Annotated in this window: 104 protein-coding genes, 1 tRNA gene, 1 other RNA gene and 1 pseudogene (1 of these 107 cut by a window edge); 97 read left to right on the top strand and 10 right to left on the bottom strand. The window is 56.5% G+C overall.

Features of this window, described 5'->3' with window-relative positions:
• The 11 genes from HMPREF1986_RS01580 to HMPREF1986_RS01530 all read left to right on the top strand — a co-directional run.
• Window positions 1-31: the end of a PTS beta-glucoside transporter subunit IIBCA gene (locus HMPREF1986_RS01580; protein ID WP_021772968.1), read on the top strand. Its footprint begins 1853 nt before the window's first position; the window shows 31 of its 1884 coding nt (coding positions 1854-1884); the start codon falls outside the window, past its left edge; it ends in the stop codon at window positions 29-31.
• A 37-nt stretch (window positions 32-68) separates the two neighbouring features.
• Window positions 69-326, top strand: coding sequence for an HPr family phosphocarrier protein (locus HMPREF1986_RS01575; RefSeq protein ID WP_021772967.1), 258 nt, complete (start codon window positions 69-71; stop codon window positions 324-326).
• A gap of 187 nt (window positions 327-513) precedes the next feature.
• On the top strand, window positions 514-2160 hold the full coding sequence (gene ptsP / locus HMPREF1986_RS01570; RefSeq protein ID WP_036598805.1) for a phosphoenolpyruvate--protein phosphotransferase: 1647 nt from the start codon (window positions 514-516) through the stop codon (window positions 2158-2160).
• Between the two features lie 799 nt (window positions 2161-2959).
• On the top strand, window positions 2960-4300 hold the full coding sequence (locus HMPREF1986_RS01565) for an ABC transporter substrate-binding protein (protein WP_036598803.1): 1341 nt from the start codon (window positions 2960-2962) through the stop codon (window positions 4298-4300).
• A gap of 84 nt (window positions 4301-4384) precedes the next feature.
• Window positions 4385-5281, top strand: coding sequence for a carbohydrate ABC transporter permease (locus tag HMPREF1986_RS01560; protein ID WP_021772962.1), 897 nt, complete (start codon window positions 4385-4387; stop codon window positions 5279-5281).
• Window positions 5282-5290: 9 nt separating this feature from the next.
• Complete coding sequence (locus HMPREF1986_RS01555) at window positions 5291-6130, top strand: carbohydrate ABC transporter permease (protein WP_036598743.1); 840 nt, start codon at window positions 5291-5293, stop codon at window positions 6128-6130.
• A 56-nt stretch (window positions 6131-6186) separates the two neighbouring features.
• Window positions 6187-8475 carry an alpha-galactosidase gene (locus HMPREF1986_RS01550; protein WP_021772960.1) on the top strand — a complete coding sequence of 763 codons (2289 nt, stop codon included), beginning with the start codon at window positions 6187-6189 and terminating at the stop codon, window positions 8473-8475.
• Between the two features lie 23 nt (window positions 8476-8498).
• Entirely contained in the window at window positions 8499-9374 is an 876-nt protein-coding gene (locus HMPREF1986_RS01545) for an AraC family transcriptional regulator (RefSeq protein ID WP_021772959.1), read from the top strand.
• Window positions 9375-9477: 103 nt separating this feature from the next.
• On the top strand, window positions 9478-9819 hold the full coding sequence (locus HMPREF1986_RS01540) for a PadR family transcriptional regulator (protein WP_009215167.1): 342 nt from the start codon (window positions 9478-9480) through the stop codon (window positions 9817-9819).
• A 225-nt stretch (window positions 9820-10044) separates the two neighbouring features.
• A complete protein-coding gene (locus tag HMPREF1986_RS01535) occupies window positions 10045-11097 on the top strand; it encodes a permease prefix domain 1-containing protein (protein WP_021772957.1) in 1053 nt (350 codons plus the stop codon).
• Window positions 11098-11135: 38 nt separating this feature from the next.
• Window positions 11136-11912 (top strand): DUF4097 family beta strand repeat-containing protein, encoded by a 777-nt coding sequence (locus HMPREF1986_RS01530; RefSeq protein ID WP_036598740.1) that lies wholly within the window; start codon window positions 11136-11138, stop codon window positions 11910-11912.
• A 152-nt stretch (window positions 11913-12064) separates the two neighbouring features.
• Here HMPREF1986_RS01530 and HMPREF1986_RS01525 read toward each other — a convergent pair whose 3' ends face one another.
• Entirely contained in the window at window positions 12065-12562 is a 498-nt protein-coding gene (locus HMPREF1986_RS01525) for a peptidylprolyl isomerase (RefSeq protein WP_021772955.1), read from the bottom strand.
• Window positions 12563-13025: 463 nt separating this feature from the next.
• On the opposite strand from HMPREF1986_RS01525, the gene sufC reads away from it, so the two are divergent.
• The 21 genes from sufC to HMPREF1986_RS01420 all read left to right on the top strand — a co-directional run bounded on the left by sufC (window position 13026) and on the right by HMPREF1986_RS01420 (window position 35876).
• Window positions 13026-13781 (top strand): Fe-S cluster assembly ATPase SufC, encoded by a 756-nt coding sequence (gene sufC / locus HMPREF1986_RS01520; protein ID WP_021772954.1) that lies wholly within the window; start codon window positions 13026-13028, stop codon window positions 13779-13781.
• 462 nt (window positions 13782-14243) lie between these two features.
• The gene (gene sufB / locus HMPREF1986_RS01515) at window positions 14244-15659 is read left to right on the top strand and encodes a Fe-S cluster assembly protein SufB (protein ID WP_021772952.1); all 1416 of its coding nucleotides are present in this window, start codon (window positions 14244-14246) and stop codon (window positions 15657-15659) included.
• 15 nt (window positions 15660-15674) lie between these two features.
• On the top strand, window positions 15675-16745 hold the full coding sequence (locus tag HMPREF1986_RS01510; protein WP_036598737.1) for a SufB/SufD family protein: 1071 nt from the start codon (window positions 15675-15677) through the stop codon (window positions 16743-16745).
• Window positions 16742-17989 carry an aminotransferase class V-fold PLP-dependent enzyme gene (locus HMPREF1986_RS01505; protein WP_021772950.1) on the top strand — a complete coding sequence of 416 codons (1248 nt, stop codon included), beginning with the start codon at window positions 16742-16744 and terminating at the stop codon, window positions 17987-17989. The genes HMPREF1986_RS01510 and HMPREF1986_RS01505 overlap by 4 nt, the downstream gene beginning before the upstream one ends.
• Window positions 17979-18440, top strand: coding sequence for a Fe-S cluster assembly sulfur transfer protein SufU (gene sufU, locus HMPREF1986_RS01500; RefSeq protein ID WP_021772949.1), 462 nt, complete (start codon window positions 17979-17981; stop codon window positions 18438-18440). Before HMPREF1986_RS01505 ends, sufU begins: the two co-directional genes overlap by 11 nt.
• Before the next feature lie 146 nt (window positions 18441-18586).
• Window positions 18587-19426, top strand: coding sequence for a peptidoglycan editing factor PgeF (gene pgeF / locus HMPREF1986_RS01495; RefSeq protein WP_021772948.1), 840 nt, complete (start codon window positions 18587-18589; stop codon window positions 19424-19426).
• A gap of 11 nt (window positions 19427-19437) precedes the next feature.
• Window positions 19438-19770 (top strand): hypothetical protein, encoded by a 333-nt coding sequence (locus HMPREF1986_RS01490; RefSeq protein WP_021772947.1) that lies wholly within the window; start codon window positions 19438-19440, stop codon window positions 19768-19770.
• A gap of 85 nt (window positions 19771-19855) precedes the next feature.
• A complete protein-coding gene (gene asnA / locus HMPREF1986_RS01485; RefSeq protein WP_021772946.1) occupies window positions 19856-20863 on the top strand; it encodes an aspartate--ammonia ligase in 1008 nt (335 codons plus the stop codon).
• 171 nt (window positions 20864-21034) lie between these two features.
• A complete protein-coding gene (locus HMPREF1986_RS01480) occupies window positions 21035-23857 on the top strand; it encodes a transglycosylase domain-containing protein (RefSeq protein WP_021772944.1) in 2823 nt (940 codons plus the stop codon).
• A gap of 3 nt (window positions 23858-23860) precedes the next feature.
• A complete protein-coding gene (locus HMPREF1986_RS01475; protein ID WP_021772943.1) occupies window positions 23861-24475 on the top strand; it encodes an IMPACT family protein in 615 nt (204 codons plus the stop codon).
• Window positions 24476-24550: 75 nt separating this feature from the next.
• Window positions 24551-26389, top strand: a complete 1839-nt coding sequence (typA, locus tag HMPREF1986_RS01470; RefSeq protein ID WP_021772942.1) for a translational GTPase TypA — start codon at window positions 24551-24553, stop codon at window positions 26387-26389.
• Window positions 26390-26470: 81 nt separating this feature from the next.
• Entirely contained in the window at window positions 26471-27376 is a 906-nt protein-coding gene (gene dapA, locus HMPREF1986_RS01465; RefSeq protein ID WP_036598797.1) for a 4-hydroxy-tetrahydrodipicolinate synthase, read from the top strand.
• A gap of 8 nt (window positions 27377-27384) precedes the next feature.
• Window positions 27385-28149 carry a 4-hydroxy-tetrahydrodipicolinate reductase gene (gene dapB, locus HMPREF1986_RS01460; RefSeq protein WP_021772940.1) on the top strand — a complete coding sequence of 255 codons (765 nt, stop codon included), beginning with the start codon at window positions 27385-27387 and terminating at the stop codon, window positions 28147-28149.
• Between the two features lie 31 nt (window positions 28150-28180).
• Window positions 28181-29617: an adenylosuccinate lyase gene (gene purB, locus HMPREF1986_RS01455; protein WP_021772939.1), complete on the top strand. Its 1437-nt coding sequence runs from the start codon at window positions 28181-28183 to the stop codon at window positions 29615-29617.
• 100 nt (window positions 29618-29717) lie between these two features.
• Window positions 29718-29906 (top strand): hypothetical protein, encoded by a 189-nt coding sequence (locus HMPREF1986_RS01450; protein WP_009215189.1) that lies wholly within the window; start codon window positions 29718-29720, stop codon window positions 29904-29906.
• A 40-nt stretch (window positions 29907-29946) separates the two neighbouring features.
• Complete coding sequence (locus HMPREF1986_RS01445) at window positions 29947-31233, top strand: adenylosuccinate synthase (protein ID WP_021772938.1); 1287 nt, start codon at window positions 29947-29949, stop codon at window positions 31231-31233.
• 560 nt (window positions 31234-31793) lie between these two features.
• Entirely contained in the window at window positions 31794-32429 is a 636-nt protein-coding gene (locus HMPREF1986_RS01440) for a redox-sensing transcriptional repressor Rex (RefSeq protein ID WP_021772937.1), read from the top strand.
• Window positions 32426-32785: a holo-ACP synthase gene (gene acpS, locus HMPREF1986_RS01435; protein WP_021772936.1), complete on the top strand. Its 360-nt coding sequence runs from the start codon at window positions 32426-32428 to the stop codon at window positions 32783-32785. Before HMPREF1986_RS01440 ends, acpS begins: the two co-directional genes overlap by 4 nt.
• A gap of 15 nt (window positions 32786-32800) precedes the next feature.
• The gene (locus HMPREF1986_RS01430) at window positions 32801-33712 is read left to right on the top strand and encodes an NAD(P)H-hydrate dehydratase (protein ID WP_021772935.1); all 912 of its coding nucleotides are present in this window, start codon (window positions 32801-32803) and stop codon (window positions 33710-33712) included.
• Window positions 33713-33855: 143 nt separating this feature from the next.
• Window positions 33856-35058 carry an alanine racemase gene (gene alr / locus HMPREF1986_RS01425; RefSeq protein ID WP_021772933.1) on the top strand — a complete coding sequence of 401 codons (1203 nt, stop codon included), beginning with the start codon at window positions 33856-33858 and terminating at the stop codon, window positions 35056-35058.
• A gap of 77 nt (window positions 35059-35135) precedes the next feature.
• Window positions 35136-35876, top strand: coding sequence for a YebC/PmpR family DNA-binding transcriptional regulator (locus tag HMPREF1986_RS01420; RefSeq protein WP_009215195.1), 741 nt, complete (start codon window positions 35136-35138; stop codon window positions 35874-35876).
• Between the two features lie 24 nt (window positions 35877-35900).
• Here the strand turns inward: HMPREF1986_RS01420 and HMPREF1986_RS01415 are convergent, their stop codons facing one another.
• Window positions 35901-37718: an Rqc2 family fibronectin-binding protein gene (locus HMPREF1986_RS01415; protein ID WP_021772932.1), complete on the bottom strand. Its 1818-nt coding sequence runs from the start codon at window positions 37716-37718 to the stop codon at window positions 35901-35903.
• A 119-nt stretch (window positions 37719-37837) separates the two neighbouring features.
• Here HMPREF1986_RS01415 and HMPREF1986_RS01410 point away from each other — a divergent pair, with 119 nt between their 5' ends.
• From HMPREF1986_RS01410 to HMPREF1986_RS01295, 24 genes are all read left to right on the top strand, one after another.
• Window positions 37838-38719: a YicC/YloC family endoribonuclease gene (locus tag HMPREF1986_RS01410; protein WP_036598732.1), complete on the top strand. Its 882-nt coding sequence runs from the start codon at window positions 37838-37840 to the stop codon at window positions 38717-38719.
• Between the two features lie 62 nt (window positions 38720-38781).
• Window positions 38782-39426, top strand: coding sequence for a guanylate kinase (gene gmk / locus HMPREF1986_RS01405; RefSeq protein WP_021772930.1), 645 nt, complete (start codon window positions 38782-38784; stop codon window positions 39424-39426).
• Window positions 39404-39820, top strand: coding sequence for a DNA-directed RNA polymerase subunit omega (gene rpoZ, locus HMPREF1986_RS01400; RefSeq protein ID WP_021772929.1), 417 nt, complete (start codon window positions 39404-39406; stop codon window positions 39818-39820). The genes gmk and rpoZ overlap by 23 nt, the downstream gene beginning before the upstream one ends.
• Window positions 39820-41100 (top strand): 30S ribosomal protein S12 methylthiotransferase RimO, encoded by a 1281-nt coding sequence (gene rimO / locus HMPREF1986_RS01395; protein ID WP_021772928.1) that lies wholly within the window; start codon window positions 39820-39822, stop codon window positions 41098-41100. The genes rpoZ and rimO overlap by 1 nt, the downstream gene beginning before the upstream one ends.
• Window positions 41084-41626: a CDP-diacylglycerol--glycerol-3-phosphate 3-phosphatidyltransferase gene (gene pgsA, locus HMPREF1986_RS01390; protein WP_009215201.1), complete on the top strand. Its 543-nt coding sequence runs from the start codon at window positions 41084-41086 to the stop codon at window positions 41624-41626. Before rimO ends, pgsA begins: the two co-directional genes overlap by 17 nt.
• 4 nt (window positions 41627-41630) lie before the next feature.
• On the top strand, window positions 41631-42164 hold the full coding sequence (locus HMPREF1986_RS01385) for a CinA family protein (RefSeq protein ID WP_009215202.1): 534 nt from the start codon (window positions 41631-41633) through the stop codon (window positions 42162-42164).
• 3 nt (window positions 42165-42167) lie between these two features.
• Window positions 42168-42443, top strand: a complete 276-nt coding sequence (locus HMPREF1986_RS01380; RefSeq protein ID WP_021772927.1) for a hypothetical protein — start codon at window positions 42168-42170, stop codon at window positions 42441-42443.
• A gap of 42 nt (window positions 42444-42485) precedes the next feature.
• Window positions 42486-43595, top strand: coding sequence for a hypothetical protein (locus tag HMPREF1986_RS01375; RefSeq protein ID WP_021772926.1), 1110 nt, complete (start codon window positions 42486-42488; stop codon window positions 43593-43595).
• Window positions 43585-44013: a GerW family sporulation protein gene (locus HMPREF1986_RS01370; RefSeq protein WP_009215205.1), complete on the top strand. Its 429-nt coding sequence runs from the start codon at window positions 43585-43587 to the stop codon at window positions 44011-44013. Before HMPREF1986_RS01375 ends, HMPREF1986_RS01370 begins: the two co-directional genes overlap by 11 nt.
• A gap of 170 nt (window positions 44014-44183) precedes the next feature.
• Window positions 44184-44390 carry a 50S ribosomal protein L28 gene (rpmB, locus tag HMPREF1986_RS12755; RefSeq protein ID WP_081443163.1) on the top strand — a complete coding sequence of 69 codons (207 nt, stop codon included), beginning with the start codon at window positions 44184-44186 and terminating at the stop codon, window positions 44388-44390.
• Window positions 44391-44528: 138 nt separating this feature from the next.
• Window positions 44529-44888 carry an Asp23/Gls24 family envelope stress response protein gene (locus HMPREF1986_RS01360; RefSeq protein ID WP_009215207.1) on the top strand — a complete coding sequence of 120 codons (360 nt, stop codon included), beginning with the start codon at window positions 44529-44531 and terminating at the stop codon, window positions 44886-44888.
• Between the two features lie 22 nt (window positions 44889-44910).
• Window positions 44911-46608, top strand: a complete 1698-nt coding sequence (locus HMPREF1986_RS01355) for a DAK2 domain-containing protein (RefSeq protein ID WP_021772925.1) — start codon at window positions 44911-44913, stop codon at window positions 46606-46608.
• Window positions 46609-46805: 197 nt separating this feature from the next.
• Window positions 46806-48923, top strand: coding sequence for an ATP-dependent DNA helicase RecG (gene recG / locus HMPREF1986_RS01350; protein WP_330365107.1), 2118 nt, complete (start codon window positions 46806-46808; stop codon window positions 48921-48923).
• A 186-nt stretch (window positions 48924-49109) separates the two neighbouring features.
• Window positions 49110-49676, top strand: a complete 567-nt coding sequence (rsmD, locus tag HMPREF1986_RS01345) for a 16S rRNA (guanine(966)-N(2))-methyltransferase RsmD (RefSeq protein WP_021772921.1) — start codon at window positions 49110-49112, stop codon at window positions 49674-49676.
• Window positions 49673-50167, top strand: coding sequence for a pantetheine-phosphate adenylyltransferase (coaD, locus tag HMPREF1986_RS01340; protein ID WP_021772920.1), 495 nt, complete (start codon window positions 49673-49675; stop codon window positions 50165-50167). Before rsmD ends, coaD begins: the two co-directional genes overlap by 4 nt.
• 20 nt (window positions 50168-50187) lie before the next feature.
• Complete coding sequence (locus HMPREF1986_RS01335; RefSeq protein ID WP_009215215.1) at window positions 50188-50799, top strand: HrpE/YscL family type III secretion apparatus protein; 612 nt, start codon at window positions 50188-50190, stop codon at window positions 50797-50799.
• A gap of 300 nt (window positions 50800-51099) precedes the next feature.
• A tRNA-Pro gene (locus tag HMPREF1986_RS01330) sits at window positions 51100-51173 on the top strand.
• A 155-nt stretch (window positions 51174-51328) separates the two neighbouring features.
• On the top strand, window positions 51329-51793 hold the full coding sequence (locus tag HMPREF1986_RS01325; RefSeq protein ID WP_021772919.1) for a GNAT family N-acetyltransferase: 465 nt from the start codon (window positions 51329-51331) through the stop codon (window positions 51791-51793).
• Between the two features lie 230 nt (window positions 51794-52023).
• Window positions 52024-53373: a sodium-dependent transporter gene (locus HMPREF1986_RS01320; protein ID WP_036598795.1), complete on the top strand. Its 1350-nt coding sequence runs from the start codon at window positions 52024-52026 to the stop codon at window positions 53371-53373.
• 100 nt (window positions 53374-53473) lie between these two features.
• Window positions 53474-54517: a deoxyguanosinetriphosphate triphosphohydrolase gene (locus tag HMPREF1986_RS01315; RefSeq protein ID WP_036598793.1), complete on the top strand. Its 1044-nt coding sequence runs from the start codon at window positions 53474-53476 to the stop codon at window positions 54515-54517.
• Window positions 54518-54561: 44 nt separating this feature from the next.
• Window positions 54562-56316: a DNA primase gene (gene dnaG / locus HMPREF1986_RS01310; RefSeq protein ID WP_021772916.1), complete on the top strand. Its 1755-nt coding sequence runs from the start codon at window positions 54562-54564 to the stop codon at window positions 56314-56316.
• A 15-nt stretch (window positions 56317-56331) separates the two neighbouring features.
• Window positions 56332-57000, top strand: a complete 669-nt coding sequence (locus HMPREF1986_RS01305; protein ID WP_021772915.1) for a tRNA (adenine(22)-N(1))-methyltransferase — start codon at window positions 56332-56334, stop codon at window positions 56998-57000.
• The gene (locus HMPREF1986_RS01300; RefSeq protein ID WP_021772914.1) at window positions 56990-57808 is read left to right on the top strand and encodes a Nif3-like dinuclear metal center hexameric protein; all 819 of its coding nucleotides are present in this window, start codon (window positions 56990-56992) and stop codon (window positions 57806-57808) included. Before HMPREF1986_RS01305 ends, HMPREF1986_RS01300 begins: the two co-directional genes overlap by 11 nt.
• Before the next feature lie 108 nt (window positions 57809-57916).
• Complete coding sequence (locus tag HMPREF1986_RS01295) at window positions 57917-59572, top strand: nucleoside kinase (protein ID WP_036598728.1); 1656 nt, start codon at window positions 57917-57919, stop codon at window positions 59570-59572.
• A 149-nt stretch (window positions 59573-59721) separates the two neighbouring features.
• On the opposite strand, the gene rnpB is transcribed toward HMPREF1986_RS01295, so the two are convergent.
• An RNA gene (rnpB, locus tag HMPREF1986_RS12460) (RNase P RNA component class A) lies at window positions 59722-60065 on the bottom strand.
• A 221-nt stretch (window positions 60066-60286) separates the two neighbouring features.
• On the opposite strand from rnpB, the gene HMPREF1986_RS01290 reads away from it, so the two are divergent.
• On the top strand, window positions 60287-60985 hold the full coding sequence (locus tag HMPREF1986_RS01290; protein WP_036598725.1) for a GntR family transcriptional regulator: 699 nt from the start codon (window positions 60287-60289) through the stop codon (window positions 60983-60985).
• Window positions 60986-61028: 43 nt separating this feature from the next.
• Here the strand turns inward: HMPREF1986_RS01290 and HMPREF1986_RS01285 are convergent, their stop codons facing one another.
• Window positions 61029-61691, bottom strand: a complete 663-nt coding sequence (locus HMPREF1986_RS01285) for an MBL fold metallo-hydrolase (protein WP_021772910.1) — start codon at window positions 61689-61691, stop codon at window positions 61029-61031.
• A 365-nt stretch (window positions 61692-62056) separates the two neighbouring features.
• On the opposite strand from HMPREF1986_RS01285, the pseudogene HMPREF1986_RS13465 reads away from it, so the two are divergent.
• From HMPREF1986_RS13465 to HMPREF1986_RS01255, 6 genes and pseudogenes are all read left to right on the top strand, one after another.
• Window positions 62057-64324: pseudogene (locus tag HMPREF1986_RS13465) on the top strand (xanthine dehydrogenase family protein molybdopterin-binding subunit).
• 5 nt (window positions 64325-64329) lie between these two features.
• Entirely contained in the window at window positions 64330-64794 is a 465-nt protein-coding gene (locus HMPREF1986_RS01275; RefSeq protein ID WP_021772907.1) for a (2Fe-2S)-binding protein, read from the top strand.
• On the top strand, window positions 64795-65655 hold the full coding sequence (locus HMPREF1986_RS01270) for an FAD binding domain-containing protein (protein WP_021772906.1): 861 nt from the start codon (window positions 64795-64797) through the stop codon (window positions 65653-65655). It begins immediately after the preceding gene.
• 1 nt (window position 65656) lies between these two features.
• Window positions 65657-66985 (top strand): YjiH family protein, encoded by a 1329-nt coding sequence (locus HMPREF1986_RS01265; protein ID WP_021772905.1) that lies wholly within the window; start codon window positions 65657-65659, stop codon window positions 66983-66985.
• A 105-nt stretch (window positions 66986-67090) separates the two neighbouring features.
• A complete protein-coding gene (locus HMPREF1986_RS01260; RefSeq protein ID WP_021772904.1) occupies window positions 67091-68401 on the top strand; it encodes a YjiH family protein in 1311 nt (436 codons plus the stop codon).
• A 195-nt stretch (window positions 68402-68596) separates the two neighbouring features.
• Window positions 68597-69088 carry a pyridoxamine 5'-phosphate oxidase family protein gene (locus HMPREF1986_RS01255; protein WP_242837341.1) on the top strand — a complete coding sequence of 164 codons (492 nt, stop codon included), beginning with the start codon at window positions 68597-68599 and terminating at the stop codon, window positions 69086-69088.
• 582 nt (window positions 69089-69670) lie between these two features.
• Here the strand turns inward: HMPREF1986_RS01255 and HMPREF1986_RS01245 are convergent.
• From HMPREF1986_RS01245 to HMPREF1986_RS01235, 3 genes are all read right to left on the bottom strand, one after another.
• Entirely contained in the window at window positions 69671-70132 is a 462-nt protein-coding gene (locus HMPREF1986_RS01245; protein ID WP_155978747.1) for a hypothetical protein, read from the bottom strand.
• 209 nt (window positions 70133-70341) lie between these two features.
• Complete coding sequence (locus HMPREF1986_RS13065; protein ID WP_155978746.1) at window positions 70342-70509, bottom strand: hypothetical protein; 168 nt, start codon at window positions 70507-70509, stop codon at window positions 70342-70344.
• A gap of 857 nt (window positions 70510-71366) precedes the next feature.
• Window positions 71367-72017 carry a helix-turn-helix domain-containing protein gene (locus HMPREF1986_RS01235; RefSeq protein ID WP_155978745.1) on the bottom strand — a complete coding sequence of 217 codons (651 nt, stop codon included), beginning with the start codon at window positions 72015-72017 and terminating at the stop codon, window positions 71367-71369.
• Between the two features lie 371 nt (window positions 72018-72388).
• Here HMPREF1986_RS01235 and HMPREF1986_RS01230 point away from each other — a divergent pair, with 371 nt between their 5' ends.
• The 16 genes from HMPREF1986_RS01230 (at window position 72389) to HMPREF1986_RS01155 (ending at window position 89980) form a co-directional block, all read left to right on the top strand.
• Complete coding sequence (locus HMPREF1986_RS01230; protein WP_021772895.1) at window positions 72389-73969, top strand: glycoside hydrolase family 28 protein; 1581 nt, start codon at window positions 72389-72391, stop codon at window positions 73967-73969.
• Window positions 73970-73987: 18 nt separating this feature from the next.
• Window positions 73988-75361 (top strand): ABC transporter substrate-binding protein, encoded by a 1374-nt coding sequence (locus HMPREF1986_RS01225; RefSeq protein ID WP_021772894.1) that lies wholly within the window; start codon window positions 73988-73990, stop codon window positions 75359-75361.
• A gap of 31 nt (window positions 75362-75392) precedes the next feature.
• Entirely contained in the window at window positions 75393-76295 is a 903-nt protein-coding gene (locus HMPREF1986_RS01220; protein WP_021772893.1) for a carbohydrate ABC transporter permease, read from the top strand.
• A gap of 1 nt (window position 76296) precedes the next feature.
• The gene (locus HMPREF1986_RS01215; protein ID WP_021772892.1) at window positions 76297-77154 is read left to right on the top strand and encodes a carbohydrate ABC transporter permease; all 858 of its coding nucleotides are present in this window, start codon (window positions 76297-76299) and stop codon (window positions 77152-77154) included.
• 161 nt (window positions 77155-77315) lie between these two features.
• The gene (locus tag HMPREF1986_RS01210; RefSeq protein WP_021772891.1) at window positions 77316-78476 is read left to right on the top strand and encodes a glycoside hydrolase family 88/105 protein; all 1161 of its coding nucleotides are present in this window, start codon (window positions 77316-77318) and stop codon (window positions 78474-78476) included.
• A gap of 335 nt (window positions 78477-78811) precedes the next feature.
• A complete protein-coding gene (locus HMPREF1986_RS01205; RefSeq protein ID WP_021772889.1) occupies window positions 78812-79834 on the top strand; it encodes a metal ABC transporter solute-binding protein, Zn/Mn family in 1023 nt (340 codons plus the stop codon).
• Window positions 79835-79897: 63 nt separating this feature from the next.
• A complete protein-coding gene (locus tag HMPREF1986_RS01200; RefSeq protein WP_021772888.1) occupies window positions 79898-80701 on the top strand; it encodes a metal ABC transporter ATP-binding protein in 804 nt (267 codons plus the stop codon).
• Window positions 80698-81579 carry a metal ABC transporter permease gene (locus HMPREF1986_RS01195; RefSeq protein WP_021772887.1) on the top strand — a complete coding sequence of 294 codons (882 nt, stop codon included), beginning with the start codon at window positions 80698-80700 and terminating at the stop codon, window positions 81577-81579. The genes HMPREF1986_RS01200 and HMPREF1986_RS01195 overlap by 4 nt, the downstream gene beginning before the upstream one ends.
• Window positions 81572-82648 carry a metal ABC transporter permease gene (locus HMPREF1986_RS01190; RefSeq protein WP_021772886.1) on the top strand — a complete coding sequence of 359 codons (1077 nt, stop codon included), beginning with the start codon at window positions 81572-81574 and terminating at the stop codon, window positions 82646-82648. The genes HMPREF1986_RS01195 and HMPREF1986_RS01190 overlap by 8 nt, the downstream gene beginning before the upstream one ends.
• A 66-nt stretch (window positions 82649-82714) precedes the next feature.
• Window positions 82715-83461, top strand: coding sequence for a metal-dependent transcriptional regulator (locus HMPREF1986_RS01185; protein WP_196806086.1), 747 nt, complete (start codon window positions 82715-82717; stop codon window positions 83459-83461).
• Complete coding sequence (locus HMPREF1986_RS12445; RefSeq protein ID WP_021772884.1) at window positions 83415-84392, top strand: AraC family transcriptional regulator; 978 nt, start codon at window positions 83415-83417, stop codon at window positions 84390-84392. The genes HMPREF1986_RS01185 and HMPREF1986_RS12445 overlap by 47 nt, the downstream gene beginning before the upstream one ends.
• On the top strand, window positions 84389-85261 hold the full coding sequence (locus HMPREF1986_RS01175; protein ID WP_021772883.1) for a sugar phosphate isomerase/epimerase family protein: 873 nt from the start codon (window positions 84389-84391) through the stop codon (window positions 85259-85261). The genes HMPREF1986_RS12445 and HMPREF1986_RS01175 overlap by 4 nt, the downstream gene beginning before the upstream one ends.
• A gap of 33 nt (window positions 85262-85294) precedes the next feature.
• Complete coding sequence (locus HMPREF1986_RS13060; protein ID WP_021772882.1) at window positions 85295-85465, top strand: hypothetical protein; 171 nt, start codon at window positions 85295-85297, stop codon at window positions 85463-85465.
• Between the two features lie 240 nt (window positions 85466-85705).
• Complete coding sequence (locus HMPREF1986_RS01170) at window positions 85706-87031, top strand: glycine/sarcosine/betaine reductase component B subunit (RefSeq protein WP_021772881.1); 1326 nt, start codon at window positions 85706-85708, stop codon at window positions 87029-87031.
• Window positions 87032-87048: 17 nt separating this feature from the next.
• On the top strand, window positions 87049-88350 hold the full coding sequence (locus HMPREF1986_RS01165) for a glycine/betaine/sarcosine/D-proline family reductase selenoprotein B (protein WP_081688407.1): 1302 nt from the start codon (window positions 87049-87051) through the stop codon (window positions 88348-88350).
• Between the two features lie 106 nt (window positions 88351-88456).
• Entirely contained in the window at window positions 88457-89980 is a 1524-nt protein-coding gene (locus tag HMPREF1986_RS01155; RefSeq protein WP_021772879.1) for a BCCT family transporter, read from the top strand.
• A gap of 92 nt (window positions 89981-90072) precedes the next feature.
• Here HMPREF1986_RS01155 and HMPREF1986_RS01150 read toward each other — a convergent pair whose 3' ends face one another.
• On the bottom strand, window positions 90073-90687 hold the full coding sequence (locus HMPREF1986_RS01150; RefSeq protein ID WP_207636974.1) for a TetR/AcrR family transcriptional regulator: 615 nt from the start codon (window positions 90685-90687) through the stop codon (window positions 90073-90075).
• Window positions 90688-91075: 388 nt separating this feature from the next.
• On the opposite strand from HMPREF1986_RS01150, the gene HMPREF1986_RS01145 reads away from it, so the two are divergent.
• The 7 genes from HMPREF1986_RS01145 (at window position 91076) to HMPREF1986_RS01110 (ending at window position 96466) form a co-directional block, all read left to right on the top strand.
• Window positions 91076-91696, top strand: coding sequence for a DUF3841 domain-containing protein (locus tag HMPREF1986_RS01145; protein ID WP_036598718.1), 621 nt, complete (start codon window positions 91076-91078; stop codon window positions 91694-91696).
• Window positions 91665-92222: a DUF3841 domain-containing protein gene (locus HMPREF1986_RS01140; RefSeq protein ID WP_021772877.1), complete on the top strand. Its 558-nt coding sequence runs from the start codon at window positions 91665-91667 to the stop codon at window positions 92220-92222. The genes HMPREF1986_RS01145 and HMPREF1986_RS01140 overlap by 32 nt, the downstream gene beginning before the upstream one ends.
• A gap of 396 nt (window positions 92223-92618) precedes the next feature.
• Window positions 92619-93968: a hemolysin family protein gene (locus HMPREF1986_RS01130; RefSeq protein ID WP_021772875.1), complete on the top strand. Its 1350-nt coding sequence runs from the start codon at window positions 92619-92621 to the stop codon at window positions 93966-93968.
• Between the two features lie 286 nt (window positions 93969-94254).
• Window positions 94255-94623, top strand: coding sequence for a FeoB-associated Cys-rich membrane protein (locus HMPREF1986_RS01125; RefSeq protein WP_021772872.1), 369 nt, complete (start codon window positions 94255-94257; stop codon window positions 94621-94623).
• Between the two features lie 30 nt (window positions 94624-94653).
• Complete coding sequence (locus HMPREF1986_RS01120) at window positions 94654-95217, top strand: NUDIX hydrolase (protein ID WP_021772871.1); 564 nt, start codon at window positions 94654-94656, stop codon at window positions 95215-95217.
• Window positions 95218-95376: 159 nt separating this feature from the next.
• Entirely contained in the window at window positions 95377-95907 is a 531-nt protein-coding gene (locus HMPREF1986_RS01115) for an adenine phosphoribosyltransferase (RefSeq protein ID WP_021772870.1), read from the top strand.
• Window positions 95908-95962: 55 nt separating this feature from the next.
• A complete protein-coding gene (locus HMPREF1986_RS01110; protein ID WP_021772869.1) occupies window positions 95963-96466 on the top strand; it encodes a GreA/GreB family elongation factor in 504 nt (167 codons plus the stop codon).
• Between the two features lie 184 nt (window positions 96467-96650).
• Here HMPREF1986_RS01110 and HMPREF1986_RS01105 read toward each other — a convergent pair whose 3' ends face one another.
• Window positions 96651-97121: a CBS domain-containing protein gene (locus HMPREF1986_RS01105; RefSeq protein WP_021772868.1), complete on the bottom strand. Its 471-nt coding sequence runs from the start codon at window positions 97119-97121 to the stop codon at window positions 96651-96653.
• 207 nt (window positions 97122-97328) lie between these two features.
• On the opposite strand from HMPREF1986_RS01105, the gene HMPREF1986_RS01100 reads away from it, so the two are divergent.
• From HMPREF1986_RS01100 to HMPREF1986_RS01075, 6 genes are all read left to right on the top strand, one after another.
• A complete protein-coding gene (locus HMPREF1986_RS01100; protein WP_021772867.1) occupies window positions 97329-99590 on the top strand; it encodes a RelA/SpoT family protein in 2262 nt (753 codons plus the stop codon).
• Between the two features lie 104 nt (window positions 99591-99694).
• Window positions 99695-100435 (top strand): MBL fold metallo-hydrolase, encoded by a 741-nt coding sequence (locus HMPREF1986_RS01095; RefSeq protein WP_021772866.1) that lies wholly within the window; start codon window positions 99695-99697, stop codon window positions 100433-100435.
• Window positions 100436-100465: 30 nt separating this feature from the next.
• Entirely contained in the window at window positions 100466-102073 is a 1608-nt protein-coding gene (hemZ, locus tag HMPREF1986_RS01090; protein ID WP_021772865.1) for a coproporphyrinogen dehydrogenase HemZ, read from the top strand.
• Between the two features lie 16 nt (window positions 102074-102089).
• On the top strand, window positions 102090-104705 hold the full coding sequence (locus tag HMPREF1986_RS01085; protein WP_051273833.1) for a DUF3160 domain-containing protein: 2616 nt from the start codon (window positions 102090-102092) through the stop codon (window positions 104703-104705).
• On the top strand, window positions 104702-106447 hold the full coding sequence (locus HMPREF1986_RS01080; protein WP_021772863.1) for a CapA family protein: 1746 nt from the start codon (window positions 104702-104704) through the stop codon (window positions 106445-106447). Before HMPREF1986_RS01085 ends, HMPREF1986_RS01080 begins: the two co-directional genes overlap by 4 nt.
• Window positions 106448-106610: 163 nt before the next feature.
• Complete coding sequence (locus tag HMPREF1986_RS01075) at window positions 106611-107564, top strand: L-lactate dehydrogenase (protein WP_036598777.1); 954 nt, start codon at window positions 106611-106613, stop codon at window positions 107562-107564.
• A gap of 280 nt (window positions 107565-107844) precedes the next feature.
• On the opposite strand, the gene HMPREF1986_RS01065 is transcribed toward HMPREF1986_RS01075, so the two are convergent.
• On the bottom strand, window positions 107845-108555 hold the full coding sequence (locus HMPREF1986_RS01065) for a cupin domain-containing protein (RefSeq protein ID WP_021772860.1): 711 nt from the start codon (window positions 108553-108555) through the stop codon (window positions 107845-107847).
• A gap of 193 nt (window positions 108556-108748) precedes the next feature.
• On the opposite strand from HMPREF1986_RS01065, the gene HMPREF1986_RS01060 reads away from it, so the two are divergent.
• From HMPREF1986_RS01060 to HMPREF1986_RS01040, 5 genes are all read left to right on the top strand, one after another.
• Window positions 108749-109441, top strand: coding sequence for an endonuclease III domain-containing protein (locus tag HMPREF1986_RS01060; protein WP_021772858.1), 693 nt, complete (start codon window positions 108749-108751; stop codon window positions 109439-109441).
• A 327-nt stretch (window positions 109442-109768) separates the two neighbouring features.
• Window positions 109769-110809 carry a 3-deoxy-7-phosphoheptulonate synthase gene (locus HMPREF1986_RS01055; RefSeq protein WP_021772856.1) on the top strand — a complete coding sequence of 347 codons (1041 nt, stop codon included), beginning with the start codon at window positions 109769-109771 and terminating at the stop codon, window positions 110807-110809.
• 63 nt (window positions 110810-110872) lie between these two features.
• The gene (tyrS, locus tag HMPREF1986_RS01050) at window positions 110873-112105 is read left to right on the top strand and encodes a tyrosine--tRNA ligase (protein WP_036598769.1); all 1233 of its coding nucleotides are present in this window, start codon (window positions 110873-110875) and stop codon (window positions 112103-112105) included.
• Window positions 112106-112236: 131 nt separating this feature from the next.
• Window positions 112237-112818 carry a hypothetical protein gene (locus tag HMPREF1986_RS01045; RefSeq protein ID WP_050761909.1) on the top strand — a complete coding sequence of 194 codons (582 nt, stop codon included), beginning with the start codon at window positions 112237-112239 and terminating at the stop codon, window positions 112816-112818.
• Window positions 112819-113023: 205 nt separating this feature from the next.
• Window positions 113024-114661, top strand: coding sequence for a DUF5722 domain-containing protein (locus tag HMPREF1986_RS01040; protein WP_021772853.1), 1638 nt, complete (start codon window positions 113024-113026; stop codon window positions 114659-114661).
• Window positions 114662-114766 lie beyond the last annotated feature (105 nt).

The raw sequence follows: 114766 nt of genomic DNA, 5'->3' as shown, positions 1-114766 counted from the left end.
TGACTATAAAGACTTCAAGCTGCTGGTATAGCGATGCTGTACCAAGAATAGGAGAAAAGGAGAAGAACATGAAGGAAATCAGCTATGTCATCAACGATCCGAACGGAATTCACGCGCGCCCGGCGGGGCTTCTCGTAAAGGCGCTGAAGGGCTTTGAGAGCTCTGTCACTGTCTTTAAGGGAGATAAGAGCGTGGACATGAAGAAGCTGCTCGCCCTCATGGGCATGGGCATCAAGCAGGGGGACAGCATCACGGTCCGGATCGAGGGAGCGGACGAGGAGAAGTGCGCGGAGGCACTTTTGAAGGAGCTGAAGGAGCGCTTCTAGGAAGGCGGGGATTTCTCCTCGGTCATTGACAGAGGCTTTTCTTGATTGCAGCGGGGTTTTCCGGGGAATTAGTAGGATTCCCCTGTCGAAGCTTTCGGTCTCTCTCGAAAAAGCATTGCAGAGGCCGGACTTTGGCAGAGGGATCCTGATCCCATCTTTTCGAGCTCGGACAGAGAGGAGCATTTTCATGCAGGTAGCAACGGGAAAAAGTGTGATGAATGGCATCGCCATCGGAAAAATCAAGGTTTACCGGGCTCCGGACCTGGAGATTCGAAACGAGCTTTCGGAGGACCCGGAGGGAGAGCTTGAGAAATTCGAAAGGGCGAGGGAGAAGGCGATTGAGCAGCAGAATCTTCTCTATGAGAAGGCCGTGGTTGACGCGGGGGAGGACAGCGCGGAGGTCTTTTCCGTCCATGCGATGATGCTGGAGGACGATGACCTTTTGGATGCGACGAAGGAGATCATTCTGAAGCAGAAGCACTGTGCGGAGTACGCGGTGAAGGTCGCCTTCGATAATCAGGCGAAGGTCTTTTCCGAGATGGAAGACCCCTATATGAAGGAAAGAGCCGCGGATATCTATGATATCGAGCAGGCCGTCCTGAATATCCTCTTCGGCGTCGATCCGGAGTCCATGCAGGGAAAGGAGCCCGCGATCCTCGCCGCGAGGGATCTGACGCCTTCGGAGACCGTCCGTCTCGATAAGTCCCTGCTCCTTGGCATCATCACAAAGCAGGGCTCTCTCAACAGCCATACCGCGATCCTCGCCCGCTCCATGGGGATCCCCGCCCTCGTGCAGTGCGATGCGGCTTCCGAGGAATGGGATGGGAAGGAAGCCATTATCGACGGATACAATTCCTGCGCCTATATCGAGCCGACTCCGGACCTTCGGAAGACGCTGAAGAAGAAGCAGGATGTCGACTTAAAGCAGCGGGCTCTTTTGCAGGAATTAAAGGGCAAGGAGAACACCACGATCGACGGGAGGACGATACAGGTCTATGCGAATATCGGGGGGCCATCCGACATCGGACTCGTGCAGCAAAACGATGCGGGCGGTGTGGGACTTTTCCGCTCGGAATTTGTCTATCTGAATTCCAAGGACTATCCGACGGAGGAGGAGCAGTTCCGGGCCTACCGCCATGCGGTGGAGACACTCGCCCCAAAGCGCGTCATCATCCGGACCTGTGATATCGGAGCGGATAAGCAGGTCGATTATATGAATATGCCGAAGGAGGACAATCCCGCCCTCGGCGTCCGCGCGATCCGGATCTGTCTTAGCAGGAGGGAATTTTTCAAGACGCAGCTCCGCGCCCTGCTCCGGGCCTCCGCTTTCGGGAACCTCGGCATCATGTTCCCGATGATTATCTCGAGGAGAGAGCTCCGGGAGTGCAAGGAGCTTCTTAGGGAGTGCACGGAGGAGCTCCTCGCAAAGGATATCCGGGTAGGAAGCTATGAGACCGGGATCATGGTGGAGACGCCTGCGGCTGTCATGATCGCGGATGAGCTCGCGGCGGAGTGCGATTTCCTGTCCATCGGGACGAATGATCTGACGCAGTATACCCTTGCGATTGACCGCCAGAACGCGGGCCTGGATCCCTTCCTGGACACCCATCATCCGGCGATCCTGAGAGAGATCCGGATGACGATCGAAGCGGGGCACCGCCACGGCGCCTGGGTCGGAATCTGCGGGGAGCTTGGGGCGGATCTCGCGCTGACGGAGACCTTCCTTCGCATGGGGATCGATGAGCTCTCCGTCAATCCGGTCTCCGTCCTTCCGCTTCGGAAGATCATCCGGGGCATCGACCTAAGCCGGGAAGCGGCAGAGGCAGAGCTCTAAAATGGAGCTGTAGGAGAGGGCTGCCGCGAATTTGAAGATTGGAACAGCCTGAAGCCGGACACGCCGGACGAGATAACGGGGAGGGAAGACGCATCGCTTCTGACAGCAGCGCAAAGGGTATACCAATATGGATGATCGCAAAGTGGCGCCGGAAGCATGAAGTAGGAAGCCAAATTATGAGCTCTTAATATAATCCTCCGGGATCTTTCCCAAAGGGATGGGCTCCTCTTATGAAAGACAGTTCAGATACAAGAACTGAAATCATAGGAGGAGCATTTTTTGTCCGGAAAAAGAAGAGCCATCGTTCGGAACGGAAGAAGGGAAAAATGCGGAAGTCTTTTCATGGGCGGGCAATCGGCAGGGTCTCTTGCGCTTGCTTTTTCGGGAAGAGAGATTTTTTGTGCGGCGCCTTATGGATAAATGATAAGAAGCTCTCCCGTTTTTTGGAGCCTTTCGAGGGAGGAGATAGATTTTTCTATGGAAAATCACAATAGATAGATGGAAATAAGAGTACATTTTTGACTCCATCTCTATTTTATGAGAGACAGAGATCTGGGACTGGGATTTCGACTCGGTATTTTTGTTTCGATCTCGAACATTTATCCATGGAATGGATACAATTTTCTATTCCATGAGCTGCGATTTCACCTATAAAATGAAGACAGTTTTCATTGCCTCCCGAAGGGGAGACGGCGTTCGGGAAAGCGGAGTGCGGATCGCCCATTGCGGGGGAAGTCCGGATTTCGGGAAGCCGGCACGATCCCCTTTGGAGGTGGAATTTCAGGATGGAGGAGAGATTATGAAAGTAAAGAGGTGGACGGCACTGGCGCTGTCGGCATGCATGGCGGCATCCCTTGCGGCCTGCGGCGGGTCCGGTGCGGGAGAGAGCGGCACAAAGGGAGCGGGGGAGACGAAGGAAGCCGGGGAGAGCACGGGAAAGTCGGATGCAAAGTCCGACGCCTCCGGGACGGAGCTCTCCGTCACGATCTGGGACAATAATCAGGAGCCGGGCATCAAGGAGATCCTCGCGGATTTCACCAAGGAGACCGGGATTCAGACGAAGATCTCCGTCGTGAAGTGGAATGAATACTGGACGATGCTGGAGGCCGGGGCGCAGGGAGGCTCCCTTCCCGATGTCTTCTGGATGCATTCCAACGAGTCCGAACGCTACATGTCAAACGATATGCTCCTGGATCTCACGGACAAAATCAAGGAGAGCGAGAAGATCAAGGTGGAGAATTACCCGGAGGACATCTGGGGACTTTATACCTATAAGGACCACTACTATGCGGTGCCGAAGGATGTCGATACCATCGCGCTTTGGTACAATAAAAAGCTTTTTGATGAGGCAGGCTTAGCCTATCCGACCGCGGACTGGACCTGGGATGATCTGACGGAGGCGGCGAAGAAGCTCACGAAGCCGGACGGGAGTCAGTACGGACTCGCCCTGAAGATGGACAATAACCAGGCGGGATATTATAACCTGGTCTACGATAAGGGCGGCTACATCATAAATGAGGACAAGACGAAGTCCGGCTGGGACGATCCGAAGACGATCGAGGGGATGAACATCCTCGCGGGCTGGCTGAAGGACGGCGTGATCCCCTCGGCGCAGACCCAGACGGAGAACGGAGAGGATGTGCTTTTGCAGTCCGGTAAGGTCGCGATGGCGCTGCAGGGCTCCTGGATGGTCGCGGCCTACCGGGACAATGAGTACACCGCGGAGAACTGTGATATCGTCGAGCTTCCGAAGGACGCTGTGACCGGGAGGAGGGTCTCGATCTACAACGGTCTCGGCTGGGTGGCCGCAAAGAACGGAAAGCACACGGAGGAGGCCTGGAAGCTCATCGAGTACCTGGGATCGGAGGAAGCGCAGAGGAAACAGGCGGAGCTTGGCATTACGATGTCCGCCTACAAGGGGACCTCGGATGCCTGGGCAAAATCCGCGAAATTTAACCTTCAGGCCTATCTCAATATGATGGATGATATGGTGATCCGCCCCTATTCGAAGAGCACCGTGACCTGGGAGACCGCGGATAATGAGATCATCACAAAGGTCTATACCGGAGAGCTCACGATGGAGGAGGCCTGTAAGAAGATGGCGGAGCAGATGAACGAAAAGCTTGCGGAGGAGAAGTAAGGCCTCCGGGAAGCTGGAAAAGCAGCGGAGCGGAGGGGAGAATCAAAGAATCCGCGGCCCGGGGCCGCGGAGGAGGGAGGCAGTATGGGAGAGAAACGGAGGGGACTGAGTCCCCGGGAGAGGAGCGAGTGGTTCTGGGGCTGGCTCTTTATCTTTCCGACGGTACTCGGACTTATCGTTCTGAATATCATTCCGATCTTTCAGACGATTTATCAGAGCTTTTTTAAGACCGGGGACTTCGGAAGGGGAAATATCTTTGTGGGGCTTAAGAATTATCAAAAGGTCTTTGGGGATCAGGAGATCTGGCAGGCGCTCGCAAATACCTTTCGCTACGCTGTCGTGGAGGTCCCCTTTTCCATCGCCCTCTCTCTCGTGCTCGCCGTCCTTCTGAACCGGAAGATGCGCGGAAGGTCCTTCTACCGGACGGTGATTTTTCTCCCCATGGTGGCCGCTCCCGCAGCGGTGGCTCTGGTCTGGAGATGGCTTTTCAACACGGAGTTCGGACTCATTAACCATGTCTTTAAGAGCAGCGTGAGCTGGATCTCCGATCCCGGGATCGCGATCTATTCTATCGCGGTGATCGGCATCTGGTCGATTCTTGGCTATAATATGGTGCTTTTTCTCGCGGGGCTCCAGGAGATTCCGCATGATTTCTATGAGGCGGCGGAGATCGACGGGGCGAGCGGAGTGGACAGCTTCTTCCATATCACGCTTCCCCTCCTCTCCCCGACGATCTTTTTCGTCATGATTACGAGAGTGATCGGCGCCCTGCAGGTCTTTGATCTTATCTACATGGTGATCGATGAGACGAGCCCGGCGCTCCCGAAGACAGAATCCCTAGTCTATCTCTTTTACCGCTATTCCTTTGTGAATAAAAATATGGGCTACGGCTCGACGATCGTGGTTCTTCTTCTCCTTGTGACGCTTCTCATCACGGTATTTCAGATGCTCGCGCAGAAGAAGTGGGTTTATTACGGCTAGGAGGGAATGATGGATACTCTGGAAGGAAAGAGAAATTTCACGAGGATTTTGGTGCATCTCATCCTGATCCTCGTCTCGATCACAATGCTCACGCCCTTTCTCTGGATGATTCTGACCGCCTTTAAGACAACGACGGAGGCGACCTCCGTGAATCCCTTTGTCATCCTCCCCTCCCGCTGGAGGACAGATGCATTTTCGGCGGTTATCACTTATATGGACTTCGGGAGGCTCTACTGGAATACGATCCTCATGATCTTTTTCCGGGTCCTGCTGGCCGTCGTGACCGCGAGCACGGCGGGCTATGCCTTTGCGAGGCTCCGCTTTCCGGGGAAGGAAATCTTCTTTTCGCTCGTTCTCTTTCAGATGATGGTGCCATCGCAGATTTTCATCATCCCGCAGTACCTGATGGTCGCGAAGCTCCATAAGCTGAATACGATTTTCGCCCTGGTCTTCCCGGGCATGGTGACGGCTTTCGGGACCTTTCTGCTCCGGCAGGGCTTTAAGAGCCTCCCGAGGGATCTGGAGGAGGCCGCGCGGCTGGACGGCTGCAATATCGGGCAGACCTTCCTCTATGTCATGATGCCGCTGACCCGATCCAGCATGGTGGCGCTCGGCATCTTCACCTCGGTCTTCGCCTTCAAGGATCTTTTCTGGCCGATGATCGTGAATACGGATAAGAATATGCTGGTGCTCTCCTCGGCGCTGGCAAAGATGCAGGGACAGTATGTCTCGAAGTTCCCGGAGCTGATGGCGGCATCTCTCATCGCCTGTGTTCCGATGATTGTCCTTTACGTCCTCTTTCAGAAGCAGTTCATCGAGGGAATCGCGACGAGCGGCGGGAAGCTGTGAGCGGATTTTCCCTTTAGATTTTCCCTTTATCAAGTCATCAAAGCAGGAGGAATGCCTTGAAGATCATATTTCACGAGGAGGAGGGGATTTTTCACCTCTCCAATGAGAAGCTCAGCTATATCATCCGGATCATGGAAAACGGGCAGCTGGAGCAGATTTATTTCGGAAAGCGGATCCACGACCGGGAGGGGCTCTCGCATTTTCACGAGGAGGCGCTCCGCTCTCAGATGAGCATCTGCATCCCGGAGCCGGGGAAGCTCTCTCTGAACTATACAAGGCAGGAGTACCCCGGCTACGGCAGCGGGGATTACCGTTCCCCGGCCTTTGTGATCCGGCAGGAGAACGGGAGCAGGGTCTCGGATTTTCGCTACCGTTCCCACGAGATTTTCCCGGGGAAGGAGTCGCTGCTTCCGCTCCCCGCGACCTATGTGGAGGATCCGGATGAGGCGCTTAGTCTGAAAATCACGCTTTTCGACGAGCTCACGGAGGCGGAGCTTTGCCTTAGCTATACGATCTACCGGGATTATCCGGTGATCACGAGGAATGCGCGTTTTCTCTCCCAGGGAAAGGGAAAGCTCTATCTGGAGAGAGCGCTCAGCATGAGCCTGGAGTTTCCCGATAAGGACTATCAGCTTTTACAGCTCTCCGGAGCCTGGGGGAGGGAGCGCTATGTGAAGAAGCGTCCCCTGGAGATGGGGCTTCAGGGGATACAGAGCCTAAACGGAACCTGCTCCGGCGCGGAGCAGAATCCCTTCCTCGCTCTTCTTCGGGGGAATGCGGATGAGTTTCAGGGGGAGGTCTACGGCTTCAGCCTCGTATACAGCGGAAATTTCCTCGCCCAGGCGGAGGTCTCGACCTTCGACCTCACAAGGCTCATGCTCGGCATTCACCCGGAGGGCTTTTGCTGGGAGCTCGGAGAGGAGGAGAGCTTTCAGACGCCGGAGGTGGTGCTGGTATACAGCGATCAGGGCTTAAACGGCATGAGCCGGAGCTTTCACCGCCTCTACCGGAAGCGCCTCATGCGGGGGAAGTGGAGAGATCTCCCGCGTCCGATCCTTTTAAATAACTGGGAGGCCACCTTCTTCGACTTCGATGAGGAGAAGATTCTCCGCATCGCGAAGAAGGCGAAGGAGGTCGGAGCGGAGCTCTTCGTGCTGGACGACGGCTGGTTCGGAAAGAGGAACAATGACTACCAGGGACTCGGGGACTGGCAGGCAAACCTGGAGAAGCTGCCGGACGGAATCGCCGGACTCTCCCGAAAGATCGAGGCCCTGGGCCTCCACTTCGGACTCTGGGTGGAGCTTGAGATGGTAAACAAGGACAGCGAGCTCTACCGCGCGCATCCGGACTGGCTGATCGGTGTGCCGGGCCGCTTTGAGTCCCACGCGAGGCATCAATACGTCCTGGACTTTTCCCGGCAGGAGGTCGTGGACTATCTCTATGAGGAGATTGCGAAGATTATACGGAGCTCCTTCCTCTCCTATATCAAGTGGGATATGAACCGCTATATGACAGAGCCGTACTCGAGGGCTCTTCCGGCGGAGAGGCAGGGAGAGATGATGCACCGCTACATCCTCGGTGTCTACCAGCTCTATCGGAGGCTGACGGAGGAATTTCCGGAGATCCTCTTTGAGTCCTGCGCCAGCGGAGGTGCGAGGTTTGACGCGGGGCTTATGTACTTTGCTCCTCAGACCTGGTGCAGCGATGATACGGACGCGGGGGAGCGGATGAAGATTCAGTACGGGACCTCCTATGTCTACCCGATTGTCAGTATGGGCTCCCATGTCTCCGCTGTCCCGAATATGCAGGTCTACCGGAGGACGCCGCTGGAGACCCGCGCCAATGTGGCATACTTCGGGACCTTCGGCTATGAGCTCGACCTGAATCTGCTCCCGGAGGAGGAGATCGAGGAGGTGAAGAAGCAGGTGCGCTTTATGAAGGAGCATCGGGAGCTTTTGCAGGTGGACGGGGACTTCTACCGCCTCAAAAATCCCTTTGAGGGGAATGAGACGGCGTGGATGGTGATCTCCCGGGATCAAAGGAGGGCGATCGCGGCCTATTATCAGAGGCTTAACTATGTGAACGCCTCCGCGATCCGACTCAGGCTGAGAGGCTTGAAGCCCGACAGTCTCTATGCACTAAGCTGTGATCTCTCCCCCTGTCTTTCGATGAGGAAGCCGATCTTCGGAGCGGAGTTTTCCCTTGAGGGGGAGGGACTTTGGAGCTACCGCGCCTATGGGGATGAGCTTATGGAGGCCGGAATCCCGATCAAAAGGGAGGATCTCAGCAGGAAGGGCGGAGACTTTGCATCACTTCTCTTTTTGATCCGGGAGGAGGGAGAATAGCTTTTTTATAAGGGAGGCAGCGCATGGGAAAGCTTCAGCCCGGCATCGTGCGCTCGGAGCGCTACCGGGTCCTAAACGATATTGAGGAGCGGGTGAATGATCTTCAGCTTGCCTATTGCGGGAGTGAGCAATGCGCCCCGGGACATCGCTTCGGCCCGAACCGGCGGGAGTGCTTCGTGCTCCATGTGGTGCGCTCCGGGGAGGGAAGGCTTTTACTGAACGGGGAGGAGTTCAGACTCGGGGAAGGCTTCGCCTTTGTTCTAAGGGCGCATCAGGAGGCGTGGTATGAGGCGGATCATGAGAGACCCTGGAATTACTTTTGGGTGGGCTTCAGCGGCGTAGATGCGGAGACCTGTGTGCGGAAGGCAGGCTTTCCGAAGGAGCGGCCCTTTCGTCCGGTCGGCTGCGCAGAAAAGCTCGGGGAGTATCTGGATGAGATGCTGGATGCGCATCAGCTGAATTTCTGGAATTCTCTCCGAAGGAATGCGAATCTCATGCTTTTTTTCTCGGAGCTGATACAGGATTATACGAGTACGCAGTCCCTCCGCCAAAGCTACAGCTATTCGAGCTCCTCCTATGTGAGATATGTCAAGGATTACATCGACCGCTACTATGAGAAGAAGCTCCGGATCGGAGCGATAGCGGAGTACATCGGGGTGAATCGAAGCTACCTGAGCAACAGCTTCCGGAGAGAGACCGGAGTCTCTCCCCAGGAGTATCTCATGGGCATCCGCATCCGGAGGGCCCAGACCCTCCTCCGGGAGAGCGGGCTCATGATCGCGGAGATCGCGCAGCAGGTCGGCTATCCGGACGCCCTCGCCTTTTCCCGAATTTTCCGTCAGAGAGTCGGACTCTCTCCGAGCGCCTATCGAAGGAGCGGACCGAGGCCGAGGCTTTGAGGGAAGAGCTTGACATACACCGTCTGTCGTAGTATATTGCTCTTGACGATATACTACGACAGGCGGTGTATTTTTATGTCTCTGGAGATGCGGGAGGGAGAGCGTGAAGAATATCAGCAGCGATATCATTCGCGGCTACAATGACACCATGATCTTATTCCTTCTCATAAGGGAGCCCTCCTATGGCTATGCGATTTCGAAACAGATCAGGGAGCTTTCCGGCGGAAAATATATCATAAAGGAGACAACCCTGTATTCTGCCTTTAATCGGATGGAGAAAAATGGCTATATCGAATCCTACCCCGGAGCGGCTGAAAATGGAAAGAAGAGGACCTACTACCGGATTACCGGAAAGGGGAGGGCGTATTATTTCGAAAAGTGCGAGGAATGGAAGCTCACAAAGGAGGTGCTGGAGAGCTTTACGGTGGATGTCCCGGCAGGCTGAGAGGAGCAAAGAAGAGAGCCGGGGCTTCTCCGTCCTTTTATTGTTTGTCCGCCGGGGGCAGAGCGTTTTTTCTCAGGCGGATTTCTGCCGGCGGAGAGCGCAGAGACGCATGGTTTCTGAGAGCGGAGGTTTTCGCAGGAGAGTCTTTGCGGGCGGCTTTTTCATGGGAGTCTTTACGGACCGCTGTCTGATGGGGAGGAGTCGGAGGAGAGGGAGGGAATCGGCATGGAGATCATTGAGAGCTATCTGGATTCGATGCTTGGAAAGCTGCCGGACACGCCGGAGCTCAGGAAGGCCAGAAATGAGCTTTTGCAGATGATGGAGGATAAGTTCGGGGAGCTGATCGGGGAGGGGAAGTCGGAGAACGAGGCAGCGGGCACCGTAATCGCAGAGTTTGGGAATCTGGAGGAGCTTGCGGAATCTCTGGGTCTTCGGGAGCTCCTGGGAAAGAGGGAGATTCCGAAAAATCCGGGGAGAGTGCTCAGCCTGGATGAGGCGGAACGCTGCCTCAGCGATTTTACGCTGCGCGCTGTTCTGGCGGGAATCGGGCTTATGTTCATCATTATAAGCCCGATGGCATTCTTCTTTTCGGATGAGCTTCCCCTCTCGGATTTTTCGGAGGACACGCTGGAAATGAGCTTTCTCTTTGTCCTCTCTGCGCTGGGAAGCGGCTTCTTGATCTATGCCTCCTTCCTGAAGAAGGACTGGGAATTTCTAAAGACCGATGCCTTATCTCTCGGAAAGGACGCCCTGGAGGGCCTGAGAGCGCGCTGGGAGAAGGATAAGACGGCGATCACGCTTTGTCACGCCGTCGGAATAGCGCTCCTGATCCTAAGTCCCCTGCCGGTCGTCACGGAGCTTCCGCGGGAAGGGTTCGAAATACCGCTTTTTTTGCTTCTTGTCGGAATCGGCGTCTTCCTCCTGATACTTGCAGCCGCCCGGAGGAAAATTTATAAGAGACTTTTTCGCCAAAGCGCCTGTGCCCCGGGGGAAGGCAGTGGAGGGACGGGGGAAGCGAAGAGCACATTCTCCCTGGAGCAGGGCTCTCCTGATGGGCGGGAGGGAGAAGCTTATGGAGCCCGCCGTGAGGAATCCGGGCACAGTCCGGAGCGGGCGGGTATGACGAGGACCGTGCTGTCCTGCTATTGGCAGACCATAGGCTGTATCTACCTTTGCTGGAGCTTTTTGAGCTTTGACTGGGGAAGAACATGGCTTATCTTCGTCGTCGGAGCGGCGCTCTTTCCGTTCCTTCGCATCATGGCGGATCGAGGCATTTAAAAGTCGGGCTGTCATTTTATGAAATGGGAGATATCTCAATGAGGAAAAGGACCTATCTGCTTCTTATCAGTGTTTTCACTGCGCTTTGCATCGCTGTCGGATGCTTCCTCCACATTTTTCGCAGGATGGGGAGCCGGGTCTGGGGGGCCTATATCAAAAAGGGCGATTCCCTCGAGGAGATCCGGGAGATCGAGGTCGATGCCGATCTTCTCAGCCTCGAAATTTCCGGGGAAGGGGAGGGATATGCGTATCAATACGAGGGCTATGAGAAACTCCTCCCGGAGCTCTCTTTGAAGGATGGCGTCCTCAGAGTGAGTCAGGAAACGGAAGAAGAGACCAGGACTTACTTTTCAAAGCCGAGGAGACGACAGAAGCTTCGCATCAGCTTGCCGGAGGATGCCGGGCTTTCCCGCGTCGATATCGAGGCGGACCTTGGCAATGTGGAGCTCCGATCGCTGAAGAGCGAAAACTTCTCCGCGGATCTCGACATGGGGAATCTGGAGATCACGGATTCCTCGCTCGGAGAGGCTCGGATCTCCTGTGATATGGGAAATGTGAAGGGGAGAGGACTTCTCTTTCAGAGCCTCTTTGCAGATCTTGATATGGGGAATCTGGATCTCGAGGCGAGGCAGAGGCTCGATGACTTCAAAATCGACGCGAGTGCGCAGCTCGGGCTTTTGGAAATCGACGGCCGCGCGAGAGGGGGAGAATTCCACCAGGACGGGAAAAAGGGAAGGATCCGCCTGGAATGCTCTATGGGCAGAATCCGTCTCAGCGGAGAGAGCGCGGAGGAAGAGGGAGAAACGAAGAATTAAAAGACAGGAAAAGGATTACTGGATTTCCGGGGATCTTTTCGGACGAGGGGATAATCATGGAGCTTATCCCCTCATCCGAGTATGCCGCATCATTCCGGCGCTTTTTACGGGAAAGCGCCTTTGGATGAGCGGCTTTTCTTTTATGGGAGGGCTCAGGCCTTTTCCGTCTCCTCCAGGCTCAGCTTTTTCATGATGACGTCTTCCATCGGGGCATCCTGAAAGCCGGTCGGCGTATTTGCGATGCGGTCCACCTCGTCCATACCTTCGATCACCGATCCGAAGGCCGCGTACTCTCCGTCCAGGTGGGGGGCGTCCGCGTGCATGATGAAGAACTGGGAGCCTGCGGAATCCGGGTCCATCGCTCTCGCCATGGAGATGACACCGCGCACGTGCTTTAAGTCATTGGGCACCCCGTTGGAGCGGAACTCCCCCTTTATGCTCCAGCCCGGGCCGCCGCAGCCGTTTCCCTTGGGATCCCCTCCCTGGATCATGAAGCCGGGGATGATGCGGTGAAAGCAGAGTCCGTCATAGAAGCCGGATTTCACAAGCTTTAAGAAATTCTCGACGGTGATCGGAGCCTTGTCCGGATAGAGCTCCAGACGGATCGTCTTTCCGTCATCCATCAGGATGCTGACAATAGGATTCGCCATAAAATTCCTTCCTTTCCTTTTTAAAACAGTGTGCAGTCTGCCTCTTTGGGACAGAAAATATTGTAGCAGTTTATCCCGCGATCTGGCAAGTAAGCGAAAAAGAGCAGGAGAGCATCGGCGCCGGATGGGTTTTCTATTCGGATTTAAGGCCTGAGAGCGGATCGGCCGGAGGGCGGACCGGGGCCTCGCCGGTCTAAGAAGCCGGATAAGCCTTCGTTTAAGGAATGAATATCATGCATGAATAAGGCCTCCGAGCGGAGTAAAAAGGGCCGTGCTTTGTTCTTTTTCTGGTAATCCTATTATTTTACTGGGAAATACCTTGCGCAAAATCTCTCCTCAGGGTATAATCCGATTCCACAGGCAGGAGAACCTGTTCCGATAATGGGAAGATAGATTAAGGAAGGGGATTTGACTTGGCGCAGCTTCCGCGTTTTGGAAAAGCGCGGTGCGGGAGGATAAAATTATGGCTGATTTATTGAATGTGAAGGATCTATGTGTATCCGTGGAGGAAAAGGGAATCCTGCACGGGATCAATCTTTCGGTGAAGAGGGGAGAGACCCATGTCCTCATGGGGCCAAACGGCGCGGGGAAGTCGACGCTCGGGAATGCGATCATGGGGAATCCGCGCTATACGGTAGAGAGCGGGAAGATCCTCTTCGAGGGAGAGGATATCACGGAGGAGGCCGTGGACAAACGGGCCCGGCGGGGGATCTACCTCTCCTTCCAGAATCCGCTGGAGGTGCCGGGCGTCACGCTCGGGAATTTCATCCGAAGCGCCATGGAGCAAAGGAGCGGAAAGCGGATTCGTCTCTGGGATTTCAAAAAGGAGATGAAGAAGGCTCTGGAGCTTCTCCATATGGATCCCTCCTACGCCGAGCGGGACCTCAATGTGGGATTCTCCGGCGGGGAGAAGAAGAAGGCGGAAATCCTTCAGCTCCTCATGCTGAAGCCCGCCCTCGCGATTTTGGATGAAACGGATTCCGGCCTCGACGTAGACGCGGTGCGGACGGTGTCGGAGGGTGTGGAGGAGTACCAAAAATCCATGGACGGCGCCCTCATCATCATCACACATGCCACGAGAATTCTGGAATCCCTGAAGGTCGACCGGACGCATATCATCGTAAACGGACGCATGGAAGACGAAGGGGACGCCTCCCTCGTGGGCAAAATCAACCAAGAAGGATTTGAGAGATACATGACTCCAGTGTCCAAAGTCTGATCCCGCGCCGTGCTTGCACGAGCGCGGTGGGAAGACTTTGCGACACGCCCCCTTCATGAGCATGAAGCGGACGATAGGGCGCGGGAATGCGAATGAAGGGAAGCATGGCGGGAGCCGGTGAACGGCGGAGCCATGCGGAGTCATGGCAGAAGCAGTGGGGGTCTGATCCCGCGCCGTGCTTGCACGGGCGCGGTGAGAAGACTTTGTGACACGCCCCCTTCATGAGCATGAAGCGGACGATAGGGCGCGGGAATGCGAATGAAGGGAAGCATGGCGGGAGCCGGTGAACGGCGGAGCCATGCGGAGTCATGGCAGAAGCAGCGGGGTGTTTTTCCCCGCGCCGTGCTTGCACGGGCGCGAAGAAAAGATCCGTATGCGGGTTGAGAGGATTGCAGGAGCTGCCGGACTTTATCCCCGAAGGAGAGCGGGAAAGTCCGTGCCGGAGAGAGCAGAGGTATAGTGATGGCAAGGGAAAGAACCGAAGTGAACGATATCGATCGTTCCATTTATGATTTCCGCTATGAGGAGAAGGACTCCGACTTTTATAAGATCAAGGAGGGGCTGGACCGGGAGATCGTAGAGGAGATCTCAGAGAAGAAGAAGGATCCTGCGTGGATGCGGGACTTCCGTCTTCGCTCCCTGGAGATCTACAATGAGAAGAGCATTCCGACCTGGGGTCCCCCCATCGACGGATTGGATATGAAGAATATCGTGACCTATGTCAAGCCGAAGACGAAGATGACGGCGGACTGGGATGAGGTGCCGAAGGATATCAAGGAAACCTTCGATAAGCTCGGCATCCCGCAGGCGGAGCGGAAGAGTCTCGCCGGTGTGGGAGCGCAGTATGATTCGGAGCTGGTCTACCATAATCTCCAGGAGGAGGCCGCGTCCAAGGGTGTCGTATACACGGATCTTGAGTCCGCCCTGCACGGGCCCTACGCGAAGATGATCGAGGAGCATTTCATGCATCTCGTGCCGCCGACAGATCATAAGTTCGCCGCGCTCCACGGGGCGGTCTGGTCCGGGGGATCCTTTGTCTATGTCCCAAAGGGGGTCTCTGTGGAGATTCCTCTTCAGTCCTATTTCCGGCTGAACGCGCCGGGCGCGGGGCAGTTTGAGCATACGCTGATCATCGTGGATGAGGGGGCCTACCTCCATTTTATCGAGGGCTGTTCCGCCCCGAAATATAATATTGCGAACCTGCACGCGGGCTGCGTGGAGCTCTTTGTCGGGAAGAATGCGCATCTTCGCTATTCCACCATTGAGAACTGGTCGAAGAACATGTACAATCTGAATACAAAGCGGGCGATCGTCGCGGAGGGCGGCACGATGGAGTGGGTTTCCGGCTCCTTCGGCTCCCATGTATCCTACCTCTATCCGATGACGATTCTGAACGGGAAGGGGGCAAAGTCCGAGTTCACCGGCGTGACCTTCGCGGGGCACGGGCAGAATCTCGATACCGGGGCGAAGATGGTGCATAATGCGGAGGATACCAGCTCCTATATCAATACCCGCTCGATCTCAAAGGACGGAGGAGTCTCGACCTACCGCTCCTCTGTCGTGATCGGGAGGAATGCGAAAAACGCGAAGTCCGCGGTTTCCTGCCAGTCCCTCATGCTGGATTCGGACTCCCGCTCGGATACGATACCGGCGATGGATGTCAGGACGCAGCAGGCGGATGTCGGGCATGAGGCGCGGATCGGAAGGATCTCCGATGACGCTGTCTTCTATCTGATGTCCCGCGGTCTCTCCGAGGAGGACGCGAGGGCGATGATCGTGAGCGGCTTCGCGGATACCGTGTCCAAGGAGCTTCCTCTGGAGTATGCGGTGGAGATGAATAATCTGATCCGCCTCGAGATGGTCGGAGCGATCGGCTGAGGGAAAGGAGCGAATGTGTCAAAAGAGAGAAATATCACAGTAAATAAGCTGCCCTCTCCCACCTTCCGCTGGCTCGGGATGAACAGCGCACTCCTCCCGGTGCCGGAGAAGCTCAAGGAGGGAAAGCCGGTTTTAAAGGATACAGAGGAGCTCTCCGCCTCGGAGACGGATTATGCGCTGATGAGAACTATCGCGGGAGGCATGGGAGAGGAGCTCGACCGGATGGCGGAGGAGAGCGGGATTCCCGTCCGGGAGTTTCGCATCGGGGCCGGAATATCGAAGAAGGATGCGCTCTGTATCCGTCTCCACTACGGGGAAGGGGAGCAGGCGCTGAACCTCTTTTCCATCCGCGCGGAGGAGGGAAGCGAGCTCACGATCTTCATGGACTTTTCCTCGGAAAAGGCGGGGTATGCCGGTGTGCAGACGAAGCTTTCTATCGGAAAGGGCGCGAGAGTCCGGCTCATCCAGGTGCAGAGGCTCGGAGAGGACTTTTGCTTCTTCCACGACATCGGCGCAAAGACCGGGGAAGGAGCGGAATTTGACGAAAGAGAGATTCTCCTGAGCGGAAGGCAGAGCTTCCATGGGATCCGGACGGACCTCTCGGGGCGAGAGAGCCGCTTTGAGAGCGCGATCGGCTACCTCCTAAAGAAGGAGGAACGCCTGGACATCAACCTGATCGCAAATCATATCGGGGAGAAGACGGAGAGCCGGATCGATTCGGACGGTGTGCTCCGGGATCATGCCTTTAAGCTCTTTCGGGGAACGATTGATTTGAGAAAGGGCGCAAAGGGTGCGGTCGGAAACGAGATGGAGACAGTGCTCCTTATGAATGATACGGTCGTAAATCAGACCGTTCCCGTCATCCTCTGCGATGAGGAGGATGTAGAGGGAAATCACGGGGCGAGCATCGGGAGACTGGATGAGGACATGCTCTTCTATATGCAGAGCCGCGGCATGGAGAAGGAAGCCGTCTATGAGATGATGGCGGACGCAAAGATCGATGCCGTAATCAACGGGATTTCAGACGAGAAGATCAGGGAGCAGGTGAAGAGCTACCGGAGAAGCGCGGACGAGGAGGCGGTATGAGGGAGATGACAGGAGAAGAGAGGAGGGCGGAGGACCGGAGGATCCGTTCGAAGTTCCTGATTTTCCGCTCGGCGGATTTCAGCTATCTCGATAATGCCGCGACGACGCAGAAGCCGGAGTGCGTCCTGCAGGCGGTCAATAATTATTACCGAACGCAAAACGCCAATCCGCTTAGGGGCCTCTATAAGCTCTCCATCGCGGCGACCGACGCCTATGAAGCCGCTAGGGAAGAGGTGAGAAGCTTTCTCAACGCGAGGGAGAGCGCCGAGATTCTCTTTACGAGGAATGCCTCGGAGAGCCTGAATCTGGTGGCCTACAGCTACGCGCGGAGCGTCCTTCACGAGGGGGATGAGATCCTCATAACGATCATGGAGCACCACAGCAATCTGATCCCCTGGCAGCAGGCGGCCCTTGCAAGCGGCGCCGTCGTCCGCTATCTCGAGCCGGATCCAAATGGGAAGATCTCCGAGGAGAGCTTCCGCGCTGCGATGAATCCCAGGGTAAAGATCGCCGCGATGCATCAGGTCAGCAATGTGCTCGGCTGTGAGCAGGATATCAAGACCTTTGCAAGGATCGCCCACGAGGGAGGCGCGGTCTTCGTCTGTGACGGGGCGCAGTCCGTGCCGCACAGGAAGGTGGACGTGCAGGAGCTTGACGTCGATTTCCTTGCCTTTTCCGGTCACAAGATCTACGGCCCCATGGGGATCGGCGTACTCTATGGGAAGAGAGAGCTCCTGGAAAAGATGCCGCCCTTTCTCTTCGGGGGAGAGATGATCGACTATGTCACGACGGAGCGGGCCACCTGGGCGGAGCTTCCGCATAAGTTCGAGGCGGGGACAGTCAACGCGGGAGGCGCCGTGGGGCTCGGGGAGGCGCTCCGCTATGTAAAGTCCATCGGAATGGAGAGGATACAGGAGAGGGAGCTTCATCTTACGAGGCTTCTCATGGATGGGATGCGGGAGCTTCCCCATGTCCATATCCTGGGCTCCGCTTCCCCGGAGGATCACCACGGCATCGTCACCTTTACGATAGACGATGTGCATCCGCACGATATCGCGGCGATCTTCGATTCCCACAATGTCGATGTGCGGGCGGGGCACCACTGCGCGCAGCCTCTCATGAAGTTTCTCGGGACGCCGAGCACTACGAGAGCGAGCATCGGATTATATAATACAGAGGAGGATGTGAAGCGTTTTCTCCTTGTGCTTTCCGGGATCAGGGAGGAGATGGGCTATGGCGACTAAGACCTACTACGGTGAGATCCTAACAGAACACAATGTGCATCCCCTGCACAAGCACCGGATGGAGGATGCGAGCTATTCTCTGGAGGGTGTCAATCCAAGCTGCGGGGATGAGCTTGTTCTTTATCTGAAGCTGGACGAGAAGGGATTTATCTCGGATGCCTCCTTCGATGGGGACGGCTGTGCGATCTCGCAGGCCAGCGCGGACATTATGTGCGATCTCATCATCGGGAAGGAGAAGACGGAGGCCCTGCGTCTCTCTGAGATCTTTCTCCGCATGATTACCGGAAAGATCACAGAGGAGGAGAAGGAGGAGCTGGAGGAGGCAGGAATCCTCGAGGATATCTCCCATATGCCCTCCCGCGTGAAGTGCGCCGTACTCGGCTGGCGCACCATGGACGAGATCCTGAGAGAGGATGCCGGAGAGAAGGGGAAGGAGCAGAAGGCGAACTAGTCGGCCGATCGGATCGGTGGGCAGGATCGCTGCGGAAGGAGGCATCCGTCCCGTTCCTGGGTGGAGGGGCCGGAGAGCTTCCCGGATCGGGACCGTCCTTCGGCCGGGTCAGAGAAAAATCCTTCATTTCGGAAGAGGAGGGGAGCTTGCTGGAGCTTCACAGCTATCAAAACAGAGATGGGAGCGAGCTTCCGCTCCTGGAATCGGCGCTCTTTAGCCCTTTTTCCGGGATCCGGCACGCTTATGCCACGCGGCTTGGCGGTGTGAGCGAGGGCGAGTGGAGCAGCATGAACTTAAGCTTTACGAGGGGAGACCGGGAGGAGGATGTCCGGGAAAACTTTCACCGGATCGCGGAGCATTTTTCCGTCCCGGAGAGCCGCTTCGTCTTAAGTCATCAGACGCATAAAGACAGGGTCCGGACCGTGACGGAGGAGGATGCGGGGAAGGGGCTTACCAGGGAGCGGGATTATACCGATGTGGATGCCTTGATCACCGATGTCCCGCGTCTTCTGCTCACGGTCTTCTGGGCAGACTGTGTCCCCCTTCTCTTCTATGACCCGAGGAAGAGGGCGATCGGCGCGGTCCATTCCGGCTGGCGGGGGACATTTTCCCGCATCGCGTCAAGGACGGTGGAGGCAATGCGGAGGGAATACGGGACGGAGCCCTCGGATCTTTTTATCTCGATCGGACCGAGCATCTGCGGGAGCTGCTATGAGGTATCGGAGGAGCTCTCCGAGCGCTTTCTCCGGGACTTCCCCGGAGGAGAGCGGGTCGTCTCCTTCACAGGGCGAAATGCCGGAGGAGAGCGAAAATATCATCTTAATCTCCGGGAGGCGAATCGGCAGCTCCTTTTGGAGGAGGGAATTTCGGAGGACCGGATCGAGCTTCCCGGCTTTTGCACCTGCTGTAATCCGAAGCTCTTCTTCTCCCACCGCTTCTCCGGGGAGAGGAGGGGGAATCAGGCGGCATTTTTGATGCTTCTCTGAGGAGGTATGAGATGGGGGCGCGGGAATGCGGGGAAGAGAGGCTTGGCTGGCTCTCACCGTCCGGGGACTTTTATCCCTGCGGATGGGGAGCGCATTCGACGGAGGCGGAGCGGATCCTTTCTGAGCTCGGCCTCTTTGAGGATTTTTTGCGGCACAGCATCCTGAATGTCCGGGACTATCTGTCCGGACGGGGCTATTGCCTGATCCATAGCCCCGGGAGGGAGAGAAAGCTTGTGACGCATCTTCTTCCCCTCACAAGGGCGCAGCGGGACTTTCTCTACGATTATTTCACAGAGGATGGGGACCGGCAGAGCGCGGAGCATTACCTGGAGGCGGAATTCTAGGGAAGTATTTAATTTAGTTAGGGTAAAAGGCGCTTCGCTTCGGGCGCTGTTTTTCAGGGAGTAAGGCGATGAAGGAGAAAACAAGATGGCTTTAGTGATTCCGAAGGACTATGATCCCCGGCTTTCCGTCCGGGAGACGCAGGAGGCGATCAAATATATCAGAGATACCTTTCAGAAGGAGTTCGGGAGGGAGATGAATCTGTCCCGGATCTCCGCGCCCCTCTTCGTGGAGAGGAGCACGGGGCTCAATGATAATCTGAACGGCGTGGAGCGCCCGGTCAGCTTTGATGTGCCCTGGGAGCCGGAGGAGAGCGTGGAGGTCGTGCAGTCCCTTGCGAAGTGGAAGAGGCTTGCGCTTCTTCGCTACGGCTTTCAGCCGGGAGAGGGGCTCTACACGAATATGAATGCGATCCGGCGGGACGAGGAGCTCGATAACCTCCATAGCTGCTATGTCGATCAGTGGGACTGGGAGAAGGTCATCGAGAAAGAGGAGCGGAATGAGATCACGCTCGAGGGGACCGTCCGCATGATCTTTCGGATCATAAAGCATATGGAGCATGAGGTCTGGTATCAGTATCCGAGGGCCGTGAAAAAGCTCCCGGAGGATATATTCTTTATCGACTCCGAGAGCCTTTTGCAAAGATATCCGGACAAGAGCCCGAAGGAGCGGGAGAATCTGATCACGAAGGAGCATGGCTGCGTCTTCATCAGCCGGATCGGGGGCAGGCTCTCGGACGGAAAGCCGCACGACGGGAGGGCACCGGACTATGATGACTGGTCGCTGAACGGGGATATTCTCTTCTGGTTTGACAGACTAAACTGTGCGCTGGAGATCTCCTCGATGGGGATCCGCGTCGATGAGAGCTCTCTTTCGAGGCAGCTGAAGGAGGCGGGCTGTGAGGAGAGGAGAGTCCTTCCCTATCACCGCATGCTTTTAAACGGCGAGCTTCCCTATACGATCGGCGGGGGCATCGGACAGAGCAGGCTTTGCATGCTTCTTTTGGACCGGGCCCATGTGGGAGAGGTCCAGGCCTCGATCTGGCCGAAGGAGATGGAGGAGGAGTGCCGGAGGAACGGGATCATCCTGCTGTAAGTATAGATCCATGCTGCTTCGAGGCCTGCTTTTTTCGGTATCCCGGGAAAGCGCGGAGCCTGCGGCACGGGCTTATATTGAAAAAAAACGCCTCACTATGGTATTATGTAAAAAGGACCATAGTGAGGTCTGTTCTTTTTGTGCCGGTTTCAGGCCGGAGAAGGCGACAGGATGAAGTATACCCGCTATAACATAGAAAATACGCTCTATGAGCTGGACAGCCCGAAGGCCAGGATCTGGCACCGGGTCACGGGATTTTTCGGGAGCGCGTCCCTGGTCTTTTCGGTCGGGGCCGTCCTTCTCGTTCTCTCCTTCGGGCTTGGCATGTTCCGGGGGATTCTGGATTCCGCCCCGGATATCGACAAGATCAATGTGGGCCCCACCGCCTACGCGACGAAGACCTATGACCGGGAGGGAAATCCGGTCGCGACGCTTGTGATGGAGGGCTCCAACCGGGAGAGGGTGAGCTTTGAGGAGATCCCCACGGACCTTGTGAATGCCGTGGTTTCGGTCGAGGACGAGCGCTTCTGGAAGCACAACGGCATCGACCTTTGGGCCATTCTCCGCGCGGTAAAGGGCGTCGCCTCGGATGACAGCAGCAGGGCCGGGGGCGGGTCCACCATTACCCAGCAGCTATTAAAGAACAATGTCTTTGGCGGAGGGCTCCACGAGGGGACCTTTGAGCGCTATGTCAGAAAGTTCCAGGAGCAGTATCTCGCGTTTGAGCTCGAGGCGCAGCCGGGGATGGACAAGCGGAGCCTGAAGGAGAGTATTCTTACGGAATATCTGAATACGATCAATCTGGGCTCCAACACGCTCGGCGTAAAGGTAGCGGCGCGCCATTATTTCAATAAGGAGATCTCCGAGCTCACGCTCTCCGAGTGCGCGGTCATCGCGGCGATCACGAAAAACCCGACCCGCCTGAACCCGATCACGCACCCGGAGAACAACGCGAAGCGCCGGGCGATCGTGCTCTCCTATATGCTGAAGCAGAATTATATTACCAAAGAGCAATACGATCAGGCCATGGCGGACAATGTCTATGAGCGGATTCAGAATGTCAATGTGCAGATGACGCAGGATGAGTCGAAGCCCTACTCCTATTTTACGGATGAGCTCACGGAGCAGGTCATGGAGGCCCTCCAGGAGAGGCTCGGCTACAGCCGGGAGGAGGCGGCAAGACTCCTTTATTCCGGCGGGCTCAGCATCTATACGACGCAGGACCCGAAGCTTCAGGCGATTGTCGATCAGGAGATCAATGACCCGAATAACTATGATGTGCAGAAGTATTCCCTGAGCTGGCGCTTTTCCGTGCAGCACGCGAACGGGACCGTGGTGAACTATTCCGAAAAGGATCTCCAGCGCTGGATGACGGAGGTTCGAAAGCAGGACTTCAACGGCCTCTTTCAGAGCACGGAGAGCGCGCAGAAGAATATCGATCTCTATAAGAAGGCCGTTTTGACGGAGGGGGACAAGATCCTCTCAGAGACTGCGGACTACAGCCTGCAGCCGCAGGTCTCCTTCATCCTCATGGATCCCCACAGCGGGGAGGTTCTGGCGCTCTCCGGGGGGAGGGGGGAGAAGAAGCAGTCCCTCACCTTGAACCGCGCGAGCAATGTCTTACGGCAGCCGGGCTCGACCTTCAAGATCCTGAGCTCCTTTGCGCCTGCGATCGACAAGTACGGGGCGACCCTGGCCAGCAGCTATTATGATTCCGAGTATTCCATCGGGACGAAGGTCTTCAAGAACTGGTACTCGGGGGGCTATCTCGGCTATCAGAGCATACGGGACGGCATTATGTATTCTCTGAATATCGTCGCTCTCCGCTGCCTGATGGAGACGGTGCAGCCAAAGAACGGCTTTGAGTATGCGCAGTCTCTGGGCATCAGCACTCTGACGGAGGAGGACAATGCGCCCGCGATCGCGCTCGGCGGTCTCACAAGGGGGGTCTCCAATCTGGAGCTGACGCAGGCCTTCGGCGCGATCGCAAACGGCGGAAAGCTGAACCGGGCGAAGTTTTTCACGAAAATCGTGGATCAGAGCGGAAAGGTCCTGATCGATACCACAAAGGATGAGGCGAAGCAGGTCATGAAGGAGACGACGGCCTACCTCCTCACGGATGCGATGGCCTCCTCCATGGAGTTCCACCGGGCCTTTGCGGATACGATGACGATCAATACCACCTCGACGAGGGCGCATTTTGACGGCATGAGTCTGGCCGGAAAGTCCGGGACTACGACAAACAACCGGGATATCTGGTTTGTGGGCTATTCTCCCTATTATATCGGAGGGATCTGGGGGGGCTGTGACGAGAATCAGTCCCTGAAGGATACAAGGACCGGGGAATACAACGGCGGCACCGGCTTTCACAAGGATATCTGGAGAAATATCATGCAAAAGGTGCATAAGGGCCTCTCGGATCCCGGCTTTGTGCGCCCGGCGGGCATCGTGGAGGCGAAGGTCTGCCGGAAGTCGGGGAAGCTTCCGTCTGCGGGCTGCTATGAGGACTACCGGGGCTCTGCGGTGATCACGGAGCTTTTTGCGGAGGGGACAGTCCCCACGGAGAAGTGCACTCTCCATACAAGCTGGGGCGCGATCCGCGTTCCGGAGAATGAGTCGGGGCATACGGACGATCGCTATTTCCGCTATGTGCCGGAGACCACGGAGGAAGAGGACGAGGAGGGAGACGGAGATTCCGAGTCGAAGAAGTCCTCCGACGGGGATTCGGATTCGAAGAAGAAATCCTCCGACGGGGATTCGGATTCGAAGAAGAAGTCCTCCGACGGGGATTCCGATTCGAAGAAGAAGTCCTCCGATGGGGATTCGGACTCGAAGAAGAAATCCTCCGATGGGGACTCCGCTTCGAAGAAGAAGTCCTCCGATGGAGACTCCGGTTCGAAGAAAAAGTCCTCCGGCGGATCGGATACGAAGAAGAAAAAGAGCGCGGAGGAGGCGGAGATCAGCGATAAGGGGCCGACAAAGAAAAAGGGATGAGTCATGAATTATGTGAAGGAGGCGGGGAGCGGGAGCTACGAGGAGAAGAAATCCCGCTTTCTCGGCGCGGTTTTTCCGATATCCTGCCGGGAGGACGCGCAGGAGAGGATCATGGAGCAGAGGAAGCGTTATTACGAGGCGCGTCATCACTGCTATGCCTATATCCTGGGGGAGAAGGGGGAGGAGCAGAGGCAGTCTGATGACGGAGAGCCCTCGCAGACGGCCGGTCTCCCGATCCTGAAGGTCCTCTGCGGGGCCGAGCTCACAGACAGTCTTTTGGTGGTGAGCCGCTATTTCGGCGGGACACTGCTCGGAACCGGAGGGCTGGTCCGGGCCTACACGGAGGCCGCGAAGGCCGCTTTGAGCGGGGCCGTCATCGTGGAGGGAGTCGAGGGCTTCCGGGTCCGGACGGAGCTCCCCTATTCCCTTCTCGGAAAGCTCCGCTTTCTCGCGGAGTCGATGGAGATTCGGGAAGAGAGCGCGGAATACGGAGAGGGAATAGTGCTGAGCTGGCTCGTTCCAGAGGAGAGGCTTCCGCTCTTTTCCGACAGGCTCCGGGATCTCTCCGGCGCTTCGCTCTCCCTTGCAATTGAAAAAACCCGGTGGTATAATCCATAAGCTTATGGGGTCGGAAAATGCGGTGTTTCAGCCCTTATATTTCCGGCGAGGCAGGGGAGAGGAAAAGAGAGGAAAATGTCAGAGAAGAGAGAAGATATCCGTAATGTTGCCATCATTGCTCACGTCGACCACGGGAAGACGACGCTGGTGGATGAGCTTTTGAAGCAGTCCGGCGCGTTCCGGGAGAACCAGGATGTGGGGGTCCGCGTCATGGATTCCAACCCGATCGAGCGGGAGAGGGGGATCACCATTCTCTCAAAGAATACGGCAGTCAGCTATGAGGGGGTCAAGATCAATATCGTGGACACTCCCGGCCATGCGGATTTCGGCGGAGAGGTGGAGCGGATCCTGAAGATGGTAAACGGCGCGATCCTCCTGGTGGACGCCTTTGAGGGCCCGATGCCGCAGACCCGCTTCGTTCTGCAAAGGGCGCTGGATCTCCGGCTCCCCGTGCTTGTCGTCATCAATAAGATCGATAAGCCCCAGGCCCGCCCGCTCGAGGTCGTGGATGAGGTGCTGGAGCTCATGATGGATCTGAACGCGTCGGACGAGCAGCTGGACTGCCCCTTCCTCTTTGCGTCCTCGAAGGCGGGATACGCGAAGAGGAAGCTGGAGGATCCGGATCTCGACATGAAGCCGCTCTTTGAAACGATCCTGAGCTTCATCCCGGCACCGGAGGGGGATCCGGATGCGCCGACACAGATGCTGATCTCCACGATCGACTACAATGAGTTCGTGGGGAGGATCGGGATCGGGAAGGTGGAGAACGGCTCGGTCCGCGTGAATCAGGAGGCGCTGGTTCTGAATCATCATGACAGCGCAAAGAGAAAGAAGGTCCGCATCACAAAGCTCTATGAGTTTGACGGGCTGAAGAGGGTGGATGTGCAGGAGGCGGGCTTTGGCTCCATCGTCGCGGTCTCCGGCATCGAGGACCTCCATGTGGGAGATACGATCTGCACGGAGGAAAATCCGACGGCGCTCCCCTTCCAGAAGATTTCGGAGCCCACGATCTCCATGGACTTTATGGTAAATGACTCTCCCCTGGCCGGTACGGAGGGGAAATATGTGACCTCCCGCCACATCAGAGAGCGCCTCTTCCGGGAGCTCAACACCGACGTCTCCCTCCGCGTGGAGGAGACCGAAAGTACGGACTGCCTCAAGGTCTCCGGGAGGGGGGAGCTGCATCTCTCCGTCCTCGTGGAGACGATGCGGAGAGAGGGCTTTGAGTTTGCGGTCTCGAAGGCGGAGGTCATCTACAAGACGGATGAGGCCGGCCGCAGGCTGGAGCCGATGGAGATCGCCTACATCGATGTTCCGGACGAGTGCACGGGCTCCGTCATCCAGAAGCTGACGCAGCGGAAGGGAGTCCTGAACGGGATGAGTCCGCTCTCCACCGGCTATACCAGGCTGGAATTTGAGATTCCCTCCCGCGGCCTCATCGGCTACCGGGGCGAATTCATGACGGATACGAAGGGAAACGGGATTCTGAACACGGAGTTTGACGGCTACAGCGAGTACCGGGGAGAGCTCAGCTACCGGCGCCAGGGCTCTCTCATCGCCTTCGAGAAGGGAGAAGCCGTGACCTATGGTCTCTTTCAGGCTCAGGCGAGGGGGACACTCTTCATCGGACCGGGAGAGAAGGTCTACGGCGGCATGGTCATCGGGCAGAGTCCGAAGGCAGAGGACATCGAGGTCAATGTGTGTAAGACAAAGCATCTCACAAACACCCGTACCTCGAGCTCGGACGAGGCTCTGAAGCTGGTGCCGAAGAAGATCATGTCCCTGGAGCAGTGCATTGACTTCATCGACACGGATGAGCTTCTCGAGGTGACGCCGGAGAATCTGAGAATTCGAAAAAAGATTCTCGACCCGGTGCTTCGAAAGAGGGCGGGCTTCTCCCGGAAGCAGGGCTAGAGGAGCGAAGGATGCCGCTTTTGCAGTTTGAGCCTTGTCTTCCGGGAAAGAGGGAGGACGAGGGACAGACAGGAGGACGATATGGCGATATTCAGGGGCGCAGGCGTGGCGTTGATCACGCCGATGCATGAAGACGGCTCCGTGAATTATGAGAAGCTCACGGAGATTCTGGAGGAACAGATCGCGGGAGGAACGGACGCCATCATTTCCTGCGGGACGACGGGAGAGGCCGCGACGCTCTCCGAGGCGGAACATATGGATGTGATCCGCCACAGCGTCCGGGTCACAGCGCATCGGATCCCCGTGATTGCAGGCACGGGCTCCAACAGCACGGAGACTGCGGTGAAGCTCTCGAAAGAGGCGGAGGAGGCCGGCGCGGACGGACTTCTCCTTGTGACACCCTACTACAATAAGGCGACGCAGGGAGGACTCTATGAGCACTATAAGGCGGTCGCGGAGTCGGTCTCCATTCCCTGCATCCTCTATAATGTGCCCTCCCGGACCGGTGTTACGATACAGCCGGAGACGATGGCGAGGCTCTACCGGGACTTTGAAAATATCGTGGGCGTAAAGGATGCGGGCGGAGACCTTGCGATGAGCTCCCGCCTCATGAGCCTTGTGGATCGGGACTTCCTCCTCTATTCCGGAGAGGATGGAATTGTCCTGCCGCTCCTCTCGATCGGGGGATCCGGAGTGATCTCCGTGCTCTCAAACATCGCACCGAGGGAAATGCACGGGCTCTGTGAGAGCTGGTTTAAGGGAGATGTCGAGGGCGCCAGAAGGGAACAGCTCCGTGCGCTCGCCCTGATCCGCGCGCTTTTCATGGAGGTAAACCCCATCCCTGTGAAGGCGGCGATGAATCTTTTGGGAAAGGAAGTGGGGCCGCTGCGCCTTCCGCTCACGGAGATCACGGAGGAAAATCGGGAGAAGCTCCGCGCGGAGATGGAGCGCTACGGTCTCCTTCCGGAAGGCTCAGGGAGAGGATAGGAGGGGATATGCTCAGAATACTGCTGCACGGGGCCTGCGGCGTGATGGGGGAGAAGATTTCCGCCCTGTCCGGCGGGGAAACAGGGATCGTCGCCGGCGTGGACCGCCGGGCCGGGGAGGAGGGGATATCCCGTCCCTTTCCGCTCTACAGGGAGCTCTCCGAGATCAGGGAGGACTTCGATGTCATTGTCGATTTTTCGGTCCCGGAGGCGGCCGGGGGACTCCTGCGCTACGCCTGTGAAAGGGGAAAGCCCCTGGTCTTTTGTACGACCGGGCTCTCGGAGGAGGAGCTTTCTTTGCTCGAGGAGGCCTCCCGCCGGATTCCGATCCTCCGAAGCGCCAATATGTCCCTCGGCATCAATCTTCTGACAGAGCTTGTAAAGCTCTCCGCGGCAAAGCTCTACGAGAGGGGCTTTGACATTGAGATTTTGGAGGAGCATCATCGGAGGAAGAAGGATGCGCCCTCCGGCACAGCCCTCATGCTCGCGGACGCGGTAGATGAGGCGATCGGAGAGAGGCTTGAGAGGGTCTTCGACAGAACGAAGCGCCGCACGCCCCGCCCGAAGCAGGAGATCGGCATCAGCTCCCTCAGGGGAGGGAGCATTCCCGGGGTCCATGAGCTCATCTTTGCCGGAGAGGATGAGATCCTCACGCTGAGTCATACAGCCTATTCCCGGGGGATTTTCGCAAAGGGAGCGCTCAGCGCGGCCCTTTGGATCGCGGGAAGGGAGCCGGGGCTCTACAGCATGAGGGATGTTTTGTTTGCTTCCTGATCGGGAGCCCGCAGGAAGGAGAGGGGGCAGGATGCTTACGCGAAGCAGCTATCAGACTCCGCTCACGGGGCGCTATGCCTCGGAGAGGATGCAGTATCTTTTCTCTCCGGAGCACAAATTCCGGAGCTGGAGGCGTCTTTGGATCGCGCTGGCGGAGGCGGAGAAGGAGCTCGGCCTTCCGATCACGGAGGAGCAGATCGCAGAGCTCCGCGCACACCGGGATGACATCAATTATGAGGACGCGGAGAGGCGGGAGAGGGAGGTCCGGCATGATGTCATGAGTCATGTCTATGCCTATGGCCTTCAGTGCCCCGCCGCGAGGGGAATCCTTCACCTCGGGGCGACCTCCTGCTATGTGGGGGACAACACGGATCTCATTATCATGAGAGAGGCGCTCACCCTGCTCCGGGGGAAGCTTCTGAATGTCATGAAGCTGCTGGCGGATTTTTCGGAGAGATACCGCGGCCTCGCAACTCTCGCTTTTACGCATCTTCAGCCGGCGCAGCCGACGACAGTCGGGAAGAGGGCGAGTCTTTGGCTTCAGGACTTCCTCCAGGATTTTCGGGATCTGGATTACGTGCTCTCCGGAATCCGACTTCTCGGCTCGAAGGGAACCACCGGAACCCAGGCCTCCTTCCTCGAGCTCTTCGGGGGCTCACAGGAGAGCTGCCGGGCTTTGGACCAAAAGATCGCGGAAAAGATGGGATTTTCCTCCTGCTATCCGGTCTCCGGTCAGACCTATTCCCGAAAGCTCGACTTCCGCGTTCTCTCTGTCCTTTCCTCTATCGGCCAGTCTGCGCACAAGATGACGAACGATATCCGTCTGCTTCAGCAGCTGAAGGAGCTGGAGGAGCCCTTCGAAAAGCAGCAGATCGGCTCCAGCGCCATGGCCTATAAGAGAAATCCCATGAGATCGGAGCGGATCGCATCCCTCTCCGATTTTCTCATGAGCAACCTTATGAATCCGATGCTGGTGGCCTCCACGCAGTGCTTTGAGCGGACCCTGGATGACTCCGCAAACCGAAGGCTCTCCCTCCCGGAGGGCTTTCTCGCGGCGGATGCGGTCCTGGAGCTCCTCATGAATGTGGTGGACGGCATCATCGTCTATCCGAAGGTCATCGAGAAGCACATCCTGTCGGAGCTTCCCTTCCTCGCGACGGAGAATATCCTGATGGATGCGGTAAAGGCGGGGGGAGACCGGCAGGAGCTCCACGAAAAGATCCGGCTTCTCTCGATGCAGGCGGGGAGGGCGGTGAAGGAGGAGGGAAGAGAAAATGACCTCCTGGAAAGGATCGCGGCAGACCCCGCCTTCCGCCTGAGTCTGTCGGAGCTGAAAAAGTCTTTGCGGCCGGAGCGTTATATCGGCCGCGCCCCCGAGCAGGTGGAGGAATTCCTGAGGGACTTTGTCCGGCCGCTCCTCGAGGAAAACAAAGAGTCCCTGGGGATGAAGGCGGAGATCAAGCTTTGAAATTCGGCGGTCGGAGGGGAAAGCCTTTTCCGCCGGACGGCAGAATGCTTCAGACGGCGGCCAAGGAGGACAGGGAAACGATAAACGAAGGGAGAGGAGTATGAACTGGAGACGGATTCTCGCCATACTGGCCCTGCTTCTTTTTGCCGTCCTCCTGTTTCTCCTTTTGTATTTTGCCTTTACGGGGGCGGCGAAGGAGCGCATTCTCGGCGTCCTTTTCTGCCTCATTGTGATTCCGTCCCTGATCTATATCTTTCTTTGGTTCACGGGGCTTGTAAAGGAAAAATGAGGAGCGGGATGTTTGCGGGGCGGAAAGAAAGGGGAGAAATATGGTACGAGCGATAGTGGGCGCCAACTGGGGAGACGAGGGGAAGGGAAAGATTACGGATATGCTCGCCGAGAGCTCGGACATCGTCGTCCGCTTTCAGGGGGGAGCCAATGCCGGACACACCATCATCAATCATTACGGGAGATTTTCCCTGCATCTCCTTCCGAGCGGCGTTTTTTATGAGCATACCACATCCGTGCTCGGAAACGGCGTCGCGCTGGATATTCCGAAGCTGATCGAGGAGCTCGCCGCCTTAGAGGAGGCGGGAGTCCCGAAGCCGAAGCTTCTGGTTTCGGACCGGGCACAGGTCGTGCTGCCCTGCCATAAGCTTCTGGACAGCTATGAGGAGGAGAGGCTCGGCGGGAAGAGCTATGGCTCCACGAGATCCGGCATCGCCCCCTTCTTTTCCGATAAGTTTGCGAAGATCGGGATTCAGACCAATGAGCTTTTCAGCGAAGAGATCCTCGAGGAGCGGATCGCAAAGCTGGTCGAGATCAAGAATTCGCTTCTTAAAACTCTCTACGGGAAGCCTCTCCTCGACCGTGAAGAGCTTCTCATAGAGCTTCGGAAGGAGAGAGAGCTGATCCGCCCCTATCTTTCGGACTGCTCCCGCTTTTTGCGGAAGGCACTGAGAGAGGGAAAGACGGTTCTTCTGGAGGGACAGCTCGGGACGATGAAGGACCCGGACCACGGCATCTATCCGATGGTGACTTCGAGCTCCACCCTCGCCGCCTACGGCGCTGTGGGAGCCGGCATCCCGCCCTATGAGATCCGGGACATCATCGCGGTGACGAAGGCCTATTCTTCCGCTGTGGGAGCCGGTGAATTTGTCTCGGAGCTTTTCGGCGAGGAGGCGGAGGAGCTTCGGAAAAGAGGAGGGGACAAGGGGGAGTACGGCGCGACGACGGGCCGCCCGAGAAGGGTGGGATGGTATGACGCTGTGGCCTCCCGCTATGGCTGTGAGCTCCAGGGAGCCACAGAGGCCGCCCTGACCGTGCTCGACCCGCTCGGCTATCTCCCGGAGATCAAGGTCTGCACCGCCTATGAGATTGACGGAAGCCAAACGAAGGACTTTCCTGTGAGCGCAAAGCTCGGGAGAGCGAAGCCGGTCTACACCGTGCTCCCTGGCTGGGGCTCCGATATCCGCGGGATCCAAAGCTATGACGCGCTCCCGGAGGCCTGCAGAGCCTATGTCGACTTTATCGAAAAGGAAATCGGAGTTCCGATCACGATGGTCTCGAACGGCCCCGGCCGCCATGAAATCCTGAAAAGAACACCGAGACTATAAGCGTGGGAGATCGGCTGAAGCCGAGTCCTTCGCTTCGAAGAAGCGAAGAAAAAGCGTAGAAGTCTGACAGCTGGCTGAAGCCGAGAGAATCGGAGCTCCGCCGGATATTGCCGCCGATCTGCCGCTTTGGCCGTCGAAAAGCAGGCCGTCTGCCGCCCCGGCGCTTAGCGATTTGGTTCTGTAAATCGCTTACGCGCCGCTGGCCGCGGCAGCCGGAGTGAGAGCGTCCTGCGTTAGACGGGCAAACGGCGGATCGAAATACTCCTGACCGAAGCCGGAGCCCGATCGCAGAAGACTGTCACCAGGCAGACTCGGATCGAGAGAGCCCCGCGTTAGACGGGCAAACGGCGGATCGAAACACTCCTGACCGAAGCCGGAGCCCGAGCCCGGAGGCTATCATCAGTCAGACTCGGATCGAGAGAGTTCCGCGCCAGGCGGGCAAACGGCGGATCGAAACGCAAAGGCAGCGGAAAAGCCCGGGCCCGGACAAGGCCCGCGGAAACGAAGTTTATATTGGCGGTGATTTGCCGGACGGCGAATCATCTTCGTTTGGGGGGATCATGGCAAAGAAAGAGATTTCACAGGCAGTTATCCAGCGCCTCCCCAGGTACTACCGCTACCTGGAGGAGCTGATGGAGCAGGGACTGGAGCGGATCTCCTCGAATGAGCTCTCAAAGAGGATGAAGCTCACGGCCTCGCAGATCCGGCAGGACTTAAATAACTTCGGTGGCTTCGGGCAGCAGGGCTACGGATACCGGATTCAAAAGCTCCATGACGAGATCGCAAGGATTCTGAGTCTGGACGAGGAGCACAGCATGATCCTCGTGGGAGCGGGGCATCTGGGACAGGCTCTCGCAAACTACAGCAATTTCCAAAAGAGGGGCTTTCTCCTGCGGGCCGTCTTTGATGTAAAGCCGGAGCTCATCGGAACGGAGGTGGCAGGGCTCAAGGTGCTTCCGATGGAGGAGCTGGAGCGGGCGATCGAGGAGTCAGAGCCGAGGCTCGCCGCCCTCTGCATTCCGAAGGATGCCGCCCTGTCTGTTGCGGAGAGGCTGGTCTCTCTGGGCATCAAGGGGATCTGGAACTTCGCCCCCGTGGATCTGGAGCTTCCGGAGCAGGTGGTCGTCGAAAACGTCCACCTCTCCGAGTCCCTGATGCGGCTCTCCTATCGGATGAGGGAGCTCTCGGAATCATGATTTTGGGGATTGGCTGTGATCTTTTGGAGATCGGGAGGATGGAGCGCCTTCTGAGACGCCGGACAGGGCTCAATAGGATCTTCACAGAGCGGGAGCTCTCCCATGCGGCGGGGAGAAGCGCGGTTCTCGCGGGGGATTTCTGCGTGAAGGAGGCGCTTTCCAAGGCCTTTGGGACGGGACTTTCCGCCTTCTCACTCCCGGAGGTCGAGGTGCTCCGTGACCCCGCCGGAAAGCCCTATGTCGTTCTGTACGGCAGAGCGAGGGCGCTCTATGAGAGGCTTGGCGGAAGGAGAATCCTTGTCTCTATCTCCGATACGAGAGAGCTTGTCATGGCGCAGGCTCTTCTGGAGGGCTGAAAGGAAGGAGGAGGCATGCTGGAGGATACGATAAAGAGCTTCGGGAGCGTTCCGGCCAGACTTCTGAACTCCCACAAGGGGAGCTACGGGAAGCTCCTCATCCTGGCGGGTTCTCCCGGGATGTGCGGCGCGGCCGCGCTCTGTGCGCGGGCGGCCTATCGGAGCGGGACGGGACTTGTGAGAATCGTCACATCGGAGGAGAACCGTATTCCTCTCCAGCTTCTGATCCCCGAGGCGGTGCTCTCCCTCTACCGGGAGCAGGAGGAGCTCGAGGCGCTTTTGGAGCAGGAGTTTCGCTGGGCGGATCTCTGCGTCATGGGGCCGGGGCTCTCTCAGAGCGAGGAGGCCAGAGCCCTCGTGGAGGAGGCGCTCCGTCAGATCCGTATCCCGCTCATCATGGACGCGGATGCGCTGAATATCGTCTCGGAGGACCCGCAGGCGAGGAAGTATCTCTACCGCACTGCGCCGAGCTCCCCGGTACTGCTCACCCCGCATCCGGGAGAGCTCGCCAGGCTGACGGGACGGGAGCTGGAGGAGATCTTGAAGGATCCGATGCGAGTCGGGAGGGTCTTTGCCAGGAGGCATGATCTCCTCCTCATCGTAAAGGGCTCCCACAGCCTCCTCTTTTCGAGGGGGGCGGAGCGCTACTTCCAGAACAGGACGGCATCTCCCGCGCTCTCAAAGGCGGGGAGCGGGGATGTGCTGTGCGGCTGCATCGCCGGGATCTTTGAGATCCTCCGGGCGGAGAAGGGGAGCGGGGAGAGCAGCGCGGCGCTTTTGTACCGCGCGGCAGCTCTCGGGATCTCGGCGCATGTGACTGCGGGGAGACTCGCAGCGGAGCGCTTCGGACAGCACGGCGTTCTCGCGGGAGATACTGCAGATATGCTCGGTCTTGCGTTAGAGGCGGTAAACGCGCCTCCCCGCTGATAGATGCCGGGAATCCTGCCTTCGGATTTTTATCGGAGGCAGCCGCCGAAAGCCGGTATGAAAAAGCATGGCTTTTCCTTTTCCGGCGCGGGGGCGAAAGCGCGGGAGGAAGAGATCGGAAGACGGGAAGAGGGGATTTTTTAATGGAAAGGGATTATGAAGAGATCTACGACAGAAGCTATGCGCTGGTGGATCTCGATATCATCCGGGAAAATGTGAGGAACGCGAGGAAGCTTCTGCCAAAGGACTGCCGTTTCTGCGCGGTTTTGAAGGCGGATGCCTACGGGCACGGAGCCCCCGCCGTGGCTTCCGCGATCGATGATCTTTCGGATTTTTACGCAGTTGCGACGCCGGAGGAGGGGGCGCTCCTCCGCGCCCACGGATTCCAAAAGCCGATTCTCGTCCTCGGCGCGGTCTCGGACCGCGCCTATCCCATACTCCTTGAGAGGAGGATCCGGCCGGCGGTCTTCCTCCTCTCTCAGGCGAAGGCTCTTTCGAAAGCGGCCGGAGAGGCGGGGTGCACGGCCTTACTGCACCTCGCCGTGGATACGGGGATGGGGCGGATCGGTATAGCCTCGGAAGAGGAGGGCTCCGCGGAGCTTGCGCTCTCGATCGCCGCACTTCCGAATCTGAAGGTCGAGGGGATCTTCACCCATTTTTCGACGGCGGATGAGGCGGATAAGGAATTCTCCTTTTTACAGCGGGAACGCTTCCGGCGCTTTTGTGAGAAGCTCTCGGAGAGAGGGCTGTCGATCCCGATCCGGCACTGCGCAAACTCCGCCGGCATCATCGCATCGATCGGGACGGACTTTGATATGGTGAGGGACGGCATCGCTCTCTACGGCATCTATCCCTCCCGCGCGGCAGAGAGCGCACGCCTCCCCTTAAAAGCGGCGCTCTCCTGGTTCGCGAAGGTCTCCGCTGTCCGCAGACTTCCGGCTTCCTCCCCCATATCCTATGGGAGGACCTTCACGACAGAGCGGGAGACGGAGCTTGCGGTCATTCCGCTGGGCTATGGGGACGGCCTGCCTAGGCTTCTCTCCAATCGGGCGGAGGTTTTGATCCGGGGGCGGCGCTGCCCGATCCTCGGCCGGATATGCATGGATCAGTTTATGGCGGATGTGACGGGGCTTGGCGTGCGGCGCGGAGACAGAGTCACTCTGCTCGGGAGGGACGGAGAGGAGGAGATCGGTCTTTATGACTGGGAGAGGCTCGGCGCTTTCCCCTATGAAGTCCTCTGCGGTCTTGGGAAGAGGGTGCCGAGACTCTATCTTCGGGGCGGGGAGCTCGCGGGGAGGAAGGACTGCTTTTCCGAGGAGTACCGGGACTTTTCCGCCTGCTTTTAGCCCGGAAGAGAAATTGCGGAGATGGATCCGCCGCATCAGCTTGCACAGTTTTCAGCAATACAGTCAGGGAGAGGTTTATGTCAGGACATTCAAAGTTTTCGAATATCAAAGCAAAGAAGGAAAAGAACGACGCCGCGAAGGGAAAGATCTTTACCGTCATCGGACACGAGCTCGCGCTCGCCGTGAAGCAGGGCGGCGCGGACCCGGCGAGCAACAGTAAGCTCAGGGATGTCATCGCGAAGGCGAAGGCGAATAATATGCCGAATGATACGATAAACAACGGCATCAAGAAGGCCGCGGGATCACTGGAAAGCGTGAATTTCGAGGAGCTTCAGTACGAGGGCTACGGCGTAAACGGCGTCGCCATCATCGTGAAGGCCCTGACTGACAACAAAAACCGCTCCGCGGCGGACGTGCGCTCTGCCTTTGCGAAGGGGAGGGGATCTCTTGGGACGCAGGGCTCCGTCTCCTTCCTCTTTGATGAAAAGGGGCAGATCATCCTGGACAAGGAAGCCATGGAGGATCTGGACAAGGACTTCGACAGTCTGATGGAGCTTGCGCTCGAGGCCGGGGCGGAGGACATCCGGGAGGAAGAGGACTCCTATGAGATTCTCACCTCTCCGGAGGACTTTTCCTCGGTCCGGGAGGAGCTGGAGAAGCAGGGGATCCCGATGGCGGAGGCCGATATCGTCATGATCCCGCAAAACTATGTCTCTGTGACCGAGGAGGAGGCTGTGAAAAATCTCCGGCGGACACTGGACCTTCTCGAGGAGTCCGACGATGTGCAAAATGTCTATACCAATTGGGAGGAGGAGTAGCGGATGAGAGGGAAGCCTGAGGGGCTAAGAGGAGAGCTCCTCAAGCTTTCTCTCGGGCATGACGCTGAGAGAGTAGTTGCTGTGATAGATCACAAAGCCGGGGGCTGCGCCCGGCACTCTCTTTAACTCCTTTCGGAAGGTGTAGTCCACCTCGACCTTCTGCTCCTTTCTGCGGGAGGAATAGAAGGCGGCCAGGGAGGCGGCCTCCAGGAAGAGGCGGTCCGGGAGCTCCTCGAGGGGCTTTCCCCCGGTTCTTGCGATGACGTGGGAGCCGGGGGAATTCTTTACATGGAACCATAGGTCTCCCCCGTCCGCAAGCTGAAAGCTCAGCTTTTCATTCTGATAATTGTTCCTTCCCACATAGAGCTCATAGCCGTCGGAGGACAGGAAGCGGAGAGGCTTCGCCTTCTCGCTCTCCCGGAGCTTTTTCTTCCCAGGACTCTTCCGGAGAAAGCCGTAGTCCTCCATCTCCTGCCGGATCTCCTGAAGCTCCGCCTCTCCCTCCGAGAGCTCCAGAGCGCTGAGGATGGACTGGAGATGGAGAAGCTCATTTCGGCTTTCCTGAAGCTGCGCACTGAGCTTTTGCTCAGTGCGCTTTTGCTTGTCATATTTTTCAAAGTAGCGCTGCGCGTTTTCGGAGGCCGTGAGATCGCTCCGAAGAGGAACAGAGATCTCCTTTCCGTCATAGAAATTTTCACATCGAAGCTCCGTCTCCCCTCCCTTTAAGGAGTAGCCATAGGTGTGGAGAAGCTCGCCGTAGACGCGGTAGCGCTCCCGGCCCTCCGTGTCCTTCAGCTGCTTTTCCTGGAGGGAGAGCTTCTTTGCGGATCGCTCCAGCAGGGTGGTGAGAAGCTTTCGGAGATCCCCGCTTTTTTGGCGGATTCGGCTCTGCCGGTCCTTTTCCGAATAGAAGCGGCGGATCAGGGCGGAGACGCTTTCTACCCGTTCGAGGCGAAAGCTTTCCTTCCCGGGAGCGGGATCCTCCTCCGGATCGGATGCCCGGCCCTCATAGGAGAAGAGGTAGAGCGCCGAAAAGTCCTTCGCCTCACTGTCCCTTCCTCTTCCCTGGTAGAGGAGACAGGGATCCGGATCCTGCGTGAGAGCTTCCCTTAGCTTCCGATACAGAAGGGAAAGCTTCTCTTTCTCCTGCTCTGAGGCCGGAAGATCCGGGTCGAGCTTTGCCCGGAAGCAAAGCTCCTGGCTGCTCAGAGGACTGAAGCCGGTCAAGCTCCGATAGAGCGCCTGGTAGAGAGGGAGCTCCTCCCGAAGGAGAAGCTCCGAAAGGCGATTTTCCGTGAGAGAGAGCGGATTTTCCTTTCCGGCCTGAGAGGGGATGAAATAGCTTCGGTTTGGGAGAACCTCCCGCACGGAGGACTGAGAGGCGGAGATCCGCCGGATCGCGTCGAGGATCGTGAGATCCTCCCGGAGAAGGATCAGATTGGAATATTTTCCCATGAGCTCCGTGACGAGATAGCGCCTCACGCGGTCTCCGAGCTCATCGAAGCACTCGATCTCAAGGACGATGATCCTCTCAAGCCCCTCCTCGGAGAGGCTTTTTCCCGGCTGATGGATCGAGACGATCGTCCCGTTTCCGATCTGCTTTCTGAGAGACATGCAAAAGCCCGGCGCGATTGCCGGGGCGGGCTTTCCTTCCTCTGTGATGCAGCAGAGAGGGAGAGAGGGATTCACCGAGATCTGAAGACGGAAGCTTTCCTTCTGCCTTCGGATGAGAAGCTGAATCTCGTCTCGCTCCGGCTGTATGATCTTAGAGAGCTTTCCGCCGCAGAGGTATTTCCTGAACTCCTTTACACTGGCAGAGACCATAAATCCATCGTATGCCATAGATTAAATTCCCTTTCTGCCCTTCCGAACTTGAAAATATCAGGACAAGTGCATTATAATCATACTATTATAGTGATTTCACAAATGCTTGGCAAGTGAGCGCAGGAGGGGGGCAGAGGATGGCATTGAGAAGTATGACGGGATTTGGCCGCTCTGAGCAGACGCTTTCCGATATTAGGATCTCCGTGGAATTAAAATCCGTGAACTCCCGTTTCCTGGATCTTAATCTCCGGATGCCGAAGAAATTCAATGCACTGGAGGGAAGGATTCGAAAGAGAGTGAAGGACTATCTCTCCCGGGGCAAGCTGGATCTCTACTTGATGTATGAGGATTTTTCCGTGGAGAGGGGAAAGCTCTGTCTGAACCTCTCCCTCGCAAGGGAGTATTACGCGGCGCTCTCACAGATCGCGGAGGCGCTTTCGATCCGAAATGAACCGCAGGCGAGCCGCATCGCGGAATTTCCGGATGTCCTCCTTCTGACAGAGGAGGAAGGGGACCGGGAGAAGCTCTGGGCGCGCCTGAATCCCTGTCTCACAGAGGCGCTGGAGTCCTTCCTTGAGAACCGGGAGGCGGAGGGAGCAAACCTCGGAGAGGATCTCCTCGCAAAGCTCCGGGAGATGGAGGAAATCGTCCAAAAGATAGAAAAAAGATCCCCGGAGATCGTGCGTCTCCATGAGAGACATCTCCGGGAGAAGCTCAGCGAGCTTCTCAGCGATACGGAGATCGATGAGGGGAGGCTCATGCAGGAGATGGTCCTCTACACGGATAAGCTGTGCACGGATGAGGAGCTCGTCCGCCTTCACAGTCATATCGACAATATGAGGCGGAAGCTCACAGAGGGAGGAACGGTGGGAAGGGAGCTCGACTTCCTCGCGCAGGAGATGAACCGGGAGGCCAATACCGTCCTCTCAAAGGCGAATGACATGCTTGTCTCCGAGGATGCGATTCATCTTAAGACACTCATAGAGAAGATCAGGGAGCAGGTACAGAACCTGGAGTAGAAGAGAGAGAAAACCCAGGCAGAAGAGCTATGTAATCTGGAAGAGAGGGGAAAGCGGAAGGAATGATGGAAAAGGGACTGCTGGTTGTGGTATCCGGCTTCTCCGGCGCCGGAAAGGGCACGATCATGAGGAGGCTGATGGAGCGCTACGACGGCTACGCGCTCTCGATTTCCGCGACGACGAGGGCGCCGAGACCGGGCGAATGCTCGGGGAGAGAGTATTTCTTCGTGGATAAGGACTGCTTCGAGGAGATGATCGACCGGGATGAGCTCGTGGAGTATGCCAAATATGTGGACCATTACTACGGGACGCCCAGAGCCTTCGTGGAGGAGAAGCGGGAGGAGGGAAAGGATGTGATCCTGGAGATCGAGATCCAGGGGGCCCTGAAAATCAAGCAGAAATTCCCGGATGCCATCCTCGTCTTTCTGACCCCTCCCAGTGCGGAGGAGCTGAGAAGGCGCTTAATCGGGAGGGGGACAGAGGAGCTCTCTGCGGTCCACCGGCGACTTATGAGAGCGGTCGCAGAGGCGGACGGCGTCGAAGCCTATGACTATATCCTCGTGAATGAGGATATTGACACCTGTACGGAAAACCTGCATAATCTTATACGCGCTTCCCATGACCGGGCGAGCGCGCATCTCGATATCATCGAGTGCATCAGAAAAGACCTTAGGAGGATCGAAAATGCTGCGGCCAACCTATCATGATTTAATCCATTCCATCAACAGCGGCAGAGAGGACAGAGAGAAGGATGTCGAATCCCGCTACTCGGTGGTCATCGCATCGGCGAAGAGGGCCCGGCAGATCATTGACGGTTCGGAGCCTCTTCTCCCGGGGGAGGAGGGGAAGAAGCCTCTTTCCATCGCGATCGAGGAGATCTCGAAAAATGTCGTGACGATCGAGAGAGGCTCTTTGGAGGAGGACGGCCCGGACTCCCTCCCCACAGGGCAGAGGGATTACGCCTCCTACAGCGCGGAGGAGGATGAGGAGAACGACGGCTTTGAGGACTCCGAGGAGGACGAAGAGGAAAGAGACGAGGAGGACGAGGGCGCGGAGAGCGCTTACGGAGAGGACGACTACGAGTCCGACAGCGAGGCCTGATGAAGCTCTACATGGTCTCGCTGGGCTGCGATAAAAACCGGGTGGACTCCGAGAAGCTGCTCTCCTCCCTCCTCCTGAAGTATCCCGGCTCCTCTGTGACGGATGATCCGGAGGAGGCGGAGCTCGCCATCGTAAACACCTGCTCCTTCATCGGACCCGCGAAGGAGGAGAGCATCCAGACGATCCTCGCCCTTGGGGAGTATAAAAAGACTGCCCGACTGCAAAGGCTGCTTGTCGCCGGCTGCCTCGCGGAACGGTATCGGGAGGAGATCCGGAAGGAGCTCCCGGAGGTGGACGAGGTAATCGGCGTGAGCGACTATCTGAGCAGGCTGGATCTCCAGATGGAGAGGGTCGCAAGCGGGGAGCAGTACAGCGATTATCTTAAGATCGCGGAGGGCTGCGACAAATACTGCAGCTACTGCATCATACCGAAGCTCCGGGGGCATTACCGCTCCATTCCGATGGAGCATCTTCTCCGGGAGGCGGAGCAGCTTTCTCTGAGAGGAGTGAAGGAGCTGAATCTGGTCGCGCAGGAGACTACGCTCTACGGCACGGATCTCTACGGGAGGAAGGCGCTCCCCGAGCTCATACAAAGGCTCTCCGCTGTCGAAGGCATCGAGTGGATCCGGCTGCTCTACTGCTATCCCGAGGAGATCGAGCTTCCGCTCATCCGGGAGATCAGGGATAACGCGAAGCTCTGCCATTACCTGGATCTTCCGATCCAGCATGCCTCGGACCGGATTCTAAGCCGCATGCGCCGGAGAACCAGAGCCTCGGAGCTCCGGGAGAAGATCGCACTTTTACGGAGGGAGATCCCGGACATCACTCTTCGGACGACGCTCATCACGGGCTTTCCCGGGGAGAGCGAGGAGGACTTCCAGGAGCTTCTCGATTTCACAAGGGAGCTCCGCTTCGACCGCCTCGGCGTCTTTCCCTACTCGAGAGAGGAGGGGACCGCGGCGGCAGAGATGGAGGGACAGCTCCCGGAGAAGCTGAAGCGCGAGAGACGGAAAAAGCTTATGGAGCTTCAGCAGGGCATCGCCTTTGAGAAGGCGGAGGAGCAGATCGGAAGGAGGCTCCGCGTCCTGATCACGGCCTATGATCCCGGGGCGAAGCATTATATCGCGCGCTCCTATATGGATGCGCCGGAGATCGACAGCTTCGTCTATGTCAATGCGGGATCCCGGAGGAACCTTTTGGCCGGGGACATGCGGCAGGTCAGGATCACGGGGAGCCGGGGCTATGACCTGATAGGAGAGCTGGATGAATCTACCCAATAAACTGACGCTTTTCAGAGTGCTGCTGGTCCCGGTCTTTGTCTTTCTCCTCCTCTTTCGGGGCGGAGAGGAGATGGGGTTTCGGATCGCGGCGCTCGCCGTGTTTTCTCTCGCCTCCTTCACGGACTTTCTCGACGGACAGATCGCAAGAAGGTATCATCTTGTCACGAATTTCGGGAAGTTCATGGACCCTCTGGCGGATAAGCTTTTAGTCTCCTCCGCTCTCATCTCTATGATTGAGCTCCGGGAGCTTCCCGCCTGGTATGGGATTATCATTATCGCGAGGGAGTTTATCATCTCAGGCTTTCGTCTCGTAGCGGCGGACAAGGGCATTGTGATCGCGGCCTCCTGGTGGGGGAAGTGGAAGACGGTTTCTCAGATGCTTCTCGTGATTCTTCTGATTCTGAATCTCGAGCCGCTCCGGCCTGCGACGGAGCTTTTTCTGTTCCTCGCGCTGGCGCTGACCATAATTTCCCTCTGCGATTATATCCGAAAAAATCTTCATGTGCTGACGGAAGGAGGACTTTGATCTGATGGGAGAGAAGAAGGATAAAAAGGAGCTCAGCCAGCTCCTGGACAGGATCAAGGACAGCCCGATCGAGGAGCAGCTGGTGCAGCTGCTCCGGGAGAGAAAGCTCACCATCACGACGGCGGAGAGCCTGACCGGCGGCCTGGTCGCGGCGGCGCTGACCTCTGTCCCCGGGGCCTCGGACTGCTTCAAGGTCGGCTATATCACCTACTCCAATAAGGCGAAGAGGAAGGTGCTCTCCGTGAAGAAGGATCTCCTCCGGAAGGAGGGGGCCGTCTCCGCGCCGGTGGCCAGAGAGATGGCAATCGGCGCGATGATGGAGTCCGAGGCGGATCTCAGCGTCGCGGTGACGGGGAATGCCGGGCCGGAGGGGATGGAGGATAAGCCGGTGGGACTGGTCTATATCGCGGTCTGTGCCAGGGGAAAGACCCGGGTCGAGGAGTTTCACTTCGAGGGAGATCGGAGAGAGATCCGAGAGCAGACCGTAGAGAAGGCGCTCCTCATGGTAAAAAATACCGTGGTGGAGAAATTTGTATAGCGGATGCGCTTCGCAGAAGAGCTCCGCTTCGGGGCACATGCCAAAAAGCACAGGCGTTATCTCCTGGAGAATATCGAGAAAGGGCGCTTCCAGCCGGGGGCCTTCCTCATCGCGGAGGCCGAGCCGCCGAGGCTCTTTGAGATCTACCCCTCCTACTGGCTTCTGGAGCCGCACTTTAAGGAGCGGGATCTTCTGATCCTGGGGATCGGCTATGGACGCCCGGACACGTTTCGGCTTTTGCAAAAGATGGTGGAGGAACGGCTTTCGCGGGAGGAATAAGGGAAAAGGCGCCGCCCGTCCGGAAGGGAGGAGCGAGACAAGATGCTTATTATAGGGATTCTCCTCGCGGTTCTGAAGACCCTTCTCTTCCTCATCCTCCTTCTTTTTTGCCTGATCCTTCTCCTCCTCCTTCTCCTGCTTCTCTCCCCGTTTTCCTATCGCTTCGAGGCAGCCCGGAGCAAAGAGGGGGAGAATCGCGCCCATTTCTCCGTCCGCTTCCTCTTCGGCCTCTTTCGCTTTTGGGCAGGCTATGAAAGAGAGCTCTCCTTTCAGGCGAAGCTTTTTCTTTTCACCCTGCTGGACAGCGGGGAGGAGAGCCGGGAGGAAATGCCCCGTTCGGGCCCTTCTCCTGATGCATCCGATTCGCCCCGTCCCGCCGCCAGGGGGCTGCGGACTGATTTCTCCCCCGAGAAATCAGAGGGAAGAGCGGAGGAAGGGACAGAGAATAGGACTTGTTCTTCCTCTGATGCATCCGATTCGCTCCCTCCCACCGCCAGAGAGCTGCAGCCCGGCCTTCCCCCTGAGAAACGCGAAGCTGAAATATCAGGGGAAAGAGCGGAGGAAGAAATCGAGCCGCCTCCCGGTCCCGCTCCCGATGATCTGGGGCAGGAGGGGAAAGAAGCGGGGGAGAGGACGCGCGGTCCGGCGGCGGGAGAGAAGGAGAGTTCCAGGGATGGGGTAAAGAGACTCCGTCTTCTCCTTTTGGAAGAAAACAGGGAAGCGCTCCTTAAAATCCTTCGAAAGCTCCGCTCTCTTCTCCGGCACTGGAGGATAAGGAGACTGCGGGGAGAGATCATTTTCGGCATGGAGGACCCTTATCTTCTCGGAAAGCTTCTGGAGCTCCTGAGCTTTTTCTATCCGCTCTACGGGAGGGAGCTCTCCCTGGAGCCTCACTTTGGGGAGAAGCGCCTGGAGGGCTGGATCCATGGAAGGGGACATATCCGCCTGATCCATCTCGTCCTTTTGGGAATCCCGCTTCTCATGGACAGAAGAATCAGAAGACTTGTTTCCGGCGCAGGCGGAGAGAGGGAAAAGCGGGAAGGGAAAGAGATGGAGGAGGGAGAGCCCGGGCGGTCGGAGGGACCGGGATCCCGTGCGGACAGCGCCCGCTCTAAGAGGCGGGGACCCAGGGAGGAAAGAGATGGCGAATGAGAATGTGAAGGAGCTGATGGAGAGCGTTTTCCGGGGACTCGACGGCTTCGTCAATACGAAGACCGTCGTCGGAGAGCCCGTGCAGATTGGGGATGCGACGCTGGTTCCGCTCATCGAGGTGAGCTGCGGCATGGCTTCCGGCGGCTTTCTCCAAAACAGAGACAGGAAAAACGGGACAGCCTCCGCGGCCGCGATGAGCTCAAAGATCACGCCGAGCGCCATGCTCATCATCCAAAACGGCAGGTCGAAGCTCATCCATGTGAAGAGCCAGGACGCGGTCGAAAAGCTGCTCGAGCTGCTCCCGGAGCTTCTGGACCGCTTTACAGGCGGAAGCCAGGTCTCAAAGAGCGCGGAGAAGAAGGCGGAGGACCTCATGAAGGGCGCTGAGCCGGAGATTACGATCGAGGAGCTGGACTAAGTCCGGGGCCGGGATTGCAGGAGGGCGCTCTGAAAAAGGGCTTTTTCGGATAAGAAGAGAGCGAAGCAGCAGGGAGAGCGGCTTTTAATACTTGCAATCTGCGGGGAACTTTGCTATCATAGTTCAGTCGCGTTGAAAGCCGCGAAATCTGCAAAGAGGGAGGTGCAACCATGGCTAAGTGTGCGATTTGTGGGAAGGCAGTTCATTTCGGAAACCAGGTGAGCCATTCACATAGAAGATCCAACAAGATTTGGAGAGCTAATGTCAAGTCGGTCAGAGTAAAGGTAGATGGCGGTACAAAGAAGATGTATGTATGTACTTCCTGCTTGAGATCCGGCAAGGTGGAGCGGGCGATTTCCGGAAGCGCGAAGGCGTGATCGGGGAAGAGAGAGAAATGAGCCGGGGGGCATGGCGAGGGAATCGCATGCCCCCTTTTTGGCGCCCCGCTCCGCTTTTCAGGAGTCCGGACTTGTTGTATAATGGGCGAAAAGACGGACTAGAGGGAGGAAATCTTTATGAAGGCTAAGATCGCTTCGAAAATGGGCGAGATACAGATCTCATCCGATGTCATCGCGACCTACGCGGGAACCACGGCGGTGGGCTGCTTTGGCATTGTGGGCATGGCGAAGCTTTCCATGAGAGAGGGCGGCATCGCGCGTCTGCTCCGCGACGAGAGTCTCAGAAAGGGGATCACCGTCAACATCGTAAACAACGAGATTGATCTCGACTTCCACGTGATTGTCGCCTACGGCGTGAGCATACAGGCGGTCTGCGGCAACCTGACAGAGAGCGTCCGCTATAAGCTGGAGGAATTCACGGGCATGAAGGTGAACCGTGTGAGCGTCTATGTGGAAGGCGTGCGGCTGATCGACTGAGGATGAAGGAGGATAGTTAGCTGTGGGGAATCAGATAAGCGCAGGACAGCTCAAGGAGGCCTTTCTGGCCGGAGCCAGCCTGCTGAATGAGAAAAAGGAGCTCATCAACGAGCTGAACGTCTTCCCGGTCCCGGACGGCGATACCGGAACCAATATGACGATGACGATCCTTTCAGCCGCGAGGGAGGTAGCCGATATCGAGGAGCCTGACATCGAAAATGTCACGAAGGCCATGGCGGGCGGCTCACTTCGCGGCGCGAGAGGAAACTCCGGAGTCATCCTCTCCCAGCTGATCCGCGGCTTCACGAAGGAGCTCAGAGAGAGCGGCGTGATCGACGCTCCGGTCCTCGCGAGAGCCTTCAACCGGGCTGTGGAGACCGCCTACCGCGCCGTCATGAAGCCGAAGGAGGGGACGATCCTGACCGTCGCGAAGGGAGTGGCGGAGCGCATGACGGAGCTCGCTGTCTCCGAGGAGGGACTGATTCCCATTCTGGAAAAGGTGCTGGAGTACGGAGACGAGGTGCTCGAAAAGACACCGGAGCTGCTTCCGGTTTTGAAGGAAGCCGGTGTCGTCGACTCCGGCGGGAAGGGGCTCATGACGGTCCTCTACGGCGCCCTTCTCTCCCTGAAGGGGGAAAAGACGGAGCTTAAGCTGGAACTCGGGGATCCGGGGAGCGGAGAGGGAGCGCCTCTTCCCTCGGGAGAGGGAAGTCGGAGCGGAGAGCTTTCCACAGCGGATATCCGCTTTGGCTATTGTACGGAATTTATGATAAACGGCGAGCACGAGTTCAGAGAAGAGGAGGTGGAGGCACTCCGAAGCTGGCTGGAGGGAGTGGGGGATTCCATCGTCTGCTTCTCCGACGGAAATATCATAAAGGTCCATGTCCACACGAACCACCCCGGAAACGCCTTCGAAAAGGGACTCTCCATGGGTTATCTCTCGAAGATGAAGGTCGACAATATGCGCCTTGAGCATAACGAGAGACTGATCCGGGATGCCTCGAGGATCGCTGCGATGCAGAGCCTCGAGAGGGAAAAGGCAGAGGAGGAAGCGGAGGAGAAGGACTTTGCCTTTCTCGCCGTCTGTGCCGGAGAGGGGCTCTCGGAGGTCTTTAAAGGGATCGGAGCGGACAGAATCATCTCCGGGGGACAGACGATGAATCCGTCCACGGAGGACATCCTGAAGGCCGCAGAGGGACTCAGAGCAAAGCATATCTTTATCCTTCCGAACAATAAAAACATCGTCCTCGCGGCCAATCAGGCGGCGGCTCTCTCGGAGGGAGGGGAGCTCCATGTGATTCCCTCTCTGACGATCCCCCAGGGGATCAGCGCGATGATCGCCTTCAGCCCGGACATGGGGGTGGAGGAGAACGAGAAGGCGATGAAGGAGGCCATGTCTAAGGTCAGCTCTGCCGAAGTCACCTATGCGGTGCGGAACACGGTCATCGAGGGGAGGGCCATCGCGGAGGGAAACATCATCTGCATCGGAGACCGGGGACTGCTCTCGGTTTCAGAGACGGTGCAGGAGGCCGTTTCCGAAGCTCTGAACGCTATGCTAAGACCGGATTCCGAGATCATCACCCTCTACTACGGAGAGGATGTGCGGGAGGAGGAGGCGGAGCAGCTTGCCAAAAAGCTGCGGGAAGAGCATCCGGAGCAGGAGCTTGAGCTTCAGCCCGGGGGACAGCCCGTCTACTATTATTTCATCTCGGTGGAATAAGAATAAGGCTGGGATTTCACCCCGCCCAAATGGGAAGGGCATCGCTGTAAAAGTTCAGAGGGCTTTTCTCGGAGAGAGGGAGAAGCCGGCAGGGAAAGCCGGCGGCTTCCTGGATTTTGACGAAGGAAAAGGAAGCCATGGCTACGGCGATCGCAGGATAAGCGGTATAAGAGAGGAAAGACCGGGAGGAGCACAGACTGCGGCGGAAGGCAGAGGGGATATTTTCTTCTGCTTCCGCCCGCCGGGGAAAGGGAATCGGGATGGAGCTTCAGCTTCTGAAGGGGGTCGGGCCGAAAACGGAGGAGATCTTCCGAAGGCTCGGAATTCATTCGGCAGAGGAGCTCCTCTTTTATTTTCCGACGGATTATCTCCTCTACCCGCCGCTCCGCGCGGTGTCTGAGCTCAGAGAGGGGGAGAGGGAGGCGGTCTATGCCTCTCTTTTGGGGGATGCCAGGCTGTTTCGGGGAAACGGGCTCGTGACGCTCACGGTCTCCGCCGGGGATCTGTCCGGAAGGCTCTTTCTCCGCTGGTTTCATTCCCCTTTTCTGAAAAAAAGACTTCGCGCGGGAGAGAGCTTCGTCTTTTACGGGAGAGTTTCCCGCTTCCGGGGAAGGCTTTTCATGGAGCAGCCGAAGCTTTTTTCGAGGGAGGAGTATAAGAAGATGCAGGGCGTCCCGGAGCCGGTCTATCCGAAGAGCGCGGGACTCTCCGGACAGACGATCCGAAAGGCGGTCCGGGCGGCTCTTCTCCACTTCTCTGAGGATCCCTCTCTTCTTCATGCCTTTGACTTTATCCCGGAGACTCTCCGAAGGAGGCGGGATCTCCCCGGGCTCTATGAGAGCCTTTCCGCCGTTCACTGCCCCGGGAGCGAGGAGGAAGCGCTTCTTGCGAGGGAGCGCTTTTCCTACGAGGAGCTTTTGCTTTTTTCTCTCGCGCTCTTAAGGAGGAAGCGGGAGCGGAGCGGAGAAAGAAGCCGCTTTCTCCTCACAGAGAGGGAGGAGGCGGAGCGCTTCCTGTATTCCCTCCCCTTTTCTCTCACGGAGGGGCAGAGGGAAGCGATCCGGGAGATCGAAGGGGAGCTCTCCGGCGGCTTTGTGATGAACCGCCTTTTGCAGGGAGATGTGGGATCGGGGAAGACCGTCGTCGCCTTTTACGCTCTCTTCCTCGCGGCCTCCTCCGGCTTCCAGGCGGCCATGATGGCGCCGACAGAGCTCCTCGCCCGCCAGCACTATGAGAAGCTCAGGGAGATACTGGAGAAGCTTTCTCTCCCCTGGGAGGCAGCGCTTCTCACCGGCTCTTTGAGCCGGGGGGAGAAGAGAGAGCTTTGCCGGAGGATAGAGGAGGGAGAGCTGAGACTCATCCTCGGGACCCATGCGCTCTTTCAGGAGGGGATTCATTATCCGGCCCTCTCCCTCGTCGTGACGGACGAGCAGCAGCGCTTCGGTGTCCTGCAGAGGAAGGCCCTCTCGGAAAAGGGGAGCCGGCCTCACATCCTTCTCCTCTCCGCGACACCGATCCCGCGGACCCTCTCCCTCCTCCTCTATCAGGATATGCAGGTCTCCCGCATCCCCGGGCGCCCGGCAGAGCGCCTTCCGGTAAAGAATGCGCTGATCGGCGCGGGAGAGCGGGGAAAGGCGTGGCGATTTCTCGCGGGGGAGTGCAGAAAGGGGCGGCAGGCCTATATCATCTGCCCGATGATCGAGGATAACGGAGAGCCGGAGCTTCAGAATGTCTCGGAATATCAGCGTAAGCTCCGGGCCTTTCTGCCGGAGGGATTCCGGATCGAGGGGCTCCACGGGAGGATGAGAGCGGAGGAAAAGGAGCGGATCATGGAGAGCTTTCTCCGACGCGAGATCGACATCCTCGTATCCACCACTGTCGTCGAGGTCGGTGTCGATGTCCCGAATGCCAGCGTAATTTTGATCGAGAATGCCGAGCGCTTCGGGCTCGCCCAGCTCCATCAGCTCCGCGGAAGAGTGGGACGATCTGCCCTTCAGAGCTACTGCATCCTGCTGGACTGCAAAAACTCGAAGAAGTCGAGGGAGCGCCTCTCCGTCCTTGTCCGCTCAAACGACGGCTTTTGGATCGCGGAGGAGGATCTCAGGCTCCGCGGACCGGGAGAGCTCTTCGGGATCCGTCAGTCCGGAGCGCTGCAGTTTCGCTTTGCGGATATCTACCGGGACAAAGAGCTCTGGAAGGAAGCCTCCCGGGACGCTGCGGAGATCCTGGAGGAGGATCCGGGGCTCTCGGAGAAACGGAATGAAAAACTTCGGAAAAGGCTCTTTGGCTTTGAAGAGGCGGGAGAGGTGCTGTGAAATCCTGTTTCGGACCGACATACGGCCTGTTTCGAATCGGCAGACGGCCTGTTTTCGGATCGACATACGGCAGGGCGGAGGAGAGGACAGTATGGCAGTGCGGGAAACAGACAGAGGGATGGGAATCGCAGCGGAAAAGAGAGGGCGGACTGGCTCTTTGGGCAGTGACAGGGAATGAGGTCAAATATGAGAGTGATTGCAGGGAGCGCGAGGCGCATGAATCTTCGGACGGTGGATTCCATGGATACGAGGCCGACCACGGACCGCATCAAGGAGACCCTTTTTAATATGATTCAGTTTGATGTCCCCGGGACCGAGGTCCTGGATCTCTTTGCGGGATCGGGAGGAATCGGCATCGAGGCTCTTTCGAGAGGGGCGAAGCGGGCCGTTTTCTGCGACAACAGAAAGGAGGCCGTCTCCTGCATTCAGGAAAATCTCGTCCGCACCCATCTCATGGACCAGGCCGAGCTGATCTTCGGGGACTACGCAGCCGCTCTGGAGAAGCTTAAAAGACGGGACTATCACTTCGGCCTGGTTTTTCTGGATCCGCCCTACGGCCAGGGACTTTGTGAGAGGGCACTGCAGCGGCTTTCCGGGAAAGAGTATGTGGACGGAAGGACGGTCTTTATCCTGGAATGCGCTCTTAAGGAGGGGGCGGAGCTCTGGGAGGCGGAGCACTATGAGCTCATCCGGGAGAAGTGCTATAAGACGAATAAGCATGTCTTTCTCCGTCTGAGAGAGGAGCGGCCATGAGGATTGCGCTCTATCCGGGATCCTTCGATCCTGTGACCTTCGGGCACCTGGATATTATCGAGAGAAGCGCGAAAATTTTTGACAGACTTTTTGTGGGGGTGCTCGTGAACAGCGTAAAAACCCCGTTGTTTTCTATGGAAGAACGTGTTAGAATGATTAGCGTTCTGATAAAAGGACTTAAAAATGTTGAGGTGCGCTCCTTTTCGGGGCTCACCGTGGATTATGCGAGAAGTCTCGGCGCCACGGTCATCGTCCGCGGGCTCCGCGCGGTGACGGACTTTGAGTATGAGCTTCAGCTCGCACAGACGAATAAGGTCATGGCGGCCGACATCGATACCGTTTTTTTGACGACAAACTTAAAATATTCCTATCTGAGTTCCAGCACCGTGAAGGAGATCGCCTCCTACGGCGGGGACATCCGTCCCTTTGTGCCGGAGAATGTGATTCGGGAAATTCATCGGAAGCTGGGGACGGATTTTATCGCAGAATAAAGGCAGAGGGTGAGGAGAAGATGAGCAGAATTGAGCAGTTGATTGGAGAAATCGAGGAATACATTGACAGCTGTAAATATCAGCCTCTTTCCAATACCAAGATCCTTGTGAACAAGGAGGAGATGGAGGAGCTTCTCGTAGAGCTTCGCCTCCGGGTCCCCGACGAGATCAAGAAGTATCAGAAAATCATCTCTCAGCAGGAGGCGATCATTGCGGACGCGAAAAATCAGGCGGACAGCATGATCACCGACGCAAAGCTCCAGACCGAGGAGATGGTATCCGACAATGAGATCATGCAGCAGGCCTATGCGAAGGCCAATGAGCTGATGCAGCAGGCGCAGGCGCAGGCGGAGAGCATCGTAAACAGCGCGATGACGGACGCGGACAATATCCGCTCCAATGCGATTCAGTATACCGATGAGATGCTGGCGAGCCTGGAGACGATCATCGGGCGCTCGATCGATGACGCGCAGACCCGCTACGACGGGCTGCTCTCCTCCCTGAAGAGCTCTCAGGAGATCGTGCTCTCCAATCGCGCAGAGCTCTCCCAGGCCTTTATGCCGCAGCAGCAGGCGCAGCCGGGACAGGGCGCGGATGCTTCGGAGGGAGGACCCTTGCAGATTCCGCAATAAGCTTTCTGAGCGGCCCTATGACAGCGCTCTGAATGGACGGATCTGAATCGACTAGATTGAATATAAAAGCCGTTCGCGCCGCATCGTCGGCGGGAACGGATATTTGCGTCCCTGCCTTTCCGCTTCCTGTCCGGAAAAGCCACTGAATGATGGCGGGGGATGTGCGGGGCAGCCGGTCTCGAATTTATGGGGACGAAGAGCATGAAATCTTACGAAAGGGATTGACAAAGCGGGACGGATGGAGTAAGATAGCCCATGTCGCAGCAAGAGAAAAGAAAATCGGCTGCGGCGGGGAAAAGGCGATGCGTGGCTCAGCTTGGTAGAGCGCTGCGTTCGGGACGCAGAGGCCGCTGGTTCGAATCCAGTCGCATCGATCTGAGAGAGGAGAGCATGCCTCTCTCTTTTTGTGTTAAAATCAGAGAATTGTTTTAAAATCGGAGGATAGAAGACTGAATTTACGCGTTTTACGTTCTGCGCATTTTACATCTTAGCGCAGGAAGGGCATGGGAAAGGGATATGGGGATCGCTTATGAACATCAGCTTTCAAAAGGGGATTCGGAAAGACAATGCTTTGCTTCTATGCGGCTGGTCCAATGAGGAAGGGAAGGAATTTCAGGAGCAGTGGATGGGGCCCAGGCTCTCTTATCCGCTGAATTATGACAAGATCAAGGAGTTGGAAAATATCTTTTCGATCTTCGATAGGGAGGAATTTATCGGAGTGATCCAGGAAGTGAGAATCGAAGAGGACAGGATACACATCGGGAGATTTGTGATAGATCCCAAAAAGACGGGAAGGGGTCTTGGCACGGCGGCGATGAAGGGATTTTTGGATTTTATTTTTGAGGATGACAGGATTCAAAGTATTTCCTTAACCGTGTTCGATTTCAATCAAAACGCGAAGAGGCTCTATGAGAAGCTCGGCTTTGAAATCGAGGAGGTCATTGAGAATCCGAAGCGGAAATACATTATGAGGAAATATCGCGATAAAGGATAAATTTTAAGGGAAAGAGACTGCCTTAGGCCAAGTCTCTTTCGCCGCAGCATTTTACATCTTAGCTTCGGGCGGGGAAGGCAGAGCGGGGGTATCTTCTTCCCGGCGGACAAAGAGAGGAAAACGGAGCGGCGGAGCGAACGGTCTTCCGCGCGGTGGATAAGAGGCGGCGATCATGCTATAATGCGGGGGAAGGCGGGAAACGAAGGAAAGAGGAAGCGGAGGGGGAGAGGATGGAGAGAGAGAGCTTTAAATCGAGGCTCGGCTTTATTTTAGTCAGTGCGGGCTGTGCGATCGGAATCGGCAATGTATGGAAATTCCCCTATCTTGTGGGACAAAACGGCGGGGGCATCTTTGTGCTCTTTTACCTTCTCTTTCTCCTATTCATGGGGATGCCGGTCCTCACGATGGAGCTTGCTGTCGGAAGAGCCAGCAAAAAGAGTGTGGTAGAGGGCTACCGGGCGCTGGAACCGAAGGGGAGCGTCTGGCATGTCCACGGCTGGTTCTGCATCGCGGGCTGCTATCTTCTCATGATGTATTATACGACGGTATCCGGCTGGATGCTTTCGTATTTCCTGAAGTTCGCCTTCGGAAGCTTCCGGGGCGGCCTTACGGACAGCGGGCAGGTCTTTTCCTCTATGCTCGGGAAGCCCGAGGAGATGGCGCTTTGCATGGCGGTGATCGTCATCGCCGGCTTTATGATCTGCTCCCTCGGACTGCAGAAGGGGCTTGAGAAGGTGACGACCGTCATGATGAGCTGCCTTCTCCTTTTGATTATTCTTCTCGCGCTCCACAGCCTCCTGCTTCCCGGGGCCTCGGAGGGGGCGGCGTTTTACCTCCTTCCGAGTCTTGAGAGGGTGCGGGAGATCGGACTTTCCCATGTGATCACCGCCGCGATGAATCAGGCCTTTTTCACACTGAGCCTCGGCATCGCCGCGATGGAGATCTTCGGAAGCTATATGTCGGATGAGTTCACGCTGACCGGAGAGGCGGTCCGGATCTGCGCTCTGGATACCTTCGTCGCCATCGTGGCGGGTCTCATCATCTTTCCCGCCTGCTTCAGCTTTCATGTGGAGCCGGATTCCGGCCCCGCTCTCATCTTCCTCACGCTGCCGAAGCTTTTTGTGAATATGGCGGGAGGCAGGGGCTGGGGGGGCCTCTTCTTTCTCTTTATGAGCTTTGCCAGCTTCTCCACCGTGATCGCGGTCTTCGAAAATCTGCTGGCGAGCTGCATCGACAACTTCGGCTGGGATCGGAGGAAGGCGGTTTACATCAACTGCATCTTCATCCTCCTCGCCAGCATCCCCTGTGTACTGGGATATAATCTCTGGAACCATATCCACTTGATCGGCGGTCGGGATATCCTGGACTCCGAGGATTTCATCGTGAGCAATCTCCTCCTGCCGCTCGGTGCCCTCATCTATCTCCTCTTTTGCACGGGGAGACTGGGCTGGGGCTATGAGAACTATATGGCAGAGTGCAATAAGGGGAGCGGCCTCAGGATGCCTCGCTTCCTAAAGCCGTATTTCCGCTTCATTCTGCCTCTTATGATCCTTTTCATCCTGATTCAGGGCCTGCGCTAGCATTTCCCTCTTTTCAGAACTTTTCCTTGCAATTTTTCCTTAAGATCGTTTCCGATGCGGGAGGTCCGGAAGGGAGGCGCAGATGAATATCCGGGAACAGATGAATATCCGGGAACAGATGGAGGAGCGGGAGAGAAGGACGCTCTCTCCCTATGCGGCCCTGTCCGAAAAATCCCGCGGAAGGGACCGCTTCGAGCCGGAGGATGACATCCGTCCGGTCTACGAGAGGGACCGGGACCGGATCCTGCACTGTAAGTCCTTCCGGAGATTAAAGCATAAGACCCAGGTCTTTATCGCTCCGGAGGGGGATCATTACCGGACAAGGCTCACGCATACGCTGGAGGTGAGCCAGATCGCACGTACCTTCGCGAAGGCGCTCCGCCTGAATGAGGACCTCACGGAGGCCATCGCCCTGGGACATGATCTCGGACATACGCCCTTCGGACATGCCGGAGAGCGGGTCCTGAATGAGCTCTGTATCCGGGGCTTTTCCCATGTGGAGCAGAGCGTGCGCGTGGTAGAGGTGCTGGAGAAGGGCGGGATGGGCTTAAATCTCACGAAGGAGGTGCGGGACGGGATCCTGAACCACCGTTCCTCCGGGAAGCCTGCGACCCTGGAGGGACAGGCGGTCCGCTTTGCGGATAAGATCGCCTATCTGAACCACGACATTGACGACGCGATCCGGGCGGGACTTTTCACGGAGGAGGAGCTTCCGAGGGAATATACGGATCTCCTCGGGCACAGCGTGAAGGATCGTTTAAATACGCTGATCCGCGCGGTGATCTTCCACTCCATCGATGAGCCCTGTCTTCGGATGGAGCCGGAGACCGAGGAGGGAATGCAGGGGCTTCGGCGATGGATGTTTCAAAATGTCTACACCGGGGGAGAGGCGAAGCGGGAGGAGTGGAAGGTTAAGGGGATGCTGGAGCTGCTCTTTGACTTTTACTACCGGAATCCCTCGGAGATGACGGAGGAGTACCGGGAGCTTCTCAGCAGGGATCTTTCGGAGCTCCCTCTCGGAGGAGAGGAAGAGAGGATCGCGAAGCAGCGAATCGTCTGCGACTACATCGCGGGGATGACGGATGACTACTGCACGAGGAAGTTTTTGCAGTATTTCGTCCCCAAGGGCTGGCAGAAGTATTAGAGGATGGAGATAGGGATAGGGCAGGGAGGAAAGGAGAGGGGAGCTTGTATTATCCGGATGAGTTCATCGAAGAGCTTCGCTCCAGGGCGAATATCGTCGATGTGATCGGAAATTATGTCTCGCTGAAAAAGAGGGGCGCGAACTACTTCGGACTCTGTCCCTTTCACGGAGAGAAGACGCCCTCCTTTTCCGTCGCGCCGGGAAAGCAGATCTTTTACTGCTTTGGCTGCGGAAAGGGGGGAGATGTCCTGAAATTTCTGATGGAATACGAGAACATCAGCTTTCAGGAGGCCGTGCAGAGACTCGCTTCCGAGCTCAATGTCCCGCTTCCGGAGCTCTCGGATACAGGGCCCGGCAGGGCGGAGCGGGACCGAAGGATGAGACTTTTGGAGCTGAACCGGGACGCGGCGGTCTTTTTCTACGCGGCGCTTCGCTCCGATGGGGGGGCTCCCGGGCTTTCCTACCTGAAGAAAAGAGGGATCCGCGGAGAGACGATCGTCCACTGGGGACTCGGCTATGCGGATCAGAGGAGAGACAGTCTCTACCGCTATCTCAAGGGGAAGGGCTATGAGGATGAGCTTCTCCGGGACTCCGGTCTCTTCCGCTTTTCGGAAAGGGGAGTCAGCGACCGATTTTTTCAGCGTGTGATCTTTCCGATCCTGGATGTCAATATGCGGGTGATCGGTTTCGGGGGCAGAGTCATCGGAGAGGGGGAGCCGAAGTATCTGAACTCTCCGGAGACCGAGCTCTTCGATAAGTCCAGGAACCTCTTCGGGCTCAACTTCGCGAAGAGGTCGAGGCAGAAGCAGATGATACTCTGCGAGGGCTATATGGATGTGATCAGTATGCATCAGGCCGGCTTTTCGAATGCGGTGGCTTCCCTCGGCACCTCTTTAACGGAGCGGCAGGCCGCTCTTTTAAAGCGCTATGTCTCGGAGCTTGTGCTCTCCTACGACTCGGACAATGCGGGGGTGAAGGCGGCAAAGCGGGCGATCCCGATCTTAAGGGAGGCCGGCGTGGAGCCGAAGCTCCTGGACTTAAGGCCGTGTAAGGACCCGGATGAGCTGATCCGGACAAAGGGGCCGGACAGTCTCCGGGAGAGGCTCTCCAAGGCGCGGAATGCCTTTCTCTGGGAGGTGGAGACGGAGAAGGGGAATTACGATTTGCAGGATCCCGCGGGGCAGAATGCCTATTACCAGGCAGTCGGGAAGCTTCTCTCCGTAAGCTTTTCCGATCCCCTGGAGAGGGAGAGCTATATACGGGCTGTCGCGAGAGAGCAGCTCATCGACTATGAGCTTCTTCGGCAGCTGGTAGAGAGAAGATCCGGGGAGCAGAGTCCGCTCCTGAATCCTCCCAGAAGGGGAGACAGCCGGGAGCAGAGAAGATCCGGGCGGAGAGCGGAGAGCCAGGAGCAGAGGACAGAGCGGCAGCTCATCGCCTGGCTCTCGGAAAAGCCGGATATGATCCCCATTGCGGAGAAGCACATCCGCCCCTCGGAGCTTTCGGATGAGATCTGCCGGGAGATCTTCCCTCTTCTTTGTCAAAGACTTCCGGCGAGCCGGATTCTGGACCGTTTCCGGGGAGATGAGGAGCGCTACGAGAGGGCGGCCTCTCTCCTGAGCGGAGATCCCGTGGGCACAGAGAGCGATGAGAAGGCTCTCCTCAAGGGGCTCGAGGATATCATCCGGAGCATCCGACTCCGGAGACTGAACGAGGAGATTGAAAGGGAGAGCGACGGGGAGAGGCTGACGGAGCTTTTTCGGGAGCAGTCGGCGCTTCAGAGCTTCCGGCTCTCCTGAGAGAAGGGAGGAAACTTGTCCGAGCGCCTGGAGAGAATCATAGCCTCCGCCGGGAGCTGCGCTGTGGTCTGCGACATCGGCTGCGACCACGCCTATGTCCCGATCGAGCTTGTGAAAAGAGGGGCCGCGGAGCGGGCTATAGCCTGCGACATCCGTCCGGGTCCGCTCCTTCAGGCACGGCGGAATGTGGAGGAAGCGGGGCTCTCCGACAGGATTTCGCTTCGGCTCGGAGACGGGCTCAAGGAGCTAAAGGCGGGAGAAGCGGAGCTCGTCATCCTCTCCGGTATGGGGGGGAGGCTTATGGAGGAGATCCTGAGAGGGCGGCTTCGGGATTTCCAGCGCTTCCTGCTCTCCCCGCAGTCTGAGCCGGAGAGGGTCCGGGCTCTCATCCTCCGGGAGGGCCTCTCGATCGAAGGGGAGGAGATGCTTTCGGAGGATGGGAAATATTATCTTATCCTCCAGGCGGAGAGGAGGAAGGCGGGGGAAGAGAGAGAGGAGCCTCCCTATTCGGAGATCGAGCTTTTGTATGGGAGGGAGCTCCTTTTGAGACGAGACATCGTGCTCCGCGCCTTTTTGGAAAGGGAGAGAGCGCGCTATGAAGAGATTTTGAAGAGGACAGATAAGGCAGAGATTCTCAGGGAAGCCTGGAATCTGAGGGAGGCGCTGGAAAGATATGAGACTTAGGGAGATCACAGAGAGACTGGAGCGCTTATTTCCGCGGGACGCCGCCTGCGACTGGGATAATCCGGGGCTTCTCGTCGGGCATCTCGATGCGGAGGTCCACAGCATCTATGTGGCATTGGATGCGACGGAGGAGGTCATAGAGGAGGCAGTCTCCCGGGGCTGTGAGCTCATCGTGACGCACCATCCCGTCATTTTCCGGGGCGTGCGGGAGCTGAGCGATGCCTCCCCCCTTGGAAGAAAGCTGCTTCGGCTCGCGGAGAGCCGGACAGCGGTCTTTTCTATGCACACAAATTACGACGCCTCCCCATCCGGCATGGGGCAGCTCGTCTCCCGGATGCTCGGACTCAGGATGCTCGCTCCGCTGGAGGAAATTCCCTTCCGGGGGCAGAGGAGAGAGACGGAGGAGGGTGCAGAGGGGGGAGAGCGCTATGGGATCGGCTTTCTCGCGGAGCTCCCCGATATCCTGAGCCCGGAGAGCTTTTCCCTCCTTGTGAAAAGGGTCTTCCGCCTTCCCGCGGTGGAGCTCTACGACGCGGGGCGGCCCGTAAAGAGGATCGCCTGCTGCCCGGGGAGCGGGAGGGGCCAGCTTGCAAATGTGCTTCGCTCCGGAGCGGAGCTTTTTCTGAGCGGAGATCTGGGGCACCACGACGGCCTGGACTTTGTGGAGGCCGGAATCAGCCTCGTAAACGCGGGGCATTATGGACTGGAGCATCCCTTTTCGGAGGAGCTCGCGGGACTTTTGTCCGCGGAATACCCGGAGCTTTCCGTGACCGCGGACCCGATCCGCTTTCCCGCCCGCTTTCTGTAGGGAGCGCTGTTTGCTTGAAAATGCCCCTGCTTCTGCCTATACTGAGGAGGGGCCGGAATTGCCCGGGCCGCCGGGAGATCGATCGAAGAGAGAGCTAGGAGGTTTTCAGTGAGAATTACAGTGGGAGACAGGGCGGTGGATTTTCCTCAGGGGACCGTCTGGAAGGATGTCGCGGAGCGCTTCCAGGGGGAGTATCCGAGGGAGATTCTCCTCGCGAAGGTCGGCCCGAGACTTTACGAGCTGCACAAGAGATGCCCGGAGCGGGATATGGAGGCGGAATTTATCACGGCGGGGGACAAGATCGGGAACATGACCTACCGGAGATCCGCGATCCTCATGATGCTGAAGGCCTTCTTCAATGTCTGTGAAGGGGTGGAGGGCTTTGATGTCATTGTGGAATACAGCATCGGCGGGGGGATCTACTGCCATCTGAAGGGAGATCTGAGTGTGACGCCGGAGCTCCTCGATACGGTGAAGGAAACCATGCGGGGCTACAGCGAGAGGAAGCTCCCGATCATGAAGCATTCTGTCCCCACGGATGAGGCGATCCGCTTTTTCCGGAGAGTGGGCATGCATTCCAAGGAGCACCTCTTCCGCTATCGGATGACGAGCCGTGTGAACCTCTACTCACTGGGGAACTTCGAGGACTATTTCTATGGCTTCATGGTGATGGACTGCGGCTATATCCGTCTCTTTGACCTCCTTCCCTATAATGGAGGCTTCGTCCTTCTGCTCCCGACGGAGACGTGCCCGGATGCCCTTCCTCCGTTTCGCCCGATGGAGAAGCTCTTTTCCGTGCAGAAGAGCTCCACAGACTGGGCGGAGAGGGTCGGCATCGCCAATATCGGCATGCTGAATGATATGATTGTGCAGGGGGAGACGGATCATCTGATTTTGATGCAGGAGGCGATCTTTGAGAAGACGGTCGGCGATATCGCGGCAGAGATCAGCGCGCAGGACAGAAAGGCCGTCCTGATTGCCGGGCCCTCCTCCTCCGGGAAGACGAGCTTCAGCAAGCGCCTCGCGATACAGCTTCAGGCTCTCGGAAAGAAGCCGCATCCGATCTCCGTCGACAACTACTTCATAAACCGGGCGCTCGCGCCGCGGGATGAGAACGGAAGCTATGACTTCGAATCCATAGGAAGCGTCGATCTCCCGACCTTCAACAGGGACATGGCTGCCCTGCTCCGGGGAGAAAGCGTGGAGCTGCCCCGATATAATTTCTTTACGGGAGAGCGGGAGTACAAGGGTGATTTTCGGAAGCTCTCCCGGGACGATATCCTTGTGATCGAAGGGATTCACTGCCTGAATCCCCTCATGTCCGAGTCCCTCCCGGAGGAGGCGAAGTTCCGGGTCTATATCTCCGCGCTCACGCAGCTGAACATCGATGAGCATAACCGCATTCCGAGCACAGATGCGCGGCTCATCCGCCGTATGGTCCGGGACAACAGGACCCGCGGCTACTCCGCAGAGGATACGATCAGTATGTGGAAGAATGTGAGAAGGGGAGAGGAGAGAAATATCTTCCCCTACCAGGAGAGAGCGGATGTCATGGTGAATTCCGCGATGCTCTACGAGCTCCCGGTCCTAAAGATCTTTGCGGAGCCGATCCTCTTTCAGATCAAGGAGACTTCTCCCTCCTGGCAGGAGGCAAAGCGCCTCCTGAAGTTTTTGGACTATATGCTTCCGATCAGTCCCGAATTCATCCCGCAAAACTCCATCGTCCGGGAATTTATCGGGGGGAGCTGCCTGGATGTCGGCTGAACTTACTGCGGCATGCTTTCCTCCTCGCTCAGCGCGGAGAAGCTATATTTTTCCATGCCGGGCTGCCGGGCGGAATAAAAAGGCAGGGCTTAATTTTAAGCCCTGCCTGTATTGGAAAGCTCCCCAAGCTTTGGGGCAGTGATTTTTCTGGGATGAGTACCGCTGTAAGCCGGGTTATGTCGTGGATGGTCATCTATCTAGGACTCATGTCGCCATGAGCCTCAAGCAACCTACCCGAGAGCGGACGAGCAGCCCTGTGCTCTCTGTTTGGTCTTGCTTCGGATGGGGTTTACACGGCGCCGCCTGTTGCCAGACGACCGGTAGTCTCTTACACTGCCTTTTCACCCTTACCGGATTTCCGGCGGTAATTTTCTGCTGCACTGTCCTGTGAGTCGCCTCAACCTGACGTTATCAGGCATCCTGCTCTGTGAAGCCCGGACTTTCCTCTCCCGGAAGCTCTCGCCTCTCCGGCAGCGACCACCCGCGGTACTCAAGGGAGAATTCTAGTATAAATCCGGGAGACGGTCAAGCACTTCCGGGCCTAAGAGCTTTTTTCGCTTATTTTAAAGAGGCAGGCCCAATGGAAAAGAATGGAGATGCCGCCGCTTAAATCTCCGGCAGTCCGGGCTTTTTCCGGGCGGAAGGGGCGGCCGACGGCAGAGCTTTGCTCCTTTTCGCTGCGGCTTGCAGGAAGAAAGGGAAGGGAGGGGGGAATTGAAGAAGTATCAGAAGGTGAAGGCATATCTTTACGAGAGGATCATGGACGGGAGCTATGTGCCGGAGCGCCCGCTCCCTCCGGAGAGAGAGCTTGCGGCCTCGCTTGGCGTGAACCGGATGACGCTTCGGAGAGCGGTGGAGGAGCTTTCGTACGACGGGTATCTGATTCGGAAGAAGGGGAGCGGCACCTACCTTACGAGCGAAAAGGTGCGAAAGGATGAGCTGATCGCGGAAAAGGGGGCAGAGGAGCAGCAGGCCTTCCGCCTGATCAGCTGCGCTCTTTGCCGGGAGAGAGGCTACGGCTCCCGGATGCTGGAGCTTTCGGAGGACAGTGAGGAGGGCTACTGGAGGATAAGAAGATCCCGCTATCTGAATCACCTCCCCTTTGCCTATGAGGATATTTATCTCAGGGAGCGCTTTTTTCCGGCGGTGGACGTATCCTACTATGCCGTCGGTCTGCATCGGATGGTACAGGAGAAGGGGGGAGAGCTCCATCCGCTCCGTCAGCAGCAGGTGGAGGCGCTTCTCTGCCTGAAGACCACGGGAAAGATCCTGAATGTGAGGGAGGGCTCCCCGATCCTGCAGATCAAAACCTGGTTTTACAGGGCGAGAGATGAGGAGCCGATGCTCTTTTGCCGAAGCTACCATCCGGGAGACAGCTATACCTTCCGAAGCCGGAAAATCGTGATTAAGTGAGGGACAGCAGCTTCTGCCATAGGCGGAAGCTGCTGTCATATTCCTATTCATGGAGGAGCTTTGCAGCCGGGATCATGCCATAGTGGGAGCTAAGGATCTCCTTACCCCTTCCGATCCGCAGGAGCTCATCGATCGAGGAGCGTGCTTCTTTCCGGTCCTCGGTAAAGGGGTGGATTTCGGCCCTTCCTCTCCTGATCCGAAGGGCGTCTCCGCTGAAGAGGATTTGATCGTCCAGTAAATAGGCCATGGATCCCGGAGTGTGTCCCGGGGCGGGGATGCACTCTATTAGGTGCCCGCCGATAGAGAGCTTTTCTCCGCCAAAGAGGAGCTGAAGCTGTGCTCTCTCCACGCCCTTTGGAAAATCACTGCGAAAGCCGCGAATTCTTTCTCCGCCGCTTCCTCCTTCCCGTAGCTCCCGCCTTGAGAGATGGATCCTCGCGCCCGGGAAGAGCTCCAAGCCTCCGATGTGGTCGATGTCGGAATGTGTCAGGAAAATGTCGCGGACCTCGGAGGGATCGAGACCAAGCTTAGAAAGGCCATCTTTTAGCTCGGAGAGATATTTTCCGGAATCCACGGCGAGGAATTCTCCCTCCGCCCGGATGAAAAAGGCATCGTTCCTCCAGACCTTTACCGCATAGATGCCGTCCCTTAGCTTCCCGGTCGGGAGAGGTCTCATGAAGGGAAGGGATAAGATGGAAAAGAGCATGTGATATCCTCCTTGTTTTTTTGCCCCGCTGTCAAGTAAGGGGACGGATCCAGTATAGCAAAAGAGACCGGCTTTCTGAAGCCGAAAAAAGCCGCACTTTTTGGCCCGGAGATAGATAAAAAAGAAAAGATAAGATAAAAAAAGACAAGAAAAGACAAGAGAAGATAAGAGAAGACAAGACAAGGGAAAGGCGATGGACGCTTTCAGATACGGCGCTCCACCGCCTTTTCCTTTTCATTTTTGGAGAGCGTTTTTCATTTAAAAAGTATACCAATTTAAAATTGACATATACCAATTTCGGAATTATACTGAAAACAGTTCCGGAGCCGGTCTGTTTCGGAGTCATTTTGACAGAAGGAGAAAAGATGAGATATGTAGGGAAAAGCTATCCGATCCACGACGCAGAGCAAAAAGCCTCCGGAAGAGCTGTCTATGCGGGGGACATGGAGCAGAAAGGGATGCTGTATGGGGCCGTGCTCTTTTCCGAGATTCCGCACGGGATCGTGAAAGCTCTGGACTGCCGCAGGGCCCTGGACTATCCCGGTGTCGTGGATATCGCGCATTGCTTTAACACGACGAAAAAGGAGTACAACCGCTATCAGAGTCAGTTCGGACAGAAGCTCGTCAAAACGGAAAGAGTATTTAACGAGCATGTGCGCTTTGTGGGGGATCGGATCGCCTGTGTGATCGCGGAGACGGAGGAGGCCGCCCGGGAGGCACTTCGCCTCATCGATGTGGAATATGAGAGACTTCCGTATTCTTTGAATGTATGGGAGAGCCTGAAGGGGACGATTGACGGGATCCACCCGGAGGGAGCCGTCTTCGAGGCCGGAGAAATCCTCTATGGGGAGAAGAGGGAGGAGCCCGGACTCCTGAAGCTAAAGACCGTCACGGAGCTCTCCCGCATTAACCATGTCTGCATGGAGACCCATGCCTGCATAGCGGATTACGACATCTATAAAAAGGAGCTCACGATCTACTCTCCGAACCAGACCGTCTATGGAATCCGCACTCTGATCGGAGATCTCTTCGAGCTGGACTACAGCAGGGTGCGCGTCATCAAGACGACGATGGGGGGATCCTTCGGGGCGAAGCAGGAGTGGGTGCTGGAGCCGGTGGCCGCGGCGGCGGCAATCCGGGTGGGAAGGCCCGTGAAGCTCGTCTATAACCGGGCGGAGACCATGATATCCAGCTATGGGAGATCTCCGATGCACTTTGAGACGGAATGTCTCTTCGCCGCGGACGGCGCTCTTAAGGGAGTGGACTGCGAGCTGATACTGGATGCCGGCGCCTATCTCGGAAATTCCATCAATTACGCCAGAACGGTGGGCTACAAGCTCTCCAGAGGATACCGCTATCCCTATTATCATTTCCATGCAAGAGCTGTGCTCAGCAATACGATTGTGGGGGGCGCCTTCCGGGGCTGGACCTCTCCGGAGGCTGCGATCATGCTGGAGCACAGCTTCAATATGGCGGCTCGGAAGCTCCGGATGGATCCGATCGATATCCGCCTGAAAAATGTCATGCACCCCGGGGATTCGGATTTCCTGACGGAGGTCCCCATAGGAAATTTCCGCGCCGCAGAGGCGCTCATGCAGGGCAGGGAGCATTTCCGATGGGAGGAGAGGAAGGAGGAGATCCGCCTTTTCAACCGGAAGAACAAGCGCTTCCGCCGCGGCCTGGGAGTCTCCCTGGGCGCGCACGTGAACGGATTCTATCCGTCGAAGACCGACTATGCGAGAGTCGATATGAGGCTGACGGAGACGGGAAGCGTGGAGATGAACCTGACGATCCACGACCACGGCTGCGGTACCGTGACAGCCCTCTAGATGATCGCCGCGGAGGCTCTTGGGATCGCGATGGAGAAGGTGAGCCTGGGAGAGGGGGATACCAGATACACGCCGCTGGATGTGGGCTGCTTTTCCAGCCGGACCACCTATGTGCAGGGAAAGGCCGCCGTCCTCTGCGCGGAGGCCTTCCGGGAAAAATTAAAGGAGCACGTCGCTCTCCTTACGGGCTGGCCGGAGGAGGAGCTTCTCGTGGAGGGAGAACGGGTTTTTCGGAGAAGCGCTCCGGAGCAGGGCTACAGCTGGAGCCGGGTGGCAGAGGAATCTCAGCAGATTCTGAAAAGGGAGCTCTTTGTCAGCAAGGAGTATATCCCGGATACGAACCCGGGCGTCGCCGGAGCACATTTTGCGATGGTGGAGGTGGACCGCTATACCGGGATGACGAAGCTTCTCCACTACCTTGCGGTACATGACATCGGGCAGGCGATCAACCGGGAAATCTGTATCGCGCAGACGCAGGGGGCCGTATTGATGGGAGCAGGGGCCGCGCTTTTAGAGGAGGTAAAAACAAGGCCGGACGGAAGCCCTATGGGGAGCCTGAAGGATTACCATCTCATCAACAGCTTCGAGGCGCCGGATGTCAGGGTGGAATTCATCGAGGACGGGGGCACGGAGGGGCCCTATGGAGCGAAGTCGATCGGAGAGGTCGCCCATACGCCGGTCACTGCGGCAGTGGTGGCCGCGGTGAATGATGCGCTGGGCAGTGAGATGAACCGGATCCCGCTGACGCCGGATGTGATCTGCGCGTATCTTTCGGAGCGGGAGAAGGGAAAAAAAGGAGAGTAGAGCGGATGGAGCTATCGTTTATCCTGAATGGGAAGCCGAAAAGACTGGACACAGAGCCGGAGCGGCGGCTGATTGATCTTTTGCGGAAGGATCTGCATCTTAGCGGCACGAAGGAGGGCTGCGGGGAGGGAGAATGCGGGGCCTGTACGGTCATTATCGACGGGAAGGCGATGCACTCCTGCCTGGTGCTGGCCTGTCAGCTGGAGGGGAGAGAGGTCCTCACCATTGAGGGGCTCGAGGAGGCGGGAGAGCTCTCCCGGATACAGCGCATCTTTGTGGAGGAGACGGCGATCCAGTGCGGCTACTGCACGCCCGGCATGATTATGTCGGCGAAGGCTCTCCTGATGCAGAATCCCCATCCGACGGAGGAGGAGATCCGAAACGCGCTGGCGGGAAATATCTGCCGCTGCTCCGGCTACACGCAGATCATAAGGGCGGTTTCCCGGACCGCCGCGGAGGGAGGTCAGTAGATGCAGTCCTTTATACCAAAGACATGGGAGGAGATTCCGGACTGCCTGAGGCAGATGACGGAGAAGAGCAAATTCCTGGGAGGCGGGACGGATCTCATCATCAAGCTGCACTCCGGACAGATGAAGCCGGATGCGCTCTGCTATCTGGGCTATGTCCGGGAGCTGAGAGAGATCCGTGAGCAGGAGGAAGGACTCTCGATCGGGGCGTATCTCAGCATGACGGAGCTCGAGAGAGACCCCGGGATCAAAGCGCGTTATCCGGCGCTGATGCAGGCCGCTGCCGATGTGGGCTCCGTGCAGATCCGAAATAACGGCACGCTAGGGGGGAATATCGGAAATGCCTCTCCGGCGGGAGACCTCCTCCCGGTGCTCTGCCTCTATGAGGCAAAGGTCGAGACCATGGGTCCCGGAGGACTTCGCCGTCTCCCGATCGAGGATGTGCTCCTCTCTCCGGGGAGGATGAGCCTCTCCTATAACGAAGCAATTGTCAGGATCCTTCTTCCGCCCTGCACGATGGAGACGGCCTTTCTGAAGCTGGGATCGAGGAAAAAGCTGACGATCTCCCGGATCGGCATCGCACTCGGGGCGGAAAGGGAGGACGGACGGATTCGGAAGCTCCGCCTTTATATCGGGGCGGTCAGCATAAAGCCTCTTCGCCTGAAGGCCGCGGAGGAGCTTGCGATAGGAAAGAGGATCGGAGAATCCGAGGTCCTGGCCATGGCGGAGATCCTCTCCGACTATATCAGGGAGCATGTCCCGGAGGAGTTTGACCGGGATTACAAGGTTTGGGCCGCGAGAGGCGCCATGCTGGACATTTTCTCCCGCCTGAAGCTGATTTCCGCGGAGGAGAGTGAGGGATAGGATGGAAGGCAGAGCGAGGCGGAGAGAGGAGTCCGGAGCGACATGGAAATTCCTTCTTCTGAGTGCGGCAGGGCTGATTCTTTTCTTTATCCCGGTATGCAGGGGCAATATCCCGCTTGTCCTTTTGATCAATGAGCTTAAGACTCTGCTCGGGGAGAGACTTCCCCTTTTGAGCGGGATTTCCTGCCTGATTCTGGGAGGAGGGGCAGTTCTTTCCCTGCTTCTTGGGAAGGGATGGATAAAGGACTGCTTTTCGGGCGCCGGACCGCGTCTTTATCTTTGGATTTTGGCGGCAGTGCTTTTTCTCCTTAAGCTCTTTCATGCCCCCCTTTTTTTCCTGGAGGATCCGCGGATCGGGGGCAGGATCTTTGATATGGGGGCCACGGTATTTATCACGATCGCCGTGGCGGGAAGCCTCGTGATCTTCATCATACAGTCGGGCCTTGTGGACTTTATCGCGGTGCTGTCGGAGCCCTTTATGCGGCCGCTCTTCTGCCTTCCCGGAGAGGCCGCCGTAAATATCCTCTCCTCCTTCGTCTCCTCCGCCTCCGTCGGCGTTTATCTGACGGAGCAATACTACAAGAGGGGAAGCTATACCAAACGGCAGGCCTGCGCCGTCGTGGCAAACTACAGTGTGATCAGTGTGGGCTACATCGGCGTGATCGCCTCCCTCGCGGGAATCGGGGAGCGCTACGGCTCTCTCCTCATCGCAAGCTTTCTCTCTGTCCTGATCATGGGGGCCATCATGGTCCGGATTCCTCCGATCTCCGGGATAGAGGACTGCCTGATCGACGGGAGGAGGAAGGAGGAGAAGACGGAGAGAATATCGCCCGCGGAGCGCTTTCGGCTCGCGCTTACGGCCGGGCGGAAATGCGCGGAGAGCTTTGGGCCGGAGGCTTTTTTGAAAAATCTGAAGCAGTCCCTTCTGTTTTCGCAAAAAATTGTGGGAGTGATGATTCCTGTTGTCACCTTCGTTCTGATACTGGTCTACTATACGCCGATTTTTTACTGGCTCGGAAGACCCGTCACCCCCCTTCTCGCTCTGGTCCGGCTGCCGGATCCCGCGCTGGCGGCCCCCTCCGTCTTGATCGAGATCGTAGAGGTGAGTCTACCCTCCGTCCTGATCGGGCAGACAGAGGCAGGAGTACAGACCAGATTCTTTGTGGCCCTGCTCTCCATCATTCAGATCATCTTCTTTTCGGAGGCGGGGAATGCCATTTTGGCATCGGAGATCCCGCTCGGAGTCCGGAAGCTCGTCATGATCTTTCTGATTCGAACCCTGATCGGAATCGGGATCGCGGCTGTCTTTGCGAGATTTTTCTGCGGATGAAGGGATTCGCCCTGCAGCTTCCCTCCCGCTGATTCATTCAATCAGCTGCCCCGGATTTATCTCTCTGAGAAGAGACGGATACATTTAACTGCAAAGGAGAAATCGATGGAAACGAGGAAAAGGGATATCGCGCGTTTTATTCTATTGAGTATTCTCGGGATATTTCTGTATTTCATACCGGTCAAAGGCTCGATCGTACCGGTGGTATTGCTTGTGAATACGATAAAAAAGGGATTGGGCGGAGGGATATCCTATCTCGTGATCGCGGCTCTTCTCCTCCTCGCCCTCATTATCGCAGGGGCGCAGATTTTAAAAAATGAGCGCTGTATTCATTATCTCGGGGGCGATAAAATTTCCCGGCAGATTCATTATCTGATCGCGTTCGCGCTGGTTCTCGCGATCCAGTTCAAGCTGCCGCCGGCCCGCATTTTTTCAAATCCCGATATCGGCGGGCAGATCCTGGGACTGGCGGGGACCGTGATGCTGACAGTGTCTGTCTGCGGAGGCCTGATCGTTCTGATTCTGAAATCCGGGATCGTGGAATTTGTGGGAACGCTGGCGGAGCCCTTTATGAGACCGCTCTTCCGCCTGCCCGGTGAAGCCGCGATCAACTGTCTCTCTTCTTATGTGGTCAGCGCAGCAGTGGGCGTATACATGACGGATCAATACTATGAAAACGGTGTCTACAGCCGAAGGGAGGCCGTCGCCGCAGCCAGCTGCTTTGCGACGATCTCTGTGGGCTATGTGGGAGTGCTCTGCTCTCTGGGAGGGATCAGCCAGTATTATGGCATGATTCTCGGCCTCAGCTTTGTCCTGGTGCTCTTGATGACCGCTGTCATGGTCCGCATTCCGCCGATCAGCCGGATCTCGGACACCTATCTCAATCCCCGGAAGGAGGGGAGCGAGAAAAGGGAAGAGGAGAAGCTTCCGCGCTTTCAGAGAGCCCTTCTTGCGGCAGCCGCAAAGTCAAAGGAATTTAATGGGAAGGCTCTCCTCTCCGGTATGCTCAGCGCCCTGAAATTCTCTCAGAAAATCATCGCCTATATGATCCCCATTGTCGTTGTGACGCTCTCCCTCGTCCATCTGACTCCGGTTTTTGAGTGGCTTGGGAAGCCGATTGCGCCCTTCCTCTCTCTTCTCGGAGTTCCGGACGCGGCAAAGGCCGCGCCTGCCGTCCTGCTCGGCTTTATCGAGGTGAGCCTTCCGACGATCTCCGTGAGCTCCGGAGTTGCTGAACCCGCGGTATTCTTTGTCGTACTGCTCTCGATCTGTCAGATCATCTTCATGACGGAGGCCGGAAACGCGATGCTGGGAGCCAGATTCCGGATGAAGTTTTCCGAGCTCATCTCGATCTTTCTGATCCGGACCGTGATCGCCGCCGTTCTCTCCGCTGCCCTGATGCATTTCCTCTTTTAGCAGAGCGCGATGTCTGCTATAATTTAAGAGCCGTGGAAAGCTTTATCCGCTTTCTTCCTTTTTCCGATCGGCGGCTCTCTCCCTGCCAATTCTAAATTCTGACCGAAGAAAGGCGGGGGGATGCAGCCGGAGAAGAGAGCGGAAGCAAGTCCTGATACAATTTTGGGTGCTTGTCACATTACAGGAGGGACCGGTATGGAGAAGATGAGAAGAAAAGACCGGGAGCTTACGGACCGGGAGGGAATCCTCCGGATTTTAGATCGCGCAAAGATCCTGCGCCTTGCTCTCTTTGACGGGGACTATCCCTATGTCGTGCCTCTCCACTATGCCTATGAATTTTCGGACGAAAGCCTGAGCTTTTACATGCACTCGGCGAGGGAAGGGCACAAGCTGGACCTGATCCGGAAGAATCCGAAGGTCTGCATCGAGCTGGACTGTGATGTCAGTCTGATCTCCGGAGGAGACATTCCCTGCCGCTACGGTTCAGCCTATGGCTCTCTCATCGCCAGGGGAAGAGCGGAGATTTCCGAGGACGAGGCTGAGAAAATAAAAGGATTGAAGCTTCTGATGAGAAATCAGACCGGAAGAGATTTTGACATCGACGAAAGGATGGCTGCATCCGTTTCTCTGATAAAAGTAAAAGTCAGAGCAGCGGACTTTACCGCGAAATCCCGCATGCCCTCCTAGAGAGTTATCAATACGAGGATTCCTCCTCCGTTTTTTCCCCGGGGCTTTCCTTTTTGGAGAGCTCTTTTTTTCTGTTCAGAAGTCGGATGCATAGAAAGAGAAGAATGAAAATGGGAAGTAAAATGGGAAGAAGGGAAAGGAAGAACGGGGTATAAAAGAGAATAAGAAACAGTATAAACGAAAGAAAGGTCGTCGGAAAGTGCAGGATATCATATAGGACATTCGAAGATTCCCGGAGCCTTCCCCCCGTAAGTGAGATCAATAAGCTCACAAAAGTCCATATAAAGATAAGGGGAAAAATTACAGAGCGGAAGCTTTGCCATGTAATTTTTTTCCTGTTTCTTTTCTTTTGCTCAGTTTTATTTCCTTTCGGAATTTTTGCTTTTGGGAGAGTTTCCATATCCAGCTCCAGGTATTAAGTCGATTTTCTGCCGTCTGTCCGCCCGGCGCAGTATGCTCCTGTTTCGACTGCTGTATTCGGCAGTGCAGGAGCGATTTAAAAGACCAAAGCGCTGGGCGCCGGGGCCAGGCGTCAGGGCGGGAATTTATATTCATGGTGCTGCCAAAAGAAGCGGCAGGGTACTATATGAAATAAACTTCCTCGATCATATATTCTCCGATATCTGCCGGAACTAAGGGCTTTATATCATTATCACGGAAGATATAAGGAATGCCGGCAGAAAAAAGAATACAATGATTTTTATAACGCATAAAGGAAAGCCGACAACCGTCGATATACCCGTATTTATCACAGAAACGGACGGCAAGCTGAAAATCCTCTTTTGAAAAAGATCTCGCATCCTCTGCACTTATGACGGCCAGTCTTCCGCTGTCAAGCCTGGTATAAAAAGCGTCTTCATTTGCCTCTTTCATCTGGACGGAATCTCGGGAATCTATGGAACAGGAGCTTTGCACCGCTGTCCTATAATCCCGAGATAATAGAAAGGGGCTTTCCCAAGGAAAAAGCTTGTAGGCTTTGCCAAAGGACAGTGCATAGTATTGCTGCTTCTCATTTTCGGCATAAGGATCGCCGCTGAGAGCCAAAAAATCTCCCAGTCCCGTCTGTTTATGTGTCAAAAGGATCACAGCCTGGGCATTCAGGACGATAAACAGGTGCAAAAATACATAGAGGAGGTAGATTATTACGAGGATCAATAGAAAGCAGTTTTTCCTTTGTCTCATGGTTATGCTCCACTCAGAGGATGCTTTCGATCGGAAACGAAAGCAGATTCCCTTTTTTAAGATAAATGAAATCACGGTTTCAGATAAGAGATGTTCACAATCGTAAAGGCATCCTCGCTGAAATACAGATTGCTGATTCTTTGACCGCGAATCAGATACGCATCGCTTGCTCCGTGTACGATACGAAGCGTTTTGTAATGGGAGACATGATATCTGGCAAAATATCTGGTATTTTGCATCAGATATACCCTGGCCGCAGCATCCATATCACTGTCAAACTCCGGATTGGACGGATGTTTCCAAATACGGAGGCTGGGATTGGAGTCAGACGGATAATTGATATATTGAGAGGCCGTCTCTAATTTCGAGGGGAGGTCCTTGTCCGGAGGGGCAATTTTTATCCAGCTGGAGTGTACAGCAGAGGAGGGCACTATCCGGTCTCGTAAAAAGAGAACTTCCGGCGGAGATGCCTTGAAAGCCAAACCATTGACGATGGCATAATAACTGTTATCCGGAAGAGGAAGGTGCAGAAAATTCGAAATGGCTGAGACAGAATTATGTTCCAGCTCTATGAGAGCAGACGCCTGAGAAAGAATTGCGGCATGGACAGAAAAATAGGACAGAAGGAGTAAAGCGCAGAGCAGGAGCGAGATTTTATATCGTGGATATCTGCGAAGCAGAAAGCCCGCGCTTTCCTTCATCATGGATGGCCTCCTGTCGGGCAGGTATCATATCGGCGCATTCTGGAATCGATCATAGAGAGGAAGATAGAAATCTTGAGTTTTCGTTACTCTATAAAGAAGACAATGGCTCTGGGTATTTTGGAAAATGGAAGGATTCTGCCCATCGCAGGACATGGAAGACTTCCTCCTTGAGGAAAAGTCTATATGGGATGAAACGAAAATAAAAAATATTATATTCAGTATAAGAGAAGAGAAGAAGTAAAGCAAGTGTAAAAGGTGATTTCGTGAATACAGAGGATTTTCAGGCATGATACTGTGGGAAAAGCATAATTTCTCTTCTGCATTGGTAGAGAAGATGCTTCCCGAGAAGAGCGGGACATGAAGCGTAAGCGCTCAATCTGCATGAAATCACCTCAGTTCTCATAATAGTTTATGGAGTCCTCTGCAAGTTCCGCAAATCTTTCCCGATATTCGGGAGATACAAATATTCCCTCAAAGCTGTTTCCATTGGTGAAATAGTATCGGCTGAGGGCTTCTGTAATACCCTGAATATCCAAAATTTCTTCATTTGCAAGTGCATCTGTGATCGTCCGGTTAAAATCAGTAAAGCGAAGTCCATGCTTTTCCCGGATATCATAGGTGCTGATACGATTTCCGAGCAGCACAACCCCGTTAAAGTTAGAGGCAGAATTATCACCGTAACCCCATACGATGTATTCATCACTTCGCCCGGCGAAATATCCCTGACACATCAAGGCTTCATCCAAAGCGAAAACGAAAGAATCTCCGAGACACTCCCGGACTGCCTTCAACCAGGAGATGGCGCCGATATAGTCACGTCTCTTCGGCAATTCCTTTTTGTGTGCATCATGCTCCGGCAGTACTCTTGTCTTACGATTGTAAAGATCGGACTGTATGCGGCTTTCCAGGAGCGCGACAACATATTCCGGGGGCTTACGCACACCGGTTTCCCAATTTTGTATTGTACGAAAAGGAATGTTATATCTTTCGGCAAATTCACTTTGCGTATCGCCAAATGCTGTTCTCATTTCATAAATCGTCATATCATTCACCTCACGCATATCATACACTCATTGGGTGTATTTATCAAACATCATTTCGCTCACCTGTAAAGCTCTCTGCTTTCTTTCTGCCGCTGTGCGGCTGTAAAATAGAAAGGACAAAGAAAAAGTCGGATGCAGAGAAGGAGGATTGCGGTAAAATGAAATCACAGCAAACACAGTCTATCGCCTGACGGAGCCGGATATCGTATCAGGGAGGGGGAGGAATTTTCCGCCCGGAGTGTCCGATCGGATAAGTTGGTCCGAATAAAGTCACTTCGGATAAGATTTTTCCGGAGCCGGATCATTATAATAGAGATAAGAATTCGGGACGGGACTTTGAAGAGTTCCTTCCGGCAGGGCGGGAGAAAAAAATGAATTTTCGATTGGCGGCAGTGATGAAGCGCTCCGTGACCTTGGAGCTCATCAATCGGGATATCGTCTATACAAGGCCCTATATTGTGCTCCTGAACGGAGAGGAGCTCATGCGGGAGAGCCGGAATGTGATCAGCATTTTCGGACTGGAACCGGATACGGAATATCGGATCGCCATCATCTTGGCGGAAGGGGGAGGGGAGGAGCCGAAGTGGATCTCCTTTCGGACAGCGCCGGAGTCCGTGCTCCTCGATGTGAGGGAATTCGGCGCGCTCGGGGACGGAAAGAATGATGATACAGCCTGCATCCAGGCGGCGATCGAGGCCTGCCCGAAGGATGGGACGGTCCGGATCCCGGAGGGGCGCTACCTCACACGGCCGCTTTTTCTGAGAAGCGGGCTCTCTCTCTGGCTGGACCGCGGCGCCGTACTTCTGGGAGATCCCTCGAGGGAGCATTATCCCAGACTGCCCGGGATGACGGAGCGAAGCGACGGGAAGGGGGGCTTTAATCTCGGAAGCTGGGAGGGGGATCCTGAGACCAGCTATGCCTCACTTCTCACCGGGATTGAGCTTAGGAATGTGGATATCTTCGGAGAGGGGACGGTGGACGGCAATGCGGACCGCTCCGACTGGTGGGAGGAGCATAAGACAAAGCGGGGGGCCTGGAGGCCCCGGACGATCTTTCTCTGCCGCTGCCGCTGTATCCGGATCCAGGGAGTTTTGGTTAGGAATTCTCCGAGCTGGACGATTCACCCCTACTATACGGACGGGATCTCCCTCTACAATGTGACGATCTGGAATCCGCCGGACTCCCCGAATACGGACGGCTTCGATCCGGAGAGCTGCGAGGATGTACTCCTTCTGGGCTGCCGCATCTCCGTCGGGGATGACTGCATTGCGATCAAAAGCGGAAAGGCCAGGATGGCGGGGGAGCGCCGGAAGGCATCGCGGAATTTTGCGCTGCGAAACAGCATCCTGGAGAGGGGGCACGGAGCTCTGACCATTGGGTCGGAGGCGGCGGCCGGAGTTTACCGGGTGGAGGCTTCCCTTTGCATCTTCTCCGGGACAGACCGCGGCCTTCGCCTGAAGACGCGGAGGGGAAGAGGACCGGACTGCTTCTACGATGAGATATATTTTCATGATATCCGGATGGAGAACGTCCCGATGCCCTTTACCTTCAATATGTTCTATCACTGTGATGCGGACGGACACGAGCGCTATGTGCAGAGCCAGGAGGCCCTTCCCGTCAATGCGATGACGCCGGGAATCGGCGCGGTAAGGGCGGAGAATATCCGCTGCAGCGGAGTGGACAGCGCGCTGCTCTGCGCCTATGGACTTCCGGAACGGCCGATCGGGGCGATTTTGCTTCGAGGGATTGATGCGGTTTTTCTCGAGGATCCGGAGCGTCCGAAGCGGCAGGTGCTCATGATGGACGATTTTCCGCCGATGAGAGGGATGTCCATCTATGCGAAGAATATCGGGAGCTTAAAGCTTGAGAATATCTCGATCCGGGGAGCGGAGAAGGAGCCGATCCTTCAAAATATCTCGGAATACGAGAGCAGAGCTTTCATTTTGCGGTAAAGATCTCAGGAGGTCAGTATGAAGAAGAAAAAAATTTATTGTTTCTTTGCCGGGGCGGTGCTCATGGCATCTCTTGCAGCCTGCGGGGGCGGCGCGAAAGAGAGCAGCGCTTCGGGAACGAGCGGAAAGACGGAGGCGGAGAGCGGAAAGGAAGAGAGCTCCGGAAAGGCAGAGGCCTCGGACAGCGCGGATTCGGGGAGCATCCGGATGTCCTGGTGGGGAGGCGATTCCCGGCATGAGGCGACACTGAAGGCGCTTGACGCCTATATGGCGGAAAACCCGGGCGTTAAGATCGAGTCCGAGTACGGCGCCTGGTCCGGCTGGACGGATAAGATCGCGACCCAGCTCGCCGGGGCCTCCGCTCCGGATGTGCTTCAGATCAACTGGAACTGGATCTATCAGTTCTCTTCCGACGGAAAGGGCTTTTACGATCTGAAGCAGTCGAAGGAGGACTTCGATTTTTCTCAATACGATGAAAATCTGCTGGAGCAGATGACGATCGACGGGAAGCTCCAGGCGATCCCGATCGCGACGACCGGAAAGGCCTTTTTCTGGAATCAGCAGACCTGGGAGAAGGCGGGGCTTTCCGTGCCGAAGAGCTTCTCGGAGCTCCTCGCGGCGGGACCGATCTTCAAGGAGAAGCTCGGGGACGATTACTATCCCATGGCGGCCGGAGAGTATGATCTTATGATGCTCCTCACCTACTATATGCAGGAGAGCTACGACAAGCCCTGGGTGGAGAACGGGGCGATCAGCTACACGAAGGATGAGCTTGCGGACGGCTTTGATTTCCTGAAAAAGCTGGAGGAGAATCACGTCATCCCCTCTCAGGAGAAGATGAAGGGGGACGGGGCGGATTCCATCGACAAGAATCCGAACTTCATAGACGGGCACTATGCGGGGCTCTACGAATGGGATTCCGCGGTGAGCAAGATGCAGGGGGCACTTGCGGACGGGCAGACCTTGGTGCTCGGAGAGTATCCGGCGGACTACGGGAAGCCCTCCACGATCTATAAGGTTTCCATGGGCTTTGCGCTCTCAAAGGATACGAAAAATCCGAAGGCGGATCTCAAGCTTCTCGACTACCTTCTGAACGGAGAGGGAGTGAAGACGCTGGGGCTTGAGAGAGGAATTCCGGCCTCCAAGGCAGCGCAGAAGACACTTTCCGAGGAGGGAAAGCTGGAGGGCCTGGTCTATGAAGCGAATCAGGCGGCGTCAAAGAATTATCGCTTCACTCTGAGCCCGTACTATGAGGATTCCAAGCTCAAGGACCCGTCTGAGGGCGCCTACTATGAGATCATGGACAATATGAGCTATGACCACGAGGATTCGAAGGAGCTTGCGCAGCAGATGATTGACGCTGTGAACGAGCTCGAGTCGAGCAAGGCCTGAAGTCCCTGAGGGGAGGATCGGAGGAAAAGATATGGAGAATGGAGGAAAGAGAGTCAATCATTTTTTCCGGGAGAACAGAGGCTTTTTCTTCATTCTCCCCTGGCTCTTCGGCTTTATACTGTTCAAGGGCTATCCCTTCCTGTCATCGCTCTTCTACAGCTTCACGGACTTTCATCTTTTTGAGGGGATTCACCGCATCGGGCTTCAGAATTATCAGGAAATTTTCCGGAACAAAAAGATTCTCGCGGCCTTTGCGACGACCTTCCGCTATGCCTTCATGACCGTGCCGCTGAAGCTCTGCTTCGCGCTCTTTGTGGCCTATATCCTGAACTTTCAGCTGAAGGGGGTGAAGCTTTTCCGGACGGCCTACTATATTCCGTCCATCCTCGGCGGCTCTGTCGCGATCTCCGTGCTCTGGAAGGCGATCTTCAAGGACAACGGCATCATCAATCTCTTCCTCTCCTTCTTCGGCGTGCAGGGGCCGAACTGGCTTGCGAACAAGGGGACGGCGCTTTTCATCATCTGCCTTCTGAGGGTCTGGCAGTTCGGCTCCTCCATGGTCATCTTCCTCGCCGCCCTGAAATCGGTCTCCCCGGATCTCTATGAGGCGGCGTCTCTGGACGGAGCGGGGAAGTGGAGACAGTTTTTCAGCATCACGGTTCCCCTCATCACCCCGGTCATCTTCTACAATCTGGTGACACAGCTGGTGCAGGCCTTTCAGGAATTCAACGGACCCTACATCATCACACAGGGCGGGCCGAGGGGAGCGACGACACTGGTTTCGCTTCTGATCTACAACAATGCCTTTAAGAAGTACGAGATGGGCATGGCGAGCGCGGAAGCCTGGGTCCTGTTTCTGATCCTCCTGCTCTTCACCCTGATCCTGCAAAGGAGCCAGAAGCATTGGGTCTACTATTCCGACGAGGAGGTCTGAGATGACGAGAGAGAGGAGGAGGGGCCTGTCCACGCTTCTCAAATATCTGCTTCTGATCCTTGTGGGCTTTGTGATGCTCTATCCATTGCTCTGGATGGTCGGAGCTTCCTTCAAGAGTAATTCGGAGATCTTTTCCGGGATCGGACTTCTGCCGAAGCAGCCGAGTTTCCAGGGCTACCGGGATGCGATGAGCGGCTACGGGGGAGATATCAATATCTGGCAGGCCATGCTGAACACCTATAAGATCGTCATCCCGAAGGTGCTTTTTACTCTGCTCTCCTGCACGGTGACGGCCTACGGCTTTGCGCGCTTTCACTTTAAGGGAAGGAATTTCCTCTTCCTGCTTCTGATGTCTACCCTCTTTTTGCCAAATGTCGTCCTGAATGTGCCGCAGTTCATCCTCTTTAACAAGTGGGGCTGGATCGACCATCCGCTTTATCTTCCGATGATCGCGCCGACTCTCTTCGCACAGGATACCTATTTCGTCTTTATGCTGATTCAGTTTCTGAGAAATGTCCCAAAGGAGCTCGATGAAGCGGCAAAGATCGACGGATGCAGTCCGCTCGGGACGCTCTGGCACGTGATCGTACCGGTCTTAAAGCCCGCCCTTGTCTCCTGCGCGCTCTTCCAGTTCATGTGGTCGAACAATGACTTCATGGGCCCTCTCCTCTATGTATCGTCGCCGAGCCGTTATCCCGCCGCAATCTTTGTGAAGATGTCGATGGATGCGGACGCGGGCTTCTCCTGGAACAGGATCCTGGCTCTCTCCCTGATCTCGATTCTGCCCTCGCTCATTATCTTTTTCCTCGCGCAGGACCAGTTTATCGACGGCGTGACGGCTGGCTCCGTCAAGGGCTAGAGAAAGACCGGCGAAGTCCTTGATTTACTGCCTTGGGCAAAGCTTTTCCTGATAAAAAGTAAAAGGGAAAGCAGTGCCTATAGGATCTGCCTTTTCGAATTCGATTCGAAGAGGACGGAGGAGGATCGGCTTCACATCAAAAGGCGAAGAGAGGAGGAGAGATGGAGGAGGGAGTAAAGGAGAAGCTTCGGCAGCAGATTCGGTCTTATCTTCTCCGCCTGGCTTCGCAGTCGGATGCGGAGCACCCCGCCTGGAATCAGGAGCTTATCCGAAAGGGGAGCGGAAACCGCTGGAATTATATCGACGGCTGCATGATTTCCGGGATGCTCCGCTTTTCGGAGCTCATCCGGGAAGAAGGGCTCTTTGACTTTTCCGAGCGCTTCGTCTCGCATTTTATTTCGGAGGGGGGAGAGATTCCGAGCTACAGGAGGGAGGAGTATCGGCTGGATGACTTAAACCCCGGGAGAAATCTCTTCCTCCTTTTCGAAAGGACGGGGAAGGAGAAATACCGGGAGGCACTTCGACTTCTCCGCGGGCAGCTGGAGACGCAGCCGAGGACGGAGGAGGGAAGCTTCTGGCACAAGAAGATTTACCAAGAGCAGGTCTGGCTGGACGGGATCTATATGGCGCTTCCCTTCTATCTGGAGTATGAGCTTCGCTTTCATCCCGGCGATTTCTCCGGCCTTTATGACATCGTATCCCAGCTTCGGATCGTAAAAAAGAGGATGCGGGAGGAGGAAAGCGGTCTTTATGTCCACGGCTACGACGCCTCAAGGAAGGCCTTCTGGGCGGATCCCGAGAGCGGAAGGAGTCCGAATGTCTGGCTCAGGGCCATCGGCTGGTTTGCGCTCGCGCTCTCTGACCTTCTGGGATTGATGAAAGTTTTTTCGGATTTCCAGGCCGAAAAAGAGGAGCTTTCCGGGATGCTCCGGGAGCTGATCGAAAGCCTCATGCCATGGCAGGACCCCTGGAGCGGCTGCTTCTATCAGCTTCCGAAGCTTCCCGAACTTAAGGGGAATTATATCGAAAGCTCCGGGAGCGCCCTGATTTCTGCGGCTGTTTTAAAGGCGGTTCGTCTCTCCTTTCTCCCGGAGAAATACCGGTCCTTCGGAGAGAGCATCTTCTCCGGAATCTATGACAATTTCTTTTCCTGTGACGAAGGAGGAGAGCTTCGGCTTAAAAATATCTGCCTCGTCGCGGGGCTTGGCGGGAAGGAGAGAAGAGACGGCTCTGTCCGCTACTATCTCTCCGAGGCAGTCGTGGAAAATGACGCAAAGGGGATCGGCCCCTTTCTCCTCGCCGGATCGGAGCTCCTCTCTTAAATAAAATCCATACCGGAAGCTGCGGTATCACAAAGGGCAATATGCGAAGGCTGCTGTAGAGATACGGCAGCTTTTTGTATATCCGGAGGCATTGAAACTGCGGGGAAGCCTCTGCCCCGCAGTTTCCTTTGCGATCTGCTGGAAAACACTCTCGCTGCGACTGCCGTCTTTCGAGTCGATAAGCCCCTTTGAAGGGGCAGATGGCGAAGCGCCGGGGAGATTTTCTCACAGGACAGAAAGCAGCAGAAAAAAAAGAGAAAGTTCCCCTTGCGCAATTAGTGAAAGCGCTGTAATATATTTTGTAAGGATAACCTAACAAATACTCGGAGGTACACATGGATTATAAAAAGAAAATTTTCGGGAAGCTGCTCAGTCTGATTTTGGTCGGATGCATCGGGGCCGGCTGCGGGAGCACGGCGGAGAAGATGAAGGAGAGCAGCCGGGCCGAGCAGAAGGAGAGCGATCTTCCTTCAGAGAGCGCCGGGGCGGAAAAGGAAGAGGGGAAGAGCGGGACGGAGAAGAAGCTCAAGCTGACGGTCACTACGAGCTTTCTCCAGGATATGGCCTCCGTTCTTGCCGGGGACTTCACGGATATCACACTGGTGATCCCGGCGGGGGAGGATCCCCACACCTACGAGGCGAAGCCGGAGGATCATGAGAAATTTAAAAACGCGGAGCTTGTGCTCTACCACGGACTCCACTTTGAGGGAAAGATGACAGAGCTTTTGGAAGCGGTGCACGGGGTCCCCGTCACAGCGGATTTTAAGAAGGAGGACCTCATCACGATGGAGGAGGGAGGGGGAGAGGTGACGGATCCCCACTTCTGGTTTGACACGGCGCTCTACCAGGAGGCGGTGAAAAAAGCGGCCTCTTCCCTGGAGGAGAAGCTGCCGGAGCACAAGCAGGAGATCGAGAAGAACTGCGCGGCCTACCTCGATCAGCTGGACAGCCTCAAGAGCTACTGCGCGGAACAGATCGAAAAGATCCCGGAGGGGAGCCGCATCCTGGTTACACCGCATGACGCCTTTAATTATTTTTCCAGAAGCTACGGCATCGAGGTGAAGGCGCCACAGGGTGTCAGTACGGATGCGGAGCTTTCGACCAGCGATATGGCGGAGACGGCGGACTTCATCGTCTCACATAAGATCAAAGCCATCTTTGCGGAGTCTACGACAGACCCCGCCCGCATGGAGAAGCTCCGGGAGTCCTGTAAGGCGAAGGGCTGGGAGGTATCCGTGGTCCGCGGAGAGGGAAAGGAGCTCTTCAGCGACTCCCTCGCGCCAAAGGGACAGGATGGGGATAATTATATCGATATGGTAAAGCATAATGTGGACCTCATCGTGAGCAATCTGGAATAGAACCTGAGGGGCCCCGCGGCGTTTTTCCGCGGGGCTTCCTTCGATAGAAGCCGGGGGATAAAAATGACAGCAGGAAAGAAGAGCGGAGGAGAGGCGGGAGATCGACTGAGAGCGCTCGGGCTCGGCGCCGCCTCCGAGGAGACAAGGGCTCCCTCCGGGGCGGCCATCCACGTGGAGGACCTCACGGCCGCCTACGATAAAAAGGCTGTGCTCTGGGACATTGATCTTGAAATCGAGGAGAACAGCATCACGGCGATCGTCGGTCCGAACGGCGCCGGAAAGTCCACTCTTTTAAAATGTATCCTGGGCTTTCTGAAGCCGCTCTCCGGCAGCGTCAGAATCTTCGGAAAAGCGCTCCGGGAGGTCCGGGACAGGGTCGCCTATGTGCCGCAGTTTTCTGAGGTGAACTGGGATTTTCCGATCTCCGTCCGGGATGTGGTGCTGATGGGGAGATACCGAAGCATCGGCTGGTTTCGGCGGGCAAATGCTTCGGAGCGCGCGATCGCGGAGGATGCGATGCGGGAGATGGGCCTCTCCGCACTCTCCTCGAGGCAGATCTCACAGCTCTCCGGAGGGCAGAGGCAGAGGGTCTTCATCGCAAGGGCACTGGCGCAGAGGGCGGGGCTTCTGATCATGGACGAGCCGCTCGCGGGAGTCGACAAGAGCAGCGAGAGGATCATCATCGATAAGATCAGGGAGCTGAAAAGCGAGGGGAAGACCATCGTCTGCGTTCACCACGACCTCAATACCCTGCGGAGCTACTTCGACCATGCCGTGCTGATCCGCCGCTATGTCATCGCGTGCGGACCGGTGGAGGAGGCCGCATCGGAGGAAAATATCCGGCGCGCCTATGAGGACTTAATATGATATCAATATTATTTTCCTATGATTTCTGGGTGGTCGCCGCGGGGACCTCGCTCCTCGCGCTGGCGGGCTCTATCGTGGGCTGCTTTAGCGTATATCAGGGGCAGAGCCTCGTGGGGGACGCGATCGGGCATTCCGCTTATCCGGGGGTTGTGCTCGCCTTTATCTGCTTTCAGACGAGGGATCCTCTGATCCTCACGATCGGGGCGGCGCTGTCCGGCGGCATGGCCTATTTTCTGATCCACAGTCTGAGGGACGGAGGGGGGATCGACTTTGACTCGGCGCTCGCCCTGGTCCTCACGGGAATGTTCGGGCTTGGCATGGTCCTTAAGACCTATACGCAGGGAAATCCTGCCTATGCCGATGCCTCGCAGGCAGGGCTCAAAAATTATATCTTCGGCTCCGCCGCCTTTTTGATGAAGAGGGATGCGGCGCTGATCTTCTGCAGCGGGGCTCTCGTGCTGTCCCTCCTCTTTCTCTTTCGGAGAATCCTTCTGATCAGCATCTTTGACAGGGGCTACGCGAAGGCGATCGGGATCCCGGAGGCGCTCGGGACAGCCGCGCTCCTCTTTATGATGATCGTCCTGATATCGGTCGGGCTGAAGAGCGTCGGGGCGGTATTGATCTCCTCCTTCCTCCTGATCCCCTGCATCTGCGCGAATCAGCACAGCCGCAGTCTCGGGCCCATCCTCCTGCTTTCCGCTCTGACCGGGATCCTCAGTGCCCTTTTCGGGACATTTCTCAGCACGGCATACCGGGGGCTCTCCACCGGACCGATGATTATCCTGTGCATGGGCTCTGTCACGCTGCTCTCCATGATTTTTGGACGCTATGGGCTTTTGCCCCGCATGCTTCGGAAGAGAGGAAAAGAAAATGACTGAGGTCCTTTTTGTACTCCTGATGACGGCGATGGCCTGCGGCCTGCTGGGGCCCTTCCTGGTGCTTCGCAGGCTCTCCATGACAGCGGACGCGCTTTCCCATTCTGTCCTTCTCGGCATCGTCCTCGCCTTCTTTTTGGTGCGGAGCCTGGACTCGGTCCTTCTCACGTTGGGGGCGGCTCTCTTCGGACTCCTCACGGTGCTCGCCGTAGAGCTTTTGTCCGGGAAGGGACTCGTAAAGAGGGATGATGCGCTGGGGCTTGTATTTCCGATGTTCTTCTCTCTCGGGGTCCTTTTGATCACGCGCTTTTTTCGAAATGTCCATCTGGACATAGAGATCGTTCTGATGGGAGATCCGCTCTTTGCCCCCTTTGTGCGTCTCTTCGGTCTCCCCAGGTCTCTCGTCGAGATGTTCCTTCTCTTTCTTCTGAACCTCTCCTTTGTGATTCTCTTCTATGAGCCGCTGAAGATCTCTACCTTTGACCCATCCTATGCCTTTCTCCTCGGCATCCCCGTAAAGCGCATCTTCTACGCCCTCATGATCCTTTGCTCTTTTTGCTGCGTGACGGCCTTCAACAGCGTGGGGGCGATTCTGGTGATTTCCTTTTTCGCGGCACCCGCGGCAGCGGCCTCTCTCCTTAGCCGGAGTCTATGGCAGATGATTCTCCTCACCCTCCTGCTCGGAGCTCTGAACTGCCTCATCGGCTGCCTCATTGCCTTCCGATGGAATGTCTCCATTTCCGGGATGTGCAGCTTCGTCGGAATGCTCTCTGTCCTCCTTCTCTCCCTTTTCTCCCGCGGGGGGATACTGAGGGGAATGAGAAGGAGAAAGCAGCAGAGAGAGCGTTTCAAGGAGGAGCTTCTGCTTTTGCATCTCTACCGGCACAGAGGGGATCGGGAGGAGACCGGATTTGAAAGTCTCTTCCGCCATGTGAACTGGAGCAGGAGGGAGACGGAGCGCTATATCGGGAGACTTATGAAAATGAAGTGGGTTTTCGCGGACCCCTGTGATAAAATATATAAATTGACGGAGGAGGGAAGGGAGAGGCTGCTGCTTGCAATGACGGCCTGAGCGGAGAAGAAGACGGAGGGAAGCTGTGAGGATCTCCTCTTTTCCGCGGCCGGGAAAGAGATGGGGATGACGAACAACAGGGAGGACTATCTGACGGCGATTTTCAAGATCATAGAGCGGGAGGGAAGCGCCAGCAATCACAGAATTTCGGAGTATCTGGGCATCGCGCGCGCATCCGTCTCGGAGATGCTCAAAAAGCTGGCGGAGGACGGAATCCTCAAGATCCGCGGGCGCTTTATCAGCCTGAGTGCCGAGGGAGAGCAGCTTGCGAGACTGATCCTGAGTAAGCACAGACTCTGGGAGACCTTTTTGCAGGACTGCCTGAAGTATAACTGGAAGGATGTCCACAGACAGGCGGACCTTTTGGAGCATATCACGGACGGGGAGATGATGAAGCGCCTCAATGCCTTTCTGAATTACCCGACGCACTGCCCGCACGGCGCCCCGATCTACATCAACCTGCGGGGTGAGGAGCGGGAGGAAGAGGAGGAGCTGCGGCTTGGTTCTCTGAAAATAGGGGAGAGGGCCCGCATCGTCAAGGTGGACGACGAGCCGGGTCTTCTCTCCTATTTGGACCGCCTCGGACTCAAGCTGGATCTCGTTCTCTCCGCGGAGAGCTATGAGGAATACGATGGTACAATGCGGCTTTTTGTGGGGGAAGAGGGGAGGAGAGTCAGCGTCAGTGAGAAGGCCCAAAAGCACATTTATGTGAAGACTCTCGGAGAGCAGGCGGATTCCCCCGAAAAAGCAGAAGAGGCAAAGAGGATTGGACGGAAAGAAAAGAGAGCGCGGGGGGGAGAGGGAGCTTCATAACTATCGCCTGGAGCTCGTATTTGAGAAAAAGATCCCGGGTCTTCGGGTCTCGGAGGCTCTTCGCCGCCGGGAGTATGTCATGCGGAGCCGCCATTTTCATTCCAGCATTGAGCTCAACTTTCTGATCGAGGGGACCCGCTTTTTCTTCGTGGACCCGGAGAGCTACTGCATGAGAGCGGGGACGGCCATGCTGATTGACCATGACCGGATTCACAAAACCTCGCTCGCGGAGGGATATCCGCCGGATCACAGAAACTTCATCCTGCAGCTGGAGCGGGAGCCCTTTGACGGCCTGCTCCGGCAGTTCGGCTATCCGGGCTTTGACGAGTTCGGAAGGATCTACAGCGGAGCCTGCGGCTTTTCGAGGGAGGAGTGGGCGCTGATCCTCGGGATCATCGCTCAGTTTAAGAGCGCCTGCGATCAGATGATGGGGGAGGAGCTCTGCCCCTTCCTCTTTCTCCAGGCCATGGAGCTTCTCGGGATCTTCGCAGGGGCGAGATCCCGGGGGATTTCCGAGAGCTACCAGGGAGGGAGAGAGACGGGAAACGGAGAGAGAGAGGCGGGGCCCGGCTTCGCCTCCTCCGCGGACCGACTGGACAGCGGTGTCCATCAAAGAGTCCGGGAGATCGCCCTTTATCTGCAAAACCACAGCGCGGAGAAGCAGGAGCTTCAGGAGATCGCCGCGCATTTTTATATGAGCCGTTCCTATCTGAGCAGGATCTTTCGGAAGGTCACGGGCTTCTCGGTCGTTGAATATCTGAACTTTGTCCGGGTGAGAAAGGCGCAGGAGCTTCTGAAGGGCAGCAGGATGAGAATTACGGAGATCTCGGAGAGCACGGGCTTTGGGAATATCACTTACTTTGAGCGGGTCTTCCGCTCCCTGAGCGGGCAGTCTCCCGCACAGTACCGGAGAGGAGAGGTGCAGAAATGATTCAATACGGGATGAGGGCGCACGATATCTGCGGAAAGAGCGGGATGGAGAAGGTATTTGACGGTGCCGCGTCCCTGGGAATCCGTTATCTTCAGCTCGCCATGGGGAAGAGCTTCTCGGAGCCGGACACAGGCTTCGGACACTTTTCCGACGGCCTGTGCGATCGGATCCGCTCAGAGCTTGCGGCCCGCGGGCTCCATGTCTCCGTACTCGGCTCTTATATCAACCCGGCAAATCCCAATGAGGAGAAGAGGTTTTCGGAGCTGGAACGCTTTATCGAGATGCTGAAATATGCGAAGGGGATCGGAGCGGACCTCGTCGGGACGGAGACGGGGCGCTTCTCGGAGGACTTTCGTGTGACGGAGGAGACGGAGACAGAGCGCTGCTATGAGACGATGCTGGACAGCTTTTTAAGGATAAGGCAGGCGGCGGAGAAGCTCGGCGTCCGGGTCGGCATCGAGGGGGTCTATAATCATACGCTCTCAAATCCTCAGAAGATCGAGCGCTTCCTCCGGGACATTGATTCTCCGAATTTTGATATCATCCTGGACGGGGTTAATCTCATTACGCCGGAGAGCAAGGGAAAGCCCGAAGAGCAGAATCGAATCATCCGGGAGTGCTTTGAGCGCTTCGGGAGCCGGATTTCCGTGATCCACCTAAAGGACGGGAACTTTACGGAAGGGAGAGAGCAGACCTTCTGCCGTCCCGGGAAGGGGGTATTCTGCTACGAGGAGCTCATGAGGCAGCTCTCCCTGAAAAAGCCCTGCATCGTCGGAATTTTGGAGAATTCGAGCCCGGAGAGCTTCCGGGAGGACTGTGACTATCTGGAGGAGCAGTACCAAAGATACCGGGCCGACAGGACAAAATAAGAACAGCGCCGAAGGCTCCGGGAATCTCCCGCTTTGCCCGGAGAAGGGAGGGAAAAGCGGCGGCATCTCCTGAGAAAAGAGGATGAAGAGAAGAGGATAAGAAAAAGCTTGAGGAAAAGCCTGAGACAAGAAGAGAGAGAACAGGAAGAAAGAGAGAGAAAAAGAGAGAGAATAGGAAGAAAGAGAATTAAGAAGAGAGAATAAGAGGAGAGAAAAGGGACGAGGACCCCGGATTCTGCCGTTTGGCAGAGCCCGGGGTCTTTCTGCTTATAGCATTTTAAAATATATTATGCATTTATATTGACTTTTTCGAATAAGCGCGATTATAGTATTTATATAGATACATAAGCGCGCTTATTAAAAAACTGTTTGTGAAAAAATCACAAATTCAACCCCAAACGGACTGAATTCGTCCCATGAACAGGAAAGGAGAAGAAGAGCGGTATGAAACTGGAAATCGGAAATTTCTATGTGAAGGACATCGTCTTTGGGGACGAGCTGAGCTTCCGCGGCGGAATCCTCAGCGTGAACAAGGAAGAGGCGCTGAAGCGGGTGCTGGAGGACGGGAGGATCACGGAGGCAGAGCTCTACATCGCAAAGCCCGGGGACGAGATCCGCCTCTGTCCCGTAAAGGAGGCGATCGAGCCGAGGACCCGCACGGACGGAAAAGGACTTTTCCCGGGCTACACAAGCCCGCTCCGCCAGTCGGGAAATGGGACGCTCCACGCCCTGAAAAACTGCAGTGTCCTGGTGGTCGGGAGGCACTGGGGGGGCTTTCAGGACGGGCTCATCGATATGAGCGGACCGGGGCAGAAGTTTACTTATTTCGGAGAGCTCAAGAACCTCGTACTGGTGGCGGATACGAATGAAGAATTTGAGAGGTATGAGCAGCAGAAGAAGAACGATGCGCTCCGCCGCGCCGGGCACAGGCTCGCGGAATACATCGGAAGCTGCGTCAGAGAGCTCAGCCCGGAGGACAGGGAGGTCTATGAGACCGTTCCGATCACGAAGCGGAGCGGGGAGAGGAATGCCCTTCCCTCTGTGGTGGCGGTTTTGCAGCCGCAGTCCCAGATGGAGGCCATGGGATACAATGATCTCCTCTACGGCTGGGATATGAATCACTATCTCCCCTCTTTAATGAGCCCGCAGGAGGTGCTGGACGGCGCCATTGTCTCCGGCTCCTTCATGCCCTGCTCCTCCAAGTGGTCGACCTATGACTTTCAGAATTTCCCGATCCTTCGGAGACTGATGGAGGAGGACGGGAGGGACTACAACTTCCTCGGCGTGATCATGGCGAATCTGAATGTCGCCATGGATCAGAAGGAGAGGGTGATCCAGATGATCGTCCAGCAGGCGACGGAGCTCGGGGCGGACTTTGCGCTTGTGACGGAGGAGGGCTATGGAAATCCGGATGCCGACTATGTGGGCGCGATCGCGGCGCTGGAGAGCGCGGGGATCAAGGTCGTCGGCGTCGCCAACGAATGCACCGGGAGAGACGGCGCCTCTCAGCCTCTTGTGACACTGGATGAAAAACTTGTCGCCATGGTTTCCACGGGAAATGTCTCGGAGCTTGTGGAGCTTCCGGCGATGAAGACCGTGCTCGGAGAGCTGGAGGCGCTCGGAAGGGACGGAAATTCCGGCGGCTGGGAGGGAGATGAGAAGCTCGGACCCTCTGTACGGAAGGACGGCTCCATCATCATGGAGAACAACGGCTTCTTCTGCGGGGATCAGACGGTCGGGTGGTCGAAAAAGACCATGATGGATTTTTAAGGAAAGGGGTGCTCACAATGAAGAAAGCCATTGTCTATATCAACCAATTCTTCGGACAGCTGGGCGGTGAGGATACGGCGGATGTGGCGCCGTCCCTTCACAAGGGACAGATCGGCCCCGCTTTGGCCTATCAGCAGGAGCTGAAGGATTGTGAGGTCACGGATACCATCATCTGCGGGGACAACTACATGGGATCCCATACAGAGGAGGCCGTTTCCCGGATCCTGGATTTCCTTTCTCCTCTCTCCTTCGACATTTTCATCGCGGGCCCGGCCTTCAATGCGGGACGCTATGGCGTCGCCTGCGGAACGATATGCAGGGCGGTAAAGGAGCGCTTCGGAGTCCCGGTCATCACCTCCATGAATGGGGAGAACCCCGGGGTGGAGATGTTTCGAAAGGACGTCCTGATCCTGAGGGGCGGAAACATCGCCTCCAAGATGAAGCAGGACCTTAAGGCGGTCGCGGATCTCGCCAACAAGATTCTCGCAGGGGAGGAGATCGGACCGGCCGCCGAGGAGGGGTATTTTCCGACGGGACACCGCCATCAGGTCTTCATATCGGAAAACGCGGCGGAGCGCTTCATGAAGATGCTCCGGGCGAGAATTCATAATGAGCCTTATGTCTCGGAGCTCATCGTTCCGAAGCAGGACAAGGTTCCGATTGCCCCGGCTCTCAAGGACTTAAAGCACGCGAGGATCGCGCTTCTTACGACAGGAGGAGTGGTTCCGGTAGACAATCCGGATCGGATTCAGTCCGCCTCCGCGACCCGCTGGGGAAAGTATGACATCTCCGGTCTGGACAGGCTGGAGGGAGGCGTCTTCAAGACCGTTCACGCGGGCTTTGACCCGGCGGCGGCCAATGCGGATCCGAATGTCATCATGCCGGTGGACGCCATGAAGGAGCTTCTCAAGGAGGGAGTCTACGGAAGCCTGCATCCCTATTTCTACTCCACGGTCGGCACCGGCACGACGGAGAAGGAGGCCGCCAGGATGACGGAGGAAATCCTTCCTCTCTTAAAAAAGGACAAGGTCGACGCCTGCATCATGGTGAGTACGTGAGGAACCTGTACTCGTTGCGGTGCAACGATGGTCAAGGTGATTGAGCGCGCCGGCATCCCGATCGTTCATATGTGCAACCTGATCCCGGTCTCGAAGACGGTGGGGGCGAATCGAATCGTCCCGACGATCTCGATCCCCTATCCTCTGGGAGATCCCGCGACCTCCAAAGAGGATCAGTGGAAGCTCCGTCTTCACAGAGTAAGAGCGGCTCTCGAAGCCCTCGAAACGGATATTTCGGAGCAGACGGTCTTCTCCGTATAGAGATCGATCTCATATCAGGCGGGAAAGAACGATTTACAGGGCTTCTGCGGCCCGGAGGCGAAGCTTCCCGGGGCTGCAAAAGCCCGGATTTTGGGTGGAGCAGCTTATGAATACGAAAAAAAATAATCTGGTATTTTATATCGCGCTCATCATATGCGCGCTGATCTGTATCTGGGCAGTGGGCTTCAATCAGAGCTTCACCGCCGCGTCCTCCGCCATGTTTACCTTCTTTACGACAGACTTCGGCTGGCTCTACTGCGCGGCGATGCTGGCCTTTGTCTTCTTCGCCGTTTTTATCGCCTTCAGTAAGTGGGGGAATATCCGTCTTGGGGAGGATCAGGAGAAACCGGAGTACAGCACCCTGTCCTGGTTTGCCATGCTCTTTGGCTGCGGTATGGGAGTGGGACTGGTCTTTTGGGGGGTAGCGGAGCCTCTGTCCTTTTATCTTCGCCCCGCGGCGGGGATTACGCCCTCCTCTCCGGACGCCGCAAATTTCGCCGTCAAGGCGGCTTATATGCACTGGGGAGTCTCTCCCTGGGCCAATTATTCCGTCATTGGACTGGCCCTTGCGTATTTCGGATTCCGGAAGAAGAAAAAGGGGATGATCAGCACGACATTGATTCCGCTGATCGGAGAGGAGAGGGCGGAGGGCTGGCTCGGCACGCTGGTCGACATCCTCGCGGTATTTGCGACGGTGGCCGGTATCGTCACCTCCCTCGGCCTCGGCGTCATGCAGATCAACTCGGGCCTGCACATGGTCCTCGGCCTTCCCTCGAATATCACGGTACAGATTATCATCATCGTGCTGATCTCCGTCATCTATATCTGGACGGCGGCATCCGGGATTGAGAAGGGGATCAAGGCGATCTCCGATGTCAATCTCTATCTCTTTGTGGGACTTATGGCCGCGGCCTTTCTCCTCGGACCGAAGCTTGAGATTCTGAACAATCTGGTCGGAGGAGTCGGCTCCTATCTCCAGGACTTCATCAAGGACTCCGTGCTCATCAACGGCTACGGGGATAATCAGTGGACCTTTGACTGGAGAATCTTCTACTGGGCCTGGTTCATCGCCTGGGCACCCTTTGTGGGAGTCTTCATCGCGAGAATCTCGAGGGGGAGAACGATACGGGAGTTTATCCTCGGCGTCGCGATCGTCCCGGCACTGACCTCCATCGTCTGGTTTTCGATCTTCGGCTCCCTCGGTCTTCACCTTGCGGAGAGCGGAGTCTTGGACGATGCCTCGCTGAAGGCGATCGCGGCGGCGCCGGAGACGGGACTTTTCCTCGTCCTCCAGCACTATCCTCTCACGAAGCTGATCTCTATCGTCTCGATCGTGCTTCTGAATACCTTCTTCATCACCTCGGCGAATTCCGGAACCTTTGTCCTCTCCATGCTTTCCTCCGACGGAAATATGAACCCGCCGAAGAGAAAGATGCTGATCTGGGGCGTGATACAGTCTTTAATGGCGATCGGAATGATGCTTGCCGGCGGCCTGAAGCCGCTGCAGACCATCTCCCTCTGCGCGGCCTTCCCCTTTATCTTTGTCATGTTTGCGGAGATGGCCTCTCTTGTGATCGCCTTAAAGAAGGAGAGGGCGGGAGATCCCGAGCATGCGGGGAAGGATTCGTAAAGAGATTCTCCTCTCCGCTTTCCAAAGATCCGCCTCCTTCCATCGGTGTTTTGGAGGAAAGTCATCCTTTCCTTGGAAAAATGTGAGATATCTCAGGCGTCAATCAGGAAGTGAAGGCGGATCATAAAGTATGCACTGAGCCGGGAAGCGTCCGTTTCCTCCGGGAGAAGACTTTTTGAGAGCATGGAATCGAGGAGGGCGACGATCAGAGAGTTGAGGATCTCCGCATTTTCCTCCGTGACCTTGCAGTCCTTTCGTCCGATCAGGGGGCGCAGGATGGAGAGACTTCGGGACGCGATATCCTGACCGAAGTACATCTTTCCGATGAGCTCGGTATAAGCCTTCCTCTCCTCCGGAAAGATATGGTAATACAGGATAAAGAACTGCGTGAGCTTGTCCCGGTACTTCCCGTAGAAAAAACGGCGGGAGAGCTCGATATGCTGAAAGACATTGAGGCAGAAGGATTCCCAGATCTCATAGAAGTAGCGGAGGGCGGAGAGCCTTTTCTGGCTGAGGCTTGCCAGGGAGCTGTTGTACTCCGAGAGGTATCCGATGGAGACCAGAGCGAGGAGCGCGTCCAGATCCTTAAAATAGAGAAAGATGGTGGAGTTGTGATATCCGGCGATCTCTGCGATTCTCCGGATGGAAAGTGCCCCCTCTCCCTCCTCATCGATCAGAGTTCTGGTGGCTATGACGAATTCCCGCATTCTTTGGCATGCCAGATCCTTGTTTTTTGCAGACATATGCGCGCTGTCCCGTGAAATAAATGTGAATGAGTCCGGAATTTCTCCCCGGAGAGTATAACAGGCTTTTCGGGGGGTGACAAGCTTCATGCCTTGCCGCTTGGCTTCCGGGACTCTGCATGCCTTTGATGTTAATTGCTATTCGAAGTTCCACCTGGAAATCGGAAAGGCGGAACTTAATTCTTCCGAAGGATGGGGCAGAAGTTAAGGAAACGCTGATTCAATCGGGAAAGTTATGTGTAACGGGCGTGATGCCGCAAAAGCGTGCGGAACACCGGTCCTTGAAGCTCAGCTTAGAGATGATCGGCTCGCTATCGAGGCTGGTCCCAAGGAGGGGAAGGGAGAGCGGAAGATGAACCGGATGCAGATCGAGGAGGGGAAAAGCCGGATCCTATGGACCAGGCAGAGTCCGGAGCTTCGGAGGGAGCTGGAGAGGAGCGGAAAATACCGCGTAAAGCAGGAGTACCTTGAGAAGAAGAACGGGAACATGAGCGGCTACTACGACAGGCTCTACCGCTGGTATACAAGGGCCGCATCCCGCATCCTGGATACGGGAGGGGCGCCCTATCCGATCTGGTTTAATCTGACGGAGGACAGGATGCTCCAGCCGGTGGAGGGCAGCGAGATCCTCGCTGTGGAGCTTCCTGCGGAGGCCTATCTGCTCTGTAATTATGAGGCCTGGGGCTATGTCGTAAATTATTTCTATGTCGCTCTCAGCCGGGAGGATGAGGAGAGGCACCGGGCGGAGCTTCGGAAAAACGGTCTGAAGAGCGATGATGAGCTCTTTTTGACAGAGAAGGGGAACTTCTATCCTATCTTAAAGAGAGAGGTGGAGAAAAGCTGGGAGAGGATTTTCACGCTCCGCCCCGATGACACAGAGCGCGGCGTCGCTGCGACGAGCTGGGAGCTTCGGAGCGAGTGGATCAGGGAGGTCAGAAGCTATGAAAAGGGAGCTTTGGACGGTCCAGAATAAGAGAGTGCTGGAGGAGCTTCTCTCCTCCGGCTGCTATCGGGTGAAGAGAAGCTATGTGATGGAGAAGTACGGGGAGAGCGCCTGGATCTTTCAAACGGCCTATGACTTTTTCCTCCGGGAGCTTCGCTCCCGGATAGCGGCTCCGGAGGGGGCGGAATCCCCGGTCTGGCTTTTCTCCGACAGTCAGAGCCTCTTCCGGGCGGAGGGAGAGATTCTGATGCGCCTGGAAATCTCACGGGAGGAGCTGCTCTTTTTTGATGCCCGGGACTGGAACCGGGTCCTGAATCTCTCCTATCTTGGGGGAGAGGAGGAGAGGGAGCGCTTTCGAAGGGAGCTTCTCCGGCAGGGGATCCGGAGCGAGGAGAGCGTCTTTCAAAGCGCCTTTTATCCCCTGCAAAGGGCGAAGATTCAAAAGAGCTGGAGGAGACTGTTTGAAGCGGAGGAGGAAGCGATAGGGAAAAGCTATCGGCAGGCTGCGTCCTGGCAGCTCAAAAGGGAGTGGCTCATGGATTACTCTGTGCTCTGATGCTGCGCTTATGCCCTGAGAGCCCGGTATAAGCGATCCGCTCTCTCGAAATCACTTGATTATGCACTTACCCTCTTTGTTTGACAAAGTCCGCCGTCTCCGTTATACTGCTTCTTAGCTTTGGAGGGCCGGGGATTTCGGTGCCGCTGACTTCGGCATAGGAGTTCATCGGGCCTGATGCCGGGGCCATGTCTGGAAAGGGGTATCTTCCATGGATGAGGACGGCGGCGCGAATCGCGGGGAGCCTCACAGTAAACGGATGAAAGAGAGATTTCGGAGGTATAGTCCTTGGGCTATACCTTCTTTTCGCGGAGGAATAGGGGGAGAAGAGGAAAACGATGCCGGGATGGGGCTCATCGCGGGGCTTCCCTTCTGCGCTCTTAGGAGAGGGATTTTATGATCGGGCGAGCGCTGCTTCTGATAATCCTGATCCTGATCAACGGCTTTTTTTCCTGTGCGGAGATCGCGGTTTTGCAGGTGGGAGAGCCGAGGCTTCGGAAGCTTTCGGAGGAGGGCAGGAAGGGGGCAAAGCGCCTTATTAAGCTGACAGAGGAGCCGGCCCGCTTCCTCTCCACGATTCAGGTCGCCATCACCTTATCCGGCTTCCTCTCCAGCGCCTTCGCCTCGGAGAGCTTCGCGCTCCCTCTGGTGGCTCTTCTTAAGCGCCTGGGGATGACGCTGGACATTCAGATCCTGAAGCCGATCGTCATCGTCTTCATCACGATCCTTCTCTCCTATCTCTCGATCGTGTTCGGAGAGCTCGTGCCAAAGCGCCTTGCGCAGGTTCACACGGAGAGCATCGCGCTCTTCATGTCGGGGATCCTGAGCTTTATCTCCCGCTTTTTTGCCCCACTGGTCTTCATCCTCACCGCATCCACCAACGCGGTTCTCCGCCTGATCGGGATCGAGCCGGAGGATGTGGACGATCAGATCTCGGAGGAGGATATCCTCATGATGCTCGAGGAGGGGCGGGAAAAGGGCGCGATCGAATCCTCGGAAAATGAATTCATCCAAAATGTCTTTGAATTCAACGATCTCACGGTCTCAGAGGTCTGCACGCACCGGACCGATGTCGCGATGCTCTATATCGGAGATACGGACCGGCAGTGGCGGCGCACGATCCACGACAACCGCTTCGCCTGCTATCCGATCTGCGGAGAGGATGACGATGATATCATCGGCATCCTGAACAGCAAGGACTATTTCCGCCTGAGCGATCTCTCGCGGCGAAATGTCATGCAGCACGCGGTGGAGCGCCCCTTCTTCGTCTCCCAGAATATGAAGGTCTCCGCCCTTTTCCAGATCATGAAGAAGGAGAGGAAGTACTACGCCGTCGTCCTCGATGAATACGGGGGGATGACCGGCATCGTCACGCTGCACGATCTGATCGAGGCCCTCGTCGGGGATCTCCAGGAGGAGGATGAGAGTCCGGAGCCGGAGCCGATCGAGGCGGTCGGGGAGAATGAATGGATTATTCTCGGGGGAGCGGACCTGGAGGATGTCAACGAAGCGCTGGGCCTGGATCTCCCGGTGGAGAACGCGGATACCTTCGGCGGATACATTATGGGAATCATGGGGAAGGTCCCGGACGACGGAAGCTCCTTCCATCTCGATACCGGGGAGCTCTCCATCGATGTCGCTCATATCAAAAACCACAGGATCGGAAAGACCATCGTCAGAAAGCTCCGCCCTGAGGAGAAGGAGGGAAAGGCTGAGGAACAGAAGGAGAACGGAGCTGCTCCCTAGCCGCGCTCCCCAGTTGCTTTTCGGAGGTCTTTACGGATCTTTACGGAAAGAAAATCCCGGTGAGAGGAGAGCAAAGGCGCCTCCCGCTCAGCTTTCAGAAGGCTTGACATCCGCCGGGAAACTGCTAGACTTTCCTCTGTCAGAGGAAGCGGGATTTCCGCTTACGAAAGACTGTGGGACTTTTTCTGCTCTGTAGCCGGATGGATTATGTCATGCCTTTGTTCCTCGAAAAATGCCGGGAACACTGTGCCTTCCGGGGCGGGGCTGTTTTTGAGGAGGGAAATATATGCCGGGAAATATTGTGGTAGGAGTTCTGGTTCTCGCTGCGGTTGTCTTTGCGCTTCGCAGCATGAAAAAGCGGGCGGAGAGCGGCTGCTGCGGAGGCGGAGGAGACTGCTGCAGAGTGGTGAAGGCGGAGGATACCGACCCATCCCACTATCCGTACAGCGCCGTTATGGAGGTCTTTGATATGCACTGCGAAAATTGCAGGACAAGGGTGGAGAGCGCGCTGAACAGTCTCCCCGGAGTCTGGGCCAGTGCGGATCTTGGGAAGAAGGAGGCGCTGGTTCGGATGAAGGAGGTCCTCACAGAGGACAGACTGAGGGAGACCGTAAAGAAGGCGGGCTACGGAGTGGGCAGAGTGGAGTTTCGCTGAATCCGGAGGATAAGAGAAGAGAGGAAGAAAATGCCGGATAAACTGAATGAGAAGAATGCGAAGAAGCCGGTGAAGCTGATCGAGAGGACGCTTCGCTATCAGGGGCATGTGCTCTCCGTCTATGAGGATTATGTGGATGTCGCGGGGCATAAGACGCACTGGGATTTCATCCATCACATCGGGGCGGCGGCGGTGCTCCCGGTTCTGGATAACGGAAAGATCCTCATGGTCCGGCAGTATCGCCATGCGCTCGGGCGCTATACGCTGGAGATCCCGGCGGGAAAGCGGGACAGCGAGGAGGAGGACTTCGAGCTTTGCGCAAAGCGGGAGCTGGAGGAGGAGACCGGATACCGGGCGGAAAAGCTGGAGTTTTTGCTCTTTGTCAATACGACGGTGGCCTTTTTGGATGAAAAGATCGGGATTTATCTTGCGAGAGATCTTAAGCCGGGGAAGAAGCACTGGGATGTGGATGAGGAGCTCGGCGCGGAGGCCTGGGGGCTCTCGGCGCTCCAGAAGCTGATCTATGAGGGAAAACTGACGGACGGAAAAACCGTGGCGGCGATTCAGAGCTACGCGGCAAAATTCAAGCTCTGAGGCAGACCATTCGGTGACGGATTTTGCAGCCTTACTTTGCTGCCCTGATCGCCCTTTAGCAAAGGGCGGACAGGGACGATACGGAAGACAGCCGATCCTTTCGGCAGGCAGGCATCCGGGACCTTATCGGAAGGTCCCGGATGCTTTGAGGAAAGCAGAATGAAGAGAGAACATTTGGAAGATTATGTAATGACGATTCCGGATTTTCCGGAGCCGGGCATCATGTTTCGGGACATCACCTCCCTGATCCAGGATCCCGACGGACTCAGGGATTCCGTGGACGGATTGATCCGTTCTATTTCCGGTGTCGACTGCGATGTCGTGCTCGGCCTGGAGTCCCGCGGCTTTATCTTCGGGACGGCCATCGCCTATGAGCTTCGGAAGGGCTTTATCCCGGTCCGAAAGAAGGGAAAGCTCCCGAGAGAGACGGTCAGCGTGAAGTACGACCTGGAATACGGCGAGGCGGAGCTGGAGATCCATAAGGACGCGATCCGGCCCGGGGAGAAGGTGGTCATCGTGGATGACCTCATCGCAACAGGCGGGACGCTGGAGGCCGCGTGCAAGCTCGTGGAGAAGCTCGGCGGAACCGTCGAGAAGATTTCGGTCGTGATGGAGCTTGCGGGCTTAAAGGGAAGAGAGAGGCTGAAAAAGTATCAGCTGGAATCCCTGATCCGCTACGAGGGAAAGTAGGAAAAAGCAGGAATCGGGATTCCGGAGAATCGGAAGCAAAGAGGAGGAGACAGCCGTGGGAGAGCAGCTGACGAAAGCGGATGTGAAGCGAATCCAGGAGGAGATCGAGGAGCGGAAGCTTTCCCTCCGGCCAAAGCTCATCGAGGCGGTGAAGGAGGCCCGTTCGCACGGGGATCTCTCGGAGAACTTCGAGTATTACGCGGCAAAGAGGGAGAGGAATCAGAACGAGTCGAGGATCGCCTATCTGGAAAGGATGCTTCGCTTTGCGACGATCGTGAGCGACCGCTCGGAAAGAGACGAGGTCGGACTGAACGACACCGTGAGACTTCTCTTTGAAGAGGAGGGGGAGGAGGAGAGCTACCGCATCGTAACCTCGATCCGCGGGAACTCCTTGAGCAACCTGATTTCCAATAAGTCTCCTCTTGGGAAAGCGCTGCTTAAGCACAGAGTCGGAGACCGGGTTACGGTAAGGCCCGGGGGAGGGAAGAGCTATACGGTGAGGATCCGGGGCCTGGAAAAGACCGGAGAGCTCGAAACGGACCGGATCCGGGGCTATTGACTGCTGCCTCCGGCATTTTCGTTGAAAGCCGCCTCCGGCATTTTCATTGAAAGCTGCTGCGGCTGCCTTTTGCCTGTTTTTTTTCCGGGTAAGGGGCTTTTTAAGAGTGAAGACGAGACAGATGGATACAGACCGAAAAAGGACCTCCGGCTCAAAATGGGCCGGAAGTCCTTTTTCAGAAGTATCAGGCCTGCGACAGGGCCATGAGCCTCGGCAGGGGGAGATTTGTGCTCTCCTCGCGGTCGATCTCCCGGAAGCTCACATGCTGGTAGAGGTAATTCATGAGCTCCCGCCTCTTTACGATGCCGATGAAGTGTCCCAGGTCGTCCACGACCGGCACAAAGTTCTGGCTCAGCGCCCGTTTTACGAGATCCTCCATGGAGCTGTTGATCCCCACCGGCTCATAGTGGTTTTTCATGGGGATGTCCTTTACCTTTACCTTCTCCGCCTGCTTTAAGCTCAGATTCAGTTGATTTTTGATTTCCCAGAGCAGATCGCCCTCCGTCAGTGTCCCCCGGAAGCCTCCGTTCCTCGAGAGAACCGGGATCGTGGTATAGCGGTGAAACTCCATCTTTTCCATCGCGGCCCGGAGGCTGGAATCCTCCTCCACGAAGGCCACATCGCACTTGGGTGTCAGAAAAAATAAGATATTCATAGAATAAAGCGGTCTCCATCCGCGCTTTTTGGTTATGCTTTGCCCTTTCGGGAGAGGAGCGCCGAAGGCAGCTCTGCCTTCCTTTCTGTAATCCAGAATAGCGCTTACTTATGTACGCTTTGTGACCTCATTATTAGGAAAAGTTAAAGATGATTTTGACATGCTTTCTGCGGGATAGTACAATGTTTTCAGGAAAGCGAGGAAGCCATGACAGAGAAGCAGGAAGAGATCGTCCTGGAGAGACCGGCGGACAATACGCCTCCGGAAAAGCTCTATCAGCGCCTGATAGAGATTGTGAGAAAGTATCGTCCCTCCGAAGACCTCTCCATGATCGAGAAGGCCTATGAGGTCGCGAAAAAGCAGCACAAAGATCAGAAGAGAAAGTCGGGTGAGCCCTATATCATCCACCCTATTTGTGTTGCCATCATTCTTGCGGATCTGCAGATGGATCGGGAGACGATCGCCGCGGGACTCCTCCACGATGTGGTGGAGGATACCGGCATGACGCTTCAGGAGCTGGAGAGGGAGTTCAATCCGGATGTCGCCCTCCTCGTGGACGGCGTCACGAAGCTGACCCAGATCAATCTGGATGTCGATAAGGTGGAGCAGCAGGCCGAGAACCTGAGGAAGATGTTCGTCTCCATGGCAAAGGATATCCGCGTGGTCATCATAAAGCTCGCGGACCGCCTCCATAATCTCCGGACACTCGAGTACCAGAGTCCGGAGAAGCGGAAGGAAAAGGCGAGAGAGTCTCTGGATATCTACTCCCCGCTCGCGGACCGTCTCGGCATCAGCAAGATCAAGATCGAGATGGATGATCTTTCCCTTAAGTATCTGGAACCGGATGTCTACTATGATCTCGTCGAGAAGGTGCATTTTAAGAGGGAGGCCAGAGAGGCCAGGATCGATCACATCGTAAAGGATGTCTCGAAATACCTGCACGACCGCGGCGTGGAGGCGGAGATCAAGGGGAGGGTCAAGCACTTCTTTTCGATCTATCGAAAGATGGTGAATCAGAACAAGACGATCGATCAGATCTACGATCTTTTCGCGATCCGCATTATCGTGAAGACGCTCGGGGACTGCTATGCCTCCCTGGGCTATATCCATAAGATGTATCACCCGATCCCCGGGAGATTCAAGGACTATATCGCGATGCCGAAGGCGAACATGTATCAGTCCTTGCATACGACGGTCATCGATGAGGAGGGGGTCCCCTTCGAGGTGCAGATCCGGACGGAGGAGATGCACCGGACGGCGGAGGTGGGGATCGCCGCGCACTGGAAGTATAAGGAGCAGGGGGGCTCCGGGGAGAAGGCCTCGGAGGCGGAGCTTGCGAAGATGAACTGGCTCCACCAGATTCTGGAATGGCAGAATGATGAGACGGACTCGAAGGAGTTTATGAAGCTGGTGAAGTCCGACTTCAACCTCTTTAACGACAATGTCTACTGCTTTACGCCGAGCGGCGATGTGAAGAATCTTCCTTTTGGCTCCTGTCCGATCGACTTCGCCTATGCGATCCACTCCGCGGTCGGAAACAGGATGGTGGGGGCGAAGGTCAACGACAGGCTGGTTCCCATCGAGTATATCCTGAAAAACGGGGATCGGGTGGAGATCATCACCTCTCAGAATTCCCGGGGTCCCTCCCGGGACTGGCTGAAGATCGTGAAGTCCACGCAGGCCAGGAACAAGATCAATCAATGGTTCCGGCATGAGCAAAAGGATGAGAATATCGACAGGGGCAAGGAGCTTCTGGACCGCTACGCGAAGTCCAAGGGCTTTGGCCTCGGAGAGCTGACGAAGCCGGAGTTCTGCGACGCCGTGATCCGCCGCTACAGCTATCAGGACTGGAACGCGATCCTGGCCTCCGTGGGGCGGGGCGGCCTGAAGGAGTCCCAGGTCGTCTCGAAGCTTATCGAGATGCGGCAGAAGGAGGATTCGAGAAATCTCGACGACGAGGCGGTGCTCCAGAATATTGAGGAGCTCTCGAAAAAGCCGGAGCTCATCCGGAAGTCGAAGTCCGGCATCATCGTAAAGGGGATCCACGACCTCGCGGTGCGCTATGCGAAATGCTGCTCTCCGGTGCCCGGGGATGAGATCGTCGGCTTCGTCACGAGGGGGCGCGGCATCACGGTCCACCGGACGGACTGCATCAATATGATGAATCTGCCGGAGGATGAGAGGGCGAGGCTCATCGAGGCGGAGTGGCAGGGGAGCGGCGATAAGGAGACCTATGCGACGGAGCTTCAGATCTTCACCAATAACCGCGTGGGGCAGATCGTGGATATCACAAAGCTCCTCGCGGATGCCAACATCGATATCAAGGCGCTGAGCTCCCGGGTGGGGAAAAATGAGAAGGCGACGATCACAGTCAGCTTTGACATCCACAATAAGGAGGAGCTTGCGGCTCTGATCGGAAAACTCCGGAAGATAAACGGCGTTTTGGATATCGAGAGAGCGCAGGGCTGAGGGGGCGCTTTCTCGGGCTTTTCCGGGAGATCCGTGCTGTCTCAAAGGAATGCCTCAAGGAAGAATGTCTCAAAAAAGGATGAACTAAGGGAGAGGGAGAGGAAATGTATCGGATCTATAAGAAGACGCTGGGGCTTGCCGGAACCAATGTCTATATTCTAAGGAGAGAGGGAGAGAGGGAATGCGTGATCGTGGACCCCGCCGCGGAGGAGGCGGAGCTCATCGAATTTATGGACGGGCTGGGACTTTGCCCGGTCTCGATCCTGCTGACCCACGGGCACTTTGACCACATCTATGCGGCGGAGCCGCTCTCGAAGCACTACGGCATCCCGATCTACGCTTCGGAGAAGGAGAGGGAGCTTCTCGGGGACAAGGAGAAAAATCTCTCCCTGATGTTCCGCCGCCCGGTGATCCTCACGGATTTTACGCCCTTTTCCGGCGGGGATCACTTTTCCTTCCTTAAAAGGGAGTGGCAGGTCATAGAGACAGCGGGGCATACGAAGGGCTCCGTCTCCTTTTATCTCCCCCCTGTTCCCGGCGCTTCGGAAGTAAAGGAGAGGGTGGAAAACCCCGCGAGCAAGAGAGAATTCGGAAGTGAATTTCCGGAGGACTGCCGGGAGGGGCTTTTGCTCAGCGATCAGACGCCCATCCTCTTCTGCGGGGATACGCTCTTTCGGAGCTCCTACGGGAGGACGGATTTTCCGGGCGGATCCCTGGAGGAGATCCGAAGGAGTATCCGGGAAAAGCTTTTGATCCTTCCGGAGGAGACCAAGGTATATCCCGGACACCAGGGGGAGACCACGATCGGGAGAGAGAGACGATATAATCCCATGGCTCTCCATTGAGAGAGGAGCGGAAGGGAAGAGGAGTTTACTTTGATCAGACTGGAACTGGATGAGGCGGCCGCGCCCTTTGAGGCGGAGCTCAGGGAGCTCTGCAAGGCCTTTTTTCCGGGCGAGGATTTCGAGATCCATACCCCGGAGGGGGTGCATTTTTCAGAGAGGACAGGGGAGGAGAGCCCGCTCAGGCTCTCTCTCAATGTGCCGGGGGCGAGTCTTTCACTCTGCGGCAGCCGGAAAAGGGATAAGTCGATCCTGAAGGCCTGGCTCTACCAAAAGCTTTCCAAGGTCTGCCAGAGGGAGCTCCCCTGGGGGGATCTCACCGGAATCCGCCCGGTCTCCCTCGCGAGCCAGAGGCTTTCCCGGGCGGAGAGAATCCTTGCGAGAAGGCTCACGGAGCGGGAGCTCAAGGAGCTTTCGGAGGAGCTTCGCTCCGAGTATCTCCTCTCGGAGGAGAAGCTTCGGCTCATGATGGAGATCGCGGGGAGGGAGAGCAGGACTCTGGATCGGATCTGGGAGAGGACGGGGAGAAGCTTCCGGGAGGGCTTCAGTCTCTACGTCGGAATCCCCTTCTGCCCGACGCGCTGTCTCTACTGCTCCTTTCTCTCGAATCCCATCTCTCTCTGGGAGAAGAGGCTCGGGGACTACCTCGACTGCTTAAGGCGGGAGATCCGCGCGGCCATGGAGGAGATGTCGGCGCAGGGGAAGCATCTGCAGACGGTCTATGTCGGGGGAGGGACGCCGACGGCGCTTCCGGAGAGATGGCTCTCCGCTTTGATGGAGATCCTCCGGGAGGAATGCTTTTGTCATCCGATGACGGAGCTTTGCGAGTTCACCGTGGAGGCGGGGAGGCCGGATTCTTTGAACCGGGAGAAGCTTCGGATCCTAAAGGATGCCGGGGCGGACAGAATCTCCGTGAATCCGCAGAGCTTTCGCCAGGAGACGCTGGATCTCATCGGGCGGAGACACACGGCGGAGGATGTCCGCTCCGCCTTCTCTATGGCGCGGGATGCGGGCTTTTCGGATATCAATATGGATCTCATCATGGGGCTCCCCGGAGAGGGGCTTTCTGAAGTCACAGAGACGCTCTCCGAGACGGCGCGCCTTGCCCCGGACAGCCTGACGGTGCACTCTCTCGCCGTGAAAAGAGCGGCGAGGCTCCGCGAGGAAAAGCCGCTCTGGGATCAGGTCTACCGCGCGGGGGCAGACAGTACGCTCTATCGGGAGAGCCTGAACGAGAGGGAGAGAAATCCCCTTTGCCGCTTCCCGGAGGGGGAGGGGCTTTCCCGGAAGCTCTGCCTTATGAGCGAGATGGAGCGGATGATGAAGGCTGCGGAGTATACGGCCTCCCTCCTGGGGCTTCGCCCCTATTATCTCTACCGCCAGAAAAACATGGCCGGGAATCTGGAGAATGTCGGCTATGCTGAGCCGGGGAAGGAGTGTCTCTACAATATTCTCATGATGGAGGAGAAGCACACGGTGATCGGCTGCGGGGCGGGGAGCGCGACAAAGCGGATCCTTCCGGACGGCCGGAGGGAGCGCTGTGACAATGGAAAGGACATTAAATATTATTTCGAGAAGCTTCCGGAGCTGATCGAGAAGAAAAGAAGACTGCTCCGGGATGAGAAAGCGGAGGGCCGCTGAGCGGCGGGAGGGGGCTATGATCTGTCCGAATTGCGGGAAGGAGAATCCAAAGGGAGTTCGCTTCTGCGGGTACTGCGGGAGGGAGATTTCAGAGAAGGAGGGCGGGGGCGCTGTTCCCCCCTCCTCCCCGGAGGAGGGAAGGGGAGGAAGGATCGTAAAGCTTCTCTCTTTGCTGATCCTCATGCTCCTGGTATTTTTCTCCGTATTCTTCTTCCTTTCGACAAGACCGGAGAACCGCTCCCGCCGTTACCTTCGTCTGGGACAGCATGAATTTGAGAAGGGGGACTATGAGAATGCGGTCCTTCATCTGAAAAAGGCGGCGGAGCTCGCCCCGAAGAACGCCGCGGCCTGGATCCGCCTTGCGAGAGCCTGCCGGGAGCTGGCCCGGGAGAGCCCGGAAGAAGAGCAGAGGAAGCTCTACCGGGAGATGCTTTCGGCCGGACAGAAGGCCTCGGAGCTAAAGGACCTTTCGGAGGCGAAGGAGCTTGTAAAGGAGGCGAAGGAGCTCCTTACGGAAGAGAAGAAGGACAAGGATGGGGGAAGCGGCGGAATGGAGAAGCTTCTCCTCCGCCCGAGCCTTCTCACGGGAATCGGGGAAAAAGAGGAAGAGGAGGAGAGCGTGCAGCCCGCCGTGCCGGAGATCCTTCCGGCCTCGGACTTTTCCAATGTGGAAGGCTTCTCCCCGGATTTCTTCGGCGAGCGGGAAAAGGAGCTTCTCCGAAAAAATCACTTTGTTGTGGAAGGGGACAGGGCAGAGGATGAGTTTTTTGTGCTCTACGAGGAAAACCGCTACAACTATATTCCGAGCTTCGTGACAGTGGACTCCATGCTCCACAGCTACCATCTCTACTTTCAGCATCTTTTGAAAAATACGGAAAAGCAGTATCTCGCTCCGCTCTTAAAGGAGCTCAGCCTTCGCATGGAGAAAAAGAGCGCGGAGAATTACCGGGCTCTGATCGGGACGGACTGGGAGGATGCCGCGCTTCGGAATGTCTATCTCTTTGAGATGGGAGCGGAGCTTCTGGGGGAGAGCCCCGGAGGAGACTTAAGCGGAGAGGCGGAGAAGGCATTAAAGGCGGAGAGAGCGCGCATTGAAGCGGGAGACCCCAGCTCGGAAGCATCCTATCTTACGGGGCAGCCCGAGGACTATGGACAGTACAAGGTCCGGGGATATTATGAGGGGGATCCGGAGCTCTCCCGCTATTTTCGCGCGATGATGTGGTATGGAAGGATGAACTTCTCCCAGCATGAGGAGGAGCTGGACCGCGCCGCCCTCCTTCTGACGCTGTCTCTTGAGGGAGAGGAGAAGGAGGACTGGGAGAAGATCTACCGTGTGACCGCCTTCTTTGCGGGGGAGAGCGATGACAACGGCTATTACGAGTACAGGCCGCTGCTGAAGGAGGCCTACGGGGGTGTGCCGGAGCTCTCCTCTCTCATCGAAGACAAGAAGGCATGGGAGCGCTTTCATTCTCTCACGGGAGAGCTGGGAGCGCCGAAGATCCAATTCTTTTCGGAGGGCTCCGACGCATCCTCCGAGGGGGATGTCTCGTTTCGCTTTATGGGGCAGCGCTTCAGCATTGACAGCGCGGTCTTTCAGGATCTCATCTATGACCGCGTCCGCGAAAACGCAAAAGGGGAGAAGCGCTTCCTCCCCTCCGGTCTTGACATTCCCTCCGCCTTTGGCTCGGACAGCGCGCTTAGGATCCTGGAGGATTCCGGGCAGAGCGATTTCTCGGGCTATTCGGAGAATATGGAGGGGATCCGCTCAAAGCTTTCGGAGCTTCCAAAGGAGTTCTGGGAGCGGAGCCTCTACAATCGCTGGCTCTACAGCATAAGGCCTCTGACAGAGGAGAGGGGGAAGGGCTATCCCCTCTTTATGCAAAGCTCGGAGTGGGACAAGAAAAAGCTCCAGAGCTTTCTCGGAAGCTATGCGGAGCTAAAGCACGATACCATACTTTACTCGAAGCAGGCCATCGCGGAGATGGGGGGAGACGACCCGATGCCCTTGGATGACAGGGGCTATGTGGAGCCGGAGCCGGAGCTTTGGTCCCGGCTCTACCGCCTCGCGGAGTCCAGCGGAGAGGGACTTTCCGCCCTCTCTCTCCTCTCGGAGGAGGACAGAAAGAACCTGGAGCTTCTGAAGGGCCTGATCGGACAGCTTCGGGATATCTCCGTAAAGGAGCTTAAGAATCAGGCTCTGAGCGAGGAGGACTATAAGCTGATCCGGGGATACGGAGGCAATATCGAGCACTTCTGGCAGGAGGTCAATCGGGGCGCTGCGGGGGGAGAGAGCCTTTTGGCGAGGGAGTTCCCCGCAGCTGTCATCGCGGACATCGCATCCTCCCCGGACGGCTCCTGCCTGGAGGCCGGAACCGGAAGATGCGCCGAGATCTATGTGCTGGTGCCGCTCGATGGGAAGCTCAGGATCACGCGGGGCTCTGTCTACAGCTATTATGAGTTTCCGTCCGAAGAACGCCTGACGGACAGCCGATGGCGGGAGATGCTGGGGATCCAGACGCAGGGCCTCGGCGAGAGTGAGGCCGCGGATCTGAAGCAGCCGGACTGGACCTACAGCTTCACAGAGAGAGCGAAGGAGGATGAAGAGAAGGATCATCCGGGCAGCGTCGGATGAGGGAGAAGGAGAAGAGAATCCGGCTTTTTCTCCTGCTTCTCTCTGCACTGACGGTGCTGATCCTTCTCCGCCTCTATGGAGCCCTCCCTCCCGCGGGAATTTGCCAGAGGGAGAGGGAGGAGAGTGTAGAGCTTCCGGATCATTCGGAGGGAAAGGCCCTTCTTCTTCGGGGGGCTTTTTCTCTGCGGGGGAAGGAGAAGATCCTTTTTCAGACGGAGAGGGGCTGGAGGGTCTCTGACTTTTTGATCCGGGATATCGACCGGGACGGGAAAAAGGAGCTTCTCCTCCTTCTTTGGAAGAGGGGGAGCTACGGGCCGGACCGCCCCTATTGGGTCAGGAAAAATGACAGGCGCTTTTCCCAGCATATCTTTATCTACCGCTTCGAGGAGGAGCGCCTTAAGCCGATCTGGATGTCCTCCGCGCTCGGGATGAAGATCAAAGACTGGTCCCTTTCCCGGGACGCTGTGCTTTGCCTTGTGACGAAGGAGGGGAGGAAGAGCTTCTGGGTCTACCGGGGCTTTGGCTTAAAGGAGTACACAGCGGAGGGGGAAGAGAGGAAGAAAAGCGTCGTCCGCCTGTTTGCCGCAGGGGATGTGATCCTGCACCGCGGAATTTTGAGGGCCTGCTTTGAGCCGCGCTCTAAAGTCTATGACTTTCGCCCGCTTTACCGCCATGTCAGGGAGACGATCCGGCGCTTTGACCTCTCCATCGTCAATCAGGAGACGATCCTCACGGAGGACCCCAAAAGGTATGGCGATTACCCCCGCTTCGGCACGCCGATCGCGGCCGGGGATTCCCTCCGGGACGCGGGCTTTCATGTCGTGACCGCCGCGACGAATCACGCCTTCGATCAGGGGGAGCAGGGGATATGGGATACGCTTTCGTATTGGGAGAAGCATCCGGAGGTCAGGCTGCTCGGCTTAAACGGATCGGAGCGGGAAAGGGAGGAGATCCCCTATCTCAGAAAGAACGGGATTCTCTTTTCGCTCTTTAATGCAAGCTATGGTCTGAACGATCTCCGACTCCCGAAGGGAAAGGAGTGGATGGTGAACCTTCTCACGGAGAAGGAGCTTCTTCTTTCACAGCTTCGGGAGGCGGAGGAGAAGGCGGATTTCAGCATCTGCCTTCTCCATATCGGAGAGGAATATGTATCGAAGCCGGACGAAGAGGAGCGAAGGCTCATGGAGGAGCTCTGCTCTGCCGGGGCCGATCTCATCCTCTGTACGCATAGCCATGTCGTCGGGCCGGTGGAGAAGCTGGAGCTTCCGGGGGGAAAGTCTGCGCTGGTCTACTATGGCCTTGGGAATTTTCTCTCGAATCAGACCAGGATAGAGACGGTACTGGGCGGCGCGGCGGAGCTTCTGATTGAAAAGCGGGAGGGGAGGGACGGGAGGACAGAGACCAAGATATCCGATTACCGCTTTCTCCCGGTCTTTTGTCACTGGGGGAAGGGAAAGACGGAGAGCTGGTTTCTCTCGGATTATCCGGAGGAGCTCTTCGAAAGCCATTTTCTCTATGAGGGATCGAGAGAGCTTGATAAGGCCTCTCTCAGAGCGCTCTTTCTGCGGGAGAGCGGGCTTTCCGAGGAGAGGACCCGGCCGCTTCCTGCTCTTCCTCTGACTCCCCCCGGAGGGGGCGGAGCTCTTTCGTCCCTGTCCTTCTTTGGAGGAGAGCTCCGGGAATTTCTCTTACGGGAAATCCTGCCGCACAGTCCGGGAGCGGATCCCGGCGCGAAGCCATGATTTTTTTATGGAAGCCATGATTTTACCTGTTCCATCGCCATTGCAAATTTCCGGAAGGAATACTATTATGGTATCGGCATCTGCTCCGCGGGAGATTGCCCTTCCCGGAAAGGGGGAAGAGGCAGGGGCGCGAAGTCTGACTGTATGGGAAAGGAAGGCAGAAATGGCGGAAGTAAATGACAGGAAGGTTGCGATTATCGGCTGCGGATTCGTGGGATCGAGCTCGGCCTTTGCCCTGATGCAAAGCGGCCTTTTCTCTGAGATGGTGCTGATCGACGCGGATCAGGACCGAGCAGAGGGAGAGGCACTGGACATCAGCCATGGGCTTCCTTTTGCGAAGCCGATGAAGATTTATGCCGGTTCCTACAATGATATCGTGGATGCGGCCATCATCGTGATTACGGCGGGAGCCGGTCAGAAGCCGGGGGAGACGAGGCTGGACCTCGTGAAGAAGAATGTCGGGATCTTTAAATCCATCATTCCGGAGATCAAGAAGAGAGACTGCGGCGGGATCCTGCTCATTGTCGCAAATCCGGTGGACATCCTGACCTATGCGGCGGCGAAGCTGAGCGGCTTCCCGGAGAACCGGGTCTTTGGCTCCGGCACGGTGCTGGATTCCGCAAGACTCAAGTATCTCCTCGGGGAGCATCTCTCCATCGACAACCGAAGCGTGCACGCCTTCATCATCGGAGAGCACGGGGACAGCGAGATCGCGGCCTGGAGCAGCGCGAATGTATCCGGGATTCCGCTCCGGGATTTCTGTGAGATGCGGGGCTTCTACCAGCATGAGGAGAGCATGCGGAAGATCGCGGAGGATGTGAAGAACAGTGCCTACGAGATCATCGCGAAAAAGCATGCCACCTACTACGGGATTGCGATGTCGGTCAGAAGGATCTGCGAGGCCATCATCCGGGATGAAAAGTCGATCCTCCCGGTCTCCAGCATCCAGCATGGAGAATACGGGATCGAGGGGGTTTCTCTCAGCATGCCCGCCATCGTCGGGAGAGACGGCGTCGAGAGGGATGTCCCGATCGAGCTCAATGAGGCGGAGAAGGAGGCACTCCGGAAGTCCGCGGAGACCCTGAAGGATGTCCTGGAAAATTCCTCGGGGCTGTAATAAAACTCTCAAAAACGGAATCTTTCGGAGAGCCTTCAAAAGCGTGCCGCTTTCCTCTCGAAGACGTACGGCGGGGAGGCGGGGGAGCCGGGACAGCCGGCAGAATCGGGATAGGGAAAGGAGGGTGCGGCAGTGCACACCCTCCTTTCCTATGGATCGGCATTTCCTATGAAGCCAGTGCCAAGTTGACATTTCCTATGGGGCTGTTGCCGGATCGGCATTTCTTACAGAGGAGTGATCCCTTGATCGACATTTCCGCGATTTAAGCCGGGAGGATCGCTTATCCGAGGCTTAAGAGAAGGGCCATCTTAAAACGACCCTTCGCCTTTACGAAGTGCCTCCCGTTTTTTGCGAAGTGGAAGCTCTCTCCCTCGTGAATCTCCTGTTCCTTTCCCTCGTAGCCGATGACGGCTCTTCCCTCCAGGGCGAAGACGAGAGCCTCTCCCGGCGCGGAGTGCTCGGAGAGGCCTGTGCCCTCATCGAAGCTCATGAGGACAAATTTCATCCTTTCCTCATCCAGGAGATCGAGATTTACGATCTTTCCGTCCTGGTAGGGGAGGAGGTCCTTGAGCTTGAAAACTTCACCTGCTTTTACGACTGCATTCATGGCGCTTTCCTTTCTGAAATTCAATTCCAAATAGACGCTGTCCGATCCGGCGCGCACCCCGTAGGGGGCATATTCCCGGATCAAAAATGCTTCTCCCGGAGAGAGGGACCAGCGGCTTTTGTCCGTCTTGAAAACCTCGATCTCTCCCTTTAAGAGATAGAGGAGCTTCGGATAGTCATAGCTCTCCGCACTGATGCTGGTACCGGATGCGAGGGAGAAGCTGATGAGAGAATATCCGTTTTCTCCGAAGAGCTCACCCGATACGGTGCAGCCCGGGATCACCGGGTTTTCCGACAGGAAATCAAAGACCTCTCCCGCCTTTACACGGATTCCCCGTCCCCCCTTCGGCTCTTCTCTTCCTTCTTCTTTTCTTTCTTTCTCCATTAGAAACACCTGCCTTGTTTCAAGATCAGCGATAGGATAAGATGAAGCATGCTTTCACTCTGCCTAGCCTTAGTATAGAGAAAAAGAGAAGAAGAACTGTTGCAAATATCACAAAATGCGGTGCTCCCCTCTGTGATTTCCCGGTGGCGGCGGGGGAGGGGATCCGCGATGACGGAAAGGAGTCTGTCTTAATATGGCTGTAAAATCAAAGGAGAAGGAGATGGAGGGGGAGAGAGAGGAGGGGGAGCGCAGGCAGCTCGCGCTTTCTGTGATCGAGCGCCTGAAGGAGCTCTATCCGGATACCCGATGCACGCTTTCCTACCGGGATGCCTGGCAGCTTCTCATCAGCGTGCGCCTCGCGGCGCAGTGCACCGATCTTCGCGTTGATCAGGTCACGCCGAAGCTCTATGAGAAATTCCCCACGGTGGAGGCCATCGCAGCGGCTTCTCCGGAAGAGATCGAGGAGATCGTCCGCCCCTGTGGTCTTGGGCGCAGCAAGGCGAGGGATATCTCCGCCTGCATGAGGATCCTACACGAGCGCTATGAGGACAAGGTCCCGGAGGACTTCGGGGAGCTTCTCGCGCTCCCCGGTGTGGGCAGAAAGAGCGCGAATCTCATTATGGGAGATATCTTCGGAAAGCCAGCCATCGTGACGGATACGCACTGCATCCGCCTTTCGAACCGGATCGGTCTTGTGGACGATGTGAAGGAGCCCGCCAAGGTGGAGCGGCTTCTCCGAAGGATCATCCCGCCGGAGGAAAGCAATCAGTTTTGCCACAGGATGGTGGATCACGGGAGAGCGGTCTGTACAGCCAGGAGTCCGCAGTGTGAAAGATGCACTCTCCTTTCGCTCTGCCGCTTCGGAAGAGCAAGCTTTGGCATCTAAGGGAAATCCCGAAGGAGGGGGAAAGGATTTTTCCTTCGGAAGAATTAACTTCCACCTTTCAGATTTCCAGGTGGAACTTCGAATAGCAATTAACTAAGGGATCTGGGACGGGGCCTTAGCCTTTCGGGACGGCCGGGGCGGCTTGCGAATTTTTAAGGGATCCGTTATACTTCAGTTCACAGTCTCCGAAGGGAGGGTTTCTTCTCTCCCTTTTGTCTCGCTCCGGCATGACAGCGATCGGGAGCTCTGCCTTCCTTTTTGCGGGGAGGACAGGGAAGCGGGAGAGAGCGGAGAAGAATAAAAGAAAGACAGAAAGAGAAGTGCACTATGGGATTGGAATTCAGAAAGAGACTTCTGTCCTCCTCGGAGATCCGGGAGCAGTACCCGCTTCCGACCTCCCTTGCGGCGATCAAGGCGAAGAGAGATGAGGAGATCAAAGCGATCTTTCGCGGAGAATCGAGGAAGTTTATCCTCGTCATCGGGCCCTGCTCCGCGGATCATCCGGACCCCGTCCTGGAGTACTGCGGGAAGCTCCGGGAGATTTCGAAGGGGGTAGAGGATCAGCTTTTTATCGTGCCGAGGATCTATACGAATAAGCCGAGAACCACGGGCGAGGGCTATAAGGGAATGCTCCACCAGCCCGATCCGGAAAAGGGGGAGAATGTTGCGGGAGGCATCGCCGCGATCCGAAAGCTCCATATGGATGTGCTCCGGGAGACCGGCTTCAGCACGGCGGATGAGATGCTCTATCCGGATAATCTCCGCTATCTTTCGGATATCATGAGCTATATCGCGGTCGGCGCCCGCTCGGTCGAGAATCAGCAGCATCGGCTCGTTGCGTCCGGCACGGATGTCCCCTGCGGGATGAAGAATCCGACCTCGGGGGACCTCGGCGTGATGCTGAACTCCGTCTACGCGGGGCAGCACGGACACGACTTCATTTTCCGGGAGTGGGAGGTGAAGTCCGATGGGAATCCCTACACGCACGCTATCATGCGGGGCTCTCAGAACAAGCACGGGCAGATGCTTCCGAACTATCACTATGAGGATCTGAAGCTTCTCCTCAGTCTCTACGGGGAGAGGGAGCTGCAGTACCCGTCCTGCATCGTGGATACGAATCACTGCAATTCCGCAAAGCATTATAAGGAGCAGCTCCGGATCGCGCAGGAGGTGATGCACTCCAGGAAGTATTCCGAGGAGCTCGCGGGCTTTGTGAAGGGGATCATGGTGGAATCCTATCTCCTGGAGGGGAACTGCAGGGCGGAGGATCATGTCTACGGAAAGTCGATCACGGATGCCTGCCTCGGCTGGGAGGATACACTCCGTCTGATCGATAGTGTCTATGAGTATGCGCAGAAGACCGGCTGAGAGGGATCCTGATGCCGGAAAATGCGGCTGGGGAAGGCCGCGGACAGAGGAAGGGGAAGAGCAATGGGAGTATTTGAGGAACTGAGGGAGAGGGGGCTGATCGCGCAGCTCACCGACGAGGAGAAGATCCGTGAGCTCATCAATGCCGGGAAGGCGGTCTTCTATATCGGCTTTGATCCCACGGCGGATTCCCTGCATGTCGGTCATTTCATGGCACTATGCCTTATGAAGAGGCTGCAGGAGGCCGGAAACAGGCCGATCGCCCTGGTCGGAGGGGGGACCGGCATGATCGGCGATCCCACCGGGCGGACAGATATGAGAAGGATGATGAGCGTCTCGGAGATCGATCATAACTGTGAGAGGATCCGGGAGCAGATGAGCCGCTTTATCGACTTCGGTGAGGGAAAGGCCGTCATGGCCAACAATGCGGACTGGCTCAGAAATCTGAATTTCATGGATTTCATGCGGGAGGTCGGGCCGAATTTCTCCGTCAACGAGATGCTCCGGGCCCGCTGCTACGTGAACCGGCTGGAGCAGGGACTTTCCTTCCTGGAATTTTGCTATATGCCGATGCAGGGCTATGATTTCTACATGCTCTTCCAAAAATACGGCTGCAATATGCAGTTTGGCGGAGATGACCAGTGGTCCAATATGCTCGCCGGCACCGAGCTCATCCGGAAAAAGCTCGGAGAGGACGCCCACGCGATGACCATCACGCTCCTCACAAACAAAGAGGGGAAGAAGATGGGGAAGACCGTGAACGGGGCCGTCTGGCTGGACCCGGAGAAGACGAGCCCCTACGAATTCTACCAGTACTGGAGAAATGTGGATGACGCGGATGTCATAAAGTGCCTCAAGCTTCTGACCTTCCTCCCGCTCGAGGAGATCCGGAAAATGGAGAGCTTTGAGGGGGCGGAGCTAAACCGCGCAAAGGAGATTCTGGCCTTCCAGCTCACGGAGCTGGTGCACGGAGAGGAAGAGGCGAAAAAGGCGGAATCCGCCGCGAGGGAGCTCTTCTCCGGCGGGGGAAGCTCCGAGAATATGCCGACGGTTTCGTTAAAGGATACGGACTTTCGGGAGGACGGAACGATCGATATCCTCGCAGTCCTCGTCCTGTCGAAGCTCTGCTCCTCGAGGGCGGAGGCGAGGCGGAACGTCGTGCAGGGAGGAGTCTCCCAGGACGGGGAGCGGATCGAGGATATCGGAAGGAGCTACCGGAGAGAGGACTTCAGAGAGGGGCTTATCTTTCGAAGAGGGAAAAAAAGCTTTGCAAAGCTGCTTCTTGAGCAAGGCTGAGCCGCTGCCTTTACTGAAATACTTACAAAAAGCTTACGATCCGGGGCGGACAGCGCTCCCGGCTTGCTGATAAAGCGACTCTTTGCTATAATGACAGCGCAAAATGGGTCTGCAAAAAGGAGATGAGCTTTATGCATCTTTTTCATAAATCCCGGATGGCGGCGGGGATTCTCTTCCTTTCCGCCCTCTTCCTTCCGAATCTGAGTCTCTCTTCCTACGCGGCTTCAGAGATACAGGTCGTCCTGGAGGGGAATTATGTGGAGGGGAAGGTCAATGATCCCGTGACGAAATCTACGCGCACGGCCTACATTTACAACGGCAATCCGGAGCTCACGCTTCGCTCCGGGGACGGCGCGATTTCCTCCGCGGAGCTCATTACCTATTCGAATGAATATGTGGAGGGAGCGGACTGCGGAGTCCGAAACCGCATCGTGAAGAAGTCTGTGCCGCTGAATACGGATACCAAGCTTCTCCCGGAGGAGTATTTTCAGACGGCGCAGGGGAACGGAAGCCTCTACGACTTCGCAAACCGCTGCTTTGTGCTCAGGGTCTACCGGGACTCCGGGGACAGCAGCTACGAGGACTATTACTTCGGCATCGTCGATGGGAACATGTACCAGGAGATGCAGAAGAACGCGGCGGAAAGGGCGGCAGAAAAGGCCGCGGAGGACGCGAAGAGGCGGCAGGAGCTGGGGCCCCTCGTGAAGCGATAGAGAGATCCTTCGCTTTTACGGCATTTCGGCCCTGAAATCGGGAAGTGATGCGGCTTTAGCGATGCGCCCTTCCGAGGGCGGAGGATGGCCTGTCGGAACTGTAACAAGTTGTAAGATTTTTTCTATATCATTTCGGAAAAATTCATTGTATAGTAAGTACGCCTGTTCGAAATGTACAGGCGTATTTTTTATCAGGAGGATATTCATGGCAGGAAGAATGAAATGGATGCGGGCCCTTGTTCTGACGGGGGCTTTCGCGGCGCTTTCCGGCATGACGGCATTCGCCGCCAATATGAAGGCCGGGATCGATTCCCTCACGATCAATGCGGAGAATCCGAAAAAACTGAATATCAAAATGCACTGCAATCAAGACAGCTCCGGGACAGACGGAAAGATCTATATCTTCGAGATCAAGCCCTATCAGAGCGACCTCTCCGGGAGGAAGGACCCGATTACGTCGGTCGATGCGGCGGCGGAAATGAGCGCGGAGTTCGCACTCGATGCGGGCCCCGGCGAGAAGCGGCTCTACAGCGCCTTTGTCGCGGCGGTGAAGAGCGGATCCGGCTATGAGATGGTATCGGATCGGCATTACATCACGAATCCGGAGGTCATCGCGCCGAATCAGGAGCCTGCGAAGAACGACGGCAAGAAGGGACTGCGTGTGGACCCGAACCTGATCGACGACGCGCTCAGCTTAAATATCAAGCACGCCGGTGTGGATATCCCGACGCAGCGCTTTTTCGGACAGGGCATCAGTTATTTTTATGAGGGAAAGACCTTCCAGATCAATAAGAGCCTCATCGATCAGCTGGATCAGGAGGTGAAGCGGCTCTCGGATTCCGGCGTCGCGGTGACGGCCATCCTTCTGAATGGCTGGAACAGCACCGTGCCTGAGCTGAACCGAAGCGGCATCACGGAGCTCCCGAAGGAGCAGGCGCTCTACTACGCCTTTAATGTAGAGACAGAGACCGGCTTCCGCGCGGCGAAGGCGATGGCCTCCTACCTCGCGAAGCGCTACAACGGGAAAAACGGCGTGGGGAAGATCACGAACTGGGTCGTGGGAAATGAGATCGACAACCAGTACTGGAACTATACGGGGGACTACGATGTCCAGAACTATATGAAGATTTTCGACACCTCCTTCCGGGTCTTCTATACGGGCATCAAGGCCGAATCGGCAAATGACAATATCATGTTCTCGATCGATCATTACTGGGGCATGGAGCCGGAGGCCGCGCCGGTCGGGAAGTACAAGGGAAAGGATGTCGTGGAGTGGTTCAACTACTGGGACAAGGAGCAGGGGCAGACGGACTGGGGTCTTGCGCTGCATCCCTATCCCTATCCTCTGAGCAGACCGGACTTTTGGAACGGGGACAAGGCGAAGCTTTCGAACAGCCCGGATTCTCCGGTCGTGAGCTTCGGCAATCTGAATGTCGTCACGGACTTCATGCAGACGGAGAAGCTTCGGAATCCGAAGGGACAGGTCCGAAACATCTTCCTCACGGAGGAGGGCTTCACGAGCATTCAGGGCGGAGAGGACAAGAGCGCGCTGCAGGCCGCGGCGGTGGCGTACTCCTATTACATCGTCCACAATAATCCCTATATCAAGGCCTATCTCATGAGCCGGCAGGAGGACTCGGAGCCGGAGGTCAAGGTGGGACTTGCCTTTGGTCTCTCCACGATACGGGATAATCAGCTGATTCACAAGCAGGCCCACGATGTCTTCGCGAAGATCGACGACCCGGGGAGCAGCCTCTCGGTCTCGGAGTTCGCGAAGCCGATCATCGGAATCCAGGACTGGAATCAGGTCATTCCGGGCTTTAAGGCGCCGGGACAGCAGTAGACGCCGGGGCAGCAGGACAGCAGAACAGGAGAGGAAAGCGGGACAGAGAGAAAAACGGAACAGGAGAAGAAAGCAGAAAGAGAAGAGGAGCGGGAAGTGAATTCA

Origin of the sequence: Oribacterium sp. oral taxon 078 str. F0263, from assembly GCF_000469565.1 — a bacterium.
Classification (GTDB): domain Bacteria; phylum Bacillota; class Clostridia; order Lachnospirales; family Lachnospiraceae; genus Oribacterium.
This window is presented reverse-complemented; position numbering and strand designations above follow the sequence as displayed.

What these genes read in the sequence shown, in the direction of transcription:
- HMPREF1986_RS01335 (WP_009215215.1), top strand. Translation starts at nt 50,188, where the DNA reads ATGAGCAGAATTGAGCAGTTGATTGGAGAAATCGAGGAATACATTGAC.
- HMPREF1986_RS01410 (WP_036598732.1), top strand. Translation starts at nt 37,838, where the DNA reads ATGGCATTGAGAAGTATGACGGGATTTGGCCGCTCTGAGCAGACGCTT.
- HMPREF1986_RS01490 (WP_021772947.1), top strand. Translation starts at nt 19,438, where the DNA reads ATGGGGGCGCGGGAATGCGGGGAAGAGAGGCTTGGCTGGCTCTCACCG.
- HMPREF1986_RS01080 (WP_021772863.1), top strand. Translation starts at nt 104,702, where the DNA reads ATGAGGGAGAAGGAGAAGAGAATCCGGCTTTTTCTCCTGCTTCTCTCT.
- rsmD (WP_021772921.1), top strand. Translation starts at nt 49,110, where the DNA reads ATGAGAGTGATTGCAGGGAGCGCGAGGCGCATGAATCTTCGGACGGTG.
- HMPREF1986_RS01315 (WP_036598793.1), top strand. Translation starts at nt 53,474, where the DNA reads ATGAATATCCGGGAACAGATGGAGGAGCGGGAGAGAAGGACGCTCTCT.
- HMPREF1986_RS01285 (WP_021772910.1), bottom strand. Translation starts at nt 61,691, where the DNA reads ATGCTCTTTTCCATCTTATCCCTTCCCTTCATGAGACCTCTCCCGACC.
- HMPREF1986_RS01235 (WP_155978745.1), bottom strand. Translation starts at nt 72,017, where the DNA reads ATGACGATTTATGAAATGAGAACAGCATTTGGCGATACGCAAAGTGAA.
- HMPREF1986_RS01210 (WP_021772891.1), top strand. Translation starts at nt 77,316, where the DNA reads ATGGAGGAGGGAGTAAAGGAGAAGCTTCGGCAGCAGATTCGGTCTTAT.
- HMPREF1986_RS01085 (WP_051273833.1), top strand. Translation starts at nt 102,090, where the DNA reads ATGATCTGTCCGAATTGCGGGAAGGAGAATCCAAAGGGAGTTCGCTTC.
- HMPREF1986_RS01545 (WP_021772959.1), top strand. Translation starts at nt 8,499, where the DNA reads ATGGGAAAGCTTCAGCCCGGCATCGTGCGCTCGGAGCGCTACCGGGTC.
- HMPREF1986_RS01115 (WP_021772870.1), top strand. Translation starts at nt 95,377, where the DNA reads ATGAAGAGAGAACATTTGGAAGATTATGTAATGACGATTCCGGATTTT.
- gmk (WP_021772930.1), top strand. Translation starts at nt 38,782, where the DNA reads ATGATGGAAAAGGGACTGCTGGTTGTGGTATCCGGCTTCTCCGGCGCC.
- HMPREF1986_RS01535 (WP_021772957.1), top strand. Translation starts at nt 10,045, where the DNA reads ATGGAGATCATTGAGAGCTATCTGGATTCGATGCTTGGAAAGCTGCCG.
- HMPREF1986_RS01530 (WP_036598740.1), top strand. Translation starts at nt 11,136, where the DNA reads ATGAGGAAAAGGACCTATCTGCTTCTTATCAGTGTTTTCACTGCGCTT.
- coaD (WP_021772920.1), top strand. Translation starts at nt 49,673, where the DNA reads ATGAGGATTGCGCTCTATCCGGGATCCTTCGATCCTGTGACCTTCGGG.
- HMPREF1986_RS01045 (WP_050761909.1), top strand. Translation starts at nt 112,237, where the DNA reads ATGCATCTTTTTCATAAATCCCGGATGGCGGCGGGGATTCTCTTCCTT.
- HMPREF1986_RS01225 (WP_021772894.1), top strand. Translation starts at nt 73,988, where the DNA reads ATGAAGAAGAAAAAAATTTATTGTTTCTTTGCCGGGGCGGTGCTCATG.
- HMPREF1986_RS01060 (WP_021772858.1), top strand. Translation starts at nt 108,749, where the DNA reads ATGGCTGTAAAATCAAAGGAGAAGGAGATGGAGGGGGAGAGAGAGGAG.
- HMPREF1986_RS01170 (WP_021772881.1), top strand. Translation starts at nt 85,706, where the DNA reads ATGAAACTGGAAATCGGAAATTTCTATGTGAAGGACATCGTCTTTGGG.
- HMPREF1986_RS01150 (WP_207636974.1), bottom strand. Translation starts at nt 90,687, where the DNA reads ATGCGGGAATTCGTCATAGCCACCAGAACTCTGATCGATGAGGAGGGA.
- HMPREF1986_RS01230 (WP_021772895.1), top strand. Translation starts at nt 72,389, where the DNA reads ATGAATTTTCGATTGGCGGCAGTGATGAAGCGCTCCGTGACCTTGGAG.
- HMPREF1986_RS01575 (WP_021772967.1), top strand. Translation starts at nt 69, where the DNA reads ATGAAGGAAATCAGCTATGTCATCAACGATCCGAACGGAATTCACGCG.
- HMPREF1986_RS01040 (WP_021772853.1), top strand. Translation starts at nt 113,024, where the DNA reads ATGGCAGGAAGAATGAAATGGATGCGGGCCCTTGTTCTGACGGGGGCT.
- ptsP (WP_036598805.1), top strand. Translation starts at nt 514, where the DNA reads ATGCAGGTAGCAACGGGAAAAAGTGTGATGAATGGCATCGCCATCGGA.
- HMPREF1986_RS01215 (WP_021772892.1), top strand. Translation starts at nt 76,297, where the DNA reads ATGACGAGAGAGAGGAGGAGGGGCCTGTCCACGCTTCTCAAATATCTG.
- HMPREF1986_RS01105 (WP_021772868.1), bottom strand. Translation starts at nt 97,121, where the DNA reads ATGAATATCTTATTTTTTCTGACACCCAAGTGCGATGTGGCCTTCGTG.
- HMPREF1986_RS01065 (WP_021772860.1), bottom strand. Translation starts at nt 108,555, where the DNA reads ATGGAGAAAGAAAGAAAAGAAGAAGGAAGAGAAGAGCCGAAGGGGGGA.
- purB (WP_021772939.1), top strand. Translation starts at nt 28,181, where the DNA reads ATGCTTACGCGAAGCAGCTATCAGACTCCGCTCACGGGGCGCTATGCC.
- rpoZ (WP_021772929.1), top strand. Translation starts at nt 39,404, where the DNA reads ATGCTGCGGCCAACCTATCATGATTTAATCCATTCCATCAACAGCGGC.
- HMPREF1986_RS01125 (WP_021772872.1), top strand. Translation starts at nt 94,255, where the DNA reads ATGCCGGGAAATATTGTGGTAGGAGTTCTGGTTCTCGCTGCGGTTGTC.
- HMPREF1986_RS01200 (WP_021772888.1), top strand. Translation starts at nt 79,898, where the DNA reads ATGACAGCAGGAAAGAAGAGCGGAGGAGAGGCGGGAGATCGACTGAGA.
- tyrS (WP_036598769.1), top strand. Translation starts at nt 110,873, where the DNA reads ATGGGAGTATTTGAGGAACTGAGGGAGAGGGGGCTGATCGCGCAGCTC.
- HMPREF1986_RS13065 (WP_155978746.1), bottom strand. Translation starts at nt 70,509, where the DNA reads ATGCAAAATACCAGATATTTTGCCAGATATCATGTCTCCCATTACAAA.
- rpmB (WP_081443163.1), top strand. Translation starts at nt 44,184, where the DNA reads ATGGCTAAGTGTGCGATTTGTGGGAAGGCAGTTCATTTCGGAAACCAG.
- HMPREF1986_RS01095 (WP_021772866.1), top strand. Translation starts at nt 99,695, where the DNA reads ATGTATCGGATCTATAAGAAGACGCTGGGGCTTGCCGGAACCAATGTC.
- HMPREF1986_RS01140 (WP_021772877.1), top strand. Translation starts at nt 91,665, where the DNA reads ATGAAAAGGGAGCTTTGGACGGTCCAGAATAAGAGAGTGCTGGAGGAG.
- dapA (WP_036598797.1), top strand. Translation starts at nt 26,471, where the DNA reads ATGGCGATATTCAGGGGCGCAGGCGTGGCGTTGATCACGCCGATGCAT.
- pgsA (WP_009215201.1), top strand. Translation starts at nt 41,084, where the DNA reads ATGAATCTACCCAATAAACTGACGCTTTTCAGAGTGCTGCTGGTCCCG.
- HMPREF1986_RS01195 (WP_021772887.1), top strand. Translation starts at nt 80,698, where the DNA reads ATGATATCAATATTATTTTCCTATGATTTCTGGGTGGTCGCCGCGGGG.
- HMPREF1986_RS01565 (WP_036598803.1), top strand. Translation starts at nt 2,960, where the DNA reads ATGAAAGTAAAGAGGTGGACGGCACTGGCGCTGTCGGCATGCATGGCG.
- HMPREF1986_RS01440 (WP_021772937.1), top strand. Translation starts at nt 31,794, where the DNA reads ATGGCAAAGAAAGAGATTTCACAGGCAGTTATCCAGCGCCTCCCCAGG.
- sufU (WP_021772949.1), top strand. Translation starts at nt 17,979, where the DNA reads ATGGCGACTAAGACCTACTACGGTGAGATCCTAACAGAACACAATGTG.
- acpS (WP_021772936.1), top strand. Translation starts at nt 32,426, where the DNA reads ATGATTTTGGGGATTGGCTGTGATCTTTTGGAGATCGGGAGGATGGAG.
- HMPREF1986_RS01275 (WP_021772907.1), top strand. Translation starts at nt 64,330, where the DNA reads ATGGAGCTATCGTTTATCCTGAATGGGAAGCCGAAAAGACTGGACACA.
- HMPREF1986_RS01055 (WP_021772856.1), top strand. Translation starts at nt 109,769, where the DNA reads ATGGGATTGGAATTCAGAAAGAGACTTCTGTCCTCCTCGGAGATCCGG.
- HMPREF1986_RS01475 (WP_021772943.1), top strand. Translation starts at nt 23,861, where the DNA reads ATGAATTATGTGAAGGAGGCGGGGAGCGGGAGCTACGAGGAGAAGAAA.
- HMPREF1986_RS01145 (WP_036598718.1), top strand. Translation starts at nt 91,076, where the DNA reads ATGAACCGGATGCAGATCGAGGAGGGGAAAAGCCGGATCCTATGGACC.
- HMPREF1986_RS01075 (WP_036598777.1), top strand. Translation starts at nt 106,611, where the DNA reads ATGGCGGAAGTAAATGACAGGAAGGTTGCGATTATCGGCTGCGGATTC.
- HMPREF1986_RS01505 (WP_021772950.1), top strand. Translation starts at nt 16,742, where the DNA reads ATGAGGGAGATGACAGGAGAAGAGAGGAGGGCGGAGGACCGGAGGATC.
- HMPREF1986_RS01320 (WP_036598795.1), top strand. Translation starts at nt 52,024, where the DNA reads ATGGAGAGAGAGAGCTTTAAATCGAGGCTCGGCTTTATTTTAGTCAGT.
- HMPREF1986_RS01360 (WP_009215207.1), top strand. Translation starts at nt 44,529, where the DNA reads ATGAAGGCTAAGATCGCTTCGAAAATGGGCGAGATACAGATCTCATCC.
- HMPREF1986_RS01190 (WP_021772886.1), top strand. Translation starts at nt 81,572, where the DNA reads ATGACTGAGGTCCTTTTTGTACTCCTGATGACGGCGATGGCCTGCGGC.
- HMPREF1986_RS01420 (WP_009215195.1), top strand. Translation starts at nt 35,136, where the DNA reads ATGTCAGGACATTCAAAGTTTTCGAATATCAAAGCAAAGAAGGAAAAG.
- HMPREF1986_RS01445 (WP_021772938.1), top strand. Translation starts at nt 29,947, where the DNA reads ATGGTACGAGCGATAGTGGGCGCCAACTGGGGAGACGAGGGGAAGGGA.
- alr (WP_021772933.1), top strand. Translation starts at nt 33,856, where the DNA reads ATGGAAAGGGATTATGAAGAGATCTACGACAGAAGCTATGCGCTGGTG.
- sufC (WP_021772954.1), top strand. Translation starts at nt 13,026, where the DNA reads ATGGCTGATTTATTGAATGTGAAGGATCTATGTGTATCCGTGGAGGAA.
- HMPREF1986_RS01415 (WP_021772932.1), bottom strand. Translation starts at nt 37,718, where the DNA reads ATGGCATACGATGGATTTATGGTCTCTGCCAGTGTAAAGGAGTTCAGG.
- HMPREF1986_RS01300 (WP_021772914.1), top strand. Translation starts at nt 56,990, where the DNA reads ATGAGACTTAGGGAGATCACAGAGAGACTGGAGCGCTTATTTCCGCGG.
- HMPREF1986_RS01265 (WP_021772905.1), top strand. Translation starts at nt 65,657, where the DNA reads ATGGAAGGCAGAGCGAGGCGGAGAGAGGAGTCCGGAGCGACATGGAAA.
- HMPREF1986_RS01185 (WP_196806086.1), top strand. Translation starts at nt 82,715, where the DNA reads ATGACGAACAACAGGGAGGACTATCTGACGGCGATTTTCAAGATCATA.
- HMPREF1986_RS01260 (WP_021772904.1), top strand. Translation starts at nt 67,091, where the DNA reads ATGGAAACGAGGAAAAGGGATATCGCGCGTTTTATTCTATTGAGTATT.
- HMPREF1986_RS01100 (WP_021772867.1), top strand. Translation starts at nt 97,329, where the DNA reads ATGACAGAGAAGCAGGAAGAGATCGTCCTGGAGAGACCGGCGGACAAT.
- HMPREF1986_RS01270 (WP_021772906.1), top strand. Translation starts at nt 64,795, where the DNA reads ATGCAGTCCTTTATACCAAAGACATGGGAGGAGATTCCGGACTGCCTG.
- HMPREF1986_RS01480 (WP_021772944.1), top strand. Translation starts at nt 21,035, where the DNA reads ATGAAGTATACCCGCTATAACATAGAAAATACGCTCTATGAGCTGGAC.
- HMPREF1986_RS01155 (WP_021772879.1), top strand. Translation starts at nt 88,457, where the DNA reads ATGAATACGAAAAAAAATAATCTGGTATTTTATATCGCGCTCATCATA.
- HMPREF1986_RS01430 (WP_021772935.1), top strand. Translation starts at nt 32,801, where the DNA reads ATGCTGGAGGATACGATAAAGAGCTTCGGGAGCGTTCCGGCCAGACTT.
- HMPREF1986_RS01130 (WP_021772875.1), top strand. Translation starts at nt 92,619, where the DNA reads ATGATCGGGCGAGCGCTGCTTCTGATAATCCTGATCCTGATCAACGGC.
- HMPREF1986_RS01175 (WP_021772883.1), top strand. Translation starts at nt 84,389, where the DNA reads ATGATTCAATACGGGATGAGGGCGCACGATATCTGCGGAAAGAGCGGG.
- rimO (WP_021772928.1), top strand. Translation starts at nt 39,820, where the DNA reads ATGAAGCTCTACATGGTCTCGCTGGGCTGCGATAAAAACCGGGTGGAC.
- HMPREF1986_RS01555 (WP_036598743.1), top strand. Translation starts at nt 5,291, where the DNA reads ATGGATACTCTGGAAGGAAAGAGAAATTTCACGAGGATTTTGGTGCAT.
- HMPREF1986_RS01450 (WP_009215189.1), top strand. Translation starts at nt 29,718, where the DNA reads ATGAACTGGAGACGGATTCTCGCCATACTGGCCCTGCTTCTTTTTGCC.
- typA (WP_021772942.1), top strand. Translation starts at nt 24,551, where the DNA reads ATGTCAGAGAAGAGAGAAGATATCCGTAATGTTGCCATCATTGCTCAC.
- HMPREF1986_RS01525 (WP_021772955.1), bottom strand. Translation starts at nt 12,562, where the DNA reads ATGGCGAATCCTATTGTCAGCATCCTGATGGATGACGGAAAGACGATC.
- sufB (WP_021772952.1), top strand. Translation starts at nt 14,244, where the DNA reads ATGGCAAGGGAAAGAACCGAAGTGAACGATATCGATCGTTCCATTTAT.
- dapB (WP_021772940.1), top strand. Translation starts at nt 27,385, where the DNA reads ATGCTCAGAATACTGCTGCACGGGGCCTGCGGCGTGATGGGGGAGAAG.
- HMPREF1986_RS01325 (WP_021772919.1), top strand. Translation starts at nt 51,329, where the DNA reads ATGAACATCAGCTTTCAAAAGGGGATTCGGAAAGACAATGCTTTGCTT.
- HMPREF1986_RS01205 (WP_021772889.1), top strand. Translation starts at nt 78,812, where the DNA reads ATGGATTATAAAAAGAAAATTTTCGGGAAGCTGCTCAGTCTGATTTTG.
- HMPREF1986_RS01220 (WP_021772893.1), top strand. Translation starts at nt 75,393, where the DNA reads ATGGAGAATGGAGGAAAGAGAGTCAATCATTTTTTCCGGGAGAACAGA.
- HMPREF1986_RS01120 (WP_021772871.1), top strand. Translation starts at nt 94,654, where the DNA reads ATGCCGGATAAACTGAATGAGAAGAATGCGAAGAAGCCGGTGAAGCTG.
- asnA (WP_021772946.1), top strand. Translation starts at nt 19,856, where the DNA reads ATGGCTTTAGTGATTCCGAAGGACTATGATCCCCGGCTTTCCGTCCGG.
- HMPREF1986_RS01385 (WP_009215202.1), top strand. Translation starts at nt 41,631, where the DNA reads ATGGGAGAGAAGAAGGATAAAAAGGAGCTCAGCCAGCTCCTGGACAGG.
- HMPREF1986_RS01375 (WP_021772926.1), top strand. Translation starts at nt 42,486, where the DNA reads ATGCTTATTATAGGGATTCTCCTCGCGGTTCTGAAGACCCTTCTCTTC.
- HMPREF1986_RS01370 (WP_009215205.1), top strand. Translation starts at nt 43,585, where the DNA reads ATGGCGAATGAGAATGTGAAGGAGCTGATGGAGAGCGTTTTCCGGGGA.
- HMPREF1986_RS01380 (WP_021772927.1), top strand. Translation starts at nt 42,168, where the DNA reads ATGCGCTTCGCAGAAGAGCTCCGCTTCGGGGCACATGCCAAAAAGCAC.
- HMPREF1986_RS01560 (WP_021772962.1), top strand. Translation starts at nt 4,385, where the DNA reads ATGGGAGAGAAACGGAGGGGACTGAGTCCCCGGGAGAGGAGCGAGTGG.
- HMPREF1986_RS01255 (WP_242837341.1), top strand. Translation starts at nt 68,597, where the DNA reads ATGGAGAAGATGAGAAGAAAAGACCGGGAGCTTACGGACCGGGAGGGA.